Here is an 82,219-nt window from a genome sequence, read left to right as displayed (position 1 = left end):
CCCCCAGCCCGCCCTCCAGCGTCAATTGGCTGGGCACCGACGACCAGGCACGGGACGTTCTGGCCCGGGTGATATTCGGTGCCCGGGTGTCGATCCTGTTTGCCCTGATGCTGACCTTTGTCAGTGCCCTGATCGGTATCGCGGCCGGGGCCCTGCAAGGCTATTACGGCGGCTGGGTAGATTTGCTTGGCCAGCGTCTGCTGGAGGTGTGGTCCGGGTTGCCGGTGCTGTACCTGCTGATCATCCTGTCGGGCTTTGTCGAACCGAATTTCTGGTGGCTGCTGGGGATCATGGCGCTGTTTTCATGGCTGGCCCTGGTGGACGTGGTGCGTGCCGAGTTCCTGCGCGGGCGCAACCTGGAATACGTCAAGGCCGCGCGCGCGCTGGGCCTGACCGACCGCAAGGTCATCATGCGGCACATTCTGCCCAACGCCATGAACGCGACCTTGAGCTACTTGCCGTTCATTCTCACCGGGGCGATTTCCACCCTGACGGCGCTGGACTTCCTCGGCTTTGGCATGCCTGCCGGCAGCGCGTCCCTGGGCGAGCTGATCGGCCAGGGCAAGCAAAACCTGCAAGCACCGTGGCTGGGCCTGACGGCGTTTTTCACCCTGGCGCTGATTCTTTCTTTACTGGTGTTCATTGGCGAAGCGCTGCGCGACGCTTTTGATCCCCGCTCTTGATGCGGATGTTGACATGACCAACCTGATCGAAATCCGTGACCTCAGCGTGGCCTTCAGTGGCCAGACCGTGGTGCGCAATCTGTGCCTGGACATCCGCTCCGGCGAATGTCTGGCGCTGGTGGGCGAATCCGGATCGGGCAAGTCGGTGACGGCCCACTCGATCCTGCAATTGCTGCCGCAAACCGATACCGAAACGACGGGCAGCATTCGCTATCGCGGCCAGGAACTGGTGGGCGCCGAGGTCGGCAAGTTGCGACAACTGCGCGGCAATCGCATCGCGATGATCTTCCAGGAGCCGATGACCTCCCTCAACCCGCTGCACAGCATCGAAAAGCAGATCGGCGAAACGCTGCTGGTGCACAAAGGCCTGGCGGGCATAGCGGCGCGAGAGCGGATTCTTGAATTGCTGCACCTGGTGGGCATCCAGAAACCCGAGGAGCGCCTCAAGGCCTATCCCCATCAATTGTCCGGCGGGCAGCGCCAGCGGGTGATGATCGCCATGGCCCTGGCGTGCGAGCCGGAACTGCTGATCGCCGACGAGCCGACCACTGCGCTGGATGTGACGGTGCAGCGCAAGATCCTGCTGCTGCTCAAATCCCTGCAACAGCGACTGGGCATGTCACTGCTGCTGATCAGCCATGACCTTAACCTGGTGCGCAGTATCGCCCAGCGCGTGTGCGTGATGAAGGCCGGGGAAATCGTCGAGCAGGCGCCTTGCGAAGTTCTTTTCACCGAACCGAAGCACCCTTACAGCTGCGTATTGCTGCACGCCGAACCCGAGGGCGAAGCCTTGCCCCGGGACGAGCGCGAAAACGTACTGGAGGTGGACAATCTGCAAGTGCGGTTTCCCGTTGGTGGTGGTTTGTTTCAACGCAAAACCTGGCTGCGCGCCGTCGATGGCATCAGCCTGAATATTCAGCGCGGCAAAACCCTGGGCATCGTCGGTGAGTCCGGTTCCGGCAAGTCCACGCTCGGTCAGGCAATTCTTCGTTTGCTCGACTCCGAAGGCAGCATCCGCTTTCAGGGCCAGGCGCTGGACGACCTGACGCAAAAACAGCTGCGACCGTGGCGCAAGAAGATGCAGGTGGTGTTCCAGGACCCGTTCGGCAGCCTCAGCCCAAGGATGTCCGTGGCACAAATCATCAGCGAAGGCCTGGAGGTGCATAGCCAGTTGAGCCCTGAAGAGTGCAGTGCCGAAGTGATCCGCGCATTGAGCGAAGTCGGCCTCGACCCGCAAAGTCGCCATCGCTATCCCCACGAGTTCTCCGGGGGGCAGCGCCAACGTATCGCCATCGCCCGGGCGCTGGTGCTCAAGCCGGCGCTGATCCTGCTTGACGAACCGACCTCGGCGCTCGACCGCACGGTGCAGAAACAAGTGGTCGTCCTGCTCCGCCAGCTTCAGGAAAAACACGGTTTGACCTACCTGTTCATCAGCCACGACCTGGCGGTGGTGCGCGCCCTGGCCCACGACATGATCGTGATCAAGGACGGCAAAGTGGTGGAACGCGGCGCCAGCCATCAGGTGTTTGACTCACCGCAGCATCCGTACACCAAGGAGCTGTTGGCGGCGGCGCTGTTGGGGCAGGCATAATTCTGGCTCTGGACCGAGTCGCGGCCTTCGCTGGCAAGCCAGCTCCTACAGTTGATCTGTGTCGTTCACAAATCCCCTGTAGGAGCTGGCTTGCCAGCGAAGAGGCCGGCACAGCCAACACATCATCAGGACCAACCCCCATGAACACCACCGAAAGCCTCAAGGACTACCAGCGCGTTCGCCTGCTGGCGATCCGCTCGTTGTTCGAGATCATCGAGCAATCGAGCGAGGGCACGGTGATTGTCGACCGTGATGCCAACATCGTCTGGATGAATGAGCGCTATGCCCGGCGCTTCGGCTTGCAATCGGCGCAAGGCGCAATCGGCAAACCCTGCGAAAGCGTGATCCCCGGCAGCCTGTTGCGTGAAGTGGTGCGCACCGGCCGGCCGATTCTGCTGGATATGCAAGACACCCCCAAAGAGCCGCTGGTGGTCATGCGCCTGCCGATTCACGATGACGCCGGCGAGGTGATTGGCGCCATCGGTTTCGCCCTGTTCGACGAATTGCGCAGCCTGTCGCCGATGCTCAAGCGCTACATGAGCATGCAGGAAGAACTGGCCTCCACCCGCTCGCTGCTGCGGGCGCGGCAGACCAAATACAACTTCGCCCATTTCATTGGCACCAGCGCCGCCAGCCTGGAAGTCAAACGCCGCGCCCGGCGCAGTGCGAGTACCGAATCGCCGGTGCTGTTGCTGGGTGAAACCGGCACTGGCAAGGAGCTGCTGGCCCAGGCGATCCACAATGCCTCGCCCCGCGCGCGCAAGGCGTTTGTCAGTGTCAACAGCGCGGCGATTCCCGAATCGCTGCTGGAGGCCGAATTCTTCGGCACCGCCCCTGGCGCATTTACCGGTGCCGACCGCAAGGGCCGTGCCGGCAAATTGCAGATCGCCCAGGGCGGCACACTGTTCCTCGATGAAATCGGCGACATGCCGCTGCCCCTGCAAAGCAAACTGTTGCGAGTGTTGCAGGAAAAGGAGTTCGAGCCGGTGGGCTCCAACGAAGTGATCCAGAGCGATGTGCGGGTGATCGCCGCAACCTCGACCGACCTCGAGGCTGCCATCAAACGCGGCGAATTCCGTGCCGACTTGTACTACCGGCTCAACGTGCTGCCGATCCAGGTTCCGCCCTTGCGCGACCGCCTCGATGACGTGCCGGCGCTCAGTGAAGCCATTCTTGAGGAGCTGCGCAGCCAGCATGAATTGCACCACGAGGCCCTGGAACTGTTGGGGCAACACGCCTGGCCGGGGAACATCCGCGAACTGCGCAATGTGCTGGAACGGGCCGCGCTGCTCAGTGACGACTTGCGCCTGACAGCGGCGGACATCCGCGCGGCGATTGGTACGTTTACCCAGGTAGAGCGCGTGGCGCCCTTGACTATCGAGCCGCTTGCCCATGAAACGTTCAGTGCGGCGCGCGAGCGATTTGACCGGCAACTGATCGAAACCACCCTCGCGCAATGCGGGGGCAAGGTGGTGGAAGCAGCAGCGCGGCTGGGGCTTGGCCGGTCGACGCTGTACAAGAAGATGGTGGCGTTGGGGATTGCAGAGTCTCAATAACGAGACACAAATCTCCATTGTTAGACAGATCATCGCGAGCAAGCTCGCTCCCACAGTAGACCCTGTTCTCCCGACCTACTCCGTCCCCCTGTGGGAGCGAGCTTGCTCGCGATGAGGCCAGCACTATCTCCAAAAGTCTCCAATTAGAGACAAAGCATTCGAATCCAGCCCACAGAAATAAAATATATCCTTATATTTCAATAACTTAACAAGATGGCACAAAACTCGCTATAGCCCTCTCCTACCAGGCTTCACCCAACAAAAATAACAACCCAGGAGACACACCATGAGTGTGATCATTGCCTTGGCAGCCCTCGCGCTGCTGATGCTGGCTGCCTACCGTGGCTACAGCGTTATCCTCTTTGCCCCGATTGCCGCCCTAGGCGCTGTCCTGCTGACTGACCCGTCTGCCGTCGCCCCCGCTTTCACCGGGGTGTTCATGGAAAAAATGGTCGGCTTCATCAAGCTTTATTTCCCGGTATTCCTGCTCGGCGCGGTGTTCGGCAAGCTGATCGAACTGTCCGGCTTCTCGCGTTCCATCGTCGCCGCGGCGATTCGCCTGCTGGGCACCCGCCAGGCGATGCTGGTGATCGTGCTGGTCTGCGCCTTGCTGACCTACGGCGGCGTGTCGCTGTTTGTGGTGGTGTTCGCGGTCTATCCGTTTGCCGCCGAGATGTTCCGCCAAAGCAACATCCCCAAGCGCCTGATTCCGGCGACCATTGCCCTGGGTGCGTTCTCGTTCACCATGGACGCCCTGCCCGGCACGCCACAAATCCAGAACATCATCCCCAGCACGTTCTTCAACACCACCGCGTGGGCGGCGCCGTGGCTGGGATTGATCGGCACAATCTTCGTGTTCTGTGCCGGCATGCTGTTTCTCCAGCGTCAGCGCAACAAGGCCCAGCGTGCCGGTGAAGGCTATGGTGCTGACCTGCGCAACGAGCCGGAAACCGCCGCCGACCTCAAGCTGCCCAACCCGTGGCTGGCGCTCTCGCCACTGCTGGCGGTGGGCATCATGAACCTGTTGTTCACCCACTGGATTCCACAGGTGTACGGCAAGACCCACAGCCTCGCGCTGCCGGGCATGGCCGCCCCGGTGACCACGGACATCGCCAAGCTCACGGCGATCTGGGCGGTACAGGCAGCCTTGCTGGTCGGCATCCTCATGGTGCTGGTGTTCGGCTACAAGGCGATCAGCCGCAAGCTGGCCGAAGGCAGCAAAAGTGCGGTGAGCGGTGCCTTGCTGGCGGCGATGAACACCGCCTCGGAATACGGTTTTGGCGCGGTGATCGCGTCCTTGCCGGGTTTTCTGGTGCTGGCCGACTGGCTCAAGAGCATCCCCAACCCACTGGTCAACGAAGCGATTACCGTGACCTTGCTGGCCGGCATCACCGGTTCCGCCTCAGGTGGCATGAGCATCGCGCTGGCGGCGATGTCCGAGCAGTTCATCAGCGCCGCCCATGCGGCGAACATCCCGCTGGAAGTGCTGCACCGGGTCGCCGCCATGGCCAGCGGCGGCATGGACACCCTGCCGCACAACGGCGCCGTCATTACCCTGTTGGCGGTCACCGGGCTGACCCACCGCGAAGCCTACAAAGACATTTTCTGTATTACGCTGATCAAGACCCTGGCGGTTTTCGTAGTGATCGGCACCTTCTACGCCACTGGCATTGTGTGAGGTATTCATGACGACTCTTTCGGGCAAGACCGCACTGGTCACCGGTTCCACCAGCGGCATCGGCCTGGGGATAGCCCTCAGCCTGGCCAAGGCTGGGGCCAATCTGATCCTCAATGGCTTTGGCGATGCATCCAGGGTGATTGCCGAAGTCGAACAGTTCGGCGGCAAGGTCGGTCATCACCCGGCCGATGTCAGCGATCCGGCACAAATCGCCGACATGATCGCCTACGCCGAGCGCGAGTTCGGCGGCGTCGACATTCTGGTCAACAACGCTGGCATTCAACACGTGGCAGCGGTGGATGAGTTCCCGGTTGAGCGCTGGGATTCGATCATCGCCATCAATCTGTCGTCGGTGTTCCACAGCACCCGTTTGAGCCTGCCCGGCATGCGCGCCAAGGGCTGGGGCCGGGTGATCAACATTGCTTCGGTGCATGGCTTGGTCGGCTCGGTGGGCAAGTCAGCCTATGTCGCCGCCAAGCACGGGGTGATCGGCTTGACCAAAGTGGTCGCGCTGGAAACCGCGACCACCCAGGTCACCTGCAACGCGATTTGCCCAGGCTGGGTATTGACGCCGCTGGTGCAGAAGCAGATTGATGATCGTGCCGCCAGTGGGATCGATCCGCAGCAGGCGCAGCATGATTTACTTGCTGAGAAGCAGCCATCGCTGGAGTTCGTGACACCGCCGCAACTGGGTGAGCTGGTGCTGTTTTTGTGTAGCGAAGCCGGCAGCCAGGTGCGTGGCGCGGCGTGGAATGTCGACGGTGGGTGGTTGGCGCAGTGATCATTTGCTAGCCCCCTCACCACAAGAGCTGGCTCCACATCAGCCTGTGTGAAGGCATAAAAAAGAAGAGGCAAACCATGTCCGACATCCTCTGGCAACCTGACGCCAAACGCATTGGCAAGACCCGCATGGAGGCCTTCCGGCGTTTCGTCAATCAGCGGCATCACCTCAAGATTGACGACTACCCTGCCCTGCACCAATGGTCCATCGAGCAACGCCCGGACTTCTGGCAGGCTATCGTCGACTTCTTCGACATCCGCTGGCACGAGCAACCCGACGCGGTGCTGCTTGAAGGCCCGCAGATGCCCAGTGCCCAGTGGTTCCCCGGCGCAACGCTGAACTTTGCCGAACACCTGCTGCAGCGTCGCGATGATGCGATCGCCGTGGTAGCCGTCGGCGAAAACGGTCTGCGTGAACATTTGACCTGGGCCGAGCTCGCGGAACATGTCGCCGGCTTTCAAAACGGGCTGACAGCGGCCGGTGTCAGGGTTGGCGACCGGGTTGCCGCGTGCATGCCCAACACCTGGCAAACCCTGGTGGCCATGCTCGCCACCACCAGCCTTGGCGCAATCTGGTCCTGCTCGTCACCTGACTTCGGCACCCATGGGGTGGTTGACCGTTTCGGCCAGATCGAACCGAAAGTGCTGGTGACCTGCGCCGGTTATCGCTACGCCGGCAAGGACATCGACCAGACCGCCAAGGTCAACGAAATCCTCGAGCGCCTGCCGTCGTTGCAGCAGTTGATCATCGTGCCCTATGCGCGGCCGCACACGCGGATCGAACACTTCCACACCCCGGCCAACGTGACGCTGTGGAACGATTTCTACGAGCCTGGCGGCGAGCCGGATTTCGTTCCCGTGCCCTTCGCCCATCCGCTGTACATCCTTTACTCCAGCGGCACCACCGGCGTGCCCAAATGCATCATCCACAGCACCGGCGGCGTACTCCTGCAACACGTCAAGGAACACGGCCTGCATTGCGATCTCGGCCCCGGCGAACGCCTGTTCTACTACACCACCTGCGGCTGGATGATGTGGAACTGGCTGGTGTCGGCATTGGCGGTCGGCAGTGCGGTGGTGCTGTACGACGGCTCGCCGTTTCACCCCGACCCGCAACGCCTGATCGACCTGATCGACGACGAGGGCATCAGTGTCTTTGGCACCAGCCCCAAATACCTCGCGACCCTGGAAAGCAGCGGCATCAAGCCCCGGGAAAGCCATGACCTGGGCAGCCTCAAGATGCTGCTGTGCACCGGCTCGACGCTGTCACCGCACAGTTACGACTTCGTCTATCGCGACTTCAAGGCTGACCTGTGCCTGGCCTCGATGTCCGGTGGCACCGACATCGTCTCGTGCTTCGTCAACGGCAACCCTGTGTCGCCCGTCAGACGTGGCGAAATCATGGGCAAGAGCCTGGGCATGGCTGTCGAAGTGTGGAACGACGCCGGCCAACCGGTGATCGGCGAAAAAGGCGAGCTGGTCTGTACCCGCCATTTCCCGGCAATGCCCGTGGGTCTGTGGCACGATCCCGATGGCGAGAAACTGCGCAAATCCTATTTCAGCCTGTTCCCCGGCGTCTGGGCCCAAGGCGATTACGCTGAACAACTGCCCCATGGCGGGATGATGATCCACGGCCGCTCCGATGCCGTGCTCAACCCCGGCGGCGTGCGCATCGGTACGGCGGAAATCTATCGCCAGGTGGAAAAAATCCCACAGGTGCTCGACAGCGTGGCCATCGGTCAGCAGTGGCAGGATGACGTACGGGTGGTGCTATTCGTACAGTTGCGCGACGGAGTCGAACTGGACGAGGCACTGCAACAACAGATCCGCCAGACGATTCGCGCCAGTACCACGCCACGCCATGTGCCGGCGAAGATTGTCGCGGTCACCGACATTCCCCGGACCATCAGCGGCAAGGTCGTTGAGTTGGCGGTACGCAATGTGGTGCACGGGCAGAAGGTGAAAAACACCGATGCCCTGGCCAATCCCGAGGCGCTGGAGCAGTTTCGCGACCGGCCCGAACTGATGGATTGAAATGAGATTACCTGTGGGAGCGAGCTTGCTCGCGATAGCGGAGTGTCAGTTGACATCAATGCAAATTGACCCGACGCCATCGCGAGCAAGCTCGCTCCCACAGGGTACTGTGTCGCCTACCGCTCACCCTGACGGATCCTCCACAATCGACCAGCTGTGCAAGAATAGACGCCAGCTATAGCGAATTGGTGCAGGACTCCCGGATGAACGCAACACCCACCGCCAGCGATGCCCAGGCCTTGATCGCCCGAATCGACTGGACAAGCAGCCCGCTTGGCGCAGCCAGCAAATGGCCACAAAGCCTGCGAACCGCCGTGGACATCGTGATTCACTCACCGATGCCGATGCTGCTGCTATGGGGCCCGCAACTGACGCAGATCTACAACGACGGCTTCGCCCTGCTCAGTGGAAGTAAACATCCACACGCTTTCGGCCAACCGACACACCTGATCTGGCCAGAGTTGAAAGACTTTACCGACCCGATATACAGCGCCGTTCTGCAAGGTCAGGTGCGAACCTACAGCGAACAGCGCTTCACCCTGCAACGTGAGGGCCGGGAGACTGACTTCTGGCTTGACCTGACCTACAGCCCGATCCGTGACGAAAGTGCCAAGGTGGCCGGGATCCTGGTCACCGCCATCGAAACCAACGAACGCCGGCGCATCGCCCTCGAACTCGAACAGCGCTCGGCGGCCAGCCTCAAGGCCCAGCGTGAAACCGAGGAGCGCCTGCAACTGGCCCTCGCCGCCACCGATGCGGTCGGCACCTGGGACTGGGACATCAGCGAGGACCGCTTCATCGCCGATGCGCATTTTGCCCAACTGCACGGCATCGACCCGGCCATGGCCAGTCAGTTGCCGATCAGCGAGTACCTGCACGGCGTACACCCGCAAGACCGCGCCCTGATCGCCCGCAGCATCAAGCATTGCATCACCCACGGCACTGAGTACGCCGAGGAGTATCGCCTGCTGCAAACCGACGGCCAGATGCGCTGGGTGTTTGCCCGCGGACGCTGTTACAAGGATCACCACGGCCGGCCGATGCGTTTCCTCGGCGCCGCCCTGGACCTGACCGAACGCAAACACACCGAACAGGCCTTGCGCCAGAGCCAGACCGAGCTGCAACTGATCATCAACGCCATGCCGGTCCTGATCAGCTACGTCGACCGTGAAGAACGCTTTCGCCTGAACAATGCGGCGTACCTCGACTGGTACGGCCGGACGCCGCAAGAGCTTTACGGGCTTACCATTCTTGAAGTGCTCGGCGAAGAAACCTACGCGCTATGCGCCCCGCATATCACTGAGGCACTGTCCGGCCGGCCCTGCAGTTTCAGCATCGGCACGCCGCACCGCGACGGCAGCATCCGCCAGGCCTTGATGAATTACCTGCCACGCCACGGCGCAGACGGCGCGGTAAACGGTTTCTACATCTTCGTGATCGATGAAACCGAAAGCAAAAAGACCGAAGAAGCCCTGCGCAACCTGAACGAAACCCTTGAGGAGCGGGTGGCCGCCCGCACCCGCCAACTGGCCGAGGCCAACGAGCGCCTGCAGAACGAGATGTTCGAACGTGAGCGTGCCGAAGACGCCTTGCGCCATGCCCAGAAAATGGATGCGGTCGGCCAGCTTACCGGCGGCATCGCCCATGACTTCAACAACATGCTCACCGGCATCATTGGCAGCCTCGACCTGATGCAGCGCTACATTGCCGACGGCCGTACCAGCGAGATCGGCCGATTCACCGAGGCGGCAGTGTCTTCGGCCAACCGTGCCGCCGCCCTCACCCATCGCTTGCTGGCGTTCTCCCGGCGGCAGTCGCTCAACCGCAAGCCACTGAACCCCAACGAGTTGATTCACTCGCTCGAAGACCTGTTCAGACGAACCAAGGGCGACCACATCGAGCTCAAACTGCAACTGGCCGAAAACATCTGGCGGATCAGCACCGATGTCAGCCAGCTGGAAAATGCCTTGCTCAACCTGGTGATCAACGCCCGGGACGCCATGCCCGATGGCGGCGTGCTGCAGATCGAAACCGCCAATGTGTACCTCGACGGCGACGACATCACGACCCTGGAACCGGTCAAGGCCGGCGACTACGTGATGATCACCGTCAGCGACAACGGCACCGGCATGACGCCGTTGGTGCTGGCCAAGGCATTCGACCCGTTCTTCACCACCAAGCCCATTGGCCAGGGCACTGGCTTGGGCTTGTCGATGATTTACGGTTTCGCCCAACAATCGGGGGGCCACGTCAGTCTGTTCAGCCTGCCTGAACGGGGCACCAGCGTGCGCCTGTACCTGCCGCGCCTGCATTCGACCGAACCGGAAAAAGTCCTGTCGCCCGTCATCGGCGAGGCACCGGCGGCAATTGCCGGAGAAACCGTGATGCTGGTCGAGGACGATGCGGCGGTGCGCATGCTGGTACTGGACCTTCTCAAGGAGCTCGGCTACCGCGCCCATGAAGCCGAAGATGCCAAGGGTGCCCTGCCGGTGCTGGAGTCAGACCTGCGGGTGGACCTGCTGGTGACCGACGTCGGGTTGCCAGGCATGAACGGCCGGCAACTGGCGGAAATCGCCCGCCAGCACCGCCCCGGACTCAAAGTGCTGTTCATGACCGGTTATGCGGAAATCGCCGCCGAACGCCAGGGCTTCCTCGAAGAAGGCATGGACATGGTGGCCAAACCGTTTTCCATCGACCTGCTTGCCAACAAGATTCGCACGATGATCGGTCAACCGAACTGACTTGAGGCATAATCGCGCGCCCCTGCTGCCACCCACATAGCCACCACCGTTACAAGGTACCGCCGATGAAAGCTCAAGCCCGCCATATTCTGGTGAAAACCTCGGAAGAAGCCGAGCAGCTCAAACAACGCATCGCCAAGGGTGAAGCGTTCGATGTCCTGGCCAGGAAGTACTCGACCTGCCCCTCAGGCAAGCGCGGCGGTGACCTCGGTGAAATACGGCCGGGGCAGATGGTCGGCGTGATCGATGCGGTAATCTTCAAGAAACCGCTACGGGTGGTGCATGGGCCGATCAAGAGCAAGTTCGGCTATCACCTGGTGCAGGTGTTTTATCGGGACTGAGTGGTTGGCTTTAGTGCGCCATCGCTCACCTGAAGCTGCCCATCCCAGCCACCTCCCAACGCGGCAATCAACTGCACGCTGGCAATCAGGCGGCTTTGCAGCAGGTCCAGGTTGCTGCGCTCATTGCTCAGCGCCGCCGCCTGGGTCACCACCACATCGATGTAGGCGATCAAACCGGCCTTGTACTGGTTCTGGGTCAGGCGCAGCGATTCACGGGCGGCGTCCAGTGCCTGCTGGCGCACGACGGCTTCGTCTTCAAACACCTTGAGCTGCACCAGGAAGTTTTCCACCTCGCGGAATCCGTCCAGCACGGTCTGGCGGTATTTGGCCACCGTTTCGTCATAGGCCGCTTCACTGCGATCGACTTCCGCCGAGCGCTGGCCGCCATCGAACAGGGTCGTGGCCAATTGCGGTCCCACCGACCAGAAACGGTTCGGCAGGCTGATCCAGTTGGAAAAGGTGCTGCTGCTGTAACCGCCGTTCATGTTCAATGTCAGGTCGGGGTAATAGGCGGCCTTGGCCACGCCGATGTTGGCGTTGGCGGCCATCACCGAACGCTCGGCCGAAGCGATGTCCGGACGCCGCTCCAGCAACTGCGAAGGCAAGGCCGGCGGCACTTGCGGTAACTGGGGAATGTCCTGGCTTTCCGCCAGGTTGAACTCCGAAGGTGGCAAGCCGATCAGCACGGCAATGGCGTTCTCGAACTGGGCGCGTTGCCAGATCAGGTCGACCATATCCGCTTCGGTGCTTTTGAGCTGCGTCTGGGCCTGGGCCACGGCGTCCTTGCCCGATACGCCGGCGCGGTACTGGTTCTCGGTCATCTTCAGCGAGCGCTGATAAGCCTCGACCGTGTCCTGGAGCAGGCGTTTCTGGCCATCGATCACGCGCAATTGCAGGTAGTTCTGCACCAGCTCCGACTGCTGGCTCAAGCGCATCGCGGCCAGATCGGCAAAACTTGCCTGGGCATTCGCGGTGTCGGCTTCGAGGCCCCGGCGCAGCTTGCCCCATACGTCCGCTTCCCAACTGACGCCCACCTGGGCCGAGTACGTGTCGCGAATACCGCTGGACGAACTGCTCAGGCTCGAGTTGCTGCTGCCGGTGCCCTGGCTTGAGCGGTTCTTGCTGACGTTCAGGTCGACCGTCGGGAAAAACGCCCCGCGTGCGCTGCGCACCAACGCCTGGGCCTGCCGGTACTGGGCTTCGGCCTGGGCGACGGTCTGGTTGGCGCTGTTGAGCTTTTCGACCAGGTCGTTGAGCTGCTGGTCACCATATAACTCCCACCAGGCACCGCGCGCCAGGGCATCGCTCGGATTGGCCTGACGCCAGCCCTCTGCGGCCTTGTACTGCGCAGGCTCGGCGGTTTGCGGGCGCTGGTAATCCGGGCCGACGGCGCAGGCACTGAGCATTGCCACGCACAGTGACAGGCTCAACAGACGCGAGCCTCGAGCCATGAGCAGCGGTGCAGCCAGGTTGAAAAGCGAACGTTCAGTCATAGCGGAGTTTCCAGAGCAGCATCGGTACGCACCCCACGCCATTTATTGAAGCGATGGCGCAGTTTGTCGAGGTAGAGGTAAACCACCGGGGTGGTGTAAAGCGTCAGCACCTGGCTGAAGATCAGCCCGCCGATGATGGTCAGGCCCAGCGGCTGGCGCATTTCCGCCCCTTCGGCACGGCTCAGCAGCAACGGCAAGGCACCGAGGATCGCCGCCAGGGTGGTCATCAGAATAGGTCGCAAACGTTGCAAACAGGCGCTGCGAATCGATTCCAGCGGTGCCATGCCCTGGTGTCGCTCCAGCTGCAACGCCAGGTCGATCATCAGAATGGCGTTTTTCTTCACCACGCCGATCAGCAGAAACAGCCCCAGCAGCGAAATCAGGCTGAACTCGCCGCCCAGCGCATAGATCGACAGCAACGCGCCGACCCCGGCCGACGGCAGCGTGGACAGGATGGTCAGCGGATGAATGTAGCTTTCGTACAACACGCCGAGCACCAGATACACCGCCACCAGCGCGCCGAGAATCATGAACGGCTGGCTTTTTTGCGCGGCGGCAAAGGCGTCGGCGGTGCCGGCCATTTTCGCGATCACGTCTTCCGGCAGGCCGACCTTGGCAATCGCCCGCTCGATGGCGGCACTGCCCTGCTCCACGGTCACGCCTTCGGCCATGTCGAAGGCAATGCTTTCCGACGCGAACTGGCCTTCGTGGCTGACCCGGTCGTTTTCCAGGCTGTTTTCGTAATGGGCGATGGTCGACAGCGGGATCCGCGCACCATCGGCGGTGATCACCTGGACCTGCTTGAGAGTGATCGGGTCCTGGGCGTATTTCGGATTGACCTCCATCACCACCTGATACTGGTTGAGGCTGTCGTAGATGGTCGATATCTGCCGCTGGCTGTAGGCGTTGTTCAGCACCGCCGTGACCATGTCCATGTCGACACCCAGGCGCTTGGCCTGGTCGCGGTCGACGATCAGCGTCACTTGCCGGGCGCCCCGGCCTTCCCGCGCATCGATCGCCGTCAGCTCCGGCAAGGCCCTGAGCGCAGTGACGACTTTCGGATACCACTCGCGCAACGCCCCCAGATCACCGCTTTGCAGGATGTACGAATATTGCGAGCTGGTCTGCTCGCGGCCACCACCGAATTGCAGGTCCTGGTCCGCCATGAGCATCAGTTGTGCACCAGGGACCTTGGGCATTTCCTTGCGCAGGCGCTCGATGACCTTTTGCGCGGAAATGTTGCGTTCCTTGATCGGCTTCAGGCGCACCAGCATGAAGGCGTTGTTGGTGCCGTTGTTACCACCGATGAACCCGGCAACACTTTCTACCGCCTCATCCTTCAACACCGCCCGGCGGAAAATCTCCATCTTCGGCTGCATCACACTGAACGACAGACCGTCGTCGCCGCGCACGAAACCGATCAGTTGGCCGGTATCCTGCTGCGGCATAAATGTTTTAGGAACAACCACATACAATGCGATGTTCACTCCGATTGTCACGAACAGGCTGAGCAACGTCAGGCGCTTGTGGCGCAGCACCCAGTCGAGGCTGGTGGCATATTTGCCAACCATCCAGTCGTTGGTCCGCCGGCTCCAGCGTTGCAGGCGGTTCTCCTGCCCCGGCGTGTGCGGTTTGAGCCAGCGGGCGCAGAGCATCGGGGTCAGGGTCAACGACACCAGCAGCGAGACCACGATGGCCGCCGCCAGGGTGATGGAGAATTCGCGGAACAGGCTCTCGATGATCCCGCCCATGAACAGGATCGACAGGAACACCGCCACCAGCGACACGTTCATCGACAACAAGGTGAAACCGACTTCCTGGGCGCCGAGGTATGCCGCCTTCATCGGCTTTACGCCCTCGTCGATATGCCGGGATATGTTCTCCAGCACCACGATGGCATCGTCCACCACCAGCCCGGTGGCCAGGATCAGCGCCATCAGCGACAGGTTGTTCAGCGAAAAGCCGTAGAGGTACATCACGGCAAAGGTGCCGACCAGCGACACCGGCACCGCCAACGTCGGGATCAACGAAGCGCGGAAGTTACCAAGGAACAGGAACACCACCAGGATCACCAGCGCCACGGCGATCAGCAAGGTCATTTCCGCTTCGTGCAGCGTGGCCTTGATCACCGGTGAGCGGTCCATGGCCAGGTTCAGCTTGACGCTGGCCGGCAACACCGCCTGCAATGCCGGCAACTGCGCCTTGATCTCGTTGACCGTCTCGATGATGTTGGCGCCGGCCTGGCGGTTGATCACCAGCAGCACCGCCGCGTCGTCGTTGAAGAAACCGCTGTTGTAGCGGTCCTCGACGCCATCGCTGACCTTGGCCACATCCTTCAGGCGCAGGGCCGCGCCGCCGTTGTAGTGGATGATCAGCGACTCGTAGTCTTTGGCTTTTTCCAACTGGTCGTTGGCCTGGACCTGCCACAGCCGTTGATCGTCTTCCACCGAGCCCTTGGGCCGGCGCACGTTGGCATTGGCGATGGTGTTGCGCACATCGTCCAGGGCCACGCCGTACTGGTTGAGCGACTGCGGTTCGAGTTCGATACGCACCGCTGGCAGGGAACTGCCGCCGATCTGCACCTCGCCGACGCCCTGCACCTGGGACAGGCTCTGGGACAGGATCGTCGAGGCCAGGTCATAGAGCTGGCCTTTTTCCAGCACATCCGAGGTCAGCGACAGCACCATGATCGGCGCCTGGGACGGGTTGACCTTCTTGTAGGTCGGCATGCTGCGCATCCCGCTCGGCAGCAGATTGCGCGAGGCATTGATGGCTGCCTGCACTTCCCGCGCCGCGCCATTGATGTCGCGGTCGAGGTCGAATTGCAGGATCACCCGGGTCGATCCCTGGCTGGACCGGCTGCTCATGGTGTTGACCCCGGCAATGGCGCCGAAAGAGCGTTCCAGCGGCGTGGCCACGGTCGATGCCATCACCTCGGGGCTGGCCCCAGGCAGGCTGGCCTGGACCACGATCACTGGAAAGTCCATTTGCGGCAGCGGCGACACGGGCAGCAAACCGAAGCTCACGCCACCCAGCAGCATGATGGCCAGGCTCAGCAACATGGTCGCGACCGGGCGCTTGATGAAAGGGCCGGAGAGGTTCATGGCTGCTCTACCGCTTCCACGGACTCAGGCTTGCGGCCCCAGCGCCGACCGAGACGGTCGAAGTACAGGTAGATCACCGGCGTGGTGAACAGCGTCAGAATCTGGCTCAGCAACAGACCGCCGACCATTACCAGACCCAGCGGCTGGCGCAGTTCTGCGCCGGAACCGGTGGCCAGCATCAACGGCACGGCACCGAACAAGGCCGCCAGGGTGGTCATCAGGATCGGCCGGAAACGCAGCAGCGCGGCCTGATAGATCGCCGTCTGCGGGTCCATGCCCTGATTGCGCTCCGCGTCGAGGGCAAAGTCGATCATCATGATCGCGTTCTTCTTCACGATGCCGATCAGCAGAATGATGCCGATGATCGCGATCATGCCCAGGTCGTTGCCGCTCAGGATCAACGCCAGCAAGGCGCCCACCGCCGCCGACGGCAGGGTCGAAAGAATGGTGATCGGGTGGATGTAGCTCTCGTAGAGCACGCCCAGCACGATGTACATGGTCACCACCGCCGCCAGAATCAGCAGCAAGGTGCTCGACAACGAAGCCTGGAAAGCCTGCGCCGCGCCCTGGAACTGGGTCTGCACGCCAATCGGCATGCCAATGTCCTTCTGCACCTGCTCGATGATCTCCACCGCATGCCCCAGCGCCACGCCGGGTGCCAGGTTGAAGGACATCATCACCGCCGGGAACTGGCCGATGTGGGTGATCGCCAGTTGCGCCTGGCGCTCCTCGATATGCGCCAGGCTGGACAGGCGCACTTGCCCGCCATCGGTAGTCTTGACATGAATCTGGTTCAACGCATCCGGGCCGATCTTCTCGCCGGACTGCGATTGCAACACCACGCGGTACTGACTGGCCTGGGTGTAGATGGTGGAAATCTGCCGCTGGCCAAAGGCGTCGTACAACGCATCGGTGATATTCGACACCGACACCCCGACCCGCGACGCCGCATCGCGGTCGATCACCAGATAAACCTGCAAGCCCTTGTCCTGCAAATCGCTGGCAACGTCGGTCAATTCCGGCCGATCGGCCAGGGCTTCGACCAGTCGCCCGCTCCACAGGCTCAGCAGCTCCGAGTCTGGCGAAGACATGCTGAACTGGTACTGCGTGCGACTGACCCGGTCCTCGATGGTAAGGTCCTGCACCGGTTGCATGAACAAGCGGATGCCGACCAGTTTGTCCAGCGCAGGTTGCAGCCGGGCAATCACTTGCGTGGCACTCAGGTCACGGTCGTGGTGCGACTTGAGGTTGATCAATAACCGACCGCTGTTGAGGGTCGAGTTATCGCCATCCACGCCAATGTAGGAGGACAGGCTCTCGACGGCCGGGTCAGCCAGAATGACCTTGGCCAGTTCCTGCTGACGTTCGCTCATGGCGGCGAAGGAAATCGATTGCGGCGCTTCGGAAATGCCCTGGATGACGCCGGTGTCCTGCACCGGGAAGAAGCCCTTGGGCACCACCATGTACAGCAATACCGTCAGCGCCAAAGTGCCAATGGCCACCATCAGGGTCAACGGCTGGTGCTTGAGCACCCACTGCAACTTGCGTCCGTAGGCGGCGATCATCCAGTCGATGAACGCACCGCTGGCACGGTAGAAACGACCCTGTTCTGCTTCCTTGGGTTCACGCTTGAGCAAGCGCGCGCACATCATCGGCGTCAGGGTCAGGGAGACGACCAGGGAAATCAGGATCGCCACCGCCAGGGTGATGGCAAATTCGCGGAATAGCCGCCCGACCACGTCCGCCATGAACAGCAGCGGGATCAGCACGGCGATCAGCGACAACGTCAGGGAGATCAGCGTAAAGCCGATCTGCCTGGCGCCCTTGAGCGCTGCGTTCAGCGGGCTGTCGCCTTCCTCGATGAAGCGCGCGATGTTCTCCAGCATGACGATCGCATCGTCCACCACGAAACCGGTGGCGATGGTCAGGGCCATCAGGGTAAGGTTGTTGACCGAGAACCCGGCCAGGTACATCACGCCGAATGTACCGATCAGCGACAGCGGCACGGCCACCGACGGAATGATCGTGGCACTGGCGCGGCGCAGGAACAGGAAGGTGACCATCACCACCAGGGCGATGGCGATCAGCAATTCGTGCTGCACGTCCTTGACCGAGGCGCGGATGGTCTGGGTGCGGTCGGTCAGCACCACCACGTCGAGGCCGGCCGGCAGGTTGTCGGTGATGCTCGGCAGCAGGGCCTTGATGCGGTCCACCACCTCGATCACGTTGGCACCGGGCTGACGCTGGATATTCAGCAGCACGGCCTGGTTTTCATTGGCCCACGCAGCGAGTCGCTCGTTCTCGGCGCCGTCGACGATTTCCGCCACGTCCTTGAGCCGCAACGGCGCGCCGTTGGCGTAGGCCAGGATCAGGTTGGCGTAATCCTCGGGCGACGTCAGTTGATCGTTGGCATCGAGCATCGAGACCCGGGTCGGACCGTCGAAGTTGCCCTTGGGCTGATTAACGTTGGAAGCGCCAATCAGCGTGCGCACATCCGACAGATTCAGGCCGTTGGCCGCCAGAGCCTCGGGGTTGACCTTGATGCGCACGGCCTGGCGCTGGCCACCGGCAATACTGACCATGCCGACGCCGCTGATCTGGGCGATTTTCTGCGCCATGCGGGTATCGACCAGATCGTTGAGCTTGGGCAGCAGCATGGTCCTGGAGGTGATGGCCAGGGTCAGCACCGGCGTATCGGCCGGGTTGACCTTGTTGTACACCGGCGGCGCCGGCAGGTCCTTGGGTAGCAAGTTGGTCGCGGCATTGATCGCCGCCTGAACTTGTTGCTCGGCCACGTCCATGTTGATGTCGAGGCTGAACCGCAGGGTCAAAACCGACGCCCCACCGGAACTGGTGGAGGCCATTTGCGTCAGGCCGGGCATTTGCCCGAACTGCCGCTCAAGCGGCGCGGTCACCGCGCTGGTCATGACATCCGGACTGGCGCCGGGATATAGCGTCATGACGCGAATGGTCGGGTAGTCGACCTGGGGCAGCGCCGACACCGGCAGCAACCGATAAGCGATCACACCGGCCAGAATAATCGCCAGCATGCTCAGCGTGGTGGCTACCGGACGAAGGATGAACAGCCGCGAGAGATTCATGCGCCGCCCTTTTTCGCCTTGTCAGTGGTCGCGGGCTCTGCCGCGTCGGCCGCCGACTTGCCTTGCAGGTGTTCGGTCGGCGTGGCCGGCACGTCGTGGCTGTCGTTGACCACCTCCACCTCACTGCCGTCCTTCAGGCGATCGGTGCCTTCCAGAACAACCCGCTCGCCCGCCGCCAGGCCTTCGGTAACCACGGTGTTCACGCCATCGCTGGCGCCGACTTTCAACTGACGGATCCTGACCTTCTTGTCACCGTCCAGGGCATAGGCAAATGTACCGTTGGTGCCGAACTGGATCGCTGCAGAAGGCGCGAGCACTACGTCTTTGAGGGTGTCGGCCAACAGGCGCACATTGACGAACTGGTTGGGAAACAGCGACTGATCGCGGTTTTCGTAACGGGCCTTGAATTTCAGGGTGCCGGTGGTGACGTCGATCTGGTTGTCCAGGCTCTGCAGCACGCCAGTGGCTTGCAATTTGGTATCACCGCGATCCCAGGCCTCAGCCGGCAGCCTGGCGCCGCTGCGATAACGGGCGAGCACGGTGTCGAGGCTGTTTTCCGGGAGGGTGAAGGCCACGCTGATCGGTTGGGTCTGGGTGATGATCGCCAATGCGCTGGTGTCGTTGGCCGCTACCAGGTTGCCGACGTCCAGTTGACGCAGGCCAACGCGACCGGTGATCGGTGCGCGGATTTTGGTGAATTCGAGGTTGAGCCTGGCATCGTTGACCGCTGCCTGATTGGTCTTGACCGTGCCCTGGAATTGACCGACCAGCGCTTCGGCGGTGTCCAGGGTCTGCTTGGCAATACTGTCTTCGCGGTACAGGCCGCGATAGCGCTCGACGTCGACCTGGGCGTTTTTCAGCTGCGCCTGATTCTGCAGCAAGGTGCCTTCGGCCTGCAGCAAGGCGTTCTGGTAGGGGCGCGGGTCGATTTCGGCCAACAGGTCGCCAGCATTGACCATCTGCCCTTCTTCGAAATGGATCTTGACCAGCTCACCGCCGACGCGGCTGCGGACATTGATGGTGTTCAGCGCCGTGACCGTACCCAGCGCCTTGAAGTACACAGGGAAATCACCGGTGACTGCCGGAGCCACTCGCACCGGTACCGGCCCTGACGCCCCGCCGAATCCAGGCCGCATTCCGCCTGACCTGCCGGTATGCCCGGCGACGGCTTTCTGCCCCACAGCCTCTTTGGGTGCAGCGCTGCCGGGCCAGAATTTCCAGCACAAGGCGGCGATGACCAGCAGGACAAGCAGGCCGAACAGCCAGCGACGAGGACTACGGGAAGCGGAGGATTGCATTGAGTGATCAACCATTGGGCGCGTGGGCTTTTTTTACATGAGGGAACGATAAGCACTGGCGGGTTTTAAGCAAAGCGCCTTTACCGGCAATTTACCTTCGGCTTACGTAACAGAAATTTTGTGTAAGACACTGAAGCACAAATGAAAACGGCCTGGACAGGGCCAGGCCGTTAAACATTGTAAAGCCAGACTTATTTCAGAACAGCAAGTGCCGCTTCGTAGTTCGGCTCGTCAGCGATTTCGCCAACCAGCTCGCTGTGCAGCACGTTGTCGTTTTCGTCCAGTACCACAACGGCACGGGCGGTCAGGCCTTTGAGCGGGCCGTCGGCGATGGCCACGCCGTAGTTCTGGATGAACTCGGCACCGCGCAGGGTCGACAGGTTCTGTACGTTTTCCAGGCCTTCGGCACCGCAGAAACGCGCCTGGGCGAACGGCAGGTCAGCGGAGATGCACAGCACGACGGTGTTGGCCACGTCGTTAGCCTTGGCGTTGAACTGGCGCACAGAGGTGGCGCAGGTCGGGGTGTCGATGCTTGGGAAAATATTCAGCACTTTGCGCTTGCCGGCAAAGTCTTTCAGGGTGACGTCGGACAGATTGCCGGCAACCAGGGAAAAGGCTGGCGCCTTGGAACCGGCTTGTGGCAGTTGGCCGTTGACTTGAACCGGGTTGCCTTTAAGAGTGACTTGAGCCATGAACGGAGTCCTTCTGACGTGGATGTGGAGTATTTTGACGAGGCCGAAGTTAACCACGAAATTGTCCGACGACCTACGGTCAAACATAAATTGTCATGTATCGGCGCACAAAACTGGATACAACCCACAGGGACAGCGGTGTTATTTGAGTAACTCCAGCATATTGCGGTGGCGCGCCTCGAAAATCCGCCGCATGTAGCCATTGACCAGCAACCACTCAATGGGCGCGCCGCCTATCGCCGAATACATCACCCGATCGGTGTATAGCGTACCGCCCTCGCCTGCCGCTACTCGATGTTCGTGACGAAAGGCACGCATCGGTCCCTTGAGCATCTCGTCGATGAAATACCTCTCACCGACTTCACGGATCACTACCGTCCAGTTCGATGGAATCACATTGAACATCCAGTGACGAAAGCGGAATTGCCGCCCGGCCTCAATCCGCAGGTCGTTCAGATCGACATCACCCAGCGGGGTAATGCGTTCGGGGAAAATCTTCGGAAAGTTGCCCCCTTCCAGACAGAAGTCGAGGACCTGTCCGGGCGTGCGGCCGGGGATGAGTGTAGTGAGTTCCAGAATTGCCATGCGGGACACATTCCTTTGATCGTTGGGCAGGCTCGCCAGAAATACGGTGTAGCGAAATGGCAGTCGAAAAGAAACCTGCCAGAGTGTCTTCTACAAGAATTTTGCCGAGGAGTTGTCGATTTGCACTCCAGCCATTCGACCATTTGGCGAGTCACTCAATTACAACGGAGAAATCACCATGCGATTCATGATCATCATCAAGGCCAGCGCCGATTCCGAAGCCGGCGTGATGCCCAGCCAGGAACTGCTGACCGCCATGGGCAACTACAACGAAGAACTGGTCAAGGCCGGCATCATGCTCGCAGGCGAAGGCCTGCACCCCAGCAGCAAAGGTGCCCGCGTAAAGTTTTCGGGGGAGCAACGCTCGATCATCGACGGCCCCTTCATCGAAACCAAGGAACTGATCGCCGGCTTCTGGTTGTGGAAAGTGAAATCCAAAGAAGAAGCCATCGAGTGGGTCAAGCGCTGCCCCAACCCGATGCCTGGCACCGAAGCCGAGATCGAGATTCGCCAGGTGTTCGAGGCCGAAGACTTTGGCGCCGAATTCACGCCGGAACTGCGTGCGCAGGAAGAGCGCGTCTGGGAGCAGGCAAAGAAGAACTGAATCCCCTTGCAGGAGCAAGCTTGCTCGCGAAGATGGCAGATCAGCCACCATCCGCGTTGAATGTAAACCCGCCATCGCGGGCAAGCCCGCCGTGAACCGGACAAAGATCAGGTGCGGCGCCAAATCAGGCAATCCTTGTCTACGCTGCATAGTCAGGTCGGGCGCAACAGAGAATCCTTCTCTGGTGCACTGCATCCGCTCAACTCCGTTCACGAGAAGGATTTCCCATGACGAATTCGATATCTCTGCGCCATCGCCGCGTATTCAGCTTCCTGCTGACCCTGGCCTTGAGCCTGCCGTTACTGGTTCAGGCGGCCGAGCCGTTACCCTCCTGGAACGATGGCCCGTCGAAAAAACAGATCATCGAGTTCGTGCAGACAGTCACCGATCAAAACAGCAAGGACTTCGTAAAGCCCGAGGACCGCATTGCCGTGTTCGATAACGACGGCACCTTGTGGAGCGAGCAGCCGATGTACTTCGAGTTATTGTTCGCCCTCGAGGAGGTCAAACGCACCGCACCGCAGCACCCGGAATGGAAGACCACCCAGCCCTTCCAGGCGGTGCTGGAAAACGATCACAAGGCCCTGGCCGCCACTGGCATGGAAGGCATGATGAAAATTTTCGCTGCCACCCACACCGGGATGACCACCGATGCCTTCGGTGACTACGCCAAAACCTGGCTGAGCCAGGCCCGCCATCCGAAAACCGGCAAACCGTACACCGAGATGATCTTCCAGCCGATGCTGGAAATGCTCGACTACCTGCGCGGCCAGGACTTCAAGACCTACATCGTGTCCGGCGGCGACACCGGGTTCATGCGCGCCTTCGCCGAGAAGGTCTATGGCATCCCGCCAGAACAGGTCATTGGCACCACCTTTGTCACTGCCTATCAATTCAAGGACGGCCAGGCATCTATCCTGCGCACGCCAAAACTGGCCCACAACGACGATGGCCCGGGCAAACCGGAAAGCATCGACGCAGTGATCGGACGCCGGCCAATCCTCGCCTTTGGCAACTCCGACGGTGACCTGCAAATGCTCCAGTGGACCGCCGCCGGTCCCGGTAAACGCTTCATGGGCCTGGTGCATCACACCGACGCCAAACGCGAATGGGCTTACGACCGACAATCGCAGATCGGTCGTCTGGACAAGGCCCTGGACGAAGCACACAAACGTGGCTGGACGGTCGTCGACATGGCATCCGAATGGCGTCGAATCTATCCGTTCGATGCATCCACAGCCGAGCAAACGCAATAAAAAGACGTCGTGCAGGACTGCAATAAACGTTTATCGCAGTACATTACCGGTGGTTTGTCGGGGAGTGATTGGGTGCCTGATAGATCGCCATCGCGAGCAAGCTCGCTCCCACTGGTTCGGTGTCGATCACTACATTTGGGCACGACATAAACCCTGTGGGAGCGAGCTTGCTCCGGGCGGCGTTCCGACGATGGGGCCATCAGATTCACAACATCCGTTATTTGACAGACGCCGACCATCCGACAAAGCTGCATCAAGCTTCATCGCGCGCCGCAAGGCAATCGCACCTGGACCATGGAAGTCGTGATGCGCAAACATAAAAATAAAACTGCAAACCCACACCCTGATTCGCAACCGACCCTGATCAACCGTTATCTCTACCCCGTCACCATCGGCATCCTGCTGCTCGCAGTGGCGGGTATTGGCTGGTTTTTGCTGAGCGACACACCGACGCCACTCAAGCCAATGCCCGTCAGCACACCCGCCGTTCAACCGGCCAAACCGCTACCGGTCGCTGTCGCGCCTGCGAAAATGGTCGACGAGCAACAATGTCAGGGCTGCCACGGCGAGCAGGTCAAAGACTGGCAAGGCTCCCATCACCAGTTGGCGATGCAGCAAGCCAACGCCGACACCCTGCTCGGCGACTTCAACAACGTCACCTTCAAGGCTGAAAAAGAGACCACGGTGTTCTCGCGCAAAGGCGACGAATTCTGGGTCAACACCCCCGGCGTCGATGGTAAGAATGCCGACTTCAAGGTGGCCTATGCCTTTGGCATCGCCCCCTTGCAGCAATACCTGATCGAGGTCGGCGAAGGCCGCCTGCAGGCCCTCGGCGTAGCCTGGGATACCGAGAAGCACCGCTGGTTTCACCTGTATCCGGGCCAGGGTGTGAACTTCAAGAACCCGCTGCACTGGAGCAAACCGAGCCAGAACGCCAATTTCATGTGTGTCGAATGCCACACCACCGGTTTCAAGCGCAATTTCGACGCGGCCAAGAACACCTTCGACAGTCACTGGAACAGCCTCGGTGTCGGTTGTCAGGCCTGCCACGGTCCGGCGTCCAGCCACCTGGAATGGACGGCGAAGAAAACCGACCTGATCCATGCCGGATTTGCCGTTGACCTCAAGGACAAGAACGCCACCGTCGAAATCGAAACCTGCGCCCGCTGCCACTCGCGCCGCGCGCCGCTGGACGACGGTTACACGGTCGGCAAGCGTCTGATGGACGACTACCTGCCGAGCGTCCTGACCCGTGAGTTGTACGCGCTGGACGGCAAGATCAAGGACGAAGTGTTCGAACACGGCTCCTTCGCCCAGAGCAAAATGTTCGACAAGGGCGTGCGTTGCAGCAACTGCCACAACCCGCACAGCACTCAATTGAAAGCGCCAGGCAACGGCGTATGCCTGCAATGCCATAACGCCGCCGGCAAAACCACTGTGGAAGGTGTCGACGGCAAGGGCCTGCAAGCGAAAAACTACGAGGCCATCGAACACACGCGCCACACCATGGGCCAACCAGGCTCGCAGTGCGTGGATTGCCACATGCCCGGCAAGTTCTACATGGGCAATGACTTGCGGCATGACCACAGTTTCAGCATTCCCAACCCTGAGCGAGCAAAGAAACTCGGTACACCTGACGCCTGCCTGACCTGCCACCAGGGCAAGGCCGGCGACAAGATCACCGAGCAATTCAAACTGTGGAACACCGCCAACGCCAGCGCGATGCAAACCCCGCGTTACGACGAAAGCCTGTGGTTGATCCGTAACGGTCAACCGGGTGCGGCGCAGGCGCTGTTCGAGCAACTGCAACGCAGCGATCTGCCGGCGATCCAGCGCGCGACGCTGCTTGGTGAATTGTCGCTGTATCCGAGCGAACAAGCGTTGAAACTGGCCACCAGGGACCTGAACGACACGGCACCTCAAGTACGTGAGAACGCCATACGCGCGCTCAGCGCATTCCTGCCGCCACCGGAACGCGCGCAGCTGCTGATCCCCTTGTTGAATGATCCTGTCAGAGCAGTGCGCATCGCCGCCGCCCGGGATTTACTGAGCGTGGCACGCAATGGACTGGGCACCGCCCAGGACAGCTGGAATATCGCCATCGCTGAGTACGAGACAGTCCAGAAAAGCCTGCCCGAACGCGCCGAAGCGAACCTCAACCTGGCGATGCTTTATCAGGCTGATGGCCGCAGCGCAGAAGTCGAAGGTTTGCTGCGTACCGCCTTGCAGCGCGACCCCGACTTCTACCCGGCGCTGGTCACCCTGGTGCAATGGCTGGAGGCCAACGGTCGCCGTCAGGAAGGCCATGTCCTGCTGGCGGAAAGCCTCAAGGACCACCCCGACTCAGGCCTGCTGCAACATACCCAGGGTCTTGCGCTGATTCGTACCGGCCAGGCCGCTCAAGCCATGCCGTACCTGCGCAAAGCCGCGCAACTGGAGCCTCAGAGCGGACAGTTCGGCTATGTGCTGGCGGTGGCCCTGCATGACAGCGGCAAGATTAACGAGGCGTGCATGGAACTGGAGCGACTGCTGAAGGTGCAACCGGCCAACCGCAATGCCCGGTTGTCGTTGATCCAGTACTACCTGGACAATGGCCAGGAGCCCAAGGCGCAGGCGTTGTTGCAGGGCTGGAAGAAAATGAACATGGGGGATCCGGCATTGAAATGACGGAAGATTCTTGTAGGAGTGAGCTTGCTCCGGGCGGCGCTCCGACGATGGCGTTACAGGCGACGCGTTTATCCAAAAAATCGCGCTTTCGTTGACGTCCATCGCGAGCGAGCTCGCTCCTACGGGGACCGAATTCAGCGGCGCCTGAACAACGGCCGCGGCTCAATCACCGAGCGCCCGTACAACACGCTCATCCCCGCCAATCCCTTCAATGCATCTTCTGCGGATTTGTCTTCACGCACGGCAAAGCTGTCGAAGCCGCATTGGCGCATGTGGCTGAGTTGATCGCGCAAGACATCGCCAATGGCGCGCAACTCGCCGGCCCAGCCCAATCGCGTGCGCAGCAGATACGCCTGGCTGTACCCGCGGCCATCGCGAAAATTCGGAAAATCCAGGGCGATCAGGGGCAATTGGGCAAACCATGGCTGAAGGCTTTCCACTTCATCGTCCGGCCCCAGCCACACACCGCTTTGCGACGGGTTTTCCAGCCAACGGCTCAGCGGCAGAATCGCGGCACCCACGGGCAGCGGTGCTTGCGGGTCGCGCACGAGCTTCCATGGATCATCCGCGACAATCCGCGCCATGCCCTCTTCCAGCCGCAACAGATTGTTCATGCCGACACCTCCAGCACTTTCGCATAGACCGCCTCCTTGAACGGCTCCAGCCCGATCCGTTGGAAAGCGTCGACGAACAGTTCCTCGTTCTCGCGATACCGCACGAAGGTGTCGATGATGCGCTCGATCACCTCGGGCACTTCGGCGGCGCTGAAGGACGGGCCAATGACCTTGCCCAACGCGCTGTGCTTGCCCTGGGCGCCGCCGAGGGTGATCTGGTACCACTCGGCGCCGTTCTTATCGACCCCCAGAATGCCGATGTTGCCGATGTGATGGTGACCGCAGGCATTCATGCAGCCGGAGATATTGAGGCTGATGTCGCCCAGGTCGTGCAGGTAGTCGAGGTCCTCGAAGCGTGCGGCAATAGCCTTGGCGATAGGGATAGACTTGGCGTTGGCCAGCGCGCAGAAGTCGCCACCGGGGCAGGCGATGATGTCGGTGAGCAATCCGGCGTTGGCGCTGCCCAGATTGTGTGCGCAGGCCAGGCGCCACAGGGTGAACAGATCGGCCTTGGACACGTCAGGCAGGACGATATTCTGCTCATGGGCAATGCGGATTTCACCGAAGCCGAAGCGTTCGGACCACTCGGCCACCGCCTCCATCTGTCCGGTAGTGACATCGCCCGGTGGCGCAGCGCTGCCGGGCTTGGTCGACAACACTACGCTGGCATAACCCGATACTTTGTGCGGCTGCACGTTACGCTGCACCCAACGAGCGAACGCCGGGTTTTCGGCCAGGTGCGTACCGAAATCCAGGTTGGTGTCGGACAGATCACGATACGACGGTGCGACGAACGCACTGGCCACACGCTCGAACTCGTCCAGGGTCAGTTGCGCCGGGCCGTCCTTGAGGTACTGCCACTCTTGCTCCACTTCCCGGGCGAAGGCTTCGATGCCCAGGGCTTTGACCAGAATCTTGATTCGCGCCTTGTACTTGTTGTCCCGCCGGCCATGGCGGTTATACACCCGCAGCACCGCCTCTACGTATGACAGCAGGTGCTGCCACGGCAAGCCTTCGCGGATCTGCAAGCCGAGGATCGGCGTGCGCCCCAGACCCCCGCCCACCATGACTCGCAAGAGCATCTGTCCTTCGCAACCCGGGTAAAGATAAAGGCCGATGTCATGCATCATGATCGCCGCGCGGTCCTGCTCGGCCGAGCAGATGGCGATCTTGAACTTGCGCGGCAGGAACAGGAATTCCGGGTTGATGGTCGACCACTGCCGCAGAATTTCCGCCAATGGCCGCGGATCAATCATTTCGTCGGCCGCAACCCCGGCAAAGGCTTCAGTGGTGATGTTGCGCACGCAGTTGCCAGAGGTCTGGATCGCATGCATTTCCACCTCGGCCAGGCGTTCGAGGATGTCCGGCACCTGGGCCAGTTCGATCCAGTTGAACTGCATGTTCTGCCGGGTGGTGAAATGGCCGTAGCCGCGATCGTAATCCCGGGCGATGCTCGCCAACGTCCGTATCTGCCGGGCACTCAGCGTGCCGTAGGGAATCGCCACCCGCAGCATGTAGGCGTGCTTTTGCATGTACAGGCCGTTCTGCAGGCGCAACGGCAGGAACTCTTCTTCGTTCAGCTCACCGGCCATGAAGCGCTCGACCTGATCACGGAACTGCGCAACCCGTTCGAACACCAGCGCCCGGTCGTAGTCGTCGTACTGATACATGTAAATACCCCATCAGGATTCACCGCATTCCCCTGTCGGTGGGTATGCGGTTGTTGTGTGGGGCTGACTATGGACGTGCGGCGCAGCCCATTACAGATTCACCTTCTTGCAAAAAAACCGGATCAGATCCAGGCCATCCAGGCTGGCGACGCTGTACATCTGATCCGCACAAATGAAATATTCCTGAGCCTGTTTTGTTTTTGCCACGGTTTTTACAGTGCACGTCATTGCAACCGTGGAAGCATCGATCATGAGCACAACAACTATCGGACAGGCCTATAACTACAAGGTCGTGCGCCAATTCATCGTGGCAACCGTAATCTGGGGTGTCGTAGGGATGGCGATGGGCGTGTGGATCGCCTCGCAACTGGTGTGGCCGCAGATGAACCTGGACCTGCCGTGGACCACCTTCGGGCGCTTGCGCCCGCTGCACACCAGCCTGGTGATTTTCGGTTTCGCCGGCAGCGCGCAATTCGCCGCCAGCTATTACGCGGTGCAGCGTACCTGCCAGGTGCGGCTGTTCTCGGACACACTCGCCGCCTTCACGTTCTGGGGCTGGCAGTCGGTGATTGTAGTGATGCTGATCACCCTGCCGCTGGGCTACACCACCACCAAGGAGTACGCCGAAATCGAATTTACCGGCGCGGTGTGGATGACCGTGGTCTGGGTTGCATACGCCGTGGTGTTCTTCACTACCCTGGTGCAACGCAAGACCAGGCACATCTACGTTGGCAACTGGTTCTTCGGTGCATTCATCGTGGTCATCGCCATGCTGCACGTGGTCAATCACCTGTCGATTCCAGTCGACTGGTTCAAGTCCTATCCGGTGTATTCCGGGGCCACCGACGCCATGGTGCAATGGTGGTACGGGCACAACGCCGTGGGCTTTTTCCTGACCACCGGTTTCCTCGGGATGATGTATTACTTCGTGCCGAAACAGGTGAGCCGGCCGGTGTATTCCTATCGCCTGTCAATTGTGCACTTCTGGGCGCTGATCACTCTGTACATCTGGGCCGGTCCCCACCACTTGCACTACACCGCGCTGCCGGACTGGGCGCAGTCGCTGGGCATGGCCATGTCGCTGATCCTGCTGGCGCCGAGTTGGGGCGGGATGATCAACGGCATGATGACCCTGTCCGGTGCCTGGCATAAGTTGCGCAGCGACCCGATCCTGCGTTTCCTGGTGCTGTCCCTGGCCTTCTACGGCATGTCGACCTTCGAAGGGCCGATGATGGCGATCAAGACCGTCAACGCCCTCTCCCACTACACCGACTGGACCATCGGCCACGTACACGCAGGCGCCTTGGGCTGGGTAGCGATGATTACCTTCGGTGCGACCTATCACATGGTGCCGAAGGTATTCGGACGCGAGCAGATGCACAGCACGCCGCTGATCAACCTGCACTTTTGGCTGGCGACCATCGGCACGGTGCTGTACATCGCCTCGATGTGGGTCAACGGCATCACCCAGGGCCTGATGTGGCGTGCGATCAACGATGACGGCACGCTGACCTACTCCTTCGTCGAAGCCTTGCAGGCCAGCCATCCGGGATTCGTCGTGCGCTTTGCCGGCGGGGTGTTCTTCCTCAGCGGCATGCTGCTGATGGCCTACAACGTGTGGCGCACAGTGCGGGTTACGGACGTGGCGATGGCCGAACGCGAGGCGCGGTTTGCCTGATGATTGAAGTCATGTTGAACATTCTGGGGGTGGCATTTTTGTGGTTCGCCGTCGAGTATTGTCTGCGCCACCAGACCGCCGAGAGCCTGGACGATGCGAGCCTGATCCCGTTTGCCGATGACCCGGAAGTGGCGCGGCGGGTCGAGTTGGCGACGGGCAAGACAGTGAATGCGGTGGCGCCTGAAGTGCCGAAACCGGGGTGGGGTAACCTCGAAATCTGAGGCTCACTCCTACAGGGTTATTGGTCTCAACTGCGCTCCCGGGGAATCAGGCTTTGCAGTTGCTGCGCCAGGAAGTTCGCCTCGAACTCAAAAGTGTCCGGGTCTTTCAAGCCATTGGTCTTGCGCCATTGCCAGCCGGTGGATGGCGGCAGGCACACCAGTGACACACTGCCATAACGTGCTGCTGTAAAGCCCATCACCGCCACGCAAATCAGCCCGCCGACACCCATCACGTCCGGTACGAATTCCACCGGTTTGCCAGCGATCAGGATGCTGAGCTTTTCGGTCTTGAATGGAGAGGTCTCCACCGGAACACTCGGCCCCGACGCGACATACGCTTCGCGGTTCACTTCCAGCAGGTTCGGTGCCTTGACCGGTTCCAGCCACTGCTGGATCTGATCGAACAACGCACCAATGCGCTTCGCCCACTCGGCCGATTGCGACTCGAACACTTGCTTTTTGTGCGCTTCGCTTTCGGCGTAGTGGCGAAGCATTTCGCCCAGTTGCTGTACATCGTCCATTGCAGTGTTCCTTTGGTTGCAGCAGTACTACGGACATTGAGCATGGCAGATGCGCGCAGCCGGTGGGCAACTAACAGCCGGGAGGTACTCCTGAGGTTTGCCCTCGGTGACTGACTCATCCGGCCTTGGGCGTACGACGCAGGCGCGCCATGCTCAAGGTGTCCACCAGCACGCCGTCGCGCACGGCGTAATCCCGGAACAAGCCCTCGGTTTCGAAGCCGAACTTGCGGTACAGGGCAATGGCCGCTTCGTTGTCGGCGTACACCGAAAGCTCGATGCGCCGCAGGTTCATCCAGTTGTCAGCGATATCCAGTGCCGTCGCGAGCAGCTTCGAACCCACGCCCTTGCCCTGCCACGCCACCGCAACGCCCATACCGAAACTGCCGGCATGGCTGCGACGAATGCGTGAGAACTGCTCCAGGCCAATGTTGCCGATGACCGTCCCTTGATGCAGGGCCACCACTTTCACCAGGCGTTCGTTATCCAGCGCCAGGCGACTGCGCCAGAGCTCGGTGGACTGAAACGGCATTTGCAGGGTTTGTCGGGCGATCTCCGGGGCGTTGTACAGCGCCGTGATGCCTTCGATATGGGACTCGTTGAAGCGCTCGAGGGTGATAACGGGTTCGGTGGCTGGCATGGGTGAATCATCCTTGAAGCAGACATGGCCGTTCACTCTATAACGAACGAAACCTTTGTGGCGAGGGGGCAAGCCCCCTCGCCACAGGGATTGCAGCTTGCCGGAACATCTTCATTCGAACCACGCCCGGCGCTCGGCGAAGGTGTTTTCAATCAATTCGACGAGCATCCGTACCTGCCCGTTGTCCCCGGAATGGGCATTGACCGCCATCCACACCTGACGTCGCATCGGCTGGCCAAACAGGCCCGGCAAGGCGATCAGGCTGCGGTCGAAGTGGCTCATGTAGTGCGGCAGCAGGCCGATGCAGGCACTGCAACGGATCATCTCCAGCATCAGCTCCCAGGACTGCAGTTGCACCGCTCCGGCCAGGCGCTGATCCACCAGTGCATTCCATGGCCGCAAGCTTTCAACCTGGCCGTCCTGCTGCCATTGCACCAGGAGAAAATCGGCCAGGTCATCCAGGCATTCCGGCCTGGAAGCGACTCGCGAGTAGCGCTTGGCAATGTGCGGCAGGTAATCCAGTTGCACCAGACGCCTGGGTTCAGTGGTGGCAAAGCTTGGCCCCGGTAACGGCGACTCGGTCTCGCCCAGCCATACCACCACGTCAGCGCTGACCGCCTGCAATGACATTTCGCCGTCGAGCGTGATGATGTCCAGCCGCACGCTGGCGTTGCGCCGCAGCAGTGCAACCAGGCCGCGTCCGAGAAGGTCATGCAGGATCGAATCCGCCACGGCCAGCCGAATCAACGGTTGCTCGATCACCGGCAAATTGCGCTCATGGGCCAGGGCGAGCAATTGTGCGTGCAAGCGCAAACCATCGCGGCTGAGGCTCAAACCATTGTCTGAATGGTTGAACAGTGAACACTCGAGCTGCGTCTCCAGTAGCACCAGTTGCCTGCGCAGGCGGGTGGCCTTGAGGTTCAGACTGCGGGCGGCTTGCACGAAGCAACCGCAACGGACGCTGGCGGTGAAACACAACGCCAGTTCGGGGTCGATACTTGCTGCCAACTGGCGCCAGAAGGTGTTTTTATCAATGGCTACACGATACTCGGTAGCCCCCTGGCGGGTGCTGGTTTCCATGACTGACATATGGGACTCCCTGTCGATTTGACACTGACAGTTGCATCCTGCGGATCGTTCATGAACCTGCCATGACAAAAACTCAGGCGCTGGGCGTCTGGCGAAAGCTCACGGCCAGGCGGTTCCAGCTGTTGATGGTGGTGACGGCGACGGTCAAGTCGACCATTTCGCTTTCACTGAACTGCTCCCGGGTCTGGGCGTAGACGTCGTCCGGCACGTGGCTTTCGCAGAGCAAGGTGACCGCTTCGGTCCAGGCCAGCGCGGCTCTTTCCCGCGGATTGAAAAAATTACTGTCGCGCCAGACCACGATGGAATACAGGCGCCGATCGCTTTCGCCCAGGCGCCGCGCATCCACCGAATGCATGTCGGTGCAGAAGGCACAGCCATTGAGCTGCGAAGCACGAATCTTGATCAGGTGCAGCAGGCCCTGCTCGATGCTCAGGCTGCTGGTCAGGGCCTCCATCGCGATCATGGCTTTCATCGCTTTGGGGGACGCGCTGTAGTAATCCAGGCGGGGGGTCATGGAGGCGATCTCGTGCAGCAAGTGATATGACCTTCACGGTAGTCGCTGGCGCGCAGGCGGGACAGATCCAATCAGGCGATTTCCCCGGGGACCACCGCCACCAGACCAATGGACGGTTTTTCCACTGCACAACTTCTGTACCACCAGCGGATAGGGGTAATCTTGCGCGACGCACACGCGCCTCAACAGCCCCGGAGCCTCGCCGGTATGGAACTACATGTTGTCATTAACGGCCGCAAGGACCTGGCCGGCCAGCTGTACAACCAACTGCGCAGCGCCATCGAGTCCGGTCGCCTGACCGCCGGGACGCAACTGCCGCCCAGTCGTTTGCTGGCCGAGCAATTGGGTATTTCGCGCAAGACCATTTCCGATACCTACGCCCAGCTGACCTACGAAAACTTCCTCACCGGCGTGGTCGGCAAAGGCACTTACGTCAACGCGCGCACTTCGAAGGTGCAGCATAAACAGAGGCATTGCGAACTCGCCGGTTTCGAGGTGATCGAATCCTGGCGCAATCTGCCGGTGTTTCTGCGTCACCCGACGCTCGAGGGCTCGCTGCGCTACGATTTCATCGGCGGCGCCACCGGCAAGGGCCAGTTTCCCCAGGATGACTGGCGACGCTGCACCTCTCACGCACTGCGCCAGATTGCCGGTTCCAAAGGCCTCTACAGCCTGCCGGAGGGCTTGCCAGCCCTGCGCAACGCCATTGCCCGGCACATCGCGTTCTCCCGCGGGGTCAATTGCCAGGATGAGGATGTGGTGGTGTGCAACGGTGCGCAGCAGGCGCTGGACCTGATCGCCAGGGTGCTGATCAGTCCGGGTAGCCTGGTCGCCATCGAAGACCCGGGCTACCCGCCGGCGCGACTGCTGTTCGGCAGCCATGGCGCCACGGTGATCGGCATGCCGGTAGACGCCGAAGGCATTGTGGTGGAGCAGATTCCTCGCGGTACGCGCCTGATCTACGTCACCCCTTCGCACCAGTTCCCGCTGGGCATGCCGATGAGCCAGGCGCGTCGCATAGCCCTGCTGGCCAAGGCCCATGAGCTGGGGGCGATCATCATCGAAGACGACTACGACAGCGAATTCCGCTATGAAGGCCGTCCTGCCGATTCCCTGCAAAGCATGGATGAACGGGGGATCGTCGCTTATGTCGGAACGTTCTCGAAAACCCTGTTGCCGGAACTGCGTCTGGGCTATGCGATCCTGCCGCCAGCGATCCTCGAGGCCGTGGTGCGTGCCAAACAGCTCACCGACCTGCACACTTCGACCCTGCCGCAATGGGCGCTGGCCAAGTTCATCGCCGAAGGCTGCCTGCTCAAGCACATCCGGCGCTGCCATACGATCTATGCCGGGCGCCGCGAGCGAATCCTGGCGCGCATGGCCGGCGATCTCTCGCCCTGGTTCGAGGCGGTGCCGACCACCGCCGGTTTCCACATGGTGGTGATGTGCAAAGTGCCGATGGATATTCCATTGGTGATCGAACTGGCGAAAAAGGTCGAAGTCGGGCTCTATGCCATCGACAGCTTTTTCTACCAGCAAGCGCCCAAGGCCGGGCTTTTCCTCGGTTTTGGCGCCATCGAAACCCTTGACATCGACATTGCCCTGGACCGTTTGCGCGACATTCTGCAGCAGGTGGCCTGACCGATTGGCCTGCGGCTTTATCCGGCGATTGGCTATTGGCGGTCCCGAGGGTCAGGCCTATCCTGCATAGGCGTTATCCCTCAATGAGCAGGACTCGTCCGGCTTGATTCAGGAGTGTCAGCAATGTCCCATGAAGTGATCAATACCGTACAGGTACAGGCCGCCGCCGGCCGCTCGGATGAACTGGGTAAGCAACTGCAGAAGATTGTCGAAACCCTGCGTGAACTACCGGGCTGCGAATCCTATATGGTCGACCGCTGCCCAGAGGACACCAATCGCTGGACCGTCAGCGCCCACTGGCAATCGGAAGCGGCCATGCGATCGCATTTCAACTGCCCCGAAGTCCAGGGCTTCATCAGCCTGATCGATAGCCAACTGGCTAATGCCGTGGACTTCAACAGCTTTCCGATCGTTTAACCAATCCCTGTGGCGAGGGAGCTTGCTCCCGCCGGGCTGCGAAGCGGCCCCAAAACCTGTACACGCAAAGGGTCAGGCAGACCGCGTTTACCGGTTTTACGTCTGCTGCGCAGACGAACGGGAGCAAGCTCCCTCGCCACAACTTTTTCTCCGCTGGCCCGAAGTCTTCTGCAATTGGTCCCCTCGCCTTCCCGAATATTGGCTGTTTGATCGTTACCCCTTGCGCACTACTGTGGATTGCAACAACCAACCACCACAGGTGAAGAACCATGACCGTGTTGCGCTTCTGTGCTGCCCCCCTTGCCACCCTGGCCCTGATGTTCTGTGCATCGGCTTTTGCCCATGATCCTTCGGAAAAGGTCACTGTCCTGCAGGACGAAATGCTGAAGAACGTCCCCGGTAAAAAAGCACTGATGATCGAAGTCGATTACCAACCCGGTCAGTCGTCCATCGCCCACAAACACGATGGCTCCACCATGGCCTACGTCACCGCGGGCGCAATCGTTTCCCAGGTCAAGGGCGAGCCGGCGAGAACCTACAAGGCCGGTGAGTTCTGGTATGAGCCGGCGGGGTCGGAACACCTGGTATCGAAAAACGCCAGCGCAACCCAGCCGGCCAAATTGCTGGTGTTCATGGTGTTGGCCCCGGATGAGAAAGTGCTGATCCCATTGGAACACTGATGGCTGAACGCACAGCTATAAATAAAAAGGCTCGAATCGCGGATTCGGGTCTTTTTATTTCCTCACGCAATTAACCGAATACTTTTAAACCAAACAAAACTAATGCCCACCTGACAAGTGTGGATATTGGCCATTTAAATAAATCAACCAGGGTTTAGTCTTGAGTCACCGCCGGAACAGCTCCGGCAACTTTAACTTTCGACTGAAGTTGTTTCACTGGAGAAACACCATGAAACTTGCGCTTGTCAGTACGTTATCGATAACTGCCCTGTTAGCCGGCTGCTCCATTCCCACCGCACCGACAGCGGTTTCTTCCCTGGAAGGCATCTTCACTGAACCGGTTGGCCGCAGCAGTGCCGCGCATGTCCCCAATGGCGACGATGTCTCGCTGGGCGTTGTCTACAGCCACAATACTCAGACCAACCGTGCCTACCTTCGGGACTATCAGGCCAACGCCGGCACGGGCTTCGGGCAGAGTCTGCTGGTGCAATCGATTCATGACGCCTATGTAGCCACATCCAGTCCTGACTTCGCCATAGAAGGCATCAAGACCTCTTTGCAGCGTCGGTTTGGCTCGGTCACGGTGTACCCGGACATGCAAAGCCTCAAAGCCGCCAGACCGGATGTGGTGGCGATCATCGACACCCGCAGTCAACTCATGACGTCGCGCAGTTCAGACATCGAGTCTCATGCCAGTGCAGACTTTTATGATAAGAATCTCAATTACATTGGTACCGCCCAAGGGCACGATGCAAAAGCACTGAGTCCGGTTTGGGCCGACTACAAACGCAGTGAGGAGATAGTGGCGGATATTAACGAACAACAGAATGTGCAAGTTCGAGCGCTGCAAAAATTTGACCAGTCCCTCAGTAATTTATTGACCACTCCGACAAGTAACGTGTCGATGCTTGATAATGAATCAAGCCAGAAGTCGTATTGAAATCAGTGGCCCCATCGCGGGCAAGCCCCCTTGTAGGAGCTGGCTTGCCAGCGAAGGTCGTTAACGATAACGCGTGTGAGCCGGATAAACGCGGCGTACTTGAATGCATCGCCGGCAAGCCGGCTCCTACGGGTATTGCGTTATCGGTATTTCCCGGGATGGCGTGAAGAACCAAAAAAAGCCCCGCATCTTTCAATGCGGGGCTTTTTCATTCAACGCCTGATCAGGCAGCCGGTTCCAGCTCGGCGGCGACAGCGGCAGACACTACCGCTTGACCGCTCAATGCCAGGTCCAGCAGTTCGCGGTTGGCCACTGCGTACATGGCGTAGTCGGTGCCGCTGGCGGCACGGATTTCCACCAGCATGGCACGCCAGCGCTCGATCATGCCGTCGTTCTCCTCCATCCACAGCGCCAAGCGTGTTTCCACGTCCTGGGTGCCGTCGCCCTGTTGCAGGACCGAGATGGTGATCGCACGTTGCTGCCAGTCGACATCATCGCGGAACGCTTCACGGGCCAGGGCCTGCCAGTTGTTTTCAACCGGCAGAGCGCTGATCTGTTGCATGTACCAGGTGATGTCCAGCGCGCTGCCCACGGCGAAGTAGGCCTTGGCCACGTCCGCAGGGTCCTGGCCGGTCACGTCGGAAGCTTCGATGATCGGTAGCAAGGTGTACAGGTGCGAGGTACCAGCCACCATGCGCGCCAGCAGCTCCGGTACACCGGCTGCGACGTACGCCTGGTAACGGGCCTGCCAGGTTTCGCGGATCTCGCCACTGAGCAACTCGTCGAGCTTGAGGCCCAACTCCTTCAGGTGCGGACCGAAGTGCGCGACGTCACGGGCAGCGTTCTGCTCGTTGCGACGGGCACGCAGGAACCAGCGCGTGGCGCGGCGGCCCAGACGCATCAGCTCGTCCATCAGCTCCAGTTGCACGTCAGCCGACACCTGGTAGTCCAGGGCTTCGATCTGACGGAACCAGTGCGGGAGGTGGAAGATGTCACGCACGATCACATAAGCGCCGGCCACGTTCGCCGGGCTCATGCCGGTCGACTCCTTGAGTCGCTGAACGAAGGTAATGCCCATGTGGTTGACCAGATCGTTGGCGATCTGGGTGCTGACGATTTCGCGCTTCAGACGGTGACGACGCATCGCCGCGGAGAACTTGCTCACCAGGGTTGGCGGGAAAGCGGTTTCCATGTCGCGGGTCAGGTAGTCGTCGTCCGGCACCAGGGAGCCCAGCAACTGCTCCTTGAGGTCGATCTTGCTGTACGAGATCAGCACCGACAGCTCGGCACGGGTCAGGCCATGGCCTGCCGCGACGCGCTCGTTGATTGCCTCTTCGGTCGGCAGGAACTCGATGGCGCGATCCAGCTTGCCGCGACTTTCCAGGTCGTTCATCAGGCGCTTGTATTCGGCAATCCGCGGCAAGGCGCGGCGGGCTGCCAGGGACAGGGCCTGAGTCTGCTTGTAGTTGTTGCCCAGCACCAGACCACCGACTTCGTCGGTCATGCTCGCCAGCAACTGGTTACGTTGCTTGTCGGTCATGTCGCCGGCCTGAACCACTTCGTTCAGCAGGATCTTGATGTTCACTTCGTGGTCGGAGCAGTCCACGCCACCGGCGTTGTCGATGAAGTCGGTGTTGGAACCGCCGCCATTGAGGCCGAACTCGACGCGACCCAGTTGGGTCATGCCCAGGTTACCGCCCTCGCCCACGACTTTGCAGCGCAGTTCGTTGCCGTTCACGCGCAGTGCATCGTTGGCCTTGTCGCCGACATCGGCGTGGCTTTCGGTGCTGGCCTTGACGTAAGTACCGATACCGCCGTTCCACAGCAGATCCACCGGCGCCTTGAGCAAGGCGTTCAGCAGTTCGGTCGGGGTCAGCTTGTCGGCCTGGATATCAAAGCGCTCTTGCATCTGCGGGGAAATCGCGATGCTCTTCGCGCTGCGCGAGAAGATGCCGCCGCCTTCGGACATGATGCTGGTGTCGTAGTCCGACCAGGCCGAACGCGGCAGGTCGAACAGGCGCTGACGCTCGGCGAAGCTCGATGCCGGCTCGGGGTTCGGGTCGATGAAGATGTGCAGGTGGTTGAACGCTGCGACCAGTTGCAGCTTGTCGGACATCAGCAAGCCGTTGCCGAACACGTCACCGGCCATGTCGCCGACGCCCACCACAGTGATGCTGTCTTCCTGGACATTGATGCCGCGCTCGCGGAAGTGGCGCTGTACGCCGACCCACGCGCCCTTGGCGGTGATGCCCATTTTCTTGTGGTCGTAACCGGCCGAACCACCGGACGCAAACGCGTCGCCCAGCCAGAAGCCGTAGTCGATGGCGATGCCGTTGGCGATGTCGGAGAAGGTTGCAGTGCCCTTGTCCGCCGCTACTACGAGGTACGGGTCATCGTGGTCATGACGCACGACGTTGGCCGGTGGTACCAGGGCGCCGTCCTTCAGGTTGTCGGTAATGTCCAGCAGGCCCGAAATGAAGATGCGGTAGCAGGCGATGCCCTCGGCCGCGATCTCGTCACGGCTGCCGCCCAGTGGCAGGCGACGCGGCAGGAAGCCGCCCTTCGCGCCCACGGGCACGATCACCGAGTTCTTCACTTGCTGGGCTTTTACCAGGCCGAGCACTTCGGTGCGGTAGTCTTCTTCACGGTCGGACCAGCGCAGGCCGCCACGAGCCACATTGCCGAAGCGCAGGTGCACGCCTTCGACACGCGGCGAGTAGACGAAGATTTCGAACTTCGGTACCGGCTTGGGCAGTTCGGGAATCAAGTGCGGGTTGAACTTGAAGCTGAAGTACGACTTGTTATGGCCGTTGGCATCGGTCTGGTAGAAGTTGGTGCGCAGGGTGGCCTTGATCAGGTCCAGGTAGCGACGCAGGATGCGGTCTTCGTTCAGTACCTGAACGTCGTCCAGGGCACTGTGAATCGCCTGTTCCAGGCGTTGCTGCTTGTCGTCCAGATCGTCGCCGGTCAGCTTGCGCGCCAGGTAGAAACGGGTCTTGAACAACCGGGTCAGCTCGCGAGCGATGTCGGTGTGGTTGTTCAGGGTGCTGGCGATGTAGCCCAGGTCGAAGCCCAGACGAATCTGCTTCATGTAGCGGGCGTAGGCACGCAGCAGCGCCACGTCGCGCCATGGCAGGCCGGCGGTCAGTACCAGACGGTTGAACGCATCGTTCTCGGCATCGCCACGCACGATGTGGACGAACGCGTCCTGCAGCGTGTCGTTGAGCTGCTGGATGTCGAGTTCCAGGCCTTCGGCGGCGGTGAACGCGAAATCGTGAATCCAGAACTCGCGGCCACTGTTGTGGCGCAGGCGATACGGGAACTCACCCAGCACGCGCAGGCCGAGGTTTTCCAGGATTGGCAGAACGTCGGACAACGCCAGCGGGGTATCGGCGTGGTACAGCTTGCAGTGCAGCATGCGCTGGCCGGACACCTGGCCCAGCGGCTGGTAGAAGCTCATCACCAGCGGATTTTTTTCGTTGAGGCTCAGCAGGTGCTGCATGTCGACCACAGCCGAGTGGGCTGCGAAACGCTCGCGGTAGCCGGCCGGGAAGCCTTTCGGGAAGTCAGCCAGCACGTTGGTGCCGTGGGCTTCGCCGAAGCTTTCGATGGTCAGGGCGGCGTAGTCGTCCTGCCAGCTGCGGCAGGCCTGCACCACTTCTTTTTCCAGCAGCAGCGGGTCGATGTCGAGGCGGTTTTTCGGGTCGACGCGCAGGATCAACTGCACGCGGGCCAGCACGGACTCGGAGAAGAACGTCCAGAACTCGCAATCGGTCGCTTTCAGGCGATCCATCAGCACTTGCTGGATTTTCTGACGCACTTCGGTGGAATAGATATCACGCGGCACGTAGGCCAGGCAGTAGCAGAAACGGCCGTACGGGTCTTTGCGCAGGAACACGCGAATCTTGTTGCGTTCCTGGATCTGCACGATCGACATCACGGTGCTGAACAGCTCGTCCACCGGGGTCTGGAACAGATCGTCGCGCGGCAGCACTTCGAGCACCTGCGCCAGTTCCTTGCCCAGGTGAGCCTTGGCCTGGAAGCCCGAACGGCGTTCGATTTCCTCAACCTTGCGGCGAATGTACGGGATCACCCGCACGCTCTCGCCATACACCGACGAGGTGTACAGGCCCATGAAACGGCATTCCTTGATGACCTTGCCGTTGGCGTCAACTTCACGGATCGACACGAAATCCGGGTAAGCCGGACGGTGGACACGGCTTGGGTGCGAAGCCTTGGCGAACGACAGCAAGGTCGGTTCGCGCAGGTAGTTCACGGCGTAGTCTTCGATGCGCAGGTCATCGTAGGTCAGGCCGGCGCGCAGCAGTTTGGTCAGACCGAGGAAGGAGTCCTTGTCATAGACGATGTGGCCGCCATCGGCTTCATCGCTGACCACGAACTCTTCGTAGCCCAGGAAGGTGAAGTGGTTACCCACCAGCCATTCCAGGAAGCTCTTGATTTCGTTCTTCTCATCGGCATCGACGGCGAACTGGCTGTTGTCCAGCATGGTCAGGATGTCCCGGACCTTGGCCTTCATCGGCTCGAAATCGCCAACGGCCACGCGGACTTCACCGAGCACCTGCTCCAGCTCTTTGCTCAGCACATTGAGCTCGGCGGTGTTGGCGCAGCGGTCGATTTCCAGGAACATCAGCGATTCTTGCTGAATGTCGTCGCCCTGGGTGCCTTTGGGCAGGATTTCCAACAGCTCGCCCTTGCTGCCACGACGCACGCTGAGCACGGTGGTTTGCAGGGTATGGATGCTGTAGCCGCGGCGGTTCAGCTCGGTACGCACCGAGTCCACCAGGAATGGCAGGTCGTGGTGCAGCACTTCGACCGCGGTGTGGGTCGACTGCCAGCCGTGGCGTTCGTAATCGGGGTTGAAGACGCGCACTTGCGGTTGCGCGTGATCGAAGCGCTCAAGCAGGCGCCATGCAGAAAGGGTGCAGCCAGCAAGGTCGGACAACCGACGCTGGGTCAGCTCGTCAAGGGAAATGATGCCGAAGAATTGTTCAGCGAACAGCGCCACTTGTGGCAGTGCCTGTTCACTGATGTGCTGCGCCAGTGCCGCTTGCAGTTGGTGCTGGAAGTCGGCTTTGCTGGCTGCGGTGAAGAACGCCATCTGTGGTACTCCGCTTGGGCTTGTTATTGATGGAAGCGTCGCGTGCAAAGCCCCTTTCGGGGCTACCCGTCACCCGGCTCCTGATTCTCGGGCAGAGGAAACAGGGCGACAGGTGGGTGAAGCTGGACGAGACACTCAGGTCACATTCACCTTCCGTGAATGGGCATCTGCAAAAACGACTGGGCCGGGTGCAGCGCAATGTCTTTACGGGTGCTCATCCGTTGCGCAGCTTAACGATTGCGGCAAGGCCCATGCTTGCGGTGCTGCGACATATTCGGTCAACGGTACGCTGCTCTGGGGGCGCACATCGAACAACACTAGCAGCCACAGGCGATTTCGGGGGCTAACTGGACGGTTTTTGCGGGACACTCGTACCAGAACGACCGGTCGGGACGCGCCCGCCCCGCGTCAACCAGAAATTGACAACATCCATGATCGCCGAACCGACCATGGATGCTATTGGGGCTCATTGAAGAAACCTCGACCGATTCAGTCGATCAAGTCTTCGATCGCTTGAAATTTACTGACTGTCGCGCAGTCGTAACACATCATTCGAACCGTGACTTTGTCCATGCTGGCGTCGACGTTGCGCGAATCACATTCGCGGCAGAACAGCTGCAGATGTCCGGCCAGGTCCGCCCCGTCGGTATCGCCGGAGAAAAACCGTGGCACCAGCTCGTCACGCCAGTAGCCCCCCGGCGATCTGGAAAAACCTGCGCCGCTGTCCTTGAGCACCACGTCATACAAGATTCGGTGCAAAGCCGACTGCGGCACTCGCGAATCGCGATAGGCGGTTTTGCGCCAGTTTCGCGCCAATGCATCCTGCGCCGTGCCCAACATGCTGCCCGGGATGGTGTTGCAAGCATGGGGGCGGCCCCTGGAGTTGCCGGTGGCATAAAAGTGCGCGGCATTCTTCACCGCCAACCGCGCAAAGTAGTAGATATGACTCACCGAGAAGTCCTGCAGGAGCTGGTCGACAACTTTTTTCGCACGCCCTTGGGCACTGAATACAAAGCTCACTTCACTGGCCAATACCTGGATGTACTGAATCGACTCGTCCCGCGCCAGGCTAAACATCAAGGCGTACAGCTCGCTTTTCCAGGCGGGCTGAACAGTCCCGGACAACTCTTGATACAAAGCTCGATACAGCGCGTCGCGAGTGCTTCGTACATCGGGTTCCAACGCGACATTGGGTATCCAGCGCACGGAGGAAAAGTCATTGATCCGGTAATCGGACGCTAGATCGAAGGCCTTGATATCGCCATCCAGATCGACGTCCAATGCACCGGTCTCGTGCAAATCCCTCAACAGCGCTTCACTGGCCTCGTCAGTAGGCGCCAGGTGTTCGCTGCGGGATCCGGCGATAAGCGAGGCAATGCGCTCGGCACCGCCTACCTGGCCATCGTCCAGCAAGGCCAGCAGTGCCAGTTTCTGGACGAAGCCCAGCGAGGCATAAGGCACCGCCGGACGTGGCGTGGCGTAGCGTTTCTCCAGCTCGAGACGATCGCGCCGCGCTTGTGCGGCAATTTCCTCCTGGCGCAGCTTGTAGCACTCGTTGCAAGTGCAGAGTTTGCGTCGCCAGTGGCCGGGTTCAAAGTGATAGTGCTCGCAACGTACACACTTGAAATGGTTGCGCAGTGAGACAGGCGTGCACTTGGCGTGCCGACGCACCCACATGGGCAGGTCGCAGTAGGGACAGGTCAGGTCCTTGCTGATAATCGGGGGTAAAACCTTCAACAAACTGCGGACTTCAGGCGCAATGTTGAACTCGATTTTCAGATCGGCACTTTTTTCACCATTCAGATAGCGCTGGTACAGTTGCTCGATCTGCTCCTCGGACAGGTGCTTGATCTCATCCGCCCATTCGAAATACTGACTCATCGAAAGAGGTTTTTTTTTCATGATTGACTGCGCAATCCTTTGCGTCTGGGTGATCACGCTAAGGGATTGAATTGCGCCAATACAAGTAAAAAACCTGCGGACGGGCGTTATTTTCACCGCTCGCAAACTTCCTGCAACAGGACCTGAAATTTCCTAGGTCAAGTTAGGAATAGTCCGACAGAAACACCTCTCACAATTCAAAAAGTCGAACTTTTAACGTTTTTCCATTCATCAAACCGATAATACAAATCGGTTTCTTCCGACAGATCCCGCACCATAAGGCACAGAAATTTTCGTGGGCTGGGTGAATTGCTTTTTTGTTACGTGGCCCGCTGCGCGGTGTTTTTCACCAGGCCCGGAGGCGGACTTTCGTTTAACCAAACTGCACTTGATCGCTCGGAACCTGATTCCTCACATTGTTGGGATGACAGGGATAATCCGCGAATAAATAGCTTGTCCCTGATACAACCCATTGCTGAGTGCTGTTGTGCAAGTTTCATTCAGTCGCCTTCGATTTCTCTGTGTGGGAAATCTGGGGCGCGCTCCTGTTCGGAGGGCGCCCAGTCCTGGTGACAAACCAGACCGCTCGGGATCCACGAGACTTTCACGACTTACTGACACGCGAGAAAGTCACCGTACTCAATCAAACCCCTCTCTTCGTTCCGAAACCTTATAACCATTGACACGACAAGACCATGCGATTGGCTGTCGCTACGCTACGTTATCCTTGGTGGAGAACGCTTGGGCGCGCCGGCACTAATACCATGGATAGAATGATCGGGGTTGGTTCGGACCACGCGGATATCGTGCGCGCCGCAAAGGCAATCAGAGTTAAGCGCCCATGTACTACATAGCGAGCTGATTCCTACTCGGTTGATTCGTATGAAAATTTGAGTATTGAAGGTCCACGATAGGTAACTATGAGTCACACAAGTCGGCAGAAAATCCTTCGAGCTGGCAGAATTGCCTTTTCACCACTCTCGTCGAGCTAGGAACTACCCATGCAAATGACCACCGCCCTCTTGATCGTCAACCCTTGCGACGACGAAGAAGACAACATGGCCATGCTTTGCTGCCACAGCGACCAGGGCGAAATGTTCCTGATGAGCCGCTACCCCGATGAAGACGAGCTGGAAATCACCCTCGACGGCGAACCCTCGACGCTTGATGGCGTGAAAGTCACCCTGAGCCCTTCCCTGCTCAAGATAGAAATTGCGGCGGCCGATGCTGATGCGTTGAATGGGGACGATGTGCTGGAGATCACCTTCGATCCGGACATGGTGGATCTGGCTGAAGTGGAAGAGACCTTGCAGAACATTCTTAAGGGTACTGGCACCTTCATTAGCCAGCTCTGAATATCAGTGCCTGTTCCGGCCTCATCGTCGGAGCGCCGCCCGGAGCAAGCTCGCTCCCACATTTGATCGCGTGCCTCAGTGACGGCGTGATCCCCTGTGGGAGCGAGCTTGCTCGCGATGGCGTCAGTAAACCCACCACATTACTGAAATGGCACGAACCGCCAACAATTTCACCCATCATTTCCCGCACTTTGCGCAAAATGCCGTTAGTCGCCGCCCCCCACGATGGATTAAAGTAACGCCCCCAGCCCTGGCGTACTTCGAACGTCCTCGGCGACCCTTTTGCAGGAACAGTCATCGATGGAACATCGTGAAGCGCTACTCGCGCTGCGAACCTTTCTTTCAACGCAGATTCTCGGCCAGGAAAAACTCATCGAGCGCTTGCTCATCGCCCTGCTCGCCGACGGCCACATGCTGGTCGAGGGCGCCCCTGGCCTGGCCAAGACCAAGGCCATCAAAGAACTCGCCGAAGGCATCGAAGCCCAGTTCCACCGTATCCAGTTCACCCCTGACCTGTTGCCGGCCGACATTACCGGTACGGAAATCTACCGCCCGGAAACCGGCAGCTTCGTGTTCCAGCAAGGCCCGATTTTCCACAACCTGGTACTGGCGGACGAAATCAACCGCGCCCCGGCCAAGGTTCAGTCGGCCTTGCTCGAAGCCATGGGCGAGCGGCAAGTCAGTGTCGGGCGCAGCACCTATGAACTGTCGCCCTTGTTTTTGGTGATGGCCACGCAGAACCCTATCGAGCAGGAAGGCACCTACCCGCTGCCCGAAGCCCAGCTCGACCGCTTCCTGATGCACGTGAAGATCGGTTTCCCGGACGCGACGGTTGAACGCAAGATTCTGCAACAGGCCCGTGGCGAAGCCCTCAACGGTGAAGCCAAGCCTGAGCGTCGGGTTACCCAACAGACGATCTTCGCCGCACGCAAGGAAATCCTCGGCCTGTACATGGCCGACGCCGTGGAGGAGTACCTGGTGCAACTGGTCATGGCCACCCGCACCCCGGCCAAGTTCGACCCGGAAATGGCCGAGTGGATCGCCTACGGCGCCAGCCCGCGCGGTTCGATTGCCCTGGACCGCTGCGCCCGTGCCCACGCCTGGCTGGCCGGGCGCGACTTCGTCAGCCCGGAAGACATACAGGCCGTGCTGTTCGACGTGCTGCGCCATCGCATCATTCTTTCCTTTGAAGCCGAAGCCGCTGGCATCGACCAGGACCGGGTGGTCCAGCGGATTCTCGACGTCGTAGCCGTCGCTTGACCCCGATGAAAGCCAGCCTGCCGCCCGAGCCGGGCATACGTGTCAGCCTCGCCGACCTGATCGAGATGCGCCATCGCGTGCGCGAAGTGCAGCTGTTTTCCACGCCGAGCCAACGCAGCCCGCTGATCGGCCTGCACCATTCCAAATTGCGCGGCCGTGGCGTGGACTTCGATCAGGTGCGGGTCTATCAGGCCGGCGACGATGTGCGCACCATTGACTGGCGCGTGACCGCACGCACCCAGGAGCCTCACACCAAGCTGTTCCACGAAGAACGCGAGCGGCCGATTTTCATCATGGTCGAACAAAGCCGTCGCCTGTTTTTCGGCTCGGGCCTGATGTTCAAGTCAGTGCTCGCCGCACAGGCCGCGAGCCTGATCGGTTGGGCAGCCCTGGGGCATAACGACCGGGTCGGCGGGCTGGTGTATGGCGACAATCAGCACTACGAAATCAAGCCTCGGCGCAGCAAGCAAAGCCTGCTGCAGCTGCTCAACCGGCTGGTGCGGGTCAATCAGTCGCTCAACAGCGAAAGCGAGCCGGACCGTGATGCCTTTGGTATCGCCCTGCGCCGCGCCCGGGAAGTGTCCCGCCCGGGCAGCCTGGTGATTGTGATTTGCGATGAACGCGCGCTATCGGAAAGCGCCGAGCAACAGCTGAGCCTGTTATCGCGTCATTGCGACCTGTTGCTGCTGCCGGTGTCCGACCCGCTGGATCATGCCCTGCCCGCCGCAGGACTTTTACGTTTCGCCGAGCATGGCGCGCAACTGGAACTCGATACGCTGAATTTCGACCTGCGCCAGACTTACCGGGCCCAGGCCGAAGCACGCATCGCACGCTGGGAGCTGCTCGCGCAGAAACTGCGGGTACTGATGATGCCTTTGAGCACCCAGAGCGAGATGGTCGAACAACTGCGCGAATACCTGAACCCACAGAAACCGGGGAAAGGTCGATGAGCAGCCTTGATCAACTGCAACCCCTGATATCCCCGCCACCGGTGGAATTCTGGCCTCCGGCTCCGGGTTGGTGGTTACTGCTTTTATTGGTGCCACTGATCGGTTTGGGCCTGTGGAAGCTGCGTCGCTTCATTCCGGACAAGCGCCCGGTGGTACGCGCCGAACAGCCGCTGGACCCGGTGCGCCTTGCCGCCCTGGCGGAGCTGGCCTTGATGCCCAAACCCTACGACGGTGCGCCAGCCGGTGCCTGGCTGCAGCAACTCAACGGCTTGCTCAAACGCCTGTGCCGCAACCATTACCCCTACAGCCAGAGCCATACCCTCAACGGCCGCAAATGGCTGGCATTCCTCGACAACCGCTGCCCGGCGGCCGGGCTGACTCGCTGGATGGTGCTTGTGGAGGGCGCCTACAAACCCGAATGCAAGCTCGATGACAAGGCGATCGCCGGCCTGACCCTGGCCGTCGACACATGGATTCGCAAGCATGTTTGAATTTGCCTGGCCGTGGATTTTTGCCCTTCTGCCGCTGCCGTGGCTGATGCGCATCGTATTGCCGGTGGCCGACAGTGGCGAACCGGCGCTCAAGGTCAGCTTCCTGAGCGATCTGGAAGGCCTCGCCGGGCGGCGCGCCCGGGCCAACCTGCCGGCATGGCGCCAACAGGCGCCGTTCATTTTGCTGTGGCTGTTACTGCTGGTCGCGGCGGCGCGCCCGCAGTGGCTCGGCGAACCCTTGCCGATCGCCGCCAGCGGCCGCGATCTGCTGGTGGCGGTGGACGTTTCCGGCTCCATGGATTTCCCTGACATGCAGTGGCAGGACGAAGAGGTGAGTCGACTGTCGTTGGTCCAGCACCTGCTCGGCGACTTCCTGGAAAGTCGCGAAGGTGACCGCGTCGGCCTGATCCTGTTTGGCAGCCGGGCCTACCTGCAGGCACCGCTGACCTTCGACCGCCACACCGTACGCGTGTGGCTCGACGAAGCGCGCATCGGCATTGCCGGCAAAAACACCGCCATCGGCGATGCGATCGGCCTGGCCCTCAAACGCCTGCGTTTGCGTCCGGCAACAAGCCGCGTGCTGATACTGGTCACCGACGGCGCCAACAATGGCGGTGAAATCGATCCGCTCACCGCCGCCCGACTGGCGGCCCAGGAAGGTGTGAAAATCTACCCGATCGGCATCGGTGCCGATCCGGAACAAAGTGGCTCCGTGGGGTTCCTCGGTGTCAATCCGAGCCTGGACCTTGACGAACCCTCCCTCAAGGCAATCGCCGTGGCCACTGGTGGTCAGTACTTCCGTGCCCGCGACGGCAAGGAACTGCAGGCAATCAAGGAAACCCTCGATCAACTGGAGCCCGTGGCCCAGCAACCAACCCAGGCCCGCCCGGCGCAAGCCTTGTATCACTGGCCCCTCGCCCTGGCGCTGTGCCTGAGCATGCTGCTGGTGGTTCCCGTACTCTGGCCGGACAACCCGTTGCAACGCCTGTTTACCAAGGATCTGTATTTGCAAACGCAATTGCTGCCCGACTGGCGCCAGCGCCTCAAACGCCTGCGTCTGCGGAGGCGCCGATGAGTGCGCTGTGGCCCTACTGGTTCCGGCCCTGGTGGCTACTGTCGCTGCCGCTGCTTGGCTGGTTGCTCTGGCAACTCTGGCACCGCAAGAAGCGCGCCGGGCGCTGGCAGATGATCCTGCCGCCGGCCTTTCATGCGGCGCTGCTCAGCGGTGGCAGTGGTCGCGACAGCAAACTGCCCTGGGTCGCGCTCGGCGTGGCGTGGCTGTTGACCGTGCTCGCTTTGTTGGGCCCGGGTTGGGAACGCGTCGAGCAAACCAGCCAGAAACCCGCGGACCCGTTGGTGGTGGTTCTTGAACTGACCCCGGAAATGCTCGCCACCGACGTCACGCCCAATCGGCTGGAGCAGGCCCGGCGCAAGCTGTTCGACCTGCTGCAGGCCCGCAGCGACGCGCAAACCGCCATAGTCGTCTACGCCGGCAGTGCCCACACGCTGGTCCCGCTGTCAGATGATCTTTCCACCAGCCGCAACCTGTTGGATGCACTGAAACCGTCGTTGATGCCCGAGCCCGGTCATCGTGCCGATCTGGCAGTGCTCAAGGCCCTGGCGCTGCTCGAACAAGCTGCTTTGGGCGACGGTCGGATCCTGCTGGTCGGTTCGTCCCTGACCGAACCAGAGCGGCTGGGCATCCGTCGCGCGCTGAACGGCAAATCGACTCAATTCCTGATGCTCGGCATCGGCACCGCCGAAGGCTCACCGATCACCCAGGAGGACGGCAGCTTCCTCAAGGATGAACAAGGCGCCATTCTCGTGCCGCGCCTCGACGAGCCTGGCTTGAAAGGTTTTGCCAACGATCTGGATGGACGCTTTCGCCAGGCGCGCCTGGACGATAGCGACCTGCACGCCCTTGGCCTGCTCGACGGTCCGCGCAATTTGCGCAACGACGGTCAGACCTTGCGCCTCGATACCTGGGCCGACCAGGGTTACTGGCTGCTGTTGCCACTGCTGCTGCTCGCGGCCTGCGCAGGACGCCGTGGCTGGTTGCTGTGCCTGCCACTGCTATTGGCGCTACCGCAACCAGGTTACGCCTTCGACCTCGCAGACCTGTGGCTGCGTCCTGATCAACAAGGCGTGCAATTGCTCAAGCACAAGCGTCCGGCCGAGGCCGCCCGGCGCTTCGAAGACCATCAGTGGCAAGGCGTGGCGCTCTATGAAGCCGCAGACTACGCCGGCGCCGCCGAGCGGTTTGCCGAGGGCAACGATGCCCATGCCCACTACAATCGGGGCAATGCCCTGGCCAAGAGTGGTCAGCTGGAGGCAGCCCTGGACGCTTACGAGCAGGCACTGGAACGTCAACCTGATTTGCGTCCGGCACTGACCAACAAGGCGCTGGTGGAACGTCTGCTCAAGGAGAAAAACACGCCCCCCCCTCCTGAGCCAGACGCAGCCAGCAACGCCCGGCCCGAAGCCGAATCGCCGGAACCACCGCCCGGTGCTGCTGCCCAACCCTCGAGCGGCGACGAAGGGCAACCGCCCAGCCCAGGTGAACGACAACCGTCCACCACACCGCCGAAACCGGGGACCAACGAAGTACCAGGCAGCGAACTGGGTGACGAACAACACACGACACCACCCTTGCGCCAGGCCACCGACAGCCTCGAAGGTGAACAGCGCCAGGCACTGGAGCAGTGGCTGCGGCAGATTCCGGATGACCCTGGTGAACTGCTCAGGCGTAAATTCTGGTACGAACAGCAACAACATCAGGATCAGGAAGAAACTCGATGACCCGCTTCACCGTTTTATTGCTCGCGCTGTTGCATGGCCTGTTGTTCTGCACCGCCCAGGCGCAGGCAGGAGAACTGGTCGCCAGTGTGGACCGCAGTCGCCTCAGCTCAGGCGAGACGGTCGAGCTGACCCTGGAATCCACCGACGTCACTCAATTCGGCAAACCCGACCTGGCACCGCTGGAGCCGTTGTTCGAAGTGCGCGGCACACGCCAGGTCAACCAATTGAACACTCTCAGCGGCGAAAACCAGGCCGCCACGCGATGGATCGTCACCCTCTTGCCCCGGCAAAACGGCAGCGTAGTGATTCCGCCACTGCAACTGGGCGAACTGCAGAGCCAGCCGATCACCCTGCAAGTGGTCGAGAGCGAAACACCGGACAACCCGAACAGCCGGGCCCCGGTGTTCATCGATGCCAGCCTCGATCAAACCAGCGTGTACGTACAGGCCCAGGCAGTCCTGACCCTGCGTATCTACCATTCGGTGTCGCTGTACGACGACAGCAGCCTGCCACCCTTGCAGATACCTGATGCGCGCATCGAACAATTGGGCGACTCACGCACCTACGAAAAAGACATCGACGGTCAGCGCCACGGCGTGATCGAAATGCGCTATGCGATTTACCCGCAACACAGCGGCGAACTGATCATTCCGGCACAGGTCTTCAACGCCGCGCTGGTCGATGCACAACCGGCACAGGACGCCACCCAAGGGGCGAAATCCGGCAAGCTGATGCCCGTTACCTCGACCGAACTGCTGTTGACGGTCAAGGCCAAGCCCATCACCTATCCGGCCGATGCGCCCTGGCTGCCTGCGCGCAGCCTGACCCTGAGCGAAAGCTGGAACCCGGAGCCGGATCACGCCCAGGTCGGTGATTCACTGACCCGCAGCCTGACAGTGACGGCCGAAGGCTTGTCCAGCACCCAACTGCCACCGCTGCCCGGCACCGATGTCGGCGGCCTGCGCCGCTACCCGGATCAACCGGTGCTCGGCAACCAGAACAGCGAACGCGGCCTGGTCGGCAGTCGTGAAGACCGAGAAGCCCTGGTGCCGACAAGGACCGGCGCCATCGAACTGCCCACCGTCGACGTGGTCTGGTGGAACACCTTCGAAGACCATCTGGAACGCAGCAGCCTGCCCGCTCGCACGCTGCACGTGGCGGCCAATCCGAGCCTGGTGGTCGACGCCCCCGCCGGCAACTCACCGGTCGATGCCAGTGCCGACAGCGTAGTGCTCTGGCGCTGGAAGCTCAGTACCTTGATCCTGGCCTGCACCACCCTGCTCGGCTTCGGCCTCTGGTGGCGTGGCCGCTGGCAACCGGCGGTGGCACGCGTCGCACAAACCGGCCCGAGCCCGCGCACCGTACTCGACGACCTCAAGCGCGCCTGCCAGGCCAACGACTCCCACGCCACCCGCCAGGCGCTCGACGCCTGGGCCCGCCAACAACCGGAAACCCTGGCCGACATGGCCGCCCGCTTCGTGCCACTGTCCAACGCCCTCGACGGCCTGAACGGCGCTCTGTACAGCGAAACCGGCCAGTACTGGCAAGGTGACGAGTTGTGGCGGGCGATCAAGGCGATTCCAATGGCCGAGCGGGTGCAGGATCCGGTCGGTGAGAGTGGGTTGCCGCCGCTGTATCCGAAGTAACGCCGGACAGAGGATCACGCAAAACCTGTAGGAGCCGGCTTGCCGGCGAAGCTCTGGCAGATATTGTGCAGGCCTGCGGGCCGCCTTCGCTGGCAAGCCAGCTCCTACAGACGCAAAGGCATTCAGCAACCTGTTTTGTTTGCCAGTAAACTCTCTCCCCTTTCGCCGCCTTCATTTTCCCCGCGGCCATTACCTATTTTTGTAGCGGAGTTCGCCTTGCGCTTGTTTCACACCTCCGACTGGCACCTCGGGCAGAACCTGCACGGCCAGGATCGCGATTTCGAACACGGCTGTTTTCTCGACTGGCTGTTGCGCCAGCTGAAACTGGATCAACCGGACGTGCTGTTGATCGCCGGCGATATCTTCGACACGGTCAATCCGCCGGTCAAAGCCCAGGAGCGGCTCTACGACTTCATCGTCAGCGCCCACGAACAGCAGCCGTCGCTGACCATTGTGATGATCGCCGGCAACCACGATTCCGGCTCGCGGATCGAACTGCCCGCGCCGTTGATGCGGCGCTTGCGCACTCATGCGCTCGGTCGTGTGCTGTGGCTGGATGACGGGCAACTGGACGCCGAGCGCCTGTTGCTGCCCTTGCCGGATGCCCGTGGTGAAATCGCCGGCTGGTGCCTGGCGCTGCCATTCCTGCGCCCGGCGGAGGTCACTGGCGCGCACTTGGGTGACAACTATTTGCGCGGGATCGGACAGGTGCACGAGTGGCTGATCGAAGCGGCCAACGCCAAGCGCCAGCCGGGTCAGGCACTGATTGCCATCAGCCACGCGCACATGGCCGGCGGTTCGGTATCGGAAGACTCCGAGCGCAGCCTGATCATCGGCAATGCCGAAGCCCTGCCCGCCAGCCTGTTCGGGCCGAGCATCAGTTATGTCGCCCTCGGCCACTTGCACAAGCCGCAGAAGGTCAACGGCGAGGAGCGTATCCGCTACAGCGGCTCGCCGATTCCGCTGTCGTTCTCCGAGATCAGCTATCAGCACCAGATTCTCGACATCACGCTCGACGGCGAGGCCCTGGTCAGCGTCGAACCGAAACTGATCCCCCGTGCAGTCAACCTGCAACGCATCGGCCCGGCGCCATTGAGCGAGATCCTGCTGCAACTGGCGGACCTGCCGAACATCGACCTGTTGGCCGAGATCCAGCGTCAGCCATGGCTGGAGGTGCGGGTGCGCCTGGACGAGCCGCAGCCCGACCTGCGCAATCAAGTGGAAAACGCCCTGCAAGGCAAGGCCGTGCGCCTGGTGCGCATCGCCGCCGAGTACGCCGGCAACGGCGGTCGTGACGGTGCCGACGAAGGCAGCACGCTGATCGAACTGGATCAACTCACGCCTCAGGAACTGTTCAGCCGCGCTTGGCAGGATAATTACGGCAGCGAGGTCGACGCGCAGACCCTCAAGGACTTTGCCGAGCTGTTGCAGGACGTGCAGATGGAGAGCGAACAGTCATGAAAATTCTCGCGATCCGCCTGAAAAACCTTGCCTCCCTGGCTGGGCCGTTTGAAATCGACTTCACCGCCGAACCCCTGGCCAGTGCCGGACTGTTCGCCATCACCGGTCCCACCGGTGCCGGCAAAAGCACCCTGCTCGATGCGTTGTGCCTGGCGTTGTTCGGCGCCGTACCGCGCCTGCACAACACCGGACGCGATGCCAAGGTGCCGGACGCCGACGGAGAAATCGCGACAGGTGACCCGCGGACCCTGTTACGTCGCGGCACCGGTGAAGGTTACGCGGAAGTGGATTTCGTCGGTGTCGACGGCCGTCGTTACCGCGCCCGCTGGGAAGCCAATCGCGCCCGGGACAAGGCCGCCGGCAAGCTGCAGGCCAGCCGCCAGAGCTTGCGCGACATCGATCAGGATCAATTGCTCGCCAGCCAGAAAGGCGAATACAAGGCTCAGCTCGAAGCCGCGCTGGGCCTGAATTTCGAACAGTTCACCCGCGCGGTGATGTTGGCGCAAAGCGAGTTCAGCGCGTTCCTCAAGGCCGATGACAACGACCGCAGCGAACTGCTGGAAAAACTCACCGACACGGCGCTCTACACCCGCCTCGGTCGTCGCGCTTTCGACAAGACCAAGGAGGCCCGCGAGGCGCACAAGCTGCTGCAGGATCAGGCCAGCGGGGTGACGCCGCTGTCACCCGAAGCCCGCGCGGAACTGGATGAGCGCTTCAACGAAGCGCAGCAGCAACTCAAGACCCGACAGGCGCAGCTCAAACAGCTTGAACTGCAGGACACCTGGCTCAAGGACCTGCGTCGCTTGCAGGACGAACATCTGGCTGCCAGCGAACAACTGCAATCGGCACAGACCCACTGGGAGGCCCTGGCCAGTGAGCGCTTGAGGCTCACCCGCCTCGAACAGCTGGCCCCGCAACGGCACCAGTTCGCCCGTAAGGCCGAGGTCGACGCGCTGCTGACACCCTTGGCGGCGCACATTGCCTTGCAGACGCAGCAGCATGGCGAACTCGGCGAGCGTCAGACGCAGCTTGAGCAACAGCTTGGCGCCGCCCGGATCGCATTGAACGAAGCGCAACAACGGCAAACCGCCAGTGCGCCGTTACTGCGCCAGGCCTTCGAGGCGCAAAGCACCCTCGCCCGCCTCGCCAAAGACACCGCCCTCAGTGCCGAGGCAAAGCAAAATGCCGAGCAGGCCTGCAGCCAGGGCCAGAGCACGATTCAGACCTTGCTCGATCAGCAAGTCCGTGGCGCCGGGGACTTGCAGCGCATTGCCACCGAGCTGGAACAAAGCGCTCATCTGGCACCGTTGAGCGATGCCTGGAATGCCTATCGCGATCGCCTGCAACAGTTGATGTTGATCGGTAACCGGTTGAATCGGGGCCAGGCCGAACTGGCCAGCCTCGAGCAAAACGCTGCGAGCGCCGAACAAACGCTGACCGCGCAGAAGCAGCAACTGGAGGTGCTGTTCAAGGAGGCCGGTGCCGAGCCGGATGCCGTCGCCGAGCAGATCGGCATTCTGGGCAGCCTGTTGCAGGACAACCGCAAGCAACTGCGTGCCGTCGAAGACCTGGCGCGCCTGTGGGCCAGCCAGCAGGACCTGGACCAGCGCAGTGCCGAGCTGCAACAACGCCAGCTCACCGCGCAGCAGGAACGTGAACGCCTGACCCAGGACGGGGTCAAGGCCAAGGTTGATCTGAGCGTTGCCGAACAGACTCTCAACGTCACGCGCGAACTGCTGGAGCGTCAGCGTCTGGCGCGCAGTGCCAGTGTCGAAGAGCTGCGCGCGCAGTTGCAGGACGACCAGCCATGCCCCGTGTGCGGCAGCAACGAGCATCCCTATCATCAGCCCGAAGCCCTGCTGCAGAGCCTCGGCCGTTTCGATGAAAGCGAACAGGCCAACGCGCAGAAGGCCGTCGACCTGCTCAAGGAAAAGCTCACCGACCTGCGTGCCGAAGTCGGCGGGCTGATCGCCCAGCAAAAGGAACTGCTGCAACAGCAGGAACAACTGGCGACCCAGCAGCAAGCCCTTGCCCCAAGTCTGGAAGCGCATCCGCTGGCTGCCCAACTGCTGAATCAGGATGCCCTCAAACGCGACGCCTGGCTCACCCAGCAGAACAGCCAGCTCAACCAGAGCATCAGCCAGGACGAGCAACGACAAAACGCGTTGCTCACCCTGCAACAGGATGCGGCACGCCTGACCCAACAACTGCGTCATGCCGAAACCGCGCACCAGCAAGCGGCCCAGCAACTGAGCAATCAACAGCGCGAACTGGGTAACGACCGCCAGCGCCTGGACGAAGAACTCGGTGCATTCGCCAACCTGCTGCCAGCCGAGACCCTGCAAGCGCTGCGCGTCGAACCGGCCGCGACCTTCATGCAACTCGACCGGCAGATCGCCGAGCGCCTGGCGCAACTCGAGCAACAAAAGGAAGAACTGGCCGAGCAGCAACAACGCCAGCAAAACCTGGAGAAGGAACAGGATCGCCAGCAAAGCCGCGTGCAGCAATTGCAGGCCGCCGAACAGCAGTTCACCGGGCTGGCCGAGCAGCAACAGGCGAGCCTGCAAACGCTCGGGCAACTACTCGGCGAACACAGCAGCGCAGAAGATTGGCAGCAGCAACTGGAACAGGCCGTGGAACAGGCGCGTAGCGCCGAAACCGGTACCGCGCAGACGTTGCAAAGTGTCCTCACGCAGTCAGTGCAAATCGCCGCCGAGCTCAAGGCCCAGCAAGAACGCTTGCACGCACTGGAAGCTGAAGAACGTGAGCTCGCCGGCAAGATCGGCGACTGGCGTGCCCGCCATCCCGAGCTGGATGACGCTGGCCTCGAAGACCTGCTGCGGGTTGACGACACTCAGGTCAGCGAACTGCGCCAGCGCTTGCAGCACAGTGAAAAAGCCATCGAGCAAGCCCGCGTCCTGGTGCAGGAGCGCGACAAGCGCCTGCTCGATCATCAGGCGCAACACAACGGCAACCTCGATGCCGAGCAATTGGCTAGCGCATTGGATGATCTGCAAACCCTGGCCAACACCAGCGAACAACACTGCGCCGAACTGCGCGCCGAACAGGCCGAGGACCAGCGCCGGCAAAACGCCAATCAGGCCCTGGCGCAGCAGATTGCCGACGCCTACAGCGAGTACCAGCGTTGGGCACGCTTGAATGCGTTGATCGGCTCCGCCACCGGCGATACCTTCCGCAAGATCGCCCAGGCCTACAACCTCGACCTGCTGGTGCATCACGCCAACGTGCAATTGCGCCAACTGGTGCGCCGCTATCGCCTCAAGCGCGGCGGCAGCATGCTCGGCTTGCTGGTGATGGACACCGAAATGGGCGACGAACTGCGTTCGGTGCATTCGCTGTCCGGTGGCGAGACTTTCCTGGTCTCGCTGGCGCTGGCCCTTGGTCTGGCATCGATGGCGTCGAGCACGCTGAAAATCGAATCGTTGTTCATCGACGAAGGCTTCGGCAGCCTCGATCCGGAATCCCTGCAACTGGCCATGGACGCCCTTGACGGCTTGCAGGCTCAGGGCCGCAAGGTCGCGGTGATTTCCCACGTGCAGGAAATGCATGAACGGATTCCCGTGCAGATTCAGGTCCAGCGCCAGGGCAACGGTCTGAGCACCCTGGAGGTGAAATGAACACGTTGTATTCCTTCCGCCGCTGCCCGTACGCCATGCGCGCGCGCATGGCCCTGCGTTATGCGGGAGTGGCCGTGGACATCGTCGAAGTCAGCCTGAAGGCCAAGCCCGCCGAAATGCTCGAGCTGTCGGGCAAAGGCACGGTGCCAGTACTGAACGCCGATGGCCGGGTGATCGACGAAAGCCTCGACATCATGCGCTGGGCCCTGGCACAGAACGATCCGCAGGACTGGTTGCTCAAGGATGATCCTGGCGCAGCGGCGCAAATCACCCCGCTGATCGAACAGAACGATCAGGTGTTCAAGGTGCACCTGAATCGCTACAAGTACGCCGAGCGTTATCCCGAACAGCCGATGGAGGTTTATCGCGGCGAAGGCGAAGTATTTCTGCAAAGGCTGGAGGCATTGCTGGAAGGACGCGATTACTTGCTGGCCAACCATCCAAGCCTGGCCGACGTAGCGTTGATGCCCTTTGTGCGCCAGTTCGCCCACGTCGACCGCGACTGGTTCGCGCAGACGCCGTATCGACGGTTGCAGGACTGGTTGCAGCGGTTTCTGGAGTCGGATTTGTTTACCGGTGTGATGCGCAAGTAAGCCACCGCACACTGTGGCGAGGGAGCTTGCCCTAATGCCAGTCAGTTAAGGAGCAAAACCTGTGGGAGCGAGCTTGCTCGCGATAGCGGACTGTCAGGTAACGCAGGTGTTGACTATGCGATCGTCATCGCGAGCAAGCTCGCTCCCACAGGGGTGCGGTGTTCGAAGCGTTAACTGATCGGCATTAGGGCAAGCCCCTCGCCACAAAAGGCCATCATCGACAGCAGAATTCAGGCCAACACCTCACACATCCCGATCGCCGAGCAATCCACCTGGAACGGCCCGAACACCACCCCTTCTGTCCTGACCGGCGGATTGCCGGTCAGCATGCCTTGGGCACTGGCGTTTTCGATGTTGCGGGCAATGTTGTGGTTGGCTTCGATGGTCCGTGCCACCGAGCCTGCCGAGCCCTGGCCGATCCCCAACAGGGAGGATCCGTTGGTCATGAACGCCAGGAAGGCGATGACCCAGAGTCTGTGCCCTTTCATGCGCCGACGACTCCCGCGAATTCAGCCTGATCGACGCTCGCGTTTTGCGCACGGTGTTCAAACTGGATACCGGGATGAGCGACCTGAATCGGTGCTTCGAAGGTGGATTGCGCCTGCGGCGAAAGGCTGACCAGCAGCACCATGGCGAGGTAAAGACCGATCGCTATATAGGCGCCGTGTTTGGCAGAAGTGAGAATTGCGCTGGCCATGATGTTCTCCGCAGGCATGTTTCAATGCCCACAGAATCGATCAAAAAAGCCTGGGTAACCACTCAGGGTTATCCATAGTGACCATCAGCTTCATTGATCATTAAGCCAGTCTATTTCAGTCTTCAAGAAAACTTATCAAGCGCTCGCGGGCAGCATCCGGCTCACCCGGAACAGGCTCAGCTGCCGACAGAATGGGGGTGGAATAGAGAAAAAGAACAACCAATGCCAGACGCGTCACCATGCTGCCGATCCTTGCCGTGAGGAGGAGTCAAAAAATCAGCGTCAATTTAAACGCATGGCCATATGATATCAAGCGCGACATTGATGGCAATTTGATGCTGTCGCAGATGCGTTATGCAGGAGCGACATCACTCTGATCGTTTTCGACACAAGTGTCTTCGGTCATCAGTGACTTCGCTCCTGCATAAAGGCAGGGGGTGAACGCTCAGGCCTGGGTTTTGTGATCCAGTGCGGCGTAGAAGTTGGCGCTCTGTTGCAGGTACTTCTGGGTGTAGCTCTGGGTGTGGGCTCTTTTGTCGCTGATTTCAACGTTGGCACTGGCTGGCAGCGCAACGGTGGCAGAAATGGCGGAAGCGGCGATGACAGAGAAGATGTTGAAGTTCATGGCGGTATTCCTCGGATTCAGTTGGCTTGCTTGCCCGGTGGGGCCGTGAAGCAAACTTAACCTTCGAGGGTTCGTGCCTTGAAATGCTTTGTAGCAGTACCAGATATCAGCGCCATTGATAAAAGCAGGCAGGCCCCATCTACCGGGGCCTGCGGCCTATTGACGCAGCAGAAACCTGAGGTCGCTCGGGGCGTCCATCGGCAGTTTTTGCACGGTCTTGCCCAGCAGACCAGTCCTGGCATCGCGTTCGACGACGACAATCTGGTTGCTCTTCTGGTTGGCGATCAACAGGAATTTGCCGCTCGGATCGAGACTGAATTCCCGCGGATGATCGCCCTCCACTGTTCGGCGTTGCAGTTCACGGAGGTGGCCTGTCGCCGGATCAATGGCAAACACCAACAGTTGATTGGCCGTGCCACGGTTGCTGACGTAGAGGAACCTGCCGTCAGCCGAGGCATGCAACGCCGCCGCAGCCTTGCCTGAAACCGGTTGCCCGGCAGCCAGATCGACCATCTGCGTCTGTTCGAGTCGGCCGTCGTGGTAATCGAACACTGCCACTTGCGCGCTCATTTCCATGGTCAGCCAGGCGTGTTTGCCGTCAGCGCTGAACAGCAGATGACGTGGTCCGCTACCGGGCGGCAGCTGCACGAATGCCGGGGTGGCCGGAGTCAATGGCAGTTCGGGGTTGGCCTTGGGGTCGAAGCGGTAGGCAAACACCTTGTCGGCACCAAGATCGATTGCGAACACGTATTGGCCATCCGGTGACGGAATGGCCGAATGCACGTGGGCCGAGGCCTGGCGCTCGGGATTGACCCGGCTCGCCGGGTGGCTGCTCATCTGTACCACCGGCTTGAGCTTGCCATCGGCCGTCACCGGCATCACCGCGAGGGTGCCGCCCGGGTCTTCGGCCACCGAGTAATTGCTGACGAACAGATGGCTGCCATCGACGCTGAGGCTGGAATGGGTCGGCTCATTGCCCAGGCTTTGTACCTGGCTGATCAGGCTCAGCGCATGGCTCTTGGGATTGATGGCGTAACTGCTGACGCGCCCGACCGGATCAGTCTGGCCCGGGCCGTTTTCGTTGACCACGAACAGGTGTCGCTGGTCCTTCGACAGAGTCAGCCACGACGGGTTTTCGCTGTTGATCACTTGCAGGGGCCGGGCATCGATCTGCCCGGTACGGCTGTCGAACGCCAGGCCGTAGATGCCCTGGCTTTGACCGGCGGTGTAGGAGCCCACCAGCAGTTGATAGTCCTCGGCGTTTGCGACCTGGACGCCCATGGCGCCGATGCTGCCGGCCATCAACAGTGGCCAGAGGTTACGCATCGCCCTGGTCATCATCTTCGTTGTCACCGCTGACGACATCGCCAACGCACACCAAACGGTGTTCACCCGAGTCACCGGTGATCAACCAGCTTTGCAGCGAGGTGTCGAAGCTCGCGGCCTGGATCTGTGCCGGGGTGAACTCCCAGTGCAGTGCCTTTCGACCGTCCATGCATTCGATATGCAGGTTATCGTCTTCGTCCAAGGAAAACTCGAAGGCATGATAACCATCGATTTCCACCATTCCGCAGTGTTCGAGGGCAGTGAGCAAGGTGTCGGTTGGGGAATTCATGGCAATCAGTCTTTGAATGGGAAAGACGCAATGATAGCTCATGCACCACCTCCCCTGTAGGAGCTGGCTTGCCAGCGAATGCGGTTATTCAGCCGACAAACAAGTCGCCTGACACACCGCTTTCGCTGGCAAGCCCGCGCCTACAGGGATTGTGGTCAGCCGCTAGAGTGCCTCGCGGGATGGTTGGCCATCCACCAGTCGCTGGATACGCAGCGGATTGCCGTTCTTCAGCGCATCCGGCAGCAAGCTGTCCGGATAGTTCTGGAAGCACACCGGGCGCAGGAAGCGATCGATGGCCAGAGTACCCACCGAGGTACCGCGGGCATCGGACGTTGCCGGGTACGGTCCGCCGTGGACCATCGAGTCGCAGACTTCCACACCGGTCGGATAGCCATTGAGCAGAATTCGCCCGACTTTCTGTTCCAGCAAGGCCGTCAGCCCGGCGAACTGTTCGAAGTCTTCCGGCTCGCCAATGAGGGTGGCGGTCAATTGGCCGTGCAGGCCATTCAAGGCGGCCGTCAGTTGCGCATGATCGGCCACTTCAACCACCACCGTGGTCGGGCCGAAGACTTCTTCCTGCAAGACGTCATCGCCGTCGAGCAACAGGCTGACATCCGCCTTGAACAGCTGCGGCTGGGCCTGATTGCCTTGCTGCGGGCTGCCGGCGAGGTGTTCGATGCCCGGATGCGCGAGCAGTTTTTGCAGACCTTTGCCATAGCTGCTCAAGGTTCCGGCATTGAGCATGGTTTGCGCTGGCTGATCACCCATCAGCCCGGCGACCTGCTGCACGAACGCACTGAACTGCGGCGAGAGAATACCGATCACCAGGCCTGGGTTGGTGCAGAACTGACCGCAGCCCTGGACCACCGATGCGGTCAGGTCGCGCGCGACGCTTTCTGCGCGCACTTCCAGGGCCTGGGGCAACAGGATCACCGGGTTGATGCTCGACATCTCGGCGAACACCGGAATCGGTTGCGCACGGGCCGCGGCCATGTCGCACAAGGCCCGGCCACCCTTGAGCGAGCCGGTGAAACCCACCGCCTGAATCGCCGGATGCTTGACCAGCGCCTCACCGACACCACCGCCGTAGATCATGTTGAACACCCCGGCCGGCATCCCGGTTTTCTCGGCGGCGCGAATGATCGCATCGGCTACCCGCTCGGCCGTGGCCATGTGACCGCTGTGGGCCTTGAACACCACCGGGCAGCCGGCCGCCAATGCCGATGCCGTATCGCCGCCGGCGGTGGAGAACGCCAGGGGAAAGTTGCTGGCACCGAACACCGCCACCGGCCCGAGGCCGATGCGGTACTGACGCAGGTCCGGGCGCGGCAACGGTTGACGCTCCGGTAATGCCCGGTCGATCCGTGCGCCGTAGAAGTCACCGCGACGCAAGACTTTGGCAAACAGGCGCATCTGCCCGCTGGTACGTCCACGCTCGCCTTGAATCCGGCCTGCAGGCAACGCCGTTTCGCGGCAGACCACGGCGACAAAATCATCACCCAGGGCATCCAGTTCATCGGCAATGGCCTCGAGGAACTGCGCCCGCCGCTCCGCGCTCAGGCTGCGATAGGTCGGGTACGCGGCCGCCGCCGCGTTGGCCGCCGCATCGACTTCCTGCGCTGTCGCCTGATAAAAATCGCCGGGCAAGGCCTCGCCGGTCGTCGCATCGGCACTCTGCAATTTGACGCTGCCGGCGGCGCTGCGTTGGCCGCCGATGTAGTTGTGACCAAGAATCCGGGTCATAGGTAAGTCCTCAAAGTGTACCGACGGTGCCGGGTTCGAAAGCCGCTGCGACCGGTGCGATGCCGTTGATCAATGGCGCGCCGAATTCGGCCTGGGTGATCTCGAATACATCACCCGGTTGCGTGCGAATGCCGTCGGCAAAGGACAAGGTCGCGGTGCCGAAGAAGTGAATGTGCACATCCCCCGGACGCAGGAACTGGCTGTACTTGAAATGATGGAATTCGAGGTTGGCCAGGCTGTGGCACATGTTGGCCTCGCCGCTGAGGAACTCGTTCTGCCACAGCACCTCGCCGTCGCGCAGGATGCGGCTGGTACCCGCCAGATGCTGCGGCAATTCGCCCACCCGCAGTTCCGGGCCATAGCTGCAACTGCGCAGTTTCGAGTGGGCCAGATACAGGTAGTTCTTGCGCTCCATGACGTGATCGGAGAACTCGTTGCCCACGGCAAAACCCAGGCGATACGGCTGGCCGTCGTGACCGATCACGTACAGGCCGGCGATCTCCGGCTCTTCACCGGCGTCCTCGGCAAACGGCGGCAGGGGAAACGGCTGCCCAGGCCTGACGACGATGCTGCCATCGCCTTTGTAGAACCATTCCGGTTGCACACCGGCTTCATCCGCCGCCGGTTTGCCACCCTCCACGCCCCATTTGAAGATGCGCATGGTGTCGGTCATCGCCGATTCGTCGCCACTTTGCTGGTGCATCTTGTCCCGGGCCGACGCGCTGCCCAGATGGGTCAGGCCCGTGCCGCTGACCAGCGTGTGCGCCGGGTCCGGATGGTCCAGGGGCGGCAGAATGCGCCGTTGTGTCAGCAGTTCGGCGTAGTCGTGGCTGATGCCAAGACCAAGACTTTGCACCTGCTGCTCAAGATTGGCGCCCGCCTCGATCGCCGCCAACGCCAGATCGCGAACGCTGCGCGCGTCCTGCACTTCACGGACCAGGCCGTTGTCGACCACGCCGACGCGGCGTTCGCCGTTACTCAATTCGAACTGAACCAAATGCATGAAATTTCTCCTGTAAAACAAAACTTCAAATCACCGCAGAACCCCTGTAGGAGCTGGCTTGCCAGCGAATGCGATTGAACATCCAACATTATGCTGGCTGACCCAGCGCTTTCGCTGGCAAGCCAGCTCCTACAGGTCCGTATCGTGTCAGGTGCGGGAAGCCCCACGTGCACTTGCCGCAAATTGATCGGCTGGCAGGACGTGTTTGCGTTCCAGCAAGCGATAGACGACGCCAGTCAGAATCAGGCCGAACACCATCACTCCAGAGAGGAAATACAAACCGGATGCAAGGTTGCCGGTGTATTCCTTGAGTGCACCGATCACGAATGGACCGAGGTAACCACCGAGGTTGCCCACCGAGTTGATCAAGGCGATCCCCGCCGCTGCACTGGCGCCGGCAAAGAAGCGGCCCGGCAGAGTCCAGAACACCGCGGTGCAGGAAAACAGTGCGAACGCCACCAGACACAGCGCCGCCAGTTGCAGCACCGGCACCGCCAGCCAGGCGCTGAGGAACAGGCCAATCGCACCCAGTACGTAAAGCACGGCGAGGTGGCCGTAGCGGTCGTTCAAGCGGTCGGAACTGCGCGGAATGATCAGCAGGCCGACGATCCCGAAGATGTACGGCACTGCGGAAACGAAACCGGTCACCAGGTCGCTGCCACCGAATTGCTTGATCAGGGTCGGCAGCCACAGGCCCAGGCCATAGATGCTCAGGGTCACCGGCAGGTAGAACAGCGCCAGCAGCAGGACGCGTTTGTCCTTGAGGGCGTGCAGCGGATTCCCATGGCGAGTCTGGCCGTAGGCGTCCAGGTCCTTTTTCAGCTCGGTGCTCAGCCAGTCCTTTTCTGCCTGGTCCATCCACTTCACTTGTTGCGGGCCGTCGGGCAGGTAACGCAGCACCGGCCAGGTCAACAGGATCGCCGGGGTGCCGATGACGATGAACAGCCACTGCCAGCCATGCAGCCCCAACACACCGTCCATGCCCAGCAAGCCACCGGACACCGGGCCGGTGATCATCATTGCGATGGGTTGCGACAGGATGAACAGCCCGAGGATCTTGCCGCGATGGCGCACCGGGAACCATTGGGTGATGTAGTACAGAACGCCCGGGAAGAACCCGGCTTCGGCGGCGCCAAGCAAAAAGCGCATCACATAGAAGCTGCTCGGCCCCTGGACGAAGGCCATGCCGATGGTGATGGCGCCCCAGGTGACCATGATCCGCGCGAACCAGCGCCGTGCGCCAAAGCGGTCGAGCATCAGGTTGCTGGGGATTTCCAGCAGGAAGTAGCCGATGAAGAACAACCCGGCGCCAAGACCGTAGGCGGCATCGCCCAGGCCGATGTCCGCGCCCATGTGCAGTTTGGCGAAGCCCACCGCGGAGCGGTCCACATAGGCGATCAGGTACAGCAGGATCAGGAAGGGAATCAGTTTCAGTGTGATGCGACGGATAAGCCGCAGTTCCTGGCTCATGAGATCGGTCTCCGATTGTTGTTGTTATGGAACCTCGGGGGACGCCTCTCGCGAAAAACTCGCCAGGGCCATCCCTCCGTTTGAGCGGACTATATAGTAATACTATTTACTCAACAACACTTCCAAAGCACACAATTTGCGCTTATGTTACGCCTCAGCTCGAACAATATAGTCATACAATAAGAGAACCGATCATGTCTGATAAGAAACCCACCCTGCGCTCCGCCCAATGGTTTGGCACGGCCGACAAGAACGGCTTCATGTACCGCAGCTGGATGAAGAATCAGGGCATCGCCGACCACCAGTTCCATGGCAAGCCGATCATCGGCATCTGCAACACCTGGTCGGAACTGACCCCGTGCAACGCGCATTTCCGCCAGATTGCCGAGCATGTCAAACGTGGGGTGATCGAGGCCGGGGGCTTCCCGGTGGAGTTTCCGGTGTTCTCCAACGGCGAATCGAACCTGCGCCCGACCGCCATGCTGACCCGCAACCTGGCGAGCATGGATGTCGAAGAGGCGATTCGCGGTAACCCGATCGATGGCGTGGTGCTGCTGACCGGTTGCGATAAAACCACCCCGGCCTTGCTGATGGGCGCCGCCAGTTGCGACGTGCCGGCCATCGTGGTCACCGGCGGGCCGATGCTCAACGGCAAGCACAAAGGCAAGGACATCGGCTCCGGCACCGTGGTCTGGCAGCTCAGCGAACAGGTCAAGGCCGGCACCATCAGCATCGACGATTTCCTCGCGGCCGAGGGCGGCATGTCCCGCTCGGCCGGTACCTGCAACACCATGGGCACCGCCTCGACCATGGCCTGCATGGCCGAAGCGCTGGGCACTTCCCTGCCCCACAACGCGGCGATCCCGGCCGTGGATGCGCGTCGTTATGTGTTGGCGCACATGTCCGGCATGCGGGCCGTAGAGATGGTGCGCGAAGACTTGAAGCTGTCGAAGATCCTGACCAAAGAGGCCTTCGAGAACGCCATTCGCGTCAATGCCGCCATCGGCGGTTCGACCAACGCAGTGATCCATCTGAAAGCCATCGCCGGGCGTATTGGCGTGGAGCTGGACCTGGATGACTGGACCCGTATCGGTCGCGGCATGCCGACCATCGTCGACCTGCAACCGTCCGGGCGCTTTCTGATGGAAGAGTTCTATTACGCCGGAGGTTTGCCGGCGGTGCTGCGGCGCCTCGGCGAAGCCAACCTGATCCCGAACCCGAACGCCTTGACCGTCAACGGCAAGTCCATCGGCGAGAACACCAAAGACGCGCCGATCTATGGCGAGGACGAAGTGATCCGCACCCTCGACAACCCGATCCGTGCCGATGGCGGCATCTGTGTGTTGCGTGGCAACCTGGCGCCACTCGGCGCGGTACTCAAGCCGTCCGCCGCCACGCTCGAGCTGATGCAGCATCGCGGGCGCGCGGTGGTGTTCGAGAACTTCGACATGTACAAGGCGCGGATCAACGATCCGGAACTGGACGTGGATGCCGACTCGATCCTGGTGATGAAAAACTGTGGGCCGAAGGGTTATCCGGGCATGGCCGAAGTGGGCAACATGGGCCTGCCAGCCAAGCTGCTGGCCCAGGGCGTGACCGACATGGTGCGCATTTCCGACGCGCGCATGAGCGGCACCGCGTATGGCACCGTTGTCCTGCACGTCGCCCCGGAAGCCGCTGCGGGCGGCCCGCTGGCCGCAGTGAAAGAAGGCGACTGGATCGAGCTCGACTGCGCCAGCGGCCGCTTGCACCTGGATATTCCAGACGCCGAACTGGCCGCGCGGATGGCTGACCTGCAACCGCCACAGAACCTGATTGTCGGTGGGTACCGTCAGCTGTACATCGATCATGTGCTGCAAGCGGACCAGGGTTGCGACTTCGACTTCCTGGTCGGTTGCCGTGGCGCCGAAGTACCGCGTCACTCGCACTAACTCTACCACCTCCCTGTAGGAGCTGGCTTGCCAGCGAAAGCGGTTTAACGGTCAGTAATGATGTGGCTGACACTCCGTCTTCGCTGGCAAGCCAGCTCCTACAATGACTTATCCTTGCCTCAAGTTTGTGCCGCGCCTGCTATCATGCGCGACATCTATTCGCACAGGACCGCGTCGTTCCCCATGGATTATCGCAAACCCTCCGACCGCAAAAGCATGCACTCGCGCATCGTCCAGGAACTGGGCATGCAGATCGTCTCGGGACGTTTCCTGCCGGACGACAAACTGCCCGCCGAAGCCCTGTTGTGCGAAGAATATGCAGTCAGCCGGCCGGTACTGCGTGAAGCCACCCGGGTCCTGGTTGCCAAAGGCCTGGTGTATTCGCGTCCGCGGGTCGGAACCGTGGTCAAGCCGCGCAAGGACTGGCACATGCTCGATCCGGACGTGCTGCATTGGTTGATGCAGAGCAGTCCGCAAAATCAATTCTTTGATTTGTTGACCAGCGTGCGCAGCATCATCGAACCGGCCGCTGCCGCCCTCGCCGCGCAATTCGCCACTGAGGCGGACATCGCGTCCATCGGTGAGGCCTACCAGCGCATGGAAGCCGCACCGACGCCGGAAGCGCTGTTGCAGCCAGACCTGGACTTCCACAGCCGCATCGCCGATGCCACGCACAACGACTTGCTGGCCAACCTGTGCAACATGCTCTCGGTGGCCATCGCCGAAGCCTTGAAGCATTCCAACCAGCGGCCGAACCTGCATGAACTGGCGCTGCCACGGCACAAGGCAATCCTGACCGCCATCGAGAATCGTGATGCATTGGGCGCGCGGCATGCGACGCTGGTGCAACTGGACGATGCGCGCAGTGCCTTGAGCAGCGTACTCGGTCAAACCTTGTAACCAGATGCCATCACCGGTTGGCACACCAGGGGTGAAATAATGCGTTTTCCTGTACAGGACCGAAGAATTCGGTCCCGGTATCACTCGCCCATGAGGGCGATGGTCTCGAACACGAAAAGGATTTCGCCATGCCCGACCCGACTGCCCCCGTAGTATCCCAAGCCTTCAGCGAATTGCCCGCCCGAACGGTCCGAAGTCGATTTGCCCAGCGCCCGACCGTTGCTTCCGTGCTCGGCAATGCCTTGCGCCAGCGGCTGGAAGAACATTACCCCAGCCTGAATGTCGACCCGACCCAGATCAAACTTGCCAGTCCCGAGCCGACGGGAGGCTGGACACTCAAGCCGCTGTGCCAAGTCGCCATCGAACACTTGCTGGCCCCTGCCCCAACTGACTTCACGCCGCGCGATTCGCGGCCGTTTTTCCTGACCCTGAAACCACCTTCGCGTCTGGACACCCCCACTGCGCCCCATGTAGACATGCAAGTCATTGCACGCATCATTGCCCAGCTCCCGCTCACGCTGTACATCGATTACCAGCAGGCCCTGGCCGATTACTGGAACCAGACCGACGAAAGCGGCACCAGCCACTGGCAATGGCTCGGTGATTTTCTCAACAGCCAGTTGAAGGTGACCGCCCTGTTGCCTTCGGATCTGAGCGAAGATCAGCGCCGGATGTTGTCACTGGTGGCCGCCAGACCGGATCGGATGGAGCGCCTGGATCAGGCGGCGTACACCATTCACGCCTGGTTCCTGGAAACCACGCTCGGCAAGGGCGAGCGCCAGATACGTCGGTTGGGGCCGGAGATTCTGCTGGCACACGGAAAGAATGTCTTGCTGTGCCACGTTGACGGGCGCGTCGATGCATTCGACTCCCTGGAAGACTTCAGCGGCGTTTGGAGTCGGAGGATGCAACAACAGTTTCTGGTCGAGCGCATCGGTTGGAAACGCTATGAACCCGACGGCAATCTTTTCGAATTGCAGGCCGGCCTGACTCTCAACCGACAGCTCGATGACCTGGAAACCTTCAAGGCCGATACCGCACACGACCTTGAGGACCTGGAGCGGCGCCTGGACATTCTCACAGACCCCTCGACCCTGTTTACGCAAGCTCCCGAGAATAACAATGCGCTGCTCAAGCAGTTGCACTCGCAACTGCCAGACTGGCTGCAACATGCCTCGCCAACCGATCGCTTTGCCTATCGCCAGTACCTGTTGAACCTGGCCGAGGTCACTGCGCAAAGTCAGGGCCGTTCGTTCAATGAAGGACTGGACGACATCAACACCTTCAGCCGCCACGCCCTGCAAGCACAAATGCAGGTCGATCACGGCCAGACAGCCGACTACGACCCCAACGAGCTGGAGCTGGACTTTGCAGTCGCTGCCGGTTATCCCGGCGGAGCCGGCTTTATCGAGCACGTACGCATGTCCCTGACCGACCTGGCCCTCAAGAACCTGGCCGGCAAACCCGGTGGGCGAATGACCGTTTCCCATAAGCGCGGCCTGACACCGCCGCAATGGCTCAATGAAGATTACCTGTTGGGCAGCCGGGGCCTGATACAGCGGGTCGACATCGGCAAGGTCTACCCACAAAAAATCAGCGAACTGCTGCTTTCCGGTTCCCCGGATGCCCAGCGCCGGGCCGCGCTGTACACCCGTCAGCTTCGGGTGCAACTGCCCATGCGGGCGCTTGAGTGCAAGATTCGCAAACAGTCTGGCTTCACGGCCAAGGGTCACCGCTACGTGGCCGCCCTGATGGGTGAAACCCCGGTCGACCGGAAAGTCGACGAGCAAGACATCGTACTACGCCCCCTTGCGTTCCAGAGCAAACCCGGTGCAGAACCGGACACCGTCGTAGACATGTTTGTCATCGAGCCCAAGAATCTGGATGTCGGCCCGCACATTCTCTATCGCCCGCAGTACAGCGAGTCCCTGATCGAGTTCCCCACCCGCAGTGCCCTCCTGGACGCTGTCGCGCAGCCCGGCGAGCTACAAGATAGCGTCCTGACCTGGTTGCCCGACCGGGCGCGGGGTATCTATGCCAATGGCGGGTTCAAGGAGCCCCATATCCTCCACTTTCACATAGGTGATGAGTACGACCTGTTGCGCAAACCCGCGCCAGCGGCCTTGGCCGGCAATGAAGGTGCCGAAGCATTGCTCCTGTCGTTGCAGGAAGGGAAAATCCTCTTCGAGCTATTCACCAGTCATGCCCGAACCCTTGTGGACTTGGCCGACCTTGAGTCGGTGTCCAACGCCGAAAGCCGCTGGGAAGTCCTGCTCAAGGGCGCCGGGTTGCTGTTCAACACCTTGCTGTTGCCACTGGTTCGCGGGCCGCTGATGCTCGCCGGTTGGATGCTTGTGCTGATCGACAGCCTGGAAAAGGACCTCGACGGGCTAGGCAGCAACGACCCCAAGACCCGTGAGCTGGCCTTGATCGACTTGCTGCTGAACACCGCGATGGTACTGCTGCACATCACGCCTGCAACCGGCGCGACACAGGATCCGTTGCCTCGACCAGCCCCAGACGAGACCGAGCTGTCCCTCCTGCCCTGGCGCCTGGCATCCCCTCTTGCGGAACGTGCGGATATACGGATCGATCTCGCGGCTGTGGCCTTGCCGGGGGAGCCCGTGGGTGGTGACCATACAGCGCTGGACTTCATCAGCTCCACCGCCAGCCCCAAAGCCACCGACAAGCTGCTCAACGCCCTGCTCGAATTTCATGTGCCATGGCCCGAAAAGATGCCGGCCGCAGTCACGAGTGGTCCGTTCAAAGGCCTGTATCACATCGATGGTGTCTGGCATGCAAGCACTGCCGGGCTGCTGTTCCAGGTCAGTATCGTGCCCGGTCTCGGCGAGGTGTATCTGGTCGACGCTTCCCACCCTGACCATCCGGGTTTCAAACTCACCAGCGATGGCCAGGGCCATTGGCGGCTGGATCGCGGATTGAAACTGAAAGGCGGAGGGCCGAAAAGCCGACGTCAGGCCAAGCTGGAGGAGATTCAACGTCAGCTGGACGTGATCAACCTCAACAGACCGGCGCTGGAACAACAACTGGAGCGTCAACTTGAACAATCCGCGCGGGCACGGGCTGGTCTGAACGAAACCATCAGCCAGATCAAGCCCACTTCGCGGAATCTGCAAATGGCATGGGAAGCGCTGGGACAGGCGCAAGCGGAACACTATCAAGCCGCCAAGCTACGACACGAACAGGCCAGCAGGGCCTATGCCGATCTCAATCGAGCGGGCAACATCCAGTGTGAACTGCTCACCCGGATCACCGAGCGAATCGAACAGACCAGTCAAGGGCTGGTTGAGATCAGCCGCCAAAGCCAGCCCCTGGATCCTGCTGTCGACCATCCCAGACGGCAAGCCGACCTGCTGTCCGGAGTTGCGGCCGGGTATGTTTATGCGATGGGCTTCGGGCTGGAGGTGGAAAAACCTTCGATTACGCCTCAGGGTGAGCCGATCCAAGCCCTGTTTGCCCGTGAGACGTCCGAAAGGGAGGAAGGCATTCCCACTGGCCAGGAGTCATTCGAACTCTTCAAGGCCAGGCTGGAGAGCAAGGAACGAACCATTGACCTGGTCACAAGGCTGGATTGGTTATACGGCGAGCTGGACCAATTTCCGGCGGGTCGAGCCGAACATCGAAGGCTGGCGCAACTTCTGGACCGGCCCCAGGTCGCCGACAGGATGAACGCACTCATCGATAGCCTGGAGCTGCTCAGGGGGCTGATCTTCGATCGCAGCAAACTGATGGATGCCCAGGAGGAATACCTGTTTGACCTGCAACTGGCCGATCTGAGAAACGAGACCACCATTTCCCACATGAACCTGCGCAACACCGAAGGTTTCACCCCGGCAGAAAGCCAGCAGGCTTTATCGGCAATCATCGACCGCTACAAACTTTCGCTCGTCGCCTGTCAGGACATGCTGGAAATGAAATTCAGTCCCGATCGAGTCGACTTCCAGCAACGCTTCATCGCACGCATCAGTGAAGTGATCGGCAATGCTGAAGCCGATCTGGCAGAATTGATTCGTTCTGAGGCCGATGTTCCGGCGCAAATAAAGGTTCCCAAACCACAGCGAAGGCATTCAGCTACAAAGCGGGTATTCAAGACCCGCAACAGAGGCACACTGGTTGGCGATCAGATCCCTGCCCCACAAGGCGAGACCGGTGACTTCATCGAGATTCGCAATCCGACCAATGATCAGGTGGTAGCCACCTTCCACAAACATCCCGAAGAAGGCGTCTATGTCGAGCAGCTCCCCCAAGCGCCGGTGGAAGCCGAACCTGTGGCGCCACAACCTTCACGATCACTGACCACGCTCAGGAAAGAGCACCAGGAATTGATCGCCAAGCGCGTGGATATCGAGCATTCGATTCGTTTTCAACAGAAAAAATTGAACGATCCGAAACGACTGGAAAATATCGATCCACTGGACTGGGACGATATGCTGACGCGTCACGCTGAAAAACTCGAAGCCCTGCATCGGGAAGCCAAAGGGCTCGATGGCGCCGATGCCGAGTTGTTGAGCAAGACCCTGCACGAAGAGGCCATACAGGCTATCACGTTGGGCCATCAGTACTGCGCCGAAGGTTATAAACGGCAACGCCCCCAGGCCCAGAAGATCGATTACTTGTGGCGACATGGTTTTGTGGATATCAATCTGGTGAACCGACTGAAACATCTCGCCACCGGTGACTATCTCACCGAGTATTCAGTACGGGAAAAGAACAGTCCGAACGTCTTGTGGTACGCGCACTTCCATTACCCAACCGCTGATAGGCCGCGGGCTGCTTACAGCTTTGCGCACATCAAGATCCCGGCGCAGCGCTTCCTGACCTACAGAGACTTGCTGCAACAAGCCGCCACCGACAACGCCACCGTGATCAACCTGAAAAAAGCACTGATCGAGCCGCCGCTTGACGAAAAACTGTTTTTGAAACTTTGACCTGGCGCACATAAAAAAAAGCCGCAACCCTGGTTGCGGCTTTTCTGTTTTTGCCAGGATCAGTGAGCGAACAACGAGTTGCCCTTCTGCCCCGCCAGTTTCTCTGGTTTTATCAGGAACCGTGCCAGTGCCGGCAACAGCCACAACGCGCCGAACATGTTCCACAACAGCATGAAGGTCAGCATCAGGCCCATGTCGGCCTGGAACTTGATGGCCGAGAAGATCCAGGTGCACACGCCGATGGCCAGGCACAGGCCGGTGAACAGTACCGCCTTACCGGTGGACTTCAGCGTCTGGTAGTACGCTTCTTGCAGCGGCAGGCCGGCTCGCAGGAAGCTTTCCAGACGGCTGTAGATGTAGATGCCGTAGTCCACGCCGATCCCCACCCCGAGCGCCACGACCGGCAGGGTCGCCACTTTCACACCGATGCCCATGAAGGCCATCAGGGCGTTGCCGAGTACCGACGTCAGCACCAACGGCAGCACGATGCACAAGGTCGCCGCCCAGGAACGGAAGGTGATCATGCACATGACCGCGACGCAGATGTACACCAGGACCAGGATGGTCAGCTCGGACTTCTTGATCACCTCGTTGGTGGCCGCTTCGATCCCGGCGTTACCGGCAGCGAGGATGAACTCCAGGCCTTCCTTGTTGTTTTCCCTGGCGAACTCCTGCACCGCATGCACCGCGCGATCCAGGGTCTCGGCCTTGTGATCGTTGAGAAACACCAGTACCGGCGCCAGGGAACAGCTGTTGTTGTATAGGCCGTCAGCACGGGCGATGGAATTGTTCAGCACATCAGGGTTACGCGACAGGGTTTCCCATTTCAGGTTGCCTTCGTTCATGCCCTTGATCATTTGCTTGGACACAGTCACCAGGGAAATCGCCGACTGCACGCCCTCGGTGTTCTGCATCTTCCACATCAGCTCGTCGATTGGCGCCATGGCTTCGTAGCGCGAGCACCCCTCGGCCTTGGTCTTGACCATCACCACCAGCACATCGGAACTGGTCGAATAGTTGTTGATGATGAAGTTGTTGTCCTTGTTGTAACGCGAGTCCGGACGCAACTCCGGGGCACCCTGGTCGAGGTCGCCGATTTTCAGGTTCTGGCTGTACCAGAGTCCGCCGCCAAAGGCGATCAGCGCCAGCAGAATGGACACCGGTGCGACTTTGGCGCTGGAGAAATTCGCCAGCAGGCGCCAGAACGGATGTTCGCGCACCGCGTCTTTCTTGCTGCGTTCGACCGCACGCTTGCTGATGCCGACATAGGAAATCGCCACCGGCAGCAAGATCAGGTTGGTGAACACGATCACCGCCACGCCGATGGATGCGCCGATGGCCAGTTCACGGATCACGCCGATATCGATGATCAGCAGCGTGATGAAACCCACGGCATCGGCGAGGATCGCGATCATCCCCGGCAGGAACAATTGACGGAAAGTACGACGCGCCGCCGTCAGGGCGTTGTCTGCCTCACTCGATTGCAGGGCGATCCCGTTGATCTTCTGTACGCCGTGGGAAATACCGATGGCGAAGATCAGGAACGGTACCAGCATCGAGTAAGGATCGAGCCCGAAGCCGAAGAAGTGCATCAAGCCCAGTTGCCAGACCACTGCCACCAATGTCGTGCTCAACACGGCGACGGTACTGCGCAGGCAGTTGGTGAACCACAGCAAGAGGATCAGGGTAATGACGAAGGCGATGCCGAAGAACATCACCACCATCACCAGGCCATCGATCAGGTCACCGACTTTCTTGGCGAAACCGACGATGTGGATCTTCACATTCGGGTTCTGTACTTCGAACTTGGTGCGGATCTTGTCTTCAAGCTCGTGGGAGAACTGGCGATAGTCCAGCGCCAGCAGCTTGCCTTGGTCTTGCGGGTCCGGGTAGGACTCCAGCAACGGAATGTCGACGATGCTCGACTTGAAGTCGTTGGACACCAGGCGCCCGACCTGGCCGGACTTGAGCACGTTGTTGCGCAGCATATCGAGGCTGGCCTGGGAGCCGTTGTAGCTCTGCGGGATCACCTCACCGCCAGCGAAGCCCTCCTCCGTCACTTCGGTCCAGCGTACGCTCGGGCTCCACAGCGACTTGAGACCGGAACGGTCGACACCGGAAATGTAGAACACCTCATCGTTGATCTGACGCAGGGTCTCCATGTACTCCTTGGAGAAGATGTCGCCATTGGTGGCTTCCACCGAGATCCGTACGGTGTTACCCAGATTCGCCAGATCGTTGCGGTGCTCCATCATCTTCTGGATGAAGGGATGCTCCAGCGGGATCATTTTTTCGAAACTGGTGGACGGACGGATCAGCGTCGCCTGCCAGAACAGGAAAATGCTGACCAGCAGGCAGATCGTGATCACTGCCGGGCGGTTGTTGAAGATCAGGCGCTCGAGGAACGTCGCCTTGTCCTGGTGATGAGTACTCAAGGAAGTCATAGCTCCGCCTTCTTATTATTGACCTGGCTCATTTGCCTGCTTTTATTTGCCAAGCTCGGTGCCGCTTGGCGAGGTGACGCGAACGCCGCCCTGCCCGGCCAGAACCAGATTGCCATTGCCTGCCGCAGTCACTGCCGAGACGGAAATACGGTCCGCACGATTGACCACCTTGAAGGTTTCGCCAGCGTCGCTGCTGCGAATCACCGAACCGCCGTTGCCGACGATCACGATCGAGCCATCGTCGAGCAGCGTGCCGCCGGACAGCCCGAACTCCAAGTCGCCACGTTCTGCCTTGAGCTCGACTTGCGCCCAGTTGCTGCCGAAGTCCGTGGAACGGTAAAGGTTGCCCCGCAGTCCATAGGCCAGCAACGTACTGGGCTGCGCCGTACCGATCACGCCAAACAGCGAGCCTTCGTACGGACCTTCGAGTTTCTCCCAGGTCTGCCCCCAGTCCGCGGAGCGGAACATGCTGCCCTGCTCGCCGACGATGAACAGCCCGGCGTCCTTGACCGCGGCAATCGCGTTCAGGTGGTACTGGTCTTCATTGTCCAGGCGGTCGCTGGCGTCTTCCCAATGCTTGCCACCGTCGGTGGTTTCCATCAACGAACCATAAGCGCCCACGGCAAAGCCGCTGTTGACGTCCTTGAACCAGACATCGAGCAGCGGCGATTCGCGTTTCAAATCTTCGAATTGCCTGGTCCAGGTCGCGCCGCCGTCCTCGCTGGCGAGGATCTGCGCGTCATGACCGACGGCCCAGCCGTGCTTGTCGTCGACAAAGAACACCGACGTCAGCAGGGCCCGGGTCGGAACCTTGGCCTGGGTCCAGGTGGCGCCCTGGTCATCGGAATACAGGATGTGCCCACGATCCCCGACCGCCACCAGGCGCTTGCCGGCGTGGACGACATCGAGCATCAGGCTTTTGGCAGCCTTGGCAGATTCAATGGAATAAACAACGTCGGATGCTGGCGCCGCCGAAGCCTGCGCAGGTGCCGACAGCGTGACAAAGCCCAACAGCGAGAGCGCTGTAGCCAGCAACGCGAATTTGCGCAGTGCCGGCGGGCGGCAGATACCCACACCCATGACAGCCTCACTCATAGACCTTCTCCCATTATTATTGTTAGGTCGTTCAACCTTTCTGGGCGCCGCAAGGGTGCGTGTCTGGACCGGTTGTTTCAGAGCATGGTCCTGAAACCCGCAATCCAGAGCCCCTTCGGAAGCTGGCTTATCCTATCGGTGTTTTTTCATGTCTGACAATCGACGCCACGTTATGTTTTGTTAACCGCGGGGGTAAAAATTGGTCGGCTAACAGGAGTCGCAGGAGGGAAACATGACAGGTCAATTAACAGAACTTCCATCTGTTACCACTCATCGGAAATCCACCTCTACCTGTTATTTCTGACAGTAGCCAACCCTCCCTGTCGCGGGCGTAAATAACGCCATCCGCCCCCCATCCGCAACAGGAGTCAACCCATGAGCAGCCAAACCCCAATCTCCCCAGACAGCAGCGTGCTGATCCTGCGTGAACTGAAGATCCCCGGCCGCACCGGGCCGGTATCCCCCGACGTATGGGGCATCAACATCGCCGCCGCGCTCGACAACTTTCCGCGCCATGGCCTGCAATGCCAGGCCGGGCCCTGGGGGAATATGGGGGTAGGCGACACGCTGAGGATTTTCTGGGGCGACGACAACCAGGTGAAGCAGGAGACCGTCGATCAGGAAGAGAAGGATACCGAGCTGACGATGTTCATCCCGGCGGAGCGGATCGCCGACGGTGCCCATAACGTGTCGTACAACGTCACGCGCCTGGGTGGTGCGCCTGAGCCGTCCGAGGTCATGAAGGTCTTCGTCAAACTCACCCGGCCCGCTGGCCAGGACCAGAATGGTGATACTCCCGGCCATTCCGAGCTGCACATGACCATTCCCAAGGAAATCCTCGACGGAGGCATCGACAAGGACAACGTCGCGGCCGGGGTGCCGATCACGATTTTGCCTTACCCCAACATCGCTGTCGGCGATGTGATCCAGGTGACTTGGGGCGGTCTGTTCGTGCTCAGCGACCCCCTGACCCAGGACCAGGTCGATGGCACGGCCCCCATCGTCGTACAGATCGATGAAGCGACGATTCGCGCGGCCGGGGATTCCGACAGCAGTGGCCTGGCGGTGGCCTTCGAAGTCTACGACGTGGTCGACAACCGCTCCGAAGACTGGTGCGCCGAGCAGCGGGTGGTGGTCGGCGTCGACCAGACACGCCTGAGCGCACCGATCGTCAAGGAAGCCCAGAACAACGTTCTCGACGTCGATAAGCTGGGTGACGCAGATGCCACGGCGCAAATCCTGGCCGTGAGCAACGACTTCCAGCCGGGCGATATCATCGTCCTGCGAGTCAGGGGCACCCCGATGGAGGGCACACCGGTCGACCTCGAGATCGAAGGCGAGCCGCTGACCAATATCCCGAGCATCCCCGAACTGAAAGTGCCCAACGCCGTGCTCAAGCAACTGGCGAAAACCCAGGTAGTGTTTTCCTATCGCCTGAAAAAAGCCGATGGCACGCCCGACCTGCCGTCCAAGGGGCAATTCGTCCGGGTCATCGGCGAAGTCCAGCGCCTCAAGGCACCGATCGCCGAAGACGCCCAGCAAGGCGCCATCGACCCGGAATTGCCGCGCACGCGCATCGAGATCCCCTTCGACGGCTCTTTCGCCGCCGGCCAGGCGCTCAAGCTGTTCTGGCTCGGCACCCGGCCGGACTTCAGCACCTACCTGCCCGACCTCGGGCTGCGCCCGATCAGCAATGGCGATATCGAGGCCGGTGAATCGCTGTTCATCACGGTTGAGGGCGAACATCTCGCGGCCATCAAGGGCGGCACGCTGGAACTGTATTACCAGCTGCTGATTGAGGACGCCGTGCTGGGCACCATGAACCGGGTCAATGCCACCCACGCCATCCGCGAATCCTTGCACCTGCCACTGCTGAAGGTCGGTGAACCGCGACTGGAATTGCCCGAGCCGGAAGTGGCGGGGGTGGTCGATGGCGTGCTCGACCCGAACCGGCCGGAAACTACGCTGACGGTGACTTACACCAAGACGGTTAAAGATGACAAGGTGATCTACGAGTGGGTCGGCTCCAAGACCGGCAAGGCCAGCGACTGGGTAAAACTGAGCTCGTTCACCGCGGGCCAACCGGTGCCGTTCAGCATCAAGGCGGAACTGATCAAGGGCAACGAAGGCGGAACAGTGTCGGCCTCATACTTCATCGAGCGGGCGGCGGGTGGGACAAGTTATTCGAATCCGCTGGAGTTCAGTGTGGGGGGGGCGTTGGAGATGGACCCGCCGACGGTGAAGGAGGCCAGCGGTGACACGCTGAATCCGATCCAGGCCAAGGACCGCCTGACCGTGGTGGTGCCCGCCAATGCACCGCTGCGGCCCGATGATCGGTTGTTCGTCGCGTGGCTCGCCTTTGCCGGTATACCGGCTGGCGGCTCGCACACATCCACGCCCAGGCCCGTCAGCGAGGGTCTGGAGGTCCCCATTCCCAACAGCGTGGTGGCTTTCCACCTCGGCAAGTCGGTGGCCGTGGTCTACGGGTTTATCCGCGGGGACGCTGCGCCAATACCTTCGCTGCCGCTTACGCTGACGGTGCTGCCGATTGCCGATGACGATGCCAACCTGCCGGCGCCGGCGATCACGCAGGCCAGCGGCGACGTGCTGGACCTGACCACGTTCACCGGTGATGCGCTCATCACAGTGGCGATCTGGCCCTTGATTGCTGCGGGACAGAATGTCTGGCTGCGCTGCCATGGCACCAAGCAGGACGGCACGGCGCACACCATCGTGCTGTGGACCGCCTCCGGGGTGACCGCCTCCGAGGCGGCGAACGGGTTGCGCAAGACGCTGCTCAGGCGCGATCTGGAGCTGCTCAAACACGACACCACGCTGCGCGTCGAGTTAAAGGTGACCTTCGACCGCACCTCGGAAGAGAGCAAGGCAGTCACGTTCCCGATCCGCACTTACACAATCAAGGCCGTGAAGTAGACTGTGTGAAAACACGCTGAAGGCGGCCTAAGCAAACGCCCCGACTTGTTCGGGGCGTTTGCTTTTGTGTAGGTAACACCCAAAAAAGGCCTTTCAGCCCATCAACTCCACCATTCGTCGGAATCCCCCCGCAACCTGTTATTTCTGACAGTAGTCAGTCCTGTATGGATGCGCCTTAAATAAGCCCATTATTCCAAGGCAGGAACTGCGTCCATGAGCACTTTCAATCCCCTTCTGTTTCCTCTGTTCGAGCCCGGCACCGGCCTTGAACTTTTCGCGCTCCGGCCATTGTTTATTGCGGGCATGACCCGGCCCGTGGTGGATGGCGATGGCGGTATCAACATTGCCGTGATGAGCGACTATCCCGAAGGCGTGCTGGGTGTCATCGATCCGTACAATGGCATGCAAGCTGGGGATCAGCTCGATACTTACTGGGATGAACTGAAGGTCTGGCACAAAGAGGTGGAAGAGGATGAAGTTAAAAAGCGCCTCTATTTCTATCTGCCCACCGATCCGATCAAGCCCGGTTGGGTCGAGAAAGTTTATTACCAGTTGACCCGCAAGGGCGCGACCACACCCGATGACCCTTCGGTGCCGTTACGGCTGCTGGTCAAGCTCGACGAGCCGGGTGGGTACGATAAGGAGCCTCACAAGCCCGGTCACTCGGAGCTCAAACCGGTCATATTGCCGGATGATGTGATTCAGAACGGCGTCACCGCCGAATGGGCGGAAAAAGGTGTGCCGATGACCGTGCCGCGCTATCCGGGTATCCATCTGCGCGATGTCCTTTATGTATGGTGGGGCAGTGTGCGCCTGGCTGCTCATGTGATCACCCAAAGACAGGTCGATGGCACCGACCCCATCATCATTGTCGCCGATCAGGAGGCGATTCTCGCTGGGGGGGACAGTCAGGCGCTGACGGTAGAGTATGAGATGCACGATGAGGTCTGGAACTGGTGCCAGAAGCGCTCTTTGAGCACCAGCGTATTGGTTGATGCCGGTGCCTGGCGTCTGGAACAGCCGATTATCAAGGAGTCGATCAATGGTGTGATCGATCTGATCTCGCTGGGCAAAGCCGACGTCACGGTACAGATTCATGTCCGCACGGACGATTTCGATATTGGCGATACCGTAGTGATGACCTGGATCGGTACGCCGTTTCATGGCGAGCAGTTGGTCCACCGTAGCGAGCCCACGCCCATCGGCAATATTCCGAGCGTCCTTGAGCTGATGGTGCCGAACGCCGATGTTCGCGCCATTGCCATGGGCAAGGCGGATGTTTCCTATGTGTTGACCAAAAAAGATGGTGGCCCGCCGCTGTCATCCAAACGCACCTTTGCCAATGTGGTCGGTGTCGTCTCGCTATTGCCGGCGCCAACCATTCGCGAAGTCATAGGCGATACACTGGAATCTGATGAGCGCGTGGCGACAGTGGACATCGGGCCTAGCGACCTCATCAACGGAGGAGACCTGATCAATCTGGTCTGGCTGGGAACCAAACCCAACGGTGATCCCTACCTGCATGAAACACCTCGCCTCGTCAGCGATGGCGAAGTCGGAAAAGTCATCACGATTACGGTGACGGAAGAGCACATCAAGGTGCTCGAAAACGGCAAGCTCAATCTGTTTTACCTGGTCTCCAATGATAAGTCGGGGGGGCTCTATGGCGTCAGTGAGTCCGAGCATGCGTTCTTCAGCGTCGAGCGCATTCGTGCCGAGTTGCCGGCGCCCAAGGTCGTGGAAGCTCCGGATGATTTTCTTGACCCGGAATGGATATCTGGCGCCGCCACCTTGCGCATTGGTTACCTGGGGACAGCGGCAGGCGATGAGCTGACTTACTACTGGCGCGGGCCCACTGCCGCCGGCAGTACCAGCGACTGGATACCGATCACCACTGTCATCGCCGGTAAACCGGTGGATTTTCGTATCGACGAACAGTTCATTACGCCGAATCTGGATCAGCAGGTCGAGGTTCGCTACACGCTCCTGCGTGCGGCGACGGGTCAATACAGTTATTCGGGGATACTGGGGTTATATGTGGGTAAGGAGGTCAAACCGAGTATCGACAAGGTCACCGATTCCCAGTTGCGGGATATCACCAACGGCGGCACGACCGTCGATACCACGGTGATTCTGACCGGCAAGGCGACGCCGAACCTGAAGGTGATCATTACCGATAATGGCGCTTCGCCGCAGACGGTCGATGTCGGACCCGACGGGAGCTGGACTTCGACCCGCACCGGGCTGAGCTTGGCCGCGCACAGCTTTGTTGCCACCGCGAGCTATGGTTCCGGAATGGCGTCGCCTGCCTGGGGCGTGAATGTGACGGCGGACGTCGCACCGACCATCACCTCGGTCAAAGGCTCGCCAAGCGGGGTCGAAATCCCCAACGCCGGCCTGACGGTCGAGACCAGCGTGACGCTGACCGGTACCGCGAGCAAAGGTCAGAAGGTCGAAGTTTTCGATGGCACCGAGTCCAAAGGCCAGCCCACCGCCGACCCGGCGACGGGGATCTGGAGCCTTCCGGTGACGGGGCTGAGCGTGGCGGCCCACAGCTTCACGGCCAAAGCGCTCTATGGTTCGGGCCAGGTGTCAGCGGCGCGGACGTTGACCGTGACGGCGGTCGTCGCGCCGACCATCACCTCGGTCAAAGGCTCGCCAAGCGGGGTCGAAATCCCCAACGCCGGCCTGACGGTCGAGACCAGCGTGACGCTGACCGGTACCGCGAGCAAAGGTCAGAAGGTCGAAGTTTTCGATGGCACCGAGTCCAAAGGCCAGCCCACCGCCGACCCGG

At 60.8% G+C, this 82,219-nt stretch carries 57 protein-coding genes and 1 pseudogene; 33 read left to right on the top strand and 25 right to left on the bottom strand.

Annotated features, from left to right (window positions below; translation table 11 throughout):
• From KGA81_RS23925 to KGA81_RS23890, 8 genes are all read left to right on the top strand, one after another.
• Positions 1-683: ABC transporter permease (locus KGA81_RS23925; RefSeq protein ID WP_223549098.1), on the top strand; the 683-nt coding region annotated here is incomplete at its 5' end.
• A 13-nt stretch (positions 684-696) separates the two neighbouring features.
• Complete coding sequence (locus KGA81_RS23920) at positions 697-2,274, top strand: ABC transporter ATP-binding protein (RefSeq protein ID WP_223549095.1); 1,578 nt, start codon at positions 697-699, stop codon at positions 2,272-2,274.
• A gap of 140 nt (positions 2,275-2,414) precedes the next feature.
• Positions 2,415-3,830: a sigma-54 interaction domain-containing protein gene (locus KGA81_RS23915; protein ID WP_223549093.1), complete on the top strand. Its 1,416-nt coding sequence runs from the start codon at positions 2,415-2,417 to the stop codon at positions 3,828-3,830.
• Between the two features lie 286 nt (positions 3,831-4,116).
• Positions 4,117-5,508: a GntP family permease gene (locus tag KGA81_RS23910; protein WP_223549091.1), complete on the top strand. Its 1,392-nt coding sequence runs from the start codon at positions 4,117-4,119 to the stop codon at positions 5,506-5,508.
• Between the two features lie 7 nt (positions 5,509-5,515).
• Positions 5,516-6,289 carry a 3-hydroxybutyrate dehydrogenase gene (locus tag KGA81_RS23905; protein WP_223549089.1) on the top strand — a complete coding sequence of 258 codons (774 nt, stop codon included), beginning with the start codon at positions 5,516-5,518 and terminating at the stop codon, positions 6,287-6,289.
• Between the two features lie 77 nt (positions 6,290-6,366).
• Positions 6,367-8,322, top strand: a complete 1,956-nt coding sequence (locus KGA81_RS23900; RefSeq protein WP_223549088.1) for an acetoacetate--CoA ligase — start codon at positions 6,367-6,369, stop codon at positions 8,320-8,322.
• A gap of 203 nt (positions 8,323-8,525) precedes the next feature.
• A complete protein-coding gene (locus KGA81_RS23895) occupies positions 8,526-11,063 on the top strand; it encodes a PAS domain-containing protein (RefSeq protein WP_223549087.1) in 2,538 nt (845 codons plus the stop codon).
• A 65-nt stretch (positions 11,064-11,128) separates the two neighbouring features.
• Positions 11,129-11,404 (top strand): peptidylprolyl isomerase, encoded by a 276-nt coding sequence (locus tag KGA81_RS23890; protein ID WP_223549086.1) that lies wholly within the window; start codon positions 11,129-11,131, stop codon positions 11,402-11,404.
• Here the strand turns inward: KGA81_RS23890 and KGA81_RS23885 are convergent.
• From KGA81_RS23885 to KGA81_RS23860, 6 genes are all read right to left on the bottom strand, one after another.
• On the bottom strand, positions 11,392-12,897 hold the full coding sequence (locus tag KGA81_RS23885) for an efflux transporter outer membrane subunit (RefSeq protein WP_223549085.1): 1,506 nt from the start codon (positions 12,895-12,897) through the stop codon (positions 11,392-11,394). The two genes, KGA81_RS23890 and KGA81_RS23885, sit on opposite strands and share 13 nt — an antisense overlap.
• Positions 12,894-16,001, bottom strand: coding sequence for an efflux RND transporter permease subunit (locus KGA81_RS23880; protein ID WP_223549084.1), 3,108 nt, complete (start codon positions 15,999-16,001; stop codon positions 12,894-12,896). The genes KGA81_RS23885 and KGA81_RS23880 overlap by 4 nt, the downstream gene beginning before the upstream one ends.
• Positions 15,998-19,102, bottom strand: coding sequence for an MdtB/MuxB family multidrug efflux RND transporter permease subunit (locus KGA81_RS23875; RefSeq protein WP_223549083.1), 3,105 nt, complete (start codon positions 19,100-19,102; stop codon positions 15,998-16,000). The genes KGA81_RS23880 and KGA81_RS23875 overlap by 4 nt, the downstream gene beginning before the upstream one ends.
• Complete coding sequence (locus KGA81_RS23870) at positions 19,099-20,415, bottom strand: MdtA/MuxA family multidrug efflux RND transporter periplasmic adaptor subunit (protein WP_223549082.1); 1,317 nt, start codon at positions 20,413-20,415, stop codon at positions 19,099-19,101. Before KGA81_RS23870 ends, KGA81_RS23875 begins: the two co-directional genes overlap by 4 nt.
• 176 nt (positions 20,416-20,591) lie before the next feature.
• A complete protein-coding gene (gene tpx / locus KGA81_RS23865; protein WP_223549081.1) occupies positions 20,592-21,092 on the bottom strand; it encodes a thiol peroxidase in 501 nt (166 codons plus the stop codon).
• Positions 21,093-21,233: 141 nt separating this feature from the next.
• Positions 21,234-21,677 (bottom strand): polyketide cyclase, encoded by a 444-nt coding sequence (locus KGA81_RS23860; RefSeq protein WP_223549080.1) that lies wholly within the window; start codon positions 21,675-21,677, stop codon positions 21,234-21,236.
• A gap of 178 nt (positions 21,678-21,855) precedes the next feature.
• Between KGA81_RS23860 and KGA81_RS23855 the strand changes: the two genes are divergently transcribed.
• From KGA81_RS23855 to KGA81_RS23845, 3 genes are all read left to right on the top strand, one after another.
• Positions 21,856-22,281 carry a YciI family protein gene (locus tag KGA81_RS23855; RefSeq protein ID WP_223549079.1) on the top strand — a complete coding sequence of 142 codons (426 nt, stop codon included), beginning with the start codon at positions 21,856-21,858 and terminating at the stop codon, positions 22,279-22,281.
• A 227-nt stretch (positions 22,282-22,508) separates the two neighbouring features.
• A complete protein-coding gene (locus KGA81_RS23850; protein WP_223549078.1) occupies positions 22,509-23,537 on the top strand; it encodes an HAD family hydrolase in 1,029 nt (342 codons plus the stop codon).
• A 306-nt stretch (positions 23,538-23,843) separates the two neighbouring features.
• Positions 23,844-26,204 (top strand): multiheme c-type cytochrome, encoded by a 2,361-nt coding sequence (locus KGA81_RS23845; protein ID WP_223549077.1) that lies wholly within the window; start codon positions 23,844-23,846, stop codon positions 26,202-26,204.
• Between the two features lie 134 nt (positions 26,205-26,338).
• On the opposite strand, the gene KGA81_RS23840 is transcribed toward KGA81_RS23845, so the two are convergent.
• Positions 26,339-26,818: a DUF934 domain-containing protein gene (locus tag KGA81_RS23840; RefSeq protein ID WP_223549076.1), complete on the bottom strand. Its 480-nt coding sequence runs from the start codon at positions 26,816-26,818 to the stop codon at positions 26,339-26,341.
• On the bottom strand, positions 26,815-28,488 hold the full coding sequence (locus tag KGA81_RS23835; RefSeq protein ID WP_223549075.1) for a nitrite/sulfite reductase: 1,674 nt from the start codon (positions 28,486-28,488) through the stop codon (positions 26,815-26,817). The genes KGA81_RS23840 and KGA81_RS23835 overlap by 4 nt, the downstream gene beginning before the upstream one ends.
• A 250-nt stretch (positions 28,489-28,738) precedes the next feature.
• Between KGA81_RS23835 and ccoN the strand changes: the two genes are divergently transcribed.
• Positions 28,739-30,166 carry a cytochrome-c oxidase, cbb3-type subunit I gene (ccoN, locus tag KGA81_RS23830; RefSeq protein WP_223549074.1) on the top strand — a complete coding sequence of 476 codons (1,428 nt, stop codon included), beginning with the start codon at positions 28,739-28,741 and terminating at the stop codon, positions 30,164-30,166.
• Positions 30,166-30,387 (top strand): cbb3-type cytochrome c oxidase subunit 3, encoded by a 222-nt coding sequence (locus tag KGA81_RS23825; protein WP_223549073.1) that lies wholly within the window; start codon positions 30,166-30,168, stop codon positions 30,385-30,387. Before ccoN ends, KGA81_RS23825 begins: the two co-directional genes overlap by 1 nt.
• Before the next feature lie 26 nt (positions 30,388-30,413).
• Here KGA81_RS23825 and KGA81_RS23820 read toward each other — a convergent pair whose 3' ends face one another.
• From KGA81_RS23820 to KGA81_RS23805, 4 genes are all read right to left on the bottom strand, one after another.
• On the bottom strand, positions 30,414-30,908 hold the full coding sequence (locus KGA81_RS23820; protein ID WP_223549071.1) for a hypothetical protein: 495 nt from the start codon (positions 30,906-30,908) through the stop codon (positions 30,414-30,416).
• 115 nt (positions 30,909-31,023) lie between these two features.
• Positions 31,024-31,545: a GNAT family N-acetyltransferase gene (locus KGA81_RS23815; RefSeq protein WP_223549069.1), complete on the bottom strand. Its 522-nt coding sequence runs from the start codon at positions 31,543-31,545 to the stop codon at positions 31,024-31,026.
• Positions 31,546-31,656: 111 nt separating this feature from the next.
• Positions 31,657-32,634, bottom strand: a complete 978-nt coding sequence (locus KGA81_RS23810) for a LysR family transcriptional regulator (protein ID WP_223549067.1) — start codon at positions 32,632-32,634, stop codon at positions 31,657-31,659.
• Positions 32,635-32,707: 73 nt separating this feature from the next.
• On the bottom strand, positions 32,708-33,148 hold the full coding sequence (locus KGA81_RS23805) for a carboxymuconolactone decarboxylase family protein (protein WP_223549065.1): 441 nt from the start codon (positions 33,146-33,148) through the stop codon (positions 32,708-32,710).
• Between the two features lie 207 nt (positions 33,149-33,355).
• Between KGA81_RS23805 and KGA81_RS23800 the strand changes: the two genes are divergently transcribed.
• From KGA81_RS23800 to KGA81_RS23785, 4 genes are all read left to right on the top strand, one after another.
• On the top strand, positions 33,356-34,789 hold the full coding sequence (locus tag KGA81_RS23800) for a PLP-dependent aminotransferase family protein (RefSeq protein ID WP_223549063.1): 1,434 nt from the start codon (positions 33,356-33,358) through the stop codon (positions 34,787-34,789).
• 123 nt (positions 34,790-34,912) lie between these two features.
• Positions 34,913-35,206 carry a putative quinol monooxygenase gene (locus KGA81_RS23795; RefSeq protein ID WP_046037161.1) on the top strand — a complete coding sequence of 98 codons (294 nt, stop codon included), beginning with the start codon at positions 34,913-34,915 and terminating at the stop codon, positions 35,204-35,206.
• Positions 35,207-35,475: 269 nt separating this feature from the next.
• Positions 35,476-35,886: a cupin domain-containing protein gene (locus KGA81_RS23790; RefSeq protein ID WP_223549060.1), complete on the top strand. Its 411-nt coding sequence runs from the start codon at positions 35,476-35,478 to the stop codon at positions 35,884-35,886.
• A 229-nt stretch (positions 35,887-36,115) separates the two neighbouring features.
• The gene (locus KGA81_RS23785; protein WP_223549058.1) at positions 36,116-36,826 is read left to right on the top strand and encodes an ATPase; all 711 of its coding nucleotides are present in this window, start codon (positions 36,116-36,118) and stop codon (positions 36,824-36,826) included.
• 223 nt (positions 36,827-37,049) lie between these two features.
• On the opposite strand, the gene KGA81_RS23780 is transcribed toward KGA81_RS23785, so the two are convergent.
• Together KGA81_RS23780 and KGA81_RS23775 are read right to left on the bottom strand one after the other, a co-directional pair.
• Positions 37,050-41,945, bottom strand: a complete 4,896-nt coding sequence (locus KGA81_RS23780) for an NAD-glutamate dehydrogenase (RefSeq protein WP_223549055.1) — start codon at positions 41,943-41,945, stop codon at positions 37,050-37,052.
• 489 nt (positions 41,946-42,434) lie between these two features.
• Positions 42,435-43,847 (bottom strand): hypothetical protein, encoded by a 1,413-nt coding sequence (locus KGA81_RS23775; RefSeq protein WP_223549052.1) that lies wholly within the window; start codon positions 43,845-43,847, stop codon positions 42,435-42,437.
• Between the two features lie 458 nt (positions 43,848-44,305).
• Between KGA81_RS23775 and KGA81_RS30290 the strand changes: the two genes are divergently transcribed.
• The 11 genes from KGA81_RS30290 (at position 44,306) to KGA81_RS23725 (ending at position 58,019) form a co-directional block, all read left to right on the top strand.
• Positions 44,306-44,509, top strand: coding sequence for an AMP-binding protein (locus KGA81_RS30290; protein WP_411736574.1), 204 nt, complete (start codon positions 44,306-44,308; stop codon positions 44,507-44,509).
• Between the two features lie 318 nt (positions 44,510-44,827).
• Positions 44,828-45,181, top strand: coding sequence for a hypothetical protein (locus KGA81_RS23770; protein WP_223549049.1), 354 nt, complete (start codon positions 44,828-44,830; stop codon positions 45,179-45,181).
• A 300-nt stretch (positions 45,182-45,481) separates the two neighbouring features.
• Positions 45,482-46,441, top strand: a complete 960-nt coding sequence (locus KGA81_RS23765; RefSeq protein WP_108215854.1) for an AAA family ATPase — start codon at positions 45,482-45,484, stop codon at positions 46,439-46,441.
• Between the two features lie 5 nt (positions 46,442-46,446).
• Complete coding sequence (locus KGA81_RS23760) at positions 46,447-47,391, top strand: DUF58 domain-containing protein (RefSeq protein ID WP_223549102.1); 945 nt, start codon at positions 46,447-46,449, stop codon at positions 47,389-47,391.
• Positions 47,388-47,882 carry a DUF4381 domain-containing protein gene (locus KGA81_RS23755; protein WP_223549047.1) on the top strand — a complete coding sequence of 165 codons (495 nt, stop codon included), beginning with the start codon at positions 47,388-47,390 and terminating at the stop codon, positions 47,880-47,882. The genes KGA81_RS23760 and KGA81_RS23755 overlap by 4 nt, the downstream gene beginning before the upstream one ends.
• Positions 47,875-48,957 (top strand): vWA domain-containing protein, encoded by a 1,083-nt coding sequence (locus KGA81_RS23750; protein ID WP_223549045.1) that lies wholly within the window; start codon positions 47,875-47,877, stop codon positions 48,955-48,957. Before KGA81_RS23755 ends, KGA81_RS23750 begins: the two co-directional genes overlap by 8 nt.
• Entirely contained in the window at positions 48,954-50,681 is a 1,728-nt protein-coding gene (locus tag KGA81_RS23745; RefSeq protein WP_223549043.1) for a VWA domain-containing protein, read from the top strand. The genes KGA81_RS23750 and KGA81_RS23745 overlap by 4 nt, the downstream gene beginning before the upstream one ends.
• A complete protein-coding gene (locus tag KGA81_RS23740; protein ID WP_223549041.1) occupies positions 50,678-52,327 on the top strand; it encodes a BatD family protein in 1,650 nt (549 codons plus the stop codon). Before KGA81_RS23745 ends, KGA81_RS23740 begins: the two co-directional genes overlap by 4 nt.
• Before the next feature lie 216 nt (positions 52,328-52,543).
• Positions 52,544-53,788 carry an exonuclease SbcCD subunit D C-terminal domain-containing protein gene (locus KGA81_RS23735; RefSeq protein WP_223549040.1) on the top strand — a complete coding sequence of 415 codons (1,245 nt, stop codon included), beginning with the start codon at positions 52,544-52,546 and terminating at the stop codon, positions 53,786-53,788.
• Positions 53,785-57,426 (top strand): AAA family ATPase, encoded by a 3,642-nt coding sequence (locus tag KGA81_RS23730; protein WP_223549037.1) that lies wholly within the window; start codon positions 53,785-53,787, stop codon positions 57,424-57,426. The genes KGA81_RS23735 and KGA81_RS23730 overlap by 4 nt, the downstream gene beginning before the upstream one ends.
• Positions 57,423-58,019 carry a glutathione S-transferase gene (locus KGA81_RS23725; protein WP_223549035.1) on the top strand — a complete coding sequence of 199 codons (597 nt, stop codon included), beginning with the start codon at positions 57,423-57,425 and terminating at the stop codon, positions 58,017-58,019. The genes KGA81_RS23730 and KGA81_RS23725 overlap by 4 nt, the downstream gene beginning before the upstream one ends.
• Positions 58,020-58,249: 230 nt before the next feature.
• On the opposite strand, the gene KGA81_RS23720 is transcribed toward KGA81_RS23725, so the two are convergent.
• From KGA81_RS23720 to KGA81_RS23685, 9 genes are all read right to left on the bottom strand, one after another.
• Entirely contained in the window at positions 58,250-58,507 is a 258-nt protein-coding gene (locus KGA81_RS23720; protein WP_108215863.1) for a hypothetical protein, read from the bottom strand.
• Positions 58,504-58,716 carry a hypothetical protein gene (locus KGA81_RS23715; protein WP_223549033.1) on the bottom strand — a complete coding sequence of 71 codons (213 nt, stop codon included), beginning with the start codon at positions 58,714-58,716 and terminating at the stop codon, positions 58,504-58,506. Before KGA81_RS23715 ends, KGA81_RS23720 begins: the two co-directional genes overlap by 4 nt.
• Positions 58,717-58,831: 115 nt before the next feature.
• The gene (locus KGA81_RS30025; protein ID WP_263293444.1) at positions 58,832-58,957 is read right to left on the bottom strand and encodes a hypothetical protein; all 126 of its coding nucleotides are present in this window, start codon (positions 58,955-58,957) and stop codon (positions 58,832-58,834) included.
• 204 nt (positions 58,958-59,161) lie between these two features.
• A complete protein-coding gene (locus KGA81_RS23710; RefSeq protein WP_150758164.1) occupies positions 59,162-59,341 on the bottom strand; it encodes a hypothetical protein in 180 nt (59 codons plus the stop codon).
• A 156-nt stretch (positions 59,342-59,497) separates the two neighbouring features.
• A complete protein-coding gene (locus KGA81_RS23705; protein WP_223549031.1) occupies positions 59,498-60,667 on the bottom strand; it encodes a lactonase family protein in 1,170 nt (389 codons plus the stop codon).
• Entirely contained in the window at positions 60,660-60,998 is a 339-nt protein-coding gene (locus KGA81_RS23700; protein ID WP_223549028.1) for a DUF5629 family protein, read from the bottom strand. The genes KGA81_RS23705 and KGA81_RS23700 overlap by 8 nt, the downstream gene beginning before the upstream one ends.
• A gap of 120 nt (positions 60,999-61,118) precedes the next feature.
• The gene (locus tag KGA81_RS23695) at positions 61,119-62,699 is read right to left on the bottom strand and encodes an aldehyde dehydrogenase (NADP(+)) (protein WP_223549027.1); all 1,581 of its coding nucleotides are present in this window, start codon (positions 62,697-62,699) and stop codon (positions 61,119-61,121) included.
• 10 nt (positions 62,700-62,709) lie between these two features.
• Positions 62,710-63,702: an AraD1 family protein gene (gene araD1, locus KGA81_RS23690; RefSeq protein ID WP_223549024.1), complete on the bottom strand. Its 993-nt coding sequence runs from the start codon at positions 63,700-63,702 to the stop codon at positions 62,710-62,712.
• Positions 63,703-63,849: 147 nt separating this feature from the next.
• Positions 63,850-65,172: an MFS transporter gene (locus KGA81_RS23685; RefSeq protein ID WP_223549023.1), complete on the bottom strand. Its 1,323-nt coding sequence runs from the start codon at positions 65,170-65,172 to the stop codon at positions 63,850-63,852.
• Between the two features lie 194 nt (positions 65,173-65,366).
• Between KGA81_RS23685 and KGA81_RS23680 the strand changes: the two genes are divergently transcribed.
• From KGA81_RS23680 to KGA81_RS23670, 3 genes are all read left to right on the top strand, one after another.
• Positions 65,367-67,103: an IlvD/Edd family dehydratase gene (locus KGA81_RS23680; RefSeq protein ID WP_223549020.1), complete on the top strand. Its 1,737-nt coding sequence runs from the start codon at positions 65,367-65,369 to the stop codon at positions 67,101-67,103.
• 183 nt (positions 67,104-67,286) lie between these two features.
• Entirely contained in the window at positions 67,287-68,003 is a 717-nt protein-coding gene (locus KGA81_RS23675) for a FadR/GntR family transcriptional regulator (protein ID WP_223549100.1), read from the top strand.
• A 128-nt stretch (positions 68,004-68,131) separates the two neighbouring features.
• Positions 68,132-72,952, top strand: a complete 4,821-nt coding sequence (locus KGA81_RS23670; protein ID WP_223549018.1) for a dermonecrotic toxin domain-containing protein — start codon at positions 68,132-68,134, stop codon at positions 72,950-72,952.
• Positions 72,953-73,011: 59 nt separating this feature from the next.
• Here the strand turns inward: KGA81_RS23670 and KGA81_RS23665 are convergent, their stop codons facing one another.
• Both KGA81_RS23665 and KGA81_RS23660 read right to left on the bottom strand, forming a co-directional pair.
• Positions 73,012-75,396, bottom strand: coding sequence for an efflux RND transporter permease subunit (locus KGA81_RS23665; RefSeq protein WP_223549016.1), 2,385 nt, complete (start codon positions 75,394-75,396; stop codon positions 73,012-73,014).
• A 42-nt stretch (positions 75,397-75,438) separates the two neighbouring features.
• Positions 75,439-76,491 carry a YCF48-related protein gene (locus KGA81_RS23660; RefSeq protein ID WP_223549014.1) on the bottom strand — a complete coding sequence of 351 codons (1,053 nt, stop codon included), beginning with the start codon at positions 76,489-76,491 and terminating at the stop codon, positions 75,439-75,441.
• A gap of 375 nt (positions 76,492-76,866) precedes the next feature.
• Between KGA81_RS23660 and KGA81_RS23655 the strand changes: the two genes are divergently transcribed.
• Together KGA81_RS23655 and KGA81_RS23650 are read left to right on the top strand one after the other, a co-directional pair.
• Positions 76,867-79,425, top strand: a complete 2,559-nt coding sequence (locus KGA81_RS23655) for a hypothetical protein (RefSeq protein WP_223549012.1) — start codon at positions 76,867-76,869, stop codon at positions 79,423-79,425.
• 213 nt (positions 79,426-79,638) lie between these two features.
• Positions 79,639-82,219 (top strand): annotated as a pseudogene (locus KGA81_RS23650) (hypothetical protein); the annotation flags it as partial.

The organism is Pseudomonas sp. A-B-19, assembly GCF_019947515.1.
Taxonomy (GTDB): Bacteria; Pseudomonadota; Gammaproteobacteria; order Pseudomonadales; family Pseudomonadaceae; genus Aquipseudomonas.
This window is presented reverse-complemented; position numbering and strand designations above follow the sequence as displayed.

Excerpts from the sequence above, each read along its gene's own strand:
- KGA81_RS23920 (WP_223549095.1), top strand. The coding sequence starts at position 697 with ATGACCAACCTGATCGAAATCCGTGACCTCAGCGTGGCCTTCAGTGGC.
- KGA81_RS23915 (WP_223549093.1), top strand. The coding sequence starts at position 2,415 with ATGAACACCACCGAAAGCCTCAAGGACTACCAGCGCGTTCGCCTGCTG.
- KGA81_RS23910 (WP_223549091.1), top strand. The coding sequence starts at position 4,117 with ATGAGTGTGATCATTGCCTTGGCAGCCCTCGCGCTGCTGATGCTGGCT.
- KGA81_RS23905 (WP_223549089.1), top strand. The coding sequence starts at position 5,516 with ATGACGACTCTTTCGGGCAAGACCGCACTGGTCACCGGTTCCACCAGC.
- KGA81_RS23900 (WP_223549088.1), top strand. The coding sequence starts at position 6,367 with ATGTCCGACATCCTCTGGCAACCTGACGCCAAACGCATTGGCAAGACC.
- KGA81_RS23895 (WP_223549087.1), top strand. The coding sequence starts at position 8,526 with ATGAACGCAACACCCACCGCCAGCGATGCCCAGGCCTTGATCGCCCGA.
- KGA81_RS23890 (WP_223549086.1), top strand. The coding sequence starts at position 11,129 with ATGAAAGCTCAAGCCCGCCATATTCTGGTGAAAACCTCGGAAGAAGCC.
- KGA81_RS23885 (WP_223549085.1), bottom strand. The coding sequence starts at position 12,897 with ATGACTGAACGTTCGCTTTTCAACCTGGCTGCACCGCTGCTCATGGCT.
- KGA81_RS23880 (WP_223549084.1), bottom strand. The coding sequence starts at position 16,001 with ATGAACCTCTCCGGCCCTTTCATCAAGCGCCCGGTCGCGACCATGTTG.
- KGA81_RS23875 (WP_223549083.1), bottom strand. The coding sequence starts at position 19,102 with ATGAATCTCTCGCGGCTGTTCATCCTTCGTCCGGTAGCCACCACGCTG.
- KGA81_RS23870 (WP_223549082.1), bottom strand. The coding sequence starts at position 20,415 with ATGGTTGATCACTCAATGCAATCCTCCGCTTCCCGTAGTCCTCGTCGC.
- tpx (WP_223549081.1), bottom strand. The coding sequence starts at position 21,092 with ATGGCTCAAGTCACTCTTAAAGGCAACCCGGTTCAAGTCAACGGCCAA.
- KGA81_RS23860 (WP_223549080.1), bottom strand. The coding sequence starts at position 21,677 with ATGGCAATTCTGGAACTCACTACACTCATCCCCGGCCGCACGCCCGGA.
- KGA81_RS23855 (WP_223549079.1), top strand. The coding sequence starts at position 21,856 with ATGCGATTCATGATCATCATCAAGGCCAGCGCCGATTCCGAAGCCGGC.
- KGA81_RS23850 (WP_223549078.1), top strand. The coding sequence starts at position 22,509 with ATGACGAATTCGATATCTCTGCGCCATCGCCGCGTATTCAGCTTCCTG.
- KGA81_RS23845 (WP_223549077.1), top strand. The coding sequence starts at position 23,844 with ATGCGCAAACATAAAAATAAAACTGCAAACCCACACCCTGATTCGCAA.
- KGA81_RS23840 (WP_223549076.1), bottom strand. The coding sequence starts at position 26,818 with ATGAACAATCTGTTGCGGCTGGAAGAGGGCATGGCGCGGATTGTCGCG.
- KGA81_RS23835 (WP_223549075.1), bottom strand. The coding sequence starts at position 28,488 with ATGTATCAGTACGACGACTACGACCGGGCGCTGGTGTTCGAACGGGTT.
- ccoN (WP_223549074.1), top strand. The coding sequence starts at position 28,739 with ATGAGCACAACAACTATCGGACAGGCCTATAACTACAAGGTCGTGCGC.
- KGA81_RS23825 (WP_223549073.1), top strand. The coding sequence starts at position 30,166 with ATGATTGAAGTCATGTTGAACATTCTGGGGGTGGCATTTTTGTGGTTC.
- KGA81_RS23820 (WP_223549071.1), bottom strand. The coding sequence starts at position 30,908 with ATGGACGATGTACAGCAACTGGGCGAAATGCTTCGCCACTACGCCGAA.
- KGA81_RS23815 (WP_223549069.1), bottom strand. The coding sequence starts at position 31,545 with ATGCCAGCCACCGAACCCGTTATCACCCTCGAGCGCTTCAACGAGTCC.
- KGA81_RS23810 (WP_223549067.1), bottom strand. The coding sequence starts at position 32,634 with ATGTCAGTCATGGAAACCAGCACCCGCCAGGGGGCTACCGAGTATCGT.
- KGA81_RS23805 (WP_223549065.1), bottom strand. The coding sequence starts at position 33,148 with ATGACCCCCCGCCTGGATTACTACAGCGCGTCCCCCAAAGCGATGAAA.
- KGA81_RS23800 (WP_223549063.1), top strand. The coding sequence starts at position 33,356 with ATGGAACTACATGTTGTCATTAACGGCCGCAAGGACCTGGCCGGCCAG.
- KGA81_RS23795 (WP_046037161.1), top strand. The coding sequence starts at position 34,913 with ATGTCCCATGAAGTGATCAATACCGTACAGGTACAGGCCGCCGCCGGC.
- KGA81_RS23790 (WP_223549060.1), top strand. The coding sequence starts at position 35,476 with ATGACCGTGTTGCGCTTCTGTGCTGCCCCCCTTGCCACCCTGGCCCTG.
- KGA81_RS23785 (WP_223549058.1), top strand. The coding sequence starts at position 36,116 with ATGAAACTTGCGCTTGTCAGTACGTTATCGATAACTGCCCTGTTAGCC.
- KGA81_RS23780 (WP_223549055.1), bottom strand. The coding sequence starts at position 41,945 with ATGGCGTTCTTCACCGCAGCCAGCAAAGCCGACTTCCAGCACCAACTG.
- KGA81_RS23775 (WP_223549052.1), bottom strand. The coding sequence starts at position 43,847 with ATGAAAAAAAAACCTCTTTCGATGAGTCAGTATTTCGAATGGGCGGAT.
- KGA81_RS23770 (WP_223549049.1), top strand. The coding sequence starts at position 44,828 with ATGCAAATGACCACCGCCCTCTTGATCGTCAACCCTTGCGACGACGAA.
- KGA81_RS23765 (WP_108215854.1), top strand. The coding sequence starts at position 45,482 with ATGGAACATCGTGAAGCGCTACTCGCGCTGCGAACCTTTCTTTCAACG.
- KGA81_RS23760 (WP_223549102.1), top strand. The coding sequence starts at position 46,447 with ATGAAAGCCAGCCTGCCGCCCGAGCCGGGCATACGTGTCAGCCTCGCC.
- KGA81_RS23755 (WP_223549047.1), top strand. The coding sequence starts at position 47,388 with ATGAGCAGCCTTGATCAACTGCAACCCCTGATATCCCCGCCACCGGTG.
- KGA81_RS23750 (WP_223549045.1), top strand. The coding sequence starts at position 47,875 with ATGTTTGAATTTGCCTGGCCGTGGATTTTTGCCCTTCTGCCGCTGCCG.
- KGA81_RS23745 (WP_223549043.1), top strand. The coding sequence starts at position 48,954 with ATGAGTGCGCTGTGGCCCTACTGGTTCCGGCCCTGGTGGCTACTGTCG.
- KGA81_RS23740 (WP_223549041.1), top strand. The coding sequence starts at position 50,678 with ATGACCCGCTTCACCGTTTTATTGCTCGCGCTGTTGCATGGCCTGTTG.
- KGA81_RS23730 (WP_223549037.1), top strand. The coding sequence starts at position 53,785 with ATGAAAATTCTCGCGATCCGCCTGAAAAACCTTGCCTCCCTGGCTGGG.
- KGA81_RS23725 (WP_223549035.1), top strand. The coding sequence starts at position 57,423 with ATGAACACGTTGTATTCCTTCCGCCGCTGCCCGTACGCCATGCGCGCG.
- KGA81_RS23720 (WP_108215863.1), bottom strand. The coding sequence starts at position 58,507 with ATGAAAGGGCACAGACTCTGGGTCATCGCCTTCCTGGCGTTCATGACC.
- KGA81_RS23715 (WP_223549033.1), bottom strand. The coding sequence starts at position 58,716 with ATGGCCAGCGCAATTCTCACTTCTGCCAAACACGGCGCCTATATAGCG.
- KGA81_RS30025 (WP_263293444.1), bottom strand. The coding sequence starts at position 58,957 with ATGGTGACGCGTCTGGCATTGGTTGTTCTTTTTCTCTATTCCACCCCC.
- KGA81_RS23710 (WP_150758164.1), bottom strand. The coding sequence starts at position 59,341 with ATGAACTTCAACATCTTCTCTGTCATCGCCGCTTCCGCCATTTCTGCC.
- KGA81_RS23705 (WP_223549031.1), bottom strand. The coding sequence starts at position 60,667 with ATGCGTAACCTCTGGCCACTGTTGATGGCCGGCAGCATCGGCGCCATG.
- KGA81_RS23700 (WP_223549028.1), bottom strand. The coding sequence starts at position 60,998 with ATGAGCTATCATTGCGTCTTTCCCATTCAAAGACTGATTGCCATGAAT.
- KGA81_RS23695 (WP_223549027.1), bottom strand. The coding sequence starts at position 62,699 with ATGACCCGGATTCTTGGTCACAACTACATCGGCGGCCAACGCAGCGCC.
- araD1 (WP_223549024.1), bottom strand. The coding sequence starts at position 63,702 with ATGCATTTGGTTCAGTTCGAATTGAGTAACGGCGAACGCCGCGTCGGC.
- KGA81_RS23685 (WP_223549023.1), bottom strand. The coding sequence starts at position 65,172 with ATGAGCCAGGAACTGCGGCTTATCCGTCGCATCACACTGAAACTGATT.
- KGA81_RS23680 (WP_223549020.1), top strand. The coding sequence starts at position 65,367 with ATGTCTGATAAGAAACCCACCCTGCGCTCCGCCCAATGGTTTGGCACG.
- KGA81_RS23675 (WP_223549100.1), top strand. The coding sequence starts at position 67,287 with ATGGATTATCGCAAACCCTCCGACCGCAAAAGCATGCACTCGCGCATC.
- KGA81_RS23670 (WP_223549018.1), top strand. The coding sequence starts at position 68,132 with ATGCCCGACCCGACTGCCCCCGTAGTATCCCAAGCCTTCAGCGAATTG.
- KGA81_RS23665 (WP_223549016.1), bottom strand. The coding sequence starts at position 75,396 with ATGACTTCCTTGAGTACTCATCACCAGGACAAGGCGACGTTCCTCGAG.
- KGA81_RS23660 (WP_223549014.1), bottom strand. The coding sequence starts at position 76,491 with ATGAGTGAGGCTGTCATGGGTGTGGGTATCTGCCGCCCGCCGGCACTG.
- KGA81_RS23655 (WP_223549012.1), top strand. The coding sequence starts at position 76,867 with ATGAGCAGCCAAACCCCAATCTCCCCAGACAGCAGCGTGCTGATCCTG.